Raw genomic sequence first — 92,695 nt, 5'->3', positions numbered from 1 at the left:
GAAATCAATTCACCTACGTTTTCAGCTGCTGCTGCACCTGCATCTGTTGCAGCTTTAACAGCACCTACGTCACCACGAACCATTACAGTTACCAAACCAGCTCCGACTTGTTGTTTACCAATCAATGTAACGTTTGCTGCTTTTACCATAGCATCTGCTGCTTCGATAGCACCTACTAAACCTTTTGTTTCAACCATTCCTAATGCGTTTGCGTTTGACATATTCTTTTCCTCCTATTATTGACTTAAACTTAATTATTCAGCTGATGGATGTGGTAAAATTACTTCTACTTCTGAATGTGGACGTGGGATGACATGTACTGAAATCAATTCACCTACGTTTTCAGCTGCTGCTGCACCTGCATCTGTTGCAGCTTTAACAGCACCTACGTCACCACGAACCATTACAGTTACCAAACCAGCTCCGACTTGTTGTTTACCAATCAATGTAACGTTTGCTGCTTTTACCATAGCATCTGCTGCTTCGATAGCACCTACTAAACCTTTTGTTTCAACCATTCCTAATGCATTTGCGTTTGCCATTTTAATTTCCTCCAATTATGAAATGAATAAGTTATTTAGTTAATTTTGATAACACACGTTGAACAAGCAGATCAATTAATTGTTCTTCATCTACTTGCTTATCAACTTCACAGCGTTGACAGTCAAGATTTTCTTGATTTTCAGCCTTTCTCAGATCTGACAATTCTGCAGTACCATAAGCGACACGGCGAATATTAATCAAATTCAATGGGCTTACATTGTCAGATGTTGCGCTTCCACCTACAGCTCCACAACCCAAAGTAAAGGCTGGGAACAAACCTGTTGTAGCACCAACTCCTCCTAAAGCAGCAGGAGTATTGACCAAAAGTCTTGAAACAGGTTTTCTTAAAGCAAATTCTCGAACAATGCTTTCATCTTGCGTGTGGATAGCTAAAGTGTGTCCAGCTCCTTCATGATGAAGAATTCGAATACTCAACTCACATGCTTCTTCCCAATTTTTAACAGTGTAGAAACCAAGAACTGGAGCAAGTTTTTCCATTGAGAATGGATATTGTTTACCAACCCCTTCACCGTCAGCAATCAAGACGCGGGCATCATCTGGAACAGAGATTCCAGCTAGTTTAGCAATCACTTGAGGTGTTTTACCTACCATTTTTGGATTCATTGCTCCACTAGGTAGAATGATGAAGGCTCCTAATTTCTTTGCATCTTCTTTTGGAACGAAGTAAGCACCTTGACGTTTAAACTCTTCAACAACCTTGTCTTTTGTTTCTTCTTCTACAATGATTGATTGTTCAGAAGCACAGATAACACCATTATCAAAAGTTTTTGAATCTAGAATTTGACGAACTGCTTTAGGGATATCTGCAGTTTTTTCGATAAAGGCTGGACCATTACCAGGACCTACCCCAATAGCAGGTGTTCCTGATGAATAAGCAGCTTTTACCATTGCATTCCCACCAGTTGCTAAAATCAAATTTGTATCCTTGTGTTTCATCAACTCATTAGTTGCTTCAATAGAAACACGTTGAATCACACTGACAGCACCTTCTGGACATCCTGCAGAAACTGCTGCTTTTTTAATAATATCTACAGTTTCATTGATACATTTTGCTGCGTGTGGGTGCGGAGAGAAAACAATACTGTTTCCACCTTTTAAAGCGATAAGAGCTTTATACATGACTGTCGAAGTCGGATTGGTTGAAGGGATTAACCCTGCAACGACCCCAACCGGAACTCCAACTTCAATAACTTTATTTTCCTTATCTTCGCTCAAAATTCCTACTGTACGCATATCCTTGATTTCTTCAAGAATACCTTTTGAAGCAAGGGCATTTTTTAAAACTTTATCTTGCCACTTACCAAATCCAGTTTCTTCAGCAGCCATTTTGGCTAAACGTTCTCTTTGATCATAACAAGCTTTAGCTACAACTTTTACGATCGTATCAATTTGTTCTTGACTCATCAATGCGAGTTTTTGTTGAGCTACTTTTGCTCGTTGAATCAAATGGCGAACTTCTTGAATAGATAAGAGATCTTTATCTTCAATATACATTCAACTTTCCCCTATGATTTCAATTTTAGTAAAGCTTGAATTAGTAATTGTTTGTTCGCAAATTTAATTTCTTTCTTAGATAGATTGATTTTATTTTCACGATAAGCAATACTTCTTAATTCAACAACTTTGAATTTATTCAATTCTTCCTCAGAATATTTTTGCTTTCTTTCTGTTGAAATTTCTTCTTCCGTCACAATATCAGAAACAATTTCTTCAACGATGGCATCTTCAACACCAGAAACTATGTCTTCAACAACGACTTCATCAATAGCTGATTGCAATGGTTCTGTAATAACCTCAGCTTCTTCAACTGGGTCAAGTGATTCCAAAACACTTTCTTCTTTCAATGAGACACTTTCAACTTTAGGAAATTCTTTATTCTCTTCCTTACGGATTGGGTTGAGGATTGAATCAGTTTGTGAGTCTAACCGTGCAATCACGTGACTATGAAGATAGTAAGGTTGATCCTGTGCAATTTCAACTGCGGCTTCTACAGCTGATCTTACTGCACTAACGTCGCCTACTAACTGAACTGTGTTCAAACCTGACTTAACAGTTTCTACATTTAATAGTGAGACATTTGCAGCTTTCAAAGCAGCATCTGCTACAACAACTGCTCCAAGAAAACCTCGCACTTCAATTAATCCAAGTGCTTTTTCTACCATGAGCATACCTCATCTTAATAATTCTTTGGATTGTCTGCAATACTCTGAACCGTTTGGGCAAATGCATCACATGCTGCACGACATGCAGATTGAGAGCCAATCAATAATCCACCCGCAAAGTTTGTTTCACTTGGTGGACCATAAAAGGCTCCAACCGATACATCTGCAGCTTTCAAAGCAGCATCTAGGGCAACCATAGCTTCAGCAGGAGGTGCAATCAAATAGGCAATTGCTGTACCTTCTTCTGCATTGGCACCTTCTGAAAGATAGCTACCTGCTCTAGAAATACAATGAGCAAAATATGGGATGCTATCATCATCATTTGCACTGTAGAAACTTGCCCCATTTTCAATTTCATATACAACGACGTCTAAGCCACTGCGAACTTCTTCTGGATTAGGTCCGGCAAGGATACCAATAACTTCACCTGCTAATTTTGTTGAGGCATTACCAGCTCCAGCATACATACTACGAGCATAAACAACTTCAACATCAGCTGCTTTTGTTGCTTCATCTAAAGCAACATAGGTTACATCATCGCAGTCAGAAGTAACAATTCCTAAACTTCTATGATGTGGTTTCAGTTCCAATGATGCTGCTAACCCTGCATCTACATTAGGAATTAATAATGCACTTAATACGTTAGCGCCAAGTCTATCATTTTTCAAAATCTAAACCCCATTTCTATTTTAATTCTACCCCTGACTTCTTATTATCAAGAATCTTCTTAATAATTTCAGCCACGTAGGCACCAGCTTCAACCGCTGGAGTTCCACCCTTATGGATATTGGATACAACTGTACGACGAGATTCAGGCATACCAACTGTTGGTTTGTAAGCCATATAAGCACTCATTGATTCAGCTGTTACCAAACCAGGCCGTTCACCCACTAGCATACAGATGACCTCAGCTCCTGTAAGTTCAGCAATCTGGTCCATAGCCGCTACCCGAGCATGTTTGATGAAAAGAACTTCATTATAGTCAAGACCAAACATTTTCAACCCTTGTTTTAAAGCTGGTAAGAAATCTCTTACGTTCGCTTCAATGGCTGATGAACTCAATCCATCTCCTACAACAATTTGTACTTTTGGATTTGGTTTGCAAGATTCTTTGATAATTTTTTGTTGATCTTCTGGGAAGAATCTACCATAATCTGGTCGAGTTAAGTATTCATCTTTTGTTGAAGCTTTTGTTTGAACTGGAATGAATCCCATTTCTTTAACAAAATCATCAGATACATAAGAGAATACCGCATCTTGTGCCGCTGCGTGGTCAGCACGGAAGCGAAGAACTGTTTCAGTCTTGTAACGATTTCCAGCTCTCCACAAGCCCAAACGAGCTGGTGTGAATTTTTTAATTTTACGATAAGCTTCTTCGTTAATGGCATTTGGAATCAAAAATTGTTCCTGAATATCCACTTCTGTAATATCTGGAATAATTCCATCTTCAATAGTAGTTTCTTCCTTATCTGGTTGAACACTTGGACTTTCTTTCGTCTTCAAATTGGAATCTACTTTTTGCTCCTCTTTTGTTGACTCTGCAATGGCATCTGTATCCAACTCACTTAACAAAGAACGAATCATTTCTTTTAAATCTTGTTCATTCACTGTTAATACCTCCTTACTAATTTTGTTTCATAAAGATAGATCCGTCTCCACCGATTTCAGTAAGATGCCCATCTTTCATCAATCCCATTTTTTCCATCCATTCTTCAAATTCTTTGATTGGACGTTTGTTCAAGAGATCACGCATTGTAGCAGTTTCATGGTAACCGGTAGTTTGGTAGTTCAACATGATATCATCACCATGAGGAATTGCCATGATGTAGTTTACATTCGCTGCTCCAAGAAGAACCAATAGGTTTTCAGCGTCATTTTGATCAGCTTTCATATGGTTAGTGTAGCAAATGTCACAGCCCATAGAAATACCTGTTAGTTTACCCATGAAGTGATCTTCCAAACCGGCACGAATAACTTGTTTTGAATCATACAAATATTCCGGACCGATGAATCCAACTACTGTGTTAACCAAGAATGGATCAAAACGTTTCGCAAAACCATAACAACGTGCTTCCATCGTTACCTGGTCAGCACCATGGTGAGCATCTGATGACAACTCAGAACCTTGACCAGTTTCAAAGTACATCACGTTTGGACCAGCTGCAGTACCAACTTTATGAGCTGTATCTTTAGCTTCCTGAAGAACTTTTGCATCAAAACCGAATGCCGCATTCCCTTTTTCAGAACCTGCGATAGACTGGAATACCAATCCAGTTGGAGCTCCTTGGTTCATTGCTTCAATCTGAGTTGTAACGTGAGCTAGCACACAGTGTTGTGTTGGAATCTTATACTCTTCGATAAAATCATTAAACTTATGAAGAATTCGTTTTGTACTCTCTACAGAATCATCAACTGGGTTCAACCCTAACAGAGCATCCCCACATCCATAAGCAAAACCTTCCATTGTAGAGGCCATAATTCCATCAGGATCATCTGTAGTGTGGTTTGGTTGCAAACGAGAAGAGAATGTTCCCGGCATACCAATGGTTGTATTAGCGCGTTTTGTAATGACAATCTTATTTGCTGCAACAATCAAGTCTAAGTTTGTCATCAACTTAGCAACCGCTGCAACCATTTCTGAGGTTAATCCACGAGAAAGCCATTGAATATCAACATTTTGGTGGTTGTTATCTAAAATCCACTCACGAAGTTCAGAAACAGTCCAATTTTTAATCTTTTCATAAGTACGAAGGTTTACATCATCAATAATAATACGAGTTACTTCGTCCTCTTCGTATGGAACAACAGGATTGTTAAACAAATCTGATAGTTTTAATTGTGATAAAACCACCTTAGCTGCTACGCGTTCTTCAGAAGATTCAGCCGCCACCCCAGCAAGTTGGTCACCCGACTTGTATTCATTGGCTTTAGCTAGAACTTCTTTTACTGATTTGAATTCATAGACTCTTCCAAATAATTTTGTCTTTAAAATCATTTAAAGTCTCCTCCTTTAATAATTTCTTAATTAAAAACTAACGTTTTAACAACGACCGGCAAGACCGATCCCTCTATCACTGGATTACCTATATCGATGTAGTCACCATTTTGGACATCAACTGAGTCAATACATACAAACGGATAATCTTTTGGTAATTCAGCAAACAAACATTGCCCTAAAACCTTTGCCATATCTTCTCTAACAACTACAAGTAATGGAATATTCTTTCGAATACTTTCTCCCATCCCCTTTGTGATAGCGCTTGCATATTCTTGTACTCTAACAAAACTTGGACTTTTTTCACCATTAATTGCTAAAGCAACCTGTTGAACTTCATTTTCTAAGGTAAACCATTCTAATTTATCATGAATGATTTCTGTTAATTTTTCACAACTCTCTAGTTCGTCGTCTTTCGCTAATTTCAAAACAGGTATATTTCTAATTGGTAAAGTTTTAGAAATATAAGTGATGGTGCTTCCACTCACCTCTGTTGTATGACTTCCAGCACCTACGACTGTTGCTCGAATTGTTTCGGCTGATTCAATTACTCTCTTTTGTTCAAAAATCTTTGATTGACGAATAGCACGTCCCAATATGATACCAATATCACCGTAGGTGAAATCATTAGTAGCAGAATCTTGATAAATAACATCGGCTACTCCTCCGGAAAATGAAACACATTTCAATTCATAATCGAGTCGCAATCCATGGTTGGTTTGTAAAAACTCGTAATACGGAGCATCCACTTCAAGCCCAACTGCCTTTTCTAAAACACTCACTAAAATTTGGATTAATTTATTCAATTCATCCCTATTTACAATTTCATCCAAAAACAGTCTTAAATTTTCTTTTTTTATAATTTCTTGAAGTTTAGGTGAAATATAATGTATTTTAAGAGTATTAGGATCAATCTTGATCAAACGACCGCCAATATCAAAACAACCTGTATCAATTACATCTCCTTCGCGAAATGCAGCGAAGTTTGAAGTTCCACCTCCAATATCAATATTTACAACGGAAGTATGGTGTTCTTGAGAATATTGGTGTGCACACGCTCCCTTGCCTGCGATAATACTCTCTAGATCTGGCCCCGCAGTAGCAACTACAAAGTCCCCAGCGTAACCGCTCAACGCCTGCAAAACTTGGCTGGCATTTTCTTTTCTAGCTGTTTCACCGGTAATAATTACTGCCCCCATCTGAATATCTTGCTTTTCAATCCCGGCTTTTTGATATTCTTGGATAACAAAATCTTTTATCTTATCAACTTCTATCAAAGACTGATGTGAAATTGGTGTAAAAATAATTTTACTTTTATAAAGGACTTTTTTATCCGTTATATATACTCTTGGGATTGTAAATACAGAAGCAATATTTTCAATTGTAAGTTCAGATAGGACCAATTGAGTAGTTGCAGTTCCAAGATCTAACCCAACACTCAAAATTTTATCCGACATAGGAAACCTCCAAAAAAAGACGCTTAAAGAATGCACTGAAACATCGGTTTCTTGCATCCTTTAAGCGTCATTGCTTTTCGACTGACTTCATTGTTAGTCTAGAATTATTTACACTTTAAAAATTATCTTAACTTGCGTTCCCTCATTGTTTGAGGTCGTGACTAGTCTTCCGGATAATTTACTCTCTACAAATCTTTGAACAAGTATTAAGCCAAGATGCTCTTGACCCACGGTTTCGACATTGTAACCGCTACCATTATCAATTACTTGTATACGTATTATATCATCATTTTTCGTCATTTGCAAACGAATACATTGATTTTTTTTATTTTTTTGATATTTTTTATTGGAAAAAGCATGCTCATAAGCATTTTGTAATAATTCATTTATTACCAATGCCAGTGACGATGCTCTATTATGATCCAAGTAAATATCATCACATAATTTTAATTTTAATTGAATTTCTGATTTTTCTGCAAAACAGCGTTGAAGATTTGATGAAACAATTTCAACCAAAGACTTCAAATCTATTTTTTCATTTTCTTGATTAGAAAGAAGTTCATAGGTAGCAGCTATCGAGAAAATTCTGTTTATACAGTCTTCAAAAGCAACTTTTGTACCAAACTCTTTAACCTGTGCTCCTTGCAATCGCAATAAAGAAATAATGGTTTGAAGATGATTTTTAACTCGGTGATTAATTTCTCGAGAAGCAATCAAACTCTCTTGGATTTCTTTGTCTTTTTCCCGTAGTTCACTGGTATCTTTTATAGTAATAATCGTTTGATGATTGCGAGCATTGGGATAACACTTCACTTGAAAATAATGTTTTCCGTACTTAACTGTTTTATTACTATTTGAAAAATTATCCTCTACTAATTCAGAAAAAATTGTTCCATCTAAAGAGAGATTATCATAATGCATTCCTTGTATACTTTCTAAGTAACCCAACTTACTTCGATATAAGACAACCGCTGATTGATTGCAATGTAGTAAAAATCCTCCTCGATCAAATACTAATACTGCATCTTCTACATAATCTAATAATGATACCTCTTCTTCCCGGATTGATTCAGAAGGTGCTTGAAAAATATAAGAATGGTCACCTTTCGAATGCTGGAGAGAAAAACTTGATGAGAAACTATCTGAAAAATCACTTTCAACGATTAAAGTAGCAATTACTTTTTTTCCTCTGATAATTGGAAAAACAGTCTGTTCAATTGCAACTCCTTCTTGCGATTGTCCTCGAAGACCCACAGAAGGAACACCTGTTTGAAGTGTACGAAGAACCCCAGGTTCATTTTCTAAAAAGGCAGACTGCCCAACAACTGTTTTTTCATACAAGCTCTCCTTTGTATGAGGCTTTCTATGAAAAACGACAATTGCATGATCAGAATAAATATTTTTTACATCAATGAAGACGTCCTTATCCATAAACTCTTTGCTTGATAAAACTGCCTCTGATTGTCGAATCAAATAATCAATATCTGCTTCATTAAGATCTGTTTTATCCTCGCAAAATTTCTTTATCTGATTATTGTACTTCATTATTCAATAACAGCAACTTTGCAATTTCAATCATTGGAACACGCTTTTGCATACTGATTGTCCGAATCTGTTTAAAAGCCTCTGGTTCCGTAAGATTATCTCTCGTCATCAAAAGTCCTTTAGCCTTTTCTAGAACAATTCGATCATCGAGCTTCTTACTAATTTTAATTAATTCCTTCGAAAGTAATTGCTGTTGCCGTCCTTTCTCTATACAAACTGCTATTGTAGGAATTAAAGACTTTGCATCCAACGGTTTTACCAAGTAAGCACTAGCACCAGTTAAACTTGCTTTTTTGATATAATGGTCATCATTATAAGCAGAAAGAATTATCACACCGTATGCTAATTCATCATCTAATATTTTTTTACCTGCTGATAAACCATCTAATAACGGTAATTTAATATCCATTATTACTAGATCGAAAAAGTGTTTTTGACAAAGTTCAATAGCTTCAAAACCATCACTTGCTTCTGCAGCCACTTCATAATCTGACTGTTCTAAAATTTGTTTGATATCTAAGCGAATAATCGGATCATCATCACAAATTAGTATTCTGCCTTTCATAAACTCCATCCCTCATATGAAATTATGTTCTTGTTACAACTGTACTTGAAAAGCCTAGAATCTCTTCTAAACCATTTAATACTGCGTGGAGTGATGCATCTACTGACGCAACATCCCCTGTCATTACAACAGATCCGCTAAATCGATCCACAAAACCAATCTGTACCCCAGCTGCTTTAGTAGCTATATCCACAGCAATAATTGCAGCCTCACTTGGAGTGATGGTCAATATCCCAATAGCATCACGAAAATCTGTCTGTAACCCCAATTTTTCAAAAATAACAGGATCAGGACTAGCAATTAAATGTGCTAATGTGACTTGTTTACCAGGAACGTATTCCTGAATCATTCTTTGTTTTTCTGACATTTATTACCACCTCTGGATTGGTTTTACAATAAATATAATTCTAAATAATTTGATTATACTATATTTAGTATTCGCTTTCAATAAAATTTATTAATTAAATTATTACATAACAGTGTCAAATTAAAGATCCTAAATTTGAGGGAAATTTTTTTAATCCTTTAATTTTTTGTATGTTAATTTAACTATTTGAAATAATTGATTATAAAATATAGAACCACTAACATCCAATTATGTACTATGCAAAACCAATACAAGACAACTTATTAGTGCTTTTAAAAAATTATAAAAGTAAGCCTATATTAAACAAAATAAATTTAAAAATTCCAATTAATCATGTGAACTTTTATTATTATATATATATTCATAAAAAAATCTGAACTCACATGTCTTTTTTAATTTTCACCAGCAGATTCATTTCTACTAAATGAATTAGACTTTATACTCTATTTTTGTTAATTTAAAATGACTCTTTTTAGAAAGCTTGTTCTAAAACCTTCAATAATTCTTCAACTGTAGGGACTCTCGGATTTGTAATCGTACACTTATCCAATAAAGCAGCTTCCGCAATCTCACGTTTATGAGCATTAAAATCATCCACTCCCACTCCATAAGATCTTAAAGAAGTCGGATGATCTAATTTTTTCTGAAGTTTTCGAACAGCATCCACTAATTGTCTTACACCTAGAATAGGTGTAGAAGCACTCAACCCTAATAAACGAGCAATCTGTTGATATCTTTCAGCAGTTTCTTTATTCAAATTACCAGCACGGGTACCTGTCGTTGCCACATTCGCATTATACTGGATAATATGTGGCATTAAGATGCTATTAAGTCGTCCATGAGGAATATGGAATTTAGCTCCAGCTGCATGGGCGATACTATGATTAATCCCCAATGAAGCTGAGTTGAAGGCCATTCCCGCCAAAGTAGAGGCTACATGCATTTTTTCACGTGCTTCTAAATCATGTCCATTTTTGTATGCACGAGGCAAGTATTCAAATACTAATTTGATAGCTTTTTCAGCCAAAGCATCAGAAAAATCAGTTGCTTTATTTGAAACATAGGCCTCAATCGCATGTGTTAATACATCCATACCAGTATCTGCTGTAATATTAGCTGGTAGTGTTTCCACCAAATTGGAATCTAATATAGCGATATCCGGTAGAATATCCCAATCTACGATCGGATACTTTTGTCCTTTCTCAGCATCAGTAATAACTGCGAAACTTGTCACTTCAGATCCTGTTCCACTAGTAGTTGGGATAGAGATCAATTCCACATCAGTAAAAATCCCTTGTTTCTTCGCAAAGTAATACATTGCTTTAGATGCATCAATTGCAGATCCCCCACCGACAGATAAGACAATATCGATTGATTTCCCTTCAGTCGCGTGAATCCCTGCCACAATAACATCAATAGGCGGATCTGGAACAATATCAGTAAAGGTTATGATATCGTTACTAGCGTCTAAATAATCAAGAATTTTATCTAACTGTCCAGATTCTTTTAAAAACGGATCAGCAACAACCAATATGGTTTTGTTATGATAGTTTTCTAATTGGGCCAAAGCACCTTTGCCGACAAAAATTTTAGTTTTGTAGTAAATATTATACATTCTTTCTCCTTTCTTTTCAGAGTTTCTTATTTTATTTTACCCCCTTTATCATTTGAAACTCTTAAAACAACATAAAAAGAAGCCACATGAAACACTACCAAATAGTATAAATTTTGGCATATTTCATATAGCTTCATTGCTTAAAATTGTACGTCCTTGTACTTTACAAAAAGTATAACATAAAAACGCTTACAACGCAAAAGAAAAAACATATATTTTATTTTTTTGATCATAATACTTGCAGATTCTTCTAGATCGTGCTATCATAAAGTTACTAGAAATGATTTTGGTACTTTTAAGAGTATGGAAGTTTGGTGAAAATCCAACACGGTCCCGCCACTGTGATAAGCTTAGCTTTAAGTCAGGTCTTTATTCTTAAATTTTAGTAGATTTCACGCCTCGATGTAAGGTGGTGATGTCAGTTAGGAAATACACCAAAATAGTGCTTTCCCCTATTGACTCTACGTATGAGTACGTATCATTTTCTAAGGATGGGGTTCCCATCATCTGCAAAGAAGCAGAGTCAATATTTGGAAAGCTACTGTTAACCAATGAAGCTTAGCACGAAATTTGTACACTGTTGTACATCTGGCTTTCGAATTCTAACCTTGTCCTTCCCTTTAGGAAAGACAAGGTTTTTTTCTTATCACCTTTAATCAAAAAATTATGACATAGATAAAAAAGCACTGCCCCTATTTTTTTATTAGAGGTAGTGCTTTTATTCTAGTTATTATTTTTCTTTGCCCACCGCTCCACATCTGCTTTTGTAATATTGTGAAACACTTTTGCTCCTCTTTCATAAGGAATATCCTCACAGTGTTTTCGATAATTAATCACTCTGGCAAGAGCAAAGAAATAGTCAGATAAACGATTCACAAAAATTAAGACTTGATTATTAATTTCATTTGTCCACATGGTCGCGACAATATGTCGTTCTGCACGACGCGCAATGGTTCTTGCTACATGAACCATTGAAGCAATTTCATCACCGCCAGGTAAAATGAATCTTTCCAGAGCTGGTGGAATATCCGCATACGTATCAATTCGTTCTTCAATCCATTTGATGAGGCTTTCATCCACTTTATATGGGTAAACACCATGTGGAGTAGATAAATCTGAACCGCAATCAAACAAATAATTTTGTAACTGATACAATTCGTCTCTCAATTCATCTTCAGGATCCATTTTACTAATCGTATAACCAACCCAAGTATTTAGTTCATCAATAGTCCCGTATGCATTGACTCGATCCGAATCCTTTGCAACACTTTGACCACCTACTAATTTTGTAAGACCTTTATCACCGGTCTTTGTATATAATTGCATATTTTCCTCCTTTATTCCTATTATCTAATATCGACATAGTCATCCCGGTCCAATTTTCCTTCTTCAAAAGTTGGCATATGTTCTATGGTATATACAGAACTTTCCATTAAAAAGAAAGCTAAAGGACAGCCAGAACCTTCTCCTAAACGCATATCCATTTGAAGCATAGGGGATAATCCTAAGTAGTCAGAAACGATTCGATATCCTGGTTCTGTTGAACAATGCGATGGGAAGCAATAATCTAAAACCTCTTTCTTTAATTGAGAAGCTATCAAGAGTCCCGTTAAAGAAATCAGTCCATCTATGACACAAGGCAGTTGATGTTGGGCACATGCTAGATAGGTGCCAACCATTCCCAACATATCCAGCCCACCAACTTTTGAAACCAGATCAATCATATCACTATAAGGTGCATGATTGGTTACTGCTTCTTGGATAACTGCTGTTTTATGAGCCTTCATCTTTTCCGTAACACCCGCTCCATATCCCGTCACCTCTTGTGCAGGGAGCCCCAAAGTTGCGGCAATAACTGCTGCGGATGTCGTGGTATTTCCAACCCCCATCTCACCAGTCCCAAATAAGGTATAGCCCTGATTAATCAATTCAACAGTTCTTCTATACCCAACCAAAATCGCTTCTAGGGCCTCCTGACGAGTCATGGCAGGTTCCTTTAGCATATTTCGTGTTCCATTTAGAATATGGTCTGGATTATCAGGATAGATTGGGCTTTTACAACCAATATCAATGACGCAAATATCTGAACCCGCATATTCAGCAATATTAGCCACCCCTGCTTTCCCATTTCTAATATTATTGGCTACAATAAATGTTGTTTCGATAGGGTTTGAGGAGATTCCTTCATCGCAAACTCCATTATCCGCTACATAAATCATGACCATTTTCTTCGTCAACTGGATATTGTCAGGGAACATCGCATGTAATCTAGCATACATTTTTTCCATTTTTCCTAATGCACCTAGAGGTTTCGCTAATCGATCACAATAGTTTTTTCCCTCTTCTAATGCTTTAGCATCAATCGGTACAATATTTTTTAGGATTTGATTTAATTCATCTTGCCTATCCACAGATTTCCTCCACCTTCTTCACTTTTAGCCCATCATATATAATTTTGCTTAGATTCCTTATAGAATAATAGCTTGCCAGAGGATGTTGGGAAAGTCGTTCTTCTAACTTATTCAAGTGAATCAGCTGATCTTGAGTCAACAGAATACCAACGATGCTACCACTATGAGCAACATTTACTCCTAGTAAACCTAATTCTGTTGTAATTTCTATAATTTCTTCTAAATAGGGTTTGGGCAACCGTTTGTTATTTAACAAGGCACTTGTAGTCGCCAACTTACCTAATAGCTTCACATTTTGTTTGTCACAGGCAGTTTTGAAATCAATCAGCAATTTCTTTGATTGCTTAGCAGGATACAAGGGACTATCTGTCATTCTTATGAAACTCGTTGTATCGACGATTTGATCTGGCTCTAGAATGTACACATAAAGATTCGGTTTCCATTTTGTCTGCCATTTGATCGCACCGTCAAGAGGATTCATCACAGTCCAGTCTGAAAAACCGACGGAATCGCTTGGTTCAATCTTAGAACATAAGCTCGTTAACAGAGGGACTGACACTTCCTTTTGTTTGCAAGAAAAATAAGCACCTAAAATTGACAGCATATCCGCTGTACTACTAGAATATCCCTTTCCAACAGAGATATCTGTTTGAAAAGAGAAGTCGAAATCTATCTGATCTGTTAATTCATTTATAACTCGCAGCATTTTAGGACGCAACTCTTCTCCTACTACACCTGTTTGAGGGCCAATTAATACTTGGCTTTTCTTTTCAATGCCATAAGACATCAAAAATTCACGACCATCTACAACACATTGGAATAATTCTCCACAAGATCCTGGACAAGATGCTATCATTGTCCCTTCCACTACTCATGTCCTCCAAGAATCGCTTTCAAGGCGACTAATAAACAGGTATTCTCTTCTCTGCTACGAATTGCAACGCGGTAGTAATCACTACTTAAATTACGGTAGTTGGAACAGGAGCGGATAAAAATGTTATAGCGCCATAATTCTTCACGTAAATTCTTAGACCCCGTATACTTAAAAAAGATATAATTAACACTTGGTTTTAAAACAGTTAATGCAGAAAAAGTTTCCAAAGAACGATACAGGAAGTCTTTTTCCTCTTGTAACCATTTTAGAGTCTGAGCTTGATAATCCTGATCCTTTAAAATCACAGGCAAAGCTTGAAGAGCCAGTGCATTAATTGTCCACGGAGCCCTACGTTCATTAATCTTTGTTAAGCATGGATGTTTCCCAAGGGCGTATCCTAATCGTAATCCTGGAATCGCATAAAACTTGGTTAGAGATCGAACAACAATTGTATTTGTAAACTCACTCAAATATGGAACAAAACTATACTTTTCCTCGTCTTCTAAAAAGTCAATAAAAGCTTCATCTAGAATAAAATGAATATTCCGTTCCAGTAATTTTTTCGCAATTTCTAGCAATTGACTAACTGGAACAACAGATCCAGTTGGATTATTGGGATTACATAATAAGACAACATCTCCTGCTTTCAAATGATCCATGTCTGATAAAAGATCTTTCACTGTCCAAACAAAATTAGGAGATGTTAAATGATGATAAATAATTTCTGTCCCTTCTTGATAAAAAGCCTTTTCATATTCCATAAAGGTTGGACTTAAAATCAGTAATCTCTTGGGTTTTAAGATCTGAGCTAACTCATAAAATAAACCTACCGCACCATTTGACAAAAGAATTTCTAGATCATGATTACCGTGATGGTCTCTAAGTAAATCTTTTTCATATTGGTTTGTGATATCTGGGTACTCTGTAATTCTATCAATGCTCTCCACTAAGACTTGGCGGAGGTTTTCGGAAACTCCAAGAGGATTGATGTTGGCACTAAAATCAATCCACTTTTCAGAAGAGTTTCCATTTTTTTCAGCTAATAGACGTCCATTCCCTCCGTGTTCAACAATCATACACATCTCCTTCTTGAAAGATAAAGTAGTCCTTTTAGATTATATCATGTTTACTCACTCTCAAGAAAGTCTTTTAAAGCATCGATCCCAGTATTTTCAGTTGAAGAAATCTCAAAAATTTGTTTAACACCTGCATCTAACAATTGTTTACGCGCAAATTCCAATTGCTCCTCAGAGTCTACTAGGTCAATCTTACTAATGATTCCAATCACATCTTGGGTGAATAATGAAGAAAATCCTTGAGGAAAAGTTTGCATGGTTGAATTCCCTGCAATTAAGAGTCCAATGATTTCAGCTTCTGCTGCAGTCACTGTTAAAGCATTGTAATAGCGTCTGTGTTGTAAAAATTCCCCTGGCGTATCAATAATACTATCGTGAAATTGAACAGCCTGCGTTTTAAAATACTCAATATCTAATCCTTTTAATCGTTGGGTTAGCGTTGTTTTACCCACTCCCACTGAACCAACAAACATGATTTTCTTCATAAATCTCCCCTATTTTTTAATTAATTGTGCCTCATCAGTTCCCAACTTGATTGTTTCTCTACTCTTAACTAAAACACCTTTGTTTTCATCACGACCTTGTAAGAAGTATTTGGCATCTTTGCTATCATATGTATCTACTGCAGTCTGTGAAAGTAAGCCAATTCCTTTAGATGGATCCCGTAATAGGTTAAAGATGATTCCCATCTGTAATCCTTCAAAATCTTTCAACATTGCATAGTCTCCATTACTATCTCCAGCAATTAGAATAGGATCTTGGTTCCCATGTTTATCTGCAATGAACTTCTTGATTGTTTTTGTTTTTCCTTCACCTTGTGTTTGGAAGTAGTCGTTATTGTATTCTGATTGAATGACACCAGAATCATTTTTAACGAGTTCCATTCCATAGACATGGTCTTCAGTAATATTATATCCAAATTTTTCCTTAGTAGCAAAAGGAACAACAACATCTCGGAATGAAGCAGAAACAACATAAACATCTATGCCATTATCTTGTAGTGTCTTATAAAGATTTTGCATCTCTTTTACTGCGCGAACACCACGTTTAAATTTGATTTCTACTTGACCAGCTTCACCCTTCAAGCTTTCTGGGCTCACCCAAGTTTCATAAACTAAATCTTCTTTTAAGGCACGTTCAATTGATTTTTCAGATAAGGCTTGAACTTCTTCTGAAGTCATACCTGTAAATAAGTAGGTAACCCATGGATAAGAAATATCTGAACTGAAAGTTCCACCAATTGCTTCGTAAAGATAACGTAATTTAGCACTGAAATCTTTATATTCGTCTAATTGTTTCACTTCATCAAGACTCTTAGTCCCCTTAAAACCTTTGTATTCGTTATAAAGAACAGTATAATCAGAAACGATATCCTTAGCAATATTATCAATGTTGACAGGATTTCCTTCTTTATTGTTATGATCTTCTTTAAAGTTATCCTCTGGGATATTTGTACGAATAGCCTTATCTAACTCTTCCGGTGTCATCTTAAAATCTAAGTTTTCAATTTGATAAGTAAAAGTTGCTTCACCAATATCGTTGATTACTGTTGTGTTATCCCAGTCAAATACAGCATACGGCTTCGCTGATTCATTATATTTTGAACTAGATTTGCCATTATCTTTAATAACATTACTTAATTTCTTATATAACTTATCCTCCCACTGCCCACGATTAAGCACTTGATCTTCTTTTGATACACTTGTTTCTTGACTAGCTTTACTAGGCTCAGTTGTTTTAGATGACTGAGAAGCCTGACAACCAACCATAAATAAGGCAAGACCACAAACAAAAAAGAGACGATGTTTCTTCATGAGAAAACCTCCAAAATAAAATTTTATTAATTAGAAAAAAGGCAATAAGATACCTATGATTTGAAACGGTTGCGCCATTGCAATCATAGGCCTCATTGCCTTTTATATTATTCCAAACCCATTATACTAATTAGACAATTGAATGTCAACCGAAAACGGTTACATTTTTATCACAAATAAAATTCTACTATTCTACAAAACAATATAGTAAAATGATATTTACGAATAATTGGGTAATGAGTTCCTACTTCATGAAGCGAATTTTATTTTTCTGAAAATTCGTTTTCATTGTCTTCTCCTCTATCCTCTGCTATACTTGGATTATCAAAGAAAGGAGACAAGCCTATGACATTGTCCAATAAATTCACACTTTCTCTTGCCTCACTGGCAGTTCTTGGTCTTTTAGCAGCCTGCTCGAATCCGACAGCTCAAACACCTGCAAGCTCTGCTAGTTCACAACAGGTCGCGTCAAGTGCTTCAAGCTCTAAAACTTCTCAAACGGCTAGCCAACCTGAAAATCTAGATGGGACATACAAGGGGACTGATGAAACTGATCAGATCACTCTGACCCTTTCTGGTACGACGGGCACATGGGAAGAGCTTGAAAGCGATGGCGAGAAAGAAAGCAAACCTGTAACCATTCACGCTGACAATCATACTCTCACTGTAGGGGATGATCTCAAATATTACAAACTAGAAGGTAACCAACTCACTATTGAAGATGACGATCGCGATCCTTCTGATACCATTGTATTAACGAAATAGCATAAAAAATAAGAGGTTAGGATGTTGATCCCAACCTCTTTTTTCATCTTAATGGAACTGCATCCCACCATCTACGATAATGGTTTGACCTGTGATGTAGTTTGAATCAGGACCAGCAAGGAAGCTAACCGCTGCAGCGACATCTTCGGGTTCGGACAAACGTTTAAGGGTAATATCTTTAGCGAAAGTTTGCATACCCCATTCGTCATCTTTACCAGCGTTCTTACCAACTTCATGAGCGATATCATACATCATTGGAGTCTTAACGATACCAGGTGCATACGCATTGACAGTAATACCTGAATCAGCCAAGTCACGTGCCAAAGTTTGAGTGATACCACGAACTGCAAACTTAGTACCACCATAGACAGTCAAGTTAGGGTTACCTACAACACCTGCTTGTGAAGTTGCATTGATGATTTTTCCGCCATGGCCAAGCGCCTTGAATTGAGCTTGTGCAGCTTGAGCACCCCAGATGACACCACCAACGTTGATGGCAAAAGTGCGTTCAAATTGTTCTTCTGTAATCGTATCAAGTGGTGTAGTTGGAGCAACACCAGCGTTGTTAACGACAACATTTAAATCTCCGAAATGATCCACAACTTTTTGGAAAGCTGCAGCCACTTCAGCTTGTTTGGAGACATCAGCAACGACCGCAAAAGCATTCTCTGCTGATAACTCAGCTACTGCTTTTTCTGCTGTCTCAGCATTGTAGTCTAAGACTCCGACCTTGAAGCCATCTTGTACCAATCGTTTTGCAATCGCAAAACCGATCCCTTGACCTGCACCTGTGACAATAGCTACTTTAGACATATGATTCCTCCTTGGTATCCCCGATACCAGCAAACGTTCATAGAAGAACAGCAAAGGTTGACAGTCAGTTTTGGGTGAATCTATCATAAGTTCCTTCCAAAACTATGCTAACAGTATACTCCTTTGTGAAAAAAGTGTCAAATTCTGGCCTGTTATTTTCTAAAGTTATTCACAATCTATCTTATCTTTATTTAGTAATAAATTAACTGATCAAAATAATTTTGAAAAGGGTTTTATATCTTGACAAAAACACTCATATTACCTATTGTTTTGAGCCTTATCTCATGCTACACTAATTATAAGAAAATCAAACAATAAGAAGGTCAAACAATGAAAAAATTCATGGATAAATTGAATAACCTACCTAAGCCAGTTCAATACATTATTGCGATCATTATTTTCTTTATTGCGTTTTACATTTCTTATAGCTTGTTTTAAGTTAGAACGTACAAAGCTCTCTTTAGCTAATACAGTATTTTAAATGAGAGTGGGACAGAAATCGGTAATTCGTTAGAATTCGATTTCGTCGTCCCACCTCCGCACAGTTGAGTAGGGCTGTAAAAGCTGATGAAATCAGCGTAGTAGAGCTCACTCAACCACTGCGTCTTGCTCGACAATCCAAAGACAATTGAGAGGCTAGGACTTTTGTCCCAGCCTCTTTCATTTTTTTAAAACATTTTAAAGACTGCTACTGCAAGTACTGCACCGATGATTGGACCAACTACTGGGATCCAAGCGTAACCCCAGTCACCATCTCCTTTGTTAGGAATAGGAAGGAGGCTGTGCATGATACGAGGACCTAAGTCACGAGCTGGGTTGAGAGCGCAGCCTGTAGTTCCACCGAGAGACAAACCAATCCCTACAATCAAGGTACCAACGGCAAAAGTACCAAGTCCTGCTTGAAGGTCATAAAGACCAAGTGCAAAGATAGTCAGTAGCAAGACAAAGGTTCCAAGGATTTCACTGATGAGGTTTGAAGTAGTATCCTTAATTGCTGGACCTGTACTAAAGGTTCCAAGGATATTTCCAGGATTTTCTTCTGCTAGGTAATGCGGTTTGAACTGTAACCAGACAAGGACTTGCCCTACCATGGCTCCAGCGAATTGAGCGATGATATAAGGAATCACAGATGCCCAAGATAGGCCACCATTAAGAGCAACCCCAATTGTTACTGCAGGGTTCAAATGGGCCGGACTTAACTTACCAGAGATGAAGGAAGCGACAGCAACCGCAATCCCCCAACCAAGAGTAATGACGATCCAACCTGAGTTGTGGCTTTTCGTTTTTGGAAGAACCACTCCTGCTACAACCCCATTCCCTAATAGAATCAGGATTAGAGTTCCTAAAAATTCACCAAATAATTCTTTCATATGATTTAATTCTCCATTATAAAGAGGGGAAGGTTAGACAGTCTTCTTTCCAACCCCTTTTTTGTTTTTTTAGTTTTTTAATGCTGCCAAGTCATTGTTTTCCAAAGCGACTTGCAAGTTTTTGCGGTAGCCAACTTTTTCTTCTTCTGACCATTCATAGAAGCGTCCCATTTCATCCAAAACAGGTTCGACAATTGCATCTAAGCTATCCCGCATGAAGAGCATGTGGTTCGTCCGACGAAGAAGGAAGTCAACTGGGCTAAGTGCCAATTCATTGCGCATTGCATAGTGAAGTGATAATGTATCTGCTAGGCTCAATCCAGGTGCCTGTTCCACGCTATGAGCAAGGGCGAAAACCTTAGGAGCATTAGAGCCGTATAGGTTAGCTAGGTAGTGAGCTTCCTTGCTATCCAAGCCACGAGATACGCCAAGTTGAGCAAAGGCTTCGATTTCAGAATCCACGTTGGTTGGGTTAATTTCTCCACCTGATACTGGATAGGTCTTAGAGTTGATCAATTTGAACTGACGGTCGAACTCTTCCTTGAGAATGGTCAAGACACGCTCCATCGCTCCTTCAGCCATCTTGCGGTAGTCTGTAATCTTCCCACCAGCAAGGGTCAAAAGACCATTGTCATCGCGATCCAGGCTTGATCCACGAGAAACAGCAGATGGATCCAAATGTTTTTCAGAAGTGCTGCCTTCCAAGTGGCTGATTGCTGATTCAACATCTTCACGCGATTTTTCTTTAGAAAGATAGCCTTCAACTGTTGCAATCAAAGCATTAAAGCTCTCATCACTGATAGTGCCGTTGTTTCCACCATTGTAGTCAGAAGCACTGTTTCCTGAGATCAACGGACGGAGACCAGCCCAGCTACTTTCGATATCATCGATGGTGATGTGAGCTTCTGGGAAGCGGTTATTCACGATTCCCAACAAGTAGTCGACATCTTCTTGAGTTACTTTTGGATGCTCTAAGTCACCAGTGTAGTCCGTGTCAGTCGTTCCGAAGTAAGTTTTGTTTTCACGTGGCAAGACGAAGACCATACGACCGTCTCCTAGACCAGTATCAAAGTAGACAGGTTGAGAAACTTTGATCTTGCTTGAGTCTACGACCAAGTGAACACCCTTGGTTGGACGCATTTGTGAATGCTGCTCTCCATTATTTGAGAGATTACGCACTTTATCGCTCCAAGGACCTGTTGTATTAATCACCAAACGAGCCTTGATTTCAAAGACTTGATCAGTCAAGAGATCACGCGCCACTACACCTATGATCTTGCCAGATTCATCAAAGAGGAATCCTTCTGCTTTTACGTGGTTGGCAATGAGGGCCCCATCTTGGTTGGCACGTTTGATATTTTCAATCACCAAACGAGCATCGTTGTTACGGAAGTCTAGGTAGACCCCACCTCCGACTAGACCTTCTTGTTTCAACTCAGGCTCACGAGCCAACACTTCTTCTTTGGTCAAGACCTTGTTGGCAGCTGGAGTATTGCTGACACCTGCCAAGAGGTCATAGAGGTCCATGGCTACCTTAAGACGGAAGAGGCTAAAAGTTGCCCCATCTTCATCATAGACTGGTAAGAGCATTGGGTCTGGTTTTGGAATATGAGGAGCAATTTGTTGCACTACTGCACGTTCTGATACCGTATCTGATACCACTTCTACGTCAAATTGTTTGAGGTAACGAAGTCCACCGTGGACCAATTTTGTTGAACGGCTTGATGTCCCTTCCGCAAAGTCCTGCATTTCAATCAAACCTGTTTCAAGACCACTTGCTGCTGCCTGCAAGGCTACCCCAGCACCTGTGATCCCTCCCCCGATAATCAAAAGATCCAGGGTGCGTTCTTGCATTTTCTTAATCGATAATTCACGAGTTTTCTTTGAAAATTCCATAATTCTTCACTTTCTATCCTACTGAAGTCTTGACTAGTCTTCAATTTCTGCAAAGAGTTGGGTAGCTTTAACAGCTTTCTTCCATCCCTTGTAGAGTTGTTCTTTACGAGATTCGTTCATAGAAGGCTCGAAGAGTTCACCAGTTGCATTGAGTTCTTTCAATTCATCTAGGTCTTTCCAGTAGCCGACTGACAGGCCAGCAAGGAAGGCTGCCCCCAAAGCTGTTGTTTCCAAGTTTTTAGCACGAGCGATATCAATACCAAGAATATCCGCTTGGAACTGCATCAAGAAGTTATTCATAGCTGCTCCACCGTCCACTTTAAGGACTTGAATAGCCGTCTTAGCATCAACCTGCATAGTATCGATGATATCCCGTACTTGGTAAGCAATGGATTGAAGAGTCGCCTTAATAAAGTCTTCTTTGGTTGTTCCACGAGTCAAGCCAAAGACAGAACCACGAGCATTTTGATTCCAGTATGGTGCTCCTAGACCTGTGAAGGCCGGTACCACATAAACTTCATCATTGTTGTGAGAATCACGCGCATATTTTTCAGATTCAGGTGAGTTTTCCACCATACGAAGACCATCACGAAGCCATTGAATGGCACTACCCGCGATAAAGATGGATCCTTCTAAGGCATAGTATACTTTCCCGTTAATTCCATATCCAATGGTAGTTAGCAAGTTATTTTCAGATAGCTGCATCTCTTCACCTGTATTCATGATGATGAAAGATCCAGTACCGTAAGTATTCTTGACCATACCTGGTTCGAAGGCCAACTGTCCAAAGAGGGCCGCTTGTTGGTCACCCGCCATACCAGAGATAGGAACTTCTCCACCGTAGAAATGGAAAGGAGCTGTTTTTCCATAGATTTCAGAGTTTGAACGCACTTCTGGAAGCATAGCCTTAGGAATATTGAGGACTTCCAAAATCTCATCATCCCATTTTAGGTCTTTAATATTGTAGAGCATGGTACGAGCAGCATTTGAATAGTCTGTTACGTGAGAAGCTCCGTCTGTCAACTTCCAAACCAACCAAGTATCGATGGTTCCGAAAAGCAATTCTCCTTTTTCAGCCCGTTCTTGTGCTCCTTCTACATGGTCCAAGATCCAGCGAATCTTAGTTGCTGAGAAGTAGGCATCAATGACCAAACCTGTTTTTTGGTGGAATTTTTCGACATACCCTTGGCTCTTAAGCTGTTCAGCTAAAGGAGCAGTTTGGCGAGACTGCCAGACAATGGCATTGTAGATTGGAAGTCCAGTATTCTTATCCCAAACAACGGTTGTTTCCCGTTGGTTGGTAATTCCGATAGCTTCGATTTGTCCTGGTTTGATGCCACTCTCGATAAAGGCACCAGCGATAACAGACTGAACAGAGTTCCAGATTTCATTTGGATTGTGTTCAACCCAACCAGCTTGAGGGAAAATTTGCGTGAACTCTTTTTGGCTAGAGCTTACTTTTTCTCCTTTTTTATTGAAAATGATGGCTCTTGAACTTGTTGTTCCTTGGTCAATTGCCATAATGTATTTTTCTTGTGACATGAACTGTCCTCCTGGGAAAAAGAAATATTCTTTAGGAGACGTACTCCTTACATTTTCTATTATACAAAATAAACCGCTTTCATGATCATCAATTTTTTTAAAAATTTTAAAAAAATGAGGAGTGTCTCTTGAATCTCTTGAGCCAGAAGAGATTTCCACACTTCTCTTCTATTAAATTTTCAGACAAATCTAAGCAATTTCCAGCAAAAAAAGAAGACCTAAGTCTTCTTCTTCTGACATACTAAGTATTGGTATCCCCATAGATCATCTGGCGAATATTGGCTAGATCAATTAGATCTAGATCATATTTCAAATAATAGACAGGGATCCGATTGGTATGGCTAATAGGATTGTTGGTCACGATCAAATCGTAATCTGAAGCTGGATCAAAGGCTTCAATGGTAATAAAACGATTATACTCTAAGTAGCGCTTGAGGACTTCTGTCATCCGTGTATAGCCTAAATAGCCCACTGTTAAGTCTAAGCCGATCTTAATTTGTCTCCCACTATTCTCTGCGATATACTCCATTAATTGGAGCCACTCCCACTTGATTTTTTTATCCAGAGTTGTCCCTTGGCAAAAGATCGGAAGTTTGCTAAAGATAGTGTCTGCTACTTCTCTATAATCATGACTACTAAAGACATAAGGATTGTGGCTTTCAAGTTGGTACTTATACTTGTCTTGAAGAAGGTAGCCTGTAAAAAGATAGACCTGTCCACAAATTTGGCTTAATTCATAGGTCACAGGGCCTTCGATATAATCCCCTAATAACTTCTGCGTTTTCATCTCTTGAATGAGTTGCGTTGTCAAATTACCAATCTCTCCCCCAAAACCTAAGATGTACTCCATAGTATGAAGCGGGAGGATCCGATGGGTGACAAGGAAAGCAAAGAGGACTAACATCTCTCCATCTTCATGGCTAAGAGCGATGTGTTTCCCAGAAAAGAACTGGTTTACCCGACGAAACAAGCGTTGGTAAAAAATATTGTCCGTATATCCCTTCATCTTCTGTTCAATTTCTTGAAACTGACAGGCATTGACCTTAAGTCGTTGCTGGGTAATGTGGGACCAGAGAACAAAATCCAAGCGTTGGCCTTGAGACAACTGGGCACCACAGAGCTCTTCTAAGGTTTCAATTTCGGTTTGTCTTTCTTTCTTGGCAAGTTCTTGTTTCCAGTCTGCACTAGCCCAAACCTTTCGTAGCAAGCCAAAATAAAAATAACGAATTTTATGTTCAGGACCCTTGAGGCGCCCATTGTGGATGGAAAATTGAAACTCAGTTAATATTTTATTCAGGCCCGAAATATGACGCCCTAATGTCGCTTCACTAATCAAGAGCTCCTGAGCTAATTGTTGAGCTTGAAATTGACCATGATAAAGCAAATAGATCAATAGTTGGTACTTGATAGCATTGTCCAAAAAAGCCCGTCGAATGTCACGCCCCTTTGTATCCGAACCCACAAGAAGGCGAAAATTTTCATCTTCTCGTTCAATGGAAAGGGCCAGCTGATTCTCTTTGGCCTTGTCATTGATCAATGCAAGATATTTGTTCAAGGTTGCTTTGGAAAAATCTGTCTCCGCCATCACTTCTGACAGACTGCTTGGAGAATGTTGCTGCAGATGAGACAGGATTAAAAACTGCCCACCCTCACTTTTTTCCATTAAATCAGCTAAATGCATTTTCAGAAAACCCTTCTATTGTTCTATCTTTAGAGTACCATAATTTGGCCAAAAGAAAAAACAATCTGTTTCTATCCTCGTCGGCAAAAGAAAAAAGAGCCCTAAAGCTCTTTTAACTAGTATTTCACATGCTTATCAAGATCTGCTTTAATCCAACCGATTTAAGAACTCCATGGTCGGACTGTCCTGGTAAAGTTCTTTTAGAGGAATCTTATGATAGGCAGAAATCTCTTCCGATGTCACACCGTAACGAATCAAGAGATCATAAATACGATTTAAATCATGACGTAATTCATCCGTAATGAGGACATTATCGCTCGTTTCTTTTGTTTTCCAATAATAAGAGGGTAGAACTTCCTTGGTTTCTATTAAAATAGTTTGCAATAAAGTTCCGCTATGACTATCCTTCTGAGAGATATCTGCTCCAAGTTCTAACATTTTTTTAAAAACCTTGAAGGATTGGTCAGCCTTTTCCTTAGACGAATACAACTGATATTGACCATTCCAACGTTTGATCATGCGCCTGCAGTCAAATACAGCTCTTCCACCGGCCGTTTGGATGACCGGTTGACAAAATGGATTCAGCTCTGTTGGTTCTTCGATAAAGTTAAGATCTGCCCCTCTATCAATGAGTAAGTCCGCAATATCTAAATGTCCCGATTTAATAGCGACTTGAAGAAGGGATTGGCCTTGATCTCTTTTAGGTTTGTCACCCGAAACAGCATTGACTTCTTCAGGCTTTCTATCCAATATCTGACGGACAGCCTCTAAATCTCCTCTTCGCAACAACTGAAAGGTTTTTTGCATGGCCTTTTCCCCTCTCCCATAATTGATAAGAATGACACTGTGTTGATACTTTGATCCTATCTCTAGGTTCTTCGTTAAACTGATTATAGCATTTTATGGACTCTACAATAAAGCCCTAAAGGGTAAAGAAGACAGACTCCCACCGGAAGAGGTACAACTCTATTTCTCTGATTTTCGTGCAGCCACCAGCCAAGAGGCTACTAGGATTTCGAAACTAACCAGAAGGATAATCTGAGTGAGTGAACTCTGAATCAGCATGAGGACAGCTAGACTATCGATCAGCATATGAGCGAGGATACAAGGAACAGCTCCTTTCGAGTACTCCTGGAGCGCTCCAAATAGGAAGGTATTCCCTAAGATCATCAGGTAAAAGATGAGATAGTTGGACGATCCAGCTGTAATCCAAGGGAGTTGATAGATAGGGATATGCCAGAGGAACCAGACAATGGAAAGAACCATCATTTTAGGTATAAAGTGCTTACTAAAATAAAGATGATCTTGTAAAAACCAACGCCAACCGACTTCTTCTAGGCCTCCATAAAATAAGGTCCAGGGGAAATAAAGGAAGAAGGCCAAGAGGAAGTTCCCAGTAAAGCGAACATTCATAAGCAGGATGGAGATCCCATAATAGATGACGGGGATGAAGAAAGCTAGGATCCAGGATAGGGGACTTTCTTTTTGAAGAAAGACCTTTTTGAAAAATTCACCCAAGGAGTTGACTTCCCTCAACACCAGAGAAAAGACAGCTGCCACAATCAGGGGAATCAAGTTCATTAGGATAAACAGGAGCGATGCACCCATACTACTCCTATCTGGGAAAATCCAAAGAATAACTTGCCCTACTAGAAAGGTAGCAAGGAGGGCAGTCAATGCATACCAGATAGCGACTGATCGTTTTGAAATAAATTTGTTCATTTTTCCTCCTTTACAGTTACATACTTCCTTCTTGCAATCATGATTGCTAAACTAATAATAAGAATTTTACTGACGATAGATAGCCATACCTCTTCATTCACTAGAATCTGAGACAAGGAATTGATACAGGCATGGGTCATGACACAGAGCCATAAATTTTGCGTTTTATGATACAAGGCCGATAAGATAAAGCAGTTAGTTAGCAGACCTACTAGAAACGGAAATAATTGAATGACACCTAAAGAACCATCGATGTAGAAGTAGAAAAGATGCCAACTAGACCAGGCTAAAAAGGTGATCAAAGTAGCTGAAAAATAAGGTATTTTTTCCTGCAAAGTTGGTTGAAAGAAATAACGCCAGCCAATTTCTTCAATCCCACCAAAAAGAAGAGCCTTAAAAAAGAGCACCACTGGCAAGACCAACGATTGAGTGGTGATCTTACCACCAAAGATAAAGGGGAAAAAGTCGAGTAGCAAGAAAACGAGCACTAAACAATAATTAGCTAACCTGTCTTTGACTTGAAAAAAATCTTTTAGAATTTGTTTGAAACTAGATTGATGGTAACTAATGCTTGCAAGAGTCCCCCAAAAAGCAGATGATAATCCACCTACAATAATAGCGATGATCCCCAATGATGATGTAAAATCAACCTTGACTCCTCCTGCTCTTAAAATCCACACCAGAAGGCTAACTCCTAATACTTGACCAAAGGTCCCTAACAAATACATAGATAGGGCTTGCTTTCTATTCATTCGCGATTCCTTTTTCTTTCGATTAATTACCAGTGCTATCTACCTTAAACCCATACCTACCTGCATTTCGTTTGAGCTTCTCCACTAGCTCTTCATTCCGCTTGCTTTTTCCAAAAAAGAAGGGAATAGTCTTTCCATTTCTAAGCTCGATATAAAAAGCATAGCGAGCCCCACCACCAGATCGTCCACGAAAAATTGCATAGGTGATTTGCTTGATCTCTTTCAGTGGGATCCTGCGACGACTGAAACACAGAGCAACATGGATATAGAAGATTTCACGGTTAATATGGAAGGGCGCAAAGAAGGGACCACCACTACGTCTCGCGATTGCCCTTCTTCTCAAGATAAGGAGAAGAGTGAAAAAGAGCAAGAAAACTAGCACATATAGAATTGGAGCATACTCCATCATCTTTCTAAACTCTAACACGCTGTCTTTCATCTTCTACTTCATCTCTACCCATTTTTCATTGTCCATGATAAAGGGCTTAGCTAGACCTTCGCCTGTGTAGTCCTGGTATTTGGTCTCCAAGTATTTGTAAACATCTTCCTTGGTCGCAAATTTGATGGCTTGGTAAGGCTCTTCAAAGGTTAGCTTTTCAACAAAGAGATAGCCGTCCTTTGCAGGAACCAAGACACCGACGTGGCCGACAAAAAGGGTATTTCCGTCTAGGTTATCATGAACGATAACGGAAAGCATGCGTGCATTTTCATTGAACTTGAAGTTTGAAAAATACTCTTCCATCTTCTTGGCATGGACTTTGACATCCGTTGTCGCCTCTGTCGGAACCCGTGAATACAGAATGTTAAAAACTTCCTTGTCTGCCTCATCGAAGATCTTCCCTTTGTCAATGGCATCATTATCCACGAACAAGAGTTCACTATCCGCTTTCATCTTAGGAATCTCGATGCGATTCTTCAGCAAGGTATAACTATTGATCCGGCAGTTGGTCCCGACAAAATCGCCCTTCTGCTTGGTCCATAAGTCACTGATCTTCTCGACATTGTAGTCTGTTTTCTTGAACTTGCTGAAGTCACCCGTCAAACCGACCGAGCCGACAATGCTATCATAGTCCGTTACTAGACCAAGAAACTTGTCTACACTCTCCTGATCCAAATAAGCAGACAAGAGAGTGCGCACTTCTTCGACACTAGCCTTGCTATTGAGGTTGCTGTATGTTCCCTTGTAGTGCTCCTTGTCTGAACTAGATTTCTGCACAGTGGAAGTTTCCTTCTTTTCCTTGGATTGCTTTTGGTTGGTCCCACAAGCTACTAAAGCAAAGATCGCCAAAGCACAGCTAGTAAGGAGCATGATTTTTTTAGATGGTTTCATAGATTGGTTCCTTCTCTATTGATTAAAATATTTGTACCATAAATTTTTCATATTGATAATCCTTCTCCTATATTATAGTTTAAAACTGGCTTTGCTCCAACTATTTTTTACGAAATGAGAAAAGTTAATAAACAGCAAAAAGAGCTGGCAAATTGTCCAGCTCTTCAATATGTTATAAAAATCAAAATTAAAACTATTGTTTAATTCAACCAATCTATTTTTGCATGTTCTATTGCATACTCAGCTTCTTCTTGAGTAAATTTTCTATTTTCAACAAGTATTTTTAATAGCCTTTCTTTCGAAATGTTGCCACCGTTTGAAGAAGATTCTGCTTCTTTCACAGCGTTCTCCTTCCAATCGAAATGAACATGTTCTATGGCATAATCAGCCTCTTCTTGAGTAAATTTGTCAATATTTATAAGTTGCTCAACCAATTTATTTTTCGAATAATGAAACTCTTGATATGATTTTGCTCTTAAAAGTGCTTGCTCTTTCCAGTCTACATTAAGCTTATTTAAAGCGTACTGAGTAGCATCCTCTGAATAGCTGCTGCCATACTTAGTAAGATAAATTTTAATTTGCTCCTTCGATAAATGCTTTTTTGACCAAGATTTAGCTTCTTCATATGCATATGTATAATCTGGATCTAGTAAAGTTGGAGGAAATAGTCTTTTCATAAACATATTCATTAATGATTCTAAATCATCCTTATTTTTTCTATCACTTGAAGAAGCGTATTCTTGTTTTGATGATTCTAAATCATCCTTATTTCCATCACTTGAAGAAGAGTATTTTTGTACAGGATTAGTCAACTGTGATCCTGAACGTGAATTTATCCATTTATTATAACTTATTTGATACTCAATTGCCATCAGAGCTAGCATTCCTGCAAATAATCCAAAAATTGTAAAAATAAATATCAAAAATTTTTTCATAATGACTACCTTTACTTGTTTTTTTCCAATGGAATCTTTCATCCTCTTGAACTACATTCATTAGTATTATACCATGAAATATTGTTCATTTTTATTTACTAGTGTAAAAGTCTCTATGCTAGTAAATAAAAAAGTGACTGCATTTCAACTGCAATCACTCGTTCAATGTGAGATAAAAAATAATAAAGGATTATTTAATCTTGTGTTTGTTCATCTTTTCTTCAAAGATGGCTGTCATAATCTTGCGGAGCTCTTCTCCTTCTTTTTCAGGAAGGTCCCCTTGACGTTTAGCCACGGCATAGAGTTCAGGGGATTGCTTGGCTACACGCTCAACTGTCTTGGTCGTCGCATGCCCTCTGACAAAGAATGGAATACGTTTGATCCATTCTTGCGGGACTAAAGCGAGCAACTTCTTCGCCGCTTCTTTATCAGTAATCTCAGCTGTACTCAAACCTTGGTTGATTTGTTCTTGTTCTTTTTCTGTAAAATCTTTTAATTCCATAGTAAATTCCTCATTTGTTTATCTAAGGACACATTATACACCTATGTAGTGAAAACTACAACTAAAGGAACCGAAAAATAGAGCAAGGGCAAGTCATCCCTCACTCTATCTCTTAATCGTAAAATCTTATGAAGGATATTAATTTCCGATTTACTGTGGAGCATCACCCTTTTGCTTTAAATAATAGTCACTTGCCTCAGTTAGTTTTTTATAATAATGATCGTAACTCTTACTAAATTGTCTAATCAGCGGAATAGCGACCTCATAGTAGTGATGGTCCATCAAAAATGTTTTCAGTTGATCTTGAATATTTTTCATTGGACTTGTTTTGTAATCATCACTGTTCAAATAGCGATCATAAATAGAAATTGTGTCCTTATTTTCATTATGCCACTTTTCATTACTTTCTATCGTAGCTATTTTAGATTCATCAGCCTCTTTTAAGTTCTTCAAATCAATAGTAAAATTATTGTTTAATTTAACCAATCTACTTGAGCATGTTCTATTGCGTACTCCGCTTCCTCTTGAGTAAATTTTCTATTTTCAACAAGTATTTCTAATAACCTTTCTTTCGAAATATTGCCACCGTTTGCAGAAGATTCCGCTTCTTTCACAGCTTCCTCTTTCCAATCGAAATGAACTTTTTCTATAGCATAGTCAGCCTCTTCTGGAGTAAATAGATCAACATCTACAAGTTGCCCAACTAACTTTTCTTTTGAATAATGAAACTTTTGATATGATTTTGCTCTTAAAACAGCCTGCTCTTTCCAGTCTATATTAAGCTTATTGACAGCGGACTGGGAAGTATACTCTGAATACCTGCCATACTTAGTAAGATAATTTTTAATTTGTTGCTTCGATAAAGGAGATTTCTCTGACCAAGATTTAGCTTTTGCATATGCCCTTGTACTTACTGGTACTAGTAAATTTTCTTTCGGTTCTGGAAAGCTTGATCTATGATGAGCCGCTTCATAAGCTCGAATATATTCATTATATATCATAGCTAACATTCCTAACATCAATCCAAACATTGTAAAAATAAATATCAAAAATTTTTTCATAATGAATACCTTTACTTGTTTTTAGTCTAATTTGTTATTTTGTGCTTAATAAAACAATATTGTCACTCAACACTAGGAGAATTAACTTCTCCAGTCACTCAAAACAATTCCTATAGAATCCTTCAATAACGGTTTTATTAATCCCTGTTTAAATATAGCAACTCATTCTTAATGATGTTAAAAAATGAGTTGGTTCCATAAAAGACTCAACATTTGTGACAGGACCACCAGGCAATGTCATTCCTTGCCTAGACTCTTTCTCACGATCCATAACAAGAACTCTATCGCCGTCTCTTACCATACAAAGATTTGTGAATTCTAGAGTCTCATTCATAGCCCTATTTCCTAGCTATGTTTCCATTTTTTCTTATCGACAGCCTAACATTTCATCCTAGTCACCTTTTAGTTGCACTTGCGTATGGGCTAGCAGGTCTCCTAGATGCCTCTTATCATTTCTAAACATTGTCATTGCCAGTAGCAAAACTGCGAGTAGAGTTGCTGAAAACGAGAGGATAATGGATAACACATCAAAATCACTATAGAAACCATGAATCGTGCCCATATGACCGAGTTGCCAAGGTAAAAATTTGATGACATTTCTAATCAAGCTAGCCTGCACTGTTTTTTTCTGGTAGACCAATTCAAGTCCCGCTTTTACCTTCCCCAAACTGCCACCATTTTTATAATCAAAGAATGTGAAAAGGAGCGTGATTGGCAAAATAGAGGTGAAAAATACAAGCCACTGCGACTGAATTTCTGTAAACTCTGGGACACCATTAAAAAAGATGATGTAAATAAGCATCGAACCTAAAAACAGAAGAACTAGGTAAGCTAAAATGAAAAGATAATCAAACAGAAATTCTGTCATTCTTTTTTTTAACGAAATAGGATTGATTGCTAACATCTTCATCACCGTCTCCCCCCTTCTCATCTCCTATTATAATATAAGGGTGCGAATAAAGATACTATTTATAAAAAGAAGCCCGCAATCTCTCGATTCCAGGCTTCTTTCTTACTAATCTTCCCTATAAATAACAAATCCATTTGGTTGGATGATCAATCGATCATCGGAAATGGTCCCATGGCTGATCAGATCTGCTTGTCTTCTTTCTAATACAAATTCTTTCTTAGAGTGGTTAAAGTAGGCTTTGAGAATGTGACCTTCATGCTGCCATTCTACTGCCACTACATCTGGCTCTACTTCTTTCAGACTCACTTTACCATGCTGGATAACGCCCGCTACTTCTTTTCGGAGCTGGATCAAGTCCTTCATAAAGTTCAGCATGTCATTGTCTGCTGACACGCGCTCCCAAGGCATGACACGCCGGCAATCCGGGTCTGGGCCGCCGATGAGGGCTAGCTCCGTCCCATAATAGATACAAGGCGTACCCCGTTGCAGATAGAGGAAGGTGAGAGCAGACTTGACAGACTGAAGATCCCCTTTGGCCGTCGTCAAGATGCGCTCTGTATCATGGGAGTCTAAGAGGTTAAACATCACCTCAGAAATCTGCTGCCTGTAATACATGGACTGGCTATTGATTTCCCAAATGAAGCGTTGCGTCTCCTTATGCCCCCGCAGGAAATAATCCTTGATACTTTCAGAGAGGGGATAGTTCATCACCGCATGGAACTCATCGCCCTTGAGCCAAGGTTGGGACGAATGCCAGATTTCCCCGAGGATATAGAGATCCGGCTTCTTGGCCAAGACCGCTTTACGGAAATCCCGCCAGAATTGATGGTCGATCTCATTGGCCACATCCAGTCGCCAAGCATCAATATCAAACTCTTCAATCCAGTAAGTCGCCACCTTCAAGAGATAGGCCTTCACCTCAGGATTAGCCGTATTGAGCTTAGGCATAAAGCCCGCAAAGGCAAAAGCATGGTAAGATAAGTTGCGACTATTCCACAGATTTTCTGAGGAGACAGGGAACTCTTTGATATGGAACCAGTCCTTGTAAATCGAATCCTCCCCGTATATGACCACATCCTGCCATTGGGGTGAATCATAGCCAATATGGTTGAAGACGGCATCCAGCATGATCTTCATCCCACGCGCATGGGCCTCTTTCACTAGCTGGCGGAAGGTCTCCTTATCTCCAAAATGTCGATCAATTTCAAAATAATCAATGGTATCGTACTTGTGATTGCTCGGCGATTCAAAAATCGGGCAAAGATAGAGCCCTGTAATCCCTAGATCCTGCAAATAGTCCAAGTGATCGATGATCCCTTGCAAATCACCACCAAAGAAATCCAATACTTGAGGAGCAATAGAGGCATCCCAAGGACGAACACCTTCTGGCGAAATAGCTGGATTCCCATTGGCAAAGCGCTCAGGAAAAATCTGATACCAAACCGTCTGCGCCACCCAATCCGGAACAGCACACCCATCAATCTCATGGATAAAAGGAAGCTTAAAGCCGTTCATGACAAAGTCCAGGTTCTCCTTGGTGTAGGCTGCCACACCTCGATCTCCGTACAAGATCTTCTCTCCCGCTGTGTCCTCTAATTCAAAGAGGTACTGGATCCGTGCATGACGAACCGATACCGACACTTGCCAATAATCAAAGAGGTCGTCTGTCGTCACCTTGTCCATTTCCTTAGTTGCCTCATAAAGATCCTCTATAAAAACAAAGGGATCCCCATAGTGCAAGACAATCCGTTTGATATCTTCTTTCTTGGTCCGGATGCGAATATGGAGCTGGCCATCCTTATAAAGATAGGCGTACTCTGATTCAGGCCTGTGATAAATCGCTGTTAATTCCATCTGTCTCGTCTCCTACTATACTCTCTTTTCATCATTTACCGTTTTATGCAAACGATTCCATAAACTATTTCTAGTATACTACTTTATAAAAACGTTTGCAAGATTCTGAGAGATCATTTTAGATTACTCACTTTTTATAATTGTATTGCAAAACAAAAAGCCCAGCAATTGGGCTTAAAGATTTTTGTTGAAGCAATGACTTTACCTTATAAGCATCACTTTATACTGTTTCCTACTAAAATATACTACAGATCTATATTTCTGTTAATAGTTTATTGAACAGTTGTTCGAGCTTACTAGTATCTCCATAAACTGTTCCATCCATATATAAGTGATAGATATCATCATCTAAACCAATTGAAATTTCACATTCATACCCTTTCATCAAAGCTAAAGAACGGATAACTTCTCGTTGAGTACGACCATTTCCTTCTCGAAATGGGTGAAAATAATTTAGATTATCTAATATCTCAGCTAAACTTTTACAAATCTCAATTTTATTATTTGCGTTAAGTAAATAGTTTGAAAGCAAAGTATTTAAAAATTTTTCTGCCATATCAAAAGACTGAACTGGCATAAAAGCATTTCCACTTTTAGAGATATTTACTTGACGGTATTGACCTGCCCAAGTATACATTCCTTCAAAAAGAAACTTATGAATCTTTAAAATATCTGAAACAGTATTTACTTCAATTGGATTAATAAACAGTTTTAAACTTTGGCTTGCTACTAAACGATATTCTAATTCTCGTGCTTTATTATCATTTTTCTCATTAAATTTATTTATGAGAACAGATGAATGGGGATAAGTGTATAAATTATCAGGGTCTATATAATCATACCCATCATATATTTTTCTGACCATTATCCAACTCCTAATGCAACTGCCTCTTCTCTCAGTCGCTCCACGTCTTCTACCGTGGGATGCCATCCTTCAATCATATTGGTGCTCAGAGCAAACCAGACACTCTTAAATACCTTTTTGTTGTCAAAAATCACACCCATAATCATCATTTTTTCTTTATCTACATCTAAGGTCATATTCTACCTCCGTCCTATTATTATAGCATATTTTCAATCATTTTAGTTCTCCTATTTAGTACTTACCCTACACAAAAAGCCCAACAATTGGGCTTCTTCATTAGCAGAATAACTGATCCTCATTCCTTACTTGTATGCCGCTTTCCAAGACTTAGCGCTTGCTCTTCTGACATTTGAACAACCTTAGAAAAATTAGTATTGCGAGGCATACTGTCCAAAGAATACCAATAAACTTCCGCACTCCCATTTCTGGCTACATAAACTACTGGAGCCAGTTGAGGAGTTGGCTCTGCAGGCTCGACAGATTGAACTGGCTGAGCTGGCTCTACTGCTTGACTCGGTTGAGGGGCTTGACTTGGTTGCGTCTCTACAGAAGGACTAGCAGGTTGAGGTTGACTACTTGGTTCTGTCGGCACTAAAGATGGCTTGGCAGTCCCCTTCAGATAGTCAATGGTCGCATTCTTGGAATAATTATCCAAGGTAACGGTGGTGATCCCATAAGCATCTACCGACTCTTTGGGACTACTTAAATTGATTGGTAGAAGGTTGCCATCTCGATCAATTCCTACATATTGCAAGGTCACCTGCCGAGGAATCAATTCATCCCCCGTATATACCGGAGTCACCTTGTAGTCTAACCAGTAATTTTGGTGGGTGGCCAGCCAGCTATCGAGTCGTTTCTCGTAGTAGAGCATGCCCTCCACATTGCTATCCGCTGTCCCTTTATAATTCCCCGTATTGGTCCAGGCAGTTAGAGAAACCAGATTTTTTCCTTCATTGGTCAGACCACTAAACTGATACCCGATCAAATGCCCTCTATGGAACAACCAGGCCTTCTTTCCTTTATTTCCATAAGCAATCTTATAATTGTGCCAACCAACCGGATTATAGCTGAGACGCGGTTCTCTTTTTTTCTTTGGCTCATCCTTGTCCTGCAGCTGAATATGAGCGGAGGTCGCACGACCTAAATGATCAAAATCCCCCAGTACTAGCTGCTTATTGCCATTAAAAGGCAGTAGATGAAGACTCTGGTAATCGAATCCAGTTTGCTGAGCTTGAGCCCCTTGAACAACAACCAAGGACATAAAAACCGAGACTATCGCAACAATAACATTTTTCAAAAACCGTTTTGTAACCATGATTGAAACTCCCACATTTCTATCTAGTGATATTATAGCAGAAAAAACGGTTACAAAAAATTTATTTTTTCAAAAACTCTTGTTCATGACCTTACGTAACGATGTATAATAAGTATGAGGAGGTGGGTAATGATGACTAAATACAGAGCAATTCCGGAAGGATTTATGACGGTTGGGGAACTTGCTAAGAAAATGAACGTTACTGTCCGTACTCTACAATATTATGATAAAGAAGGGGTGCTTTCCCCATCGGCAGAAAGTGAGGGTGGTCGCAGGCTCTATACCGATAAAGACTTAGTGTTACTCCATCAGATATTGTCTTTAAAATCATTAGGTTTTTCTCTCAAGGATATAAAGGGGCGTTTGATCTCTTTGAAAACACCTGATGATGTTGCCAATGCTCTTACAGAGCAAGCAGATACTATTCGTAAAAATATTGAACAACTTAAGGATTCTTTAGTCGCAATAGAGCAGTTAAAGGCAGAAGTTTTACAAATACAGACGGTCAATTTTAAGAAGTATGCAGACATCATCGTCAATCTACAGATGAAGAATGACTCCTACTCTCTCATTAAGCGCTTTGATGATAATACACTCGACCAGATACGCAGTCGATTTGACAAGAAAAGCGGACTTGACTTTATGGACAGATTGAACCGCCTAAGTGATCAAATCGTAGAGCTTCAAAAAGAAAACGTACCAGCTGAAAGCGAACAAAGCCAACAGGTTGTGAAAGAATACTGGGGCTTGATTATGGAGTTTACAAATGGTGATATGAGCATGCTTCCTAAGTTGATGGAAGTTGGTACTATTGATACCGCCTCAAACGCTTGGGAAGAAAAGCAAAAAATCGTCAATGATTATATAGGACCCGCCCTACAAGTCTATTTTTCAAGGCTTGGAACAAATCCTTTTGAGGAGGTAGAACCATGAAAAACGCAATAGAGGTTTCTGGATTAAAGAAAAGTTATGGTAGCAATATGGTTCTTAGTGGTCTCGATTTTCAAATCAAACAAGGAGAAATCTTTGCTCTGCTCGGAGTGAACGGAGCTGGTAAAACAACAACGCTTGAATGTATCGAAGGTCTGAGAAAATATGACGAAGGCACTATAGTTGTAAATGGGAAAACCGGAATTCAACTACAGTTCTCCTCTCTACCCGTCCACATCAAACCAATGGAAGCCATAAAGCTCTTTGCAAAATGGAATCATACATACATTGATGATGCTATGCTAAAGGCCCTTGGAATAAAAGAAATTGAACAGTCGCAATACATAGAATTATCCACCGGTCAAAAAAGGAGATTACATCTTGCTCTTGCACTTATCAGTAACCCGGATATTATTTTTCTCGATGAACCGACAGCGGGACTTGATGTTGAAGGACGACTATCTCTCCATGAACAAATCCGAAAGCTCAAATCACAGGAAAAGACAATCGTCTTGGCAAGCCACGATATGGCCGAAGTTGAAACCCTATGTGACCGCATTGCTATTTTGAATAGTGGAAAGATTGTCTTTTGTGGTACTCCTTCAGAACTGACAGACAGGTTGGGAAGAAAATATTTCATCCATTTAAAGACCCGGGACGGAGAGGAATCTTTTGAAACAGATACGATCGAGGATAGCTTAATTTCATTATTGGAAGAATGCAAACAGAAAAATATCCAGATATTGGATATCAAGGTTGATCGTGGCACACTGGAGCAGCATTTCATTGAAATGGCAAGGAGGGGTTTGGAATGAATGGTTTTTTATATAGCCTAACATTACAGTGGAAATTGGACATACGAAGTAAGTCTCTCTTGGTTACTTACTATATTGTACCGATTATTTTCTTTCTTCTCATGGGTGGTATTTTTACTTCCGTTATGCCTGAAATGGGTAGCACACATATACAGTCAATGATTGTCATGAGTGTTTCAATGGGAGCCTTTCTCGGTTTACCGCCTTCCTTGATTGAAACATACGGAAGCGACATAAAAAAGATTTATAAAGCAAATGGTGTGCCTATTCATTTAGGATTGGTGACCATAGTTCTCTCTGCCTTTGTTCATTTGATAATGACTTGCATAGTGATCCTACTACTTGCTCCAATTTTATTTAAAGCAAGTCTACCAAGTCAATTTCCCTTATTCTTTCTCGCGCTTGCCATCTACATTTTTGTATCGTTGAGTATCGGAAGTATACTGGGCCTTACTGTAAAAAATCAAGCAAAGCTGACCATGATAGCGCAACTTGTATTTTTACCCTCAATTATGCTCTCAGGAATCATGTTTCCCATCACCTTACTGCCTGATTTTCTTCAAGCAATCGGGCGTCTTTTCCCCGCTTCTTGGGGATACCGCTTGATGCTAGATCATGGTTTTGGTCTTGAAAATCTTTGGTATCTGATTCTTGTATCTTGCATTGCAATAATATCATCTATCCTCCTGTTGAATAAACAAAAATCTAACTAGATGCCTGAATAATTCCATGCCAGCTTTTACTTTAAAGCAAAAGCGAGATAGATCGTAAAATCAAATGAAGAGAACACCAACAAAAAATCATCTGTTGGTGTTCTCTTCATTTTTAGATTTCTGAAAAAACCTCTTGTCCATGTATCAGTAGGTACCCTTTAACTCTATTTTTCATGAACATTGTTTTATAAACAGTAGATTACAGTCTTAATATATATGGAGATATACAACTGTTCTATATCAACGTATATTCATACAACTTTTCATCTACTTTCTGAAATCCCAAAGCCAAAAACATTCTTTGACTTTGGGTATTAAAAGGATAAATTTGAGCAGTTACCTTAACCATCTCTTTTTCTTTGGCCAGCTGTATCATTTTAGAAATACATCGTCTTCCGATCTGTAAATTCTGATACTCTTTGCTGATCACTATAGAAAGCTCTGAATTATCTTGAAGTGTCACATCTCCAACTAACACTCCCTCATATTGGATATAATAGCACGAACCATGTGAAGTTAGGTAATCATACATTTTATGAAGTTTTGTTACATCGTAAATCTGATCAGTATTATCCACTTGTTTGCAAACCTCACTATCCTGATACCAAAGAAGGGAGATGTCATCATTCCTATAATAAGGAATAAGCGTTATCTGTTCGTCTACTATTCTATTCATCATGACTTGTTCTTATTTCTGATGGATCTAATCCCGGATCACTTTGATTTTTCTTCTATTTGCAATGAAATTACTCAAGAAACTAATCATGGTAATCAGCCCAATGACAAGAGGGAAAATAAAAGTGAAATACATTTCAAAGCTTATCTTATTTTCTTGTAGCAATCCTGTTCTCCAAAGACCAATCGCAACAAAAATAGCTAGTCCCATCACAATCAAGGTTTGAAGGAAAGTTCTTTTTAGCATCTTTTTCTTTGCCTCTCCTACTTCATCTTCTGAAACCTCATAGATGTCGAGTTCCAAACGATGAATCACTTGCTCTTGTTGGTACAGGGAGTAGCAAAATACTAAAAACGTGATCACACCGACACAATCTGTAGTGAACATGAAACTGAGCAGGAATCCAAGGATAATCCCCGACATAAAGAGCATGTACATGTTGTTCCCAAAAGTACTCAATTCTTTTTCCTTGTATTCGTCAAGCTCACCTGTAATATCGTAGAAAGCTTTCACACATTTCAATTGCCAGTTTTTATTCATCATCATCGATCCTCCAAAATAAAGAATTCAAATCCGTCCCAAGCTCTTTTGCCAGATTGATACAGAGATCTAAAGAAGGGTTATACTTCCCATTCTCAATCATATTAATCGTTTGCCTGGAAACTCCAATACTTTTTGCCAAAGCCAATTGAGAAAGACCAAGATTGACTCTGTATTTTTTCACACGGTTCACTTGGCACCTCCTAAATGTAAATGTGTCAAATATATTTGATACATTTATTTTACAATACTAGTTGCTGGATGTCAAGTATATTTGACATCGTTTCCTAAAACTATTTTCTCAACTTTAAAAGCATTAAAAAACGATAGACTTCTGTAGCTATCGTTGTGATTTCTTTTATATACTATCTAGAGGTTTCTTCCGATACTTCAATATTCCCCATCACCCAATTGGACATCTTTTTGCCCTTGTCTTTATAAGGGTTAGGAGGAAACAAGGTGAAAGGGGGGATGCTGGCATCTGGGAAGAATAGTTCTACGCTTATCGTTCGCTCGCGATTATGATTGACGTAGGCTGTAAAATAGATATGGTAATGTCCACTCACATCACCACCATTATCATACTCGCCCCTAGCAGTATTTGGCAATAAGGTCACAGATTCTATGCCCTGCTTTTCCCGAGCTAAGTTTGCGATGATCTCACGCTTAATAGCAGTCTCATGATTTCTGACGAAATTCCCATCATCACTATATCCAGGATGCTCACTAAGAGAATAGAAAACAAGGACCATCAGAAAGGGTAGAGAAATTAAAAAAATGATTAGCTTATTTGATTTTAACATGGAGGTTCCTCAATCTACTTATAAAAAATCTTGACCAAATCCTGCTTTGCACTGAGGATACGAGCAACATACACCCTATGCTTCTCCATATAATAAAATGCGAGATAGTTCTCTATTGGCATATAACGATAGGGTTTTCCATCATTCGTCATCTCACCATAGCCCCGGCTTGATACCAGAGGACAGGCTTCTGGAAACAGTTCTAGGGTCTCAAGAGCACTTAATAGCAAATCAACTTTGCCGTCTGCAGCTTGCTGGCTATAAAAATTCACAAGAATATAGTCGTGAATGTCACGCAAGCCCTGCTTAGCACGATCTGAAAGAAAGACCTGATAACGTTTCAACTTAGTCAAGACCAAATTCCTTTCTCACATCGGCTACAGAAGTAACTTTTCCTTGAGCGATTTCCTGGTGCCCCACTAAAATCTCCTTCTTCAAATCCTCAAAGGCCACTTGATACTGCGTGTTCTGCAAATCACTCGAAACAAAATCTTCTGGATCCACAGTCCCGTTGGCAATTTTTCGAAGTGCTGCATTTAGGACATCTGACACAGAAATTTTTTGATCCGCAAGCACCTCTTTTGTTTTCTGGTAAAACATCGCATCTGCTCGAAAATTCACTGCTTTCGTGTTTGCCATTTCTACCTCTCCTTTGTACATACAATTTGTATATACATACTACCATAAGATAGAGAGGGGAATCAAGTAAAAAATGGATTCTTCTTTCACTAAATCTAATTGAGGGATACCGAGAGTTAATCTATATTCTTTCTCGGGGGTCATCTGATACCTATTAGAATCAACAATTTAAGTAGATTCCACATCTTAATTTAACAACTCCAAGTAATTTTAGTCAATTATATTAGATATATTTTATTAAATTCTTTATAGTAAATTCCTATTTCTCTAGCCAAGAGAACGCTTGGTTTAACATCTCTTTTGTTTGTCCAATGATACACGGTCCATGAGAAATAATAATATTCTTAGGTTCCCATTTCTTTATTTTATGATAACTCTTCAATGCTTGTTTTTTACCAAATAAAAAAGTCATTCTTAAATCTCTTGGTGTTTTACCATTTGGATAGTGATTATCACCTATTTTTAACAGTAGCTTTTCAAAAATCGATAAATTTTCTGTTTCTATGTTTTCAATAAGATCCGTTAAAATTAGAGTTGAACTTTCAGTATGGAAAAAAACAACCTCTTTCACGTAAAAACTTCCCTCAAATGTTGTAAAACAAATTTCCTCGTTCCAATTGGCTTTCTCTAGTTCATGACCATAATATAAATTCATTCCCGATTTTCCGGCACGCTTTTGAACACCACTAGCTAGCCATACTTCTGCTTCCGGAAATAGTTCGTGCCACTCATTTATATAACTATAATGTAAGACATTGGGTGCAATAAGGTGTTTTACCTCACCTAATTGCTTGATTTCAAAAAGTAAATTATCACTAGGCTTAATCGGCGAATGCACCCAAAGACCACCATTCTGCAGACGGATAACTGTCATTCTAGTTGAAAAAGGCACTTTGAAGAGTTTGAAATTCATCAGTACTTCTTCCCCATCTACAATCCAGAGGTTATCTGCTATCTTTTTTAAGGAATTGAGCGGACTATATTTTTTGACTTCCATGAAACTCTGCTTTCTAAATTAATAAAGTATAATCAATCGTTATTCTCCAAAAATGGTACCACCAAATCAATCCACTCTTGAGGCAGGTAAGCTGATAAATAGCCATGGTTATAGCCCTTTGCTTCATACAGGATCGTGTTGGGATGTAGCTGATGAAATAATTTCGCTGATGCTTTCACACAGTTCAATTCTTTTTCACCGTAGATATACAGAACCTGCGCCTTGCTAGCAGAAATTGTGTCCTTGAGCTTGTAACGCCCCATATAGGTTTTGTAAATGGTCACCAATGTTTTGATAGGCGTCCTTGGGAGATCCTCCAAATAATATGCTTTTATTTCCTCTGGATAAGCCAGTTTAGGATAGAGTTTGTCCATCATGCTTAATTGAAGTTTGCAAGAGAATTTACTGAACATCAATTTACCAAATAGAGCTACTAGAAAGATGCTGACTTTAGCTAGCCTTGGTTGAGGAATACAGAGGCTTCCATCTATGACGGCCTTCTCAGCTATCTCGCTGTCTAATGTCAAAAGCTCCATGGCAATTTGACCACCAAGTGAAACGCCACCGATCGCAAACACCTTTCCACCACAGTTTGCTTTGACATAGTTTAGGATCTCCAAAGCAGAATCTTCCGTAGAAACATAATCGAGTGGATATTCTTCACCGTGGCCATTCAGCGTGGGTAGAATAACACGGTATTCTTCTGACAAGATCCGTGCTTGACGAAGATAATTCCACCAAGAACTGCCACCGCCATGTATCAGTAAGATAGGAGACAAATTCTTATCACCAAATTCATGGAATTTCATATTTAAACTCCTTACTATACCAGTTTAACTTGTATTGATTAAAATCACCCATATTAAAGATAGTCAGATGTGTTTAAATTTGGGCAAATAATCGTGTCATATTTTCCAAAAATGATATTCCAACGTTTACATTATTCAGTCTTCTTCTTGTTCAAGTACCAACTAGGAATGATTTGATTCATATCATCATACCATTCTAAAATTTCCTTAGCTTGTTGTTGCATTACTGATATTTCTTCAGCTCCGTAAGGTACAGCCCATGACAGAGCACCAACTATGTTATTTAGAATATAGATAGCGAGAAGCTTCCAAAATAAATCCGGAACCTTATGATCAAAATATCCATCTATCATACCAGACGCAAAAGAGGAAGAGACTTGAGCAGACCATACAATACGATTGAATTCCTCCCAAGGATCCCCGACGTCAAAGCGATCAAAATCAATGACATAAATTTTATGATCTTCACCAATCATGAAATTCCCGATGTGATAATCTCCATGTTGGAAAACCTGAGGTCTATCTTTTAACAATTCACGATTTGCATTTAAAAAATCAATAAAGATCTGACCATTTTTATATTGAACGGGACATTCTTTGTATTTGGAGATTTTGTCATCAATTTTTCGATTATAAAAGACCTCCCAATCTTCACGAACTTCTGTAACAGGAAGTGAATGAATTTTTCGAAGTATACTTCCTGCTTCTACTCCATAAGTATATTGTTGTTCTTTCGAAACAGTTAAAATGGTTTCTCGAGCATCTTTCCCGTCTATCCATTCGTGTAAAGAATGTACTTCGTCATCGCAGAGTTCTATGCTAATTGGCTTACACATCGGAATTCCAAGAGAAGCCACTTTCTCCATCATATCAAATTCAAATTTTTTAGAATCTAACTTCTCCTTATCAGAAACACGCAAGAAATATTTTTGCTGATTTTGATCTGTCACACAATATTTTTTATCATCTGACCAGCCTTTATTTATGGCTATCTTACTACTAAAATTCATCACGCACTCTCCGATTCACTTTCCAACACTTCTTGCAGTTTTCACTAGTAACCCATCCAGTTTGTCTACACTTTAGTTACCTAGATCAAGATTTAGATAATGAAAACTAGTCAATTTTCTCAATAATGTTTCCAAGTTTATCCAATACAAGACATGAATGATCATTTAGTGGAATTATGGGAACATGAACGAGTTCTTCAGCTCTATCCTTATTAGCTTTATCATTCCAGGAATCATAATGGACACTAATTAAAAACTGACTAAAGAGTCCTAATCCATTTTTTATCTTTATATGATGATCTGAATGATCATTAGGTGAAACATAGACTTTTTCTCCTAATAATAGGGCTCCTGCAGAAAATCCCATAACTTTCGCCCCTTTATTCAGCATATGAACGATATAATTTTTGAACTCCTGATTGACATAAGTAGCTAGATACTTTTCCGTATTTCCACCACCGATGATGATGACATCAGCATCTAGATAGCTATCAAAATCAATCTGCTCAGTGTCCAAGAGTAAGTAATCAGTGTTTAGGTTAGAAAAATGGCTTCGGAAAACTTCCGTGTACTTTTTCATATACGGTTCCCAATTTTCTCGATAAACTGTAAAAATGACAATTCTTTCGATCTTCCTTGATGACACAATTTTATTAACAATCTTATGATTCTTTATCGGCGGATTTCCACCCATCAAAAAAATTTGTGCTTCCATTTTTTCTTTGTCCTTTCTCAAAAACGAGGCAAAGATGGTACTCCAACTTTTAATCTGTCCATACAAGTTTTACCGATAGCTCTCAGAAACTCTTCGCATCTACCGAATTTCAGAACAAAGGCAGCTCATTCTGATTTCATATCAGCCTCTCGTAATAGCCTATCTTCTATTTGCTTTTACCTATCTTTTTCCTCTGCTAGACACTCTAGCTCCTCGATAGAATGACGATGTCTGTGCTTCTCTTCTGTTAGATAATGCTTGTGGACATGCGAATGCCTTACCGTATGCGTGTGGGTACTTCCGCCATGGCTATGAGTGAATGTATGCTGGTGTTCATGGTCATGTTGGCGAATAAACGTATCGACTACCACTAAAGCAGAACCAATGACCATCACGATCAAGGCGATCACATACATCCAGGATAAGGATTCACTTAAAAATACAAAAGCAAGGAGAGCCCCGATCAAGGGATTGACAGCATAATAGGCACTAGTTTTAGCTGCTCCGAGAACATTCTGGGCTCTCACATACATGAAAATGCTGAGTCCGTAGGCTACAAAACCTAAAGCCAAGGCAATGGCGATAAAGCCAAATCCTGGAAAGGACTCTCTTTTTATCAGGGCAATGACCAGGGCTCCAAGACCAGAGCATAGGCCTTTTAGCATCACAATTTGATAAGTGCTCTTTGATGATAGTTCTCTAGTGCAGTTATTTTCAAGTCCCCAGCAAACGGTAGCCATGATCACCAGCAAAGAACCATAAGAGAAATGAAAGCTGTCTGTTCCTTCAAACGACAGCAAGATGCTTGACAGGGTGATTAGCCCAATAGCTACCCATAATCTTTTGGTTACAGCTTCTTTAAAGAGAATCAGTGCAATGACCGTCGTCGCCACAATTTCAAAATTCCCGAGAAGCGAGGCATTAGCTGAGGAACCATAGCTGATTCCAAGCATCAGAAAAATCGGTGCAGCAATATCGAGAACAATCATTCCGACAATATAGGGAAGATCTGCTTTTGTCAGGCTCTCAGCTTTCTCTCTATCCTTCTTATTAAAAAGTGACATCATCCCAATACCAATCCCGGCACCGAGATACAGCAATGCTGCCATTGTAGTCGGGCCCACATGCTGCAAAAGAACCTTTGATATCGGTACATTTATGGCATAAAAAACAGCTGCCAGAAAGGCAAACATAATTGCTTTGAGCTTATTTTGCTCCATCAATTTTACTCCTCTATTTCATTATTTCTGGTCATGACATCTATATCACAGCCCAGATCCAAACCAAAGTATCACTCCATCCAAACAGGTATTTCTCTTAGAACTCAAAAGGTTTGGGGAGTTCAAAGCTCCAGTGGAGCTTTGAAGCCTCTCAGCTTGAAATGTCAAAGCGAGATGTTTAACTGCGTTTTATTAACAAACTTATACACTCGACATGCGCAGTCATCGAGAACATATTCACATACTTTTTAACGATAGCATAAGATTATCGTTAAATGGTATTACCTAGATAAACTGAGATTTTATTATTTCTTTTTCTTTGGTTTTGGTGCAGGTAACTCATCATACATTGAATTAAATAAGCCGGTTAAATATTCTTTGTTGTCAACATCATCTACCAATAGCATTTCCTTTGCACCTTCATAAGGCAATTCGTATTCTACATTCGGCATATACGCTATTGCAGATTTGACAGGCTTCACTAAAAATCTATCATCATAAATTCCACCCATGATTTTCCCTCGATAATAAATTATATACTCACCCATCATTGCTCTATATGATATTTCTTCCAACTCGGACAATTGTTCTAAAATGAAATCTAAATATTCTTTACTTGAAGCCATTTTTGCTATCTCCCTTAATTACTAAAATTTCAATAGTCCATTTTCATCAAATTGAAAATTGGGTCCCCAAGAAACTTCCCAATAATATCCATCTAAGTACGAAAAATATGCGTGATATCCACCCCAGAAAAGTACCTGTGGCTCTTTTACAGTTTTTCCACCTGCTTTTTATTACTAATTCTATTACTAGCCAATATAGTATAAATTAAATGACCAATAAAAATGAAGATAAAAATAACATAGCAGCCAGTCTTACAACTTACTACTTTTCAAATGATAATTTATAAATGTCTTTCCAGCCACTCGATCTTCTTAAAATCCTTATTGTTATTGTGATCATTTCGATAGGAGTCTTGAGAAGAAGCTTTGTAAATACTTAGATACTGCTCCAGACTTGGAAGACGAAAAGTGATGCCTTCAATGTGAATAAGCTCTATGTCCGATTCCGAAACTCCTGCAAAATCAGGTAAGGAATCGATACTTCCAAATTCAACACTCACTCGATCCTTTTGGAATTCATGCTCATGAATATCTATTAAGACGTAGCCTAAGTCTTTCATTACTTTCATTATCTTGTCCCAATCATAAATTCTGAGATGATCAGGTGCTTCCCAACCTCTAGGGTCACCAGGCACATGAATGTCAATGTCAGACGGCCCCCAATTTTCTTTCGTTCTAAACTCCAATCCCAAAGACCCCATCAGTGTCGGTGTAATTCCGACTCGGTTTAAATGGAAACAAATGGTTTTAAATTCTTCAAATAAGAGACTCATGTTTACTCTAAACCTTTCATCTAAATGTTCGTTATTTCTACTTTATTACCTTGAACATAATCATCTTCATTTTCTAGAGTATATCCAGTTATTTTGGATACAAATTCTTTTCCTTCTTTTAAGGACCCAAATGCGACTAGATCTTTAATAAGAAGGATTTTAATATAATTCCAGCATATATATCTCTAGTCCTTCTGATTTTTGAACGATTATCCACATTTCACTAACAAACTTACACATTCAACGGTTCGGACTTACCGTATCATCGCGTCGGTTTCCCTCCTCATTCTACGAGTACTATCGCATGGGCGGAACATCTCCTTCTACTTCGCTGATGCCTCAGCTCGTACAAGCAGTGATACCGCCTCAACATGATGCGTTTGTGGACTCAAAAGGTTCAGTGAACCTTTTGAGGATTATCTGCATTTTACCAACAAGCTTACACATTCGACGTGATGTGTTTGTGGACTCAAAAGGTTCGGGGAACCTTTTGAGGATTATCTGCATTTTACCAACAAGCTTACACACTCGACGTGATGCGTCTGAGGAAAAAGATCCACCGGCTGGACTTTCTTCAATTCGTAGCCCAATTCTTGATAGAGTTTGATATCACGCGCCATGGTGGCTACGTTACAGGAGATATAGGCGATACGGTCAGCTCCTGTTTGAGCGCTTGCTTTGATAAAGCTTTCGGTTAAGCCTTTACGTGGTGGGTCGACTAGGATAGCTGTTGGTTGGATTCCTTCCTTGAGCCAATTCTTCATGGCATTTTCAGCTGTCTCACAGACATAGTGGGCATTGGTGATACCGTTCAATTCTGCGTTCTTCTGGCTATTCTCCACTGCTTCTGGGATGACCTCAACTCCATAGACTTCCTTGACATGCTTGGCAACTGATAAGCCAATAGTTCCGATTCCTGAGTAGGCATCAATCACCACATCATCTTCTCTTAAGTCCGCAAAGTCAATAGCTGTTTGATAGAGCTTCTCTGCCATTTCGGTATTGACCTGGTAAAAGGCTGGTCCAGAGATTTGGAAGCTATTTCCCAACATTTGATCGGTAATATAGTCTTGACCATAAAGCGTACGCCATTCTTTCCCAAAAATGGCATTGGTATTCTGGTCATTAATATTTTGCATGACGGATTTGATAGCTGGGAATTGCATGATCAGCTGCTCGATCAACTGGTCAACACGGAAAATCTTGGGACGAGTGGTGATCAAAATGACCATGATTTGACCTGAATGATGACCTCGGCGAACGACGAGATTGCGAATCAAGCCAGATTGTTCCTTCTCATCATAAGGCTTGAGGTCAAACCGACGAATCAAATCACGAAGCGCTAAGACTACTTGGTCAATGACGGGATCTTGGATGTAGAAATCTTCGATCGGCATCAAATCATGAGAGTTCTTCCGAAAGAAGCCTGTCTCGACCTGACCATTGACACGACGAACAGGGACTTGGGCCTTGTTGCGGTATTGGACAGGATGGTCCATTCCCAAGGTCAGGGGCACTTCCATATCAGTGATTCCCGCCATCTTGTAGAGGCTATCCTTGACCTGCTTGGCCTTGAATTTCAGTTGCTCGGGATAAGCCAGGTGGCCCAAGTCGGCGATTCCGCTTCGTAAATAGGCAAGATCCAGCTTTTCATTACGATGGGGGGATTTTTCTAAGTACTCCTCTACTTTTCCGTAGCCAATCTTTTTGTTGACTTTAAGCACGCGCATGCGGATGATTTCTCCTGGCAGGGCATTCTCCACAAAAAAGACCAGGCCATCGACCTTAGCCACTCCTGCTCCTTCGTGTGTCAAATCGACAATCTCAACGGTTACAATTTCATTTTTCTTTAACATGGTGTTCTATCTTTCTACAAATTAAAAGGGGTGGAGTCCAAAACTCCTATCCCCTTATTATATCATCTCAGTCCCATTTGGTACAATTTCTTTTTATAAGCATCGAAATCGACGAGCAAGCCTTGGCCACCATACATATCGTAGGCATCGACCCAATCCCCATTTTCTGGGATGGTCACTCGTTCAATTCCTTTTCCAGCACTACCGACTAGGCCAAGTCCATTGGTCAATAGGAAGGAGAAAGGTACATTGGTAGATGTCATAGCAAAGACTTTCCCGAGGGCTTCTGATCCCGTAAAGAGTTTGGTTGGATCCTTGATCTGGTGCATAATGGCAGACATGACCTCTTGCTGGCGACGAGTCCGGCCAAAATCCCCTTCATCATCCTTACGGAAACGCGAGTAATTGAGAAGGGTCCGGCCATCCATCCGTTGCTTTCCAACCTTGATGGTTTGTTGCGGAACGACACCGTCTTTCATGTTCAAATCGTCTGGAACTTCTACTTCACTGACCTTTTCGCCATCAACCGTTGAAAACTGCGCATTCATCTCGACCCCATTTGGGAAGAGGGTATCGATCGCTGTCGCAAAGGTCTTGAAATCGACCATGGCGTAATATTGGATGTCAATGTCAAAGTTATCTTTGAGCATCTGACGCACCAATTCAGCCCCTTGGTTGTTATTTTGCTCCCCGATAGTGAAGGCTGCATTAAGCTTCTGGTCGTAGTAGCCATCATATTCAGGAATATTTTGCTGGCTGACACCATCGATATGGACCAATGTATCCCGCATGAAGCTGACCATCTTGATCTTGCCTTCTTTGTTATTGACATTGACCACCATGATGGAGTCTGTCCGGGTCTCATCCGATTTCTCACCGATCCGACCATCTGTCCCCAAAATCAGGATATTGACCCCATCTCGCGACTTCTTGCCGTTAAATTTCTCAACGACAGCCGGTTTGGCATCTGGACCTGTCGGCTTGCTGTTCAGGCCTTTCACAAACATGAAGACCATACCACCGATAATGAGCAAGAAAAAGAGAGCAATCCACTTGAGAATCCGTTTGACGCGGATCTTTTTCCGTGGTTTCTTAGGTATATCGCTCGTCGCAGCAACTGCTTTCTTCTTAGACTTTTTGCTACGCGATTGGTAAACAGGGAGAGCCCCAATCGGTTCAGCAATCTCACCTTGCACTTCTTCTGTAGTGTCTACCTCCGGTTGAAGGGCTTCTGCTTCCTCATAAGCTCCTTGGCTCTTCTTGAGCAGGTAATTGTATTCTAGTTGTTCTCGTTCATTCAAATAATGAAAATTTGAGTATAAGTACTCTAATCGCTTTCGCTCATGGTGAGATAGAAAGTTGGATTCGTTACTCATCTTTTCTCCATTCCGTTATCTTTTAAGGTATAGACCTGATACTGACCCAAGACTTTTGTCTGAATGCCCAAACTATCTAATTCTTGATAGGCAAATTGCAGAAGATCAGGCGCTTCGTTTAGGAGGTCAATAATGAAAAAGTATTCTCCTAAAGCTGTTTTTAGGGGACGACTTTCAATCTTGGTTAAATTGATTCCCCGCCAAGCAAAGGTGGACAAACCCTTATAGAGGGCTCCTGCCAGATTACTTGGCAAGGTTAAAGCCAAGCTAATCTTTTGACTCGAAAGATTCAAAGTTTCTGAAATCAAGGGCTCTTTTGCCCCTAAAATCCAAAACCGCGTGTAGTTGTCCTCGATTTCTTGGATGTCTTTGGCCTGGACTTCCAAATCGTACTCACTGGCTGCTGCCAGAGGGGCAATAGCTGCAATCTCCAATTCTGGATGTTCTGCTACATAGCGGGCTGCATAGGCTGTTGAAGCCGTCATTTCCATAGCCACATCTGGATAATGGGCCCTTAGAAAAGCCTTCCCTTGGGCCAAGGCCTGTGGATGCGAATAGACCGTTCGAATGGGGCGATCTTTTTTAGCCACCAAGAGCTGTTGCTTGATGGGATAGACCACTTCTGCAACGGCCTGAATCGTTCCTTGATGAAAGAGGTAATCAATGGTCTCATGGACACTGCCTTCAATCGAGTTTTCAACTGGGACGACTGCAAAATCGATCTCTTGATTCTCATAAGCCTTGATGACATCTGTGATCGTCCGATAGGCGATGCGTTCAGAAGTTGGAAAACTATGAGTGGCCACATCATGAGTAAAGGATCCCTTGGGACCAAGATAGCCTACAAGCATCGAATGATCTCCGCAATTTCTTCAGGTGTTTTGTCCTCGACATCCACAATATGGGTAGCAATATCCTCATACAAAGGCAAACGACCATCAAAAATCTTCTTGAATTCTTCTTTGGTGTTGTTTAAAAAGAGGGGACGTTGCATGGCTTTGTCATTTTGAATGCGGCTGTACAAGGTTTCAAAATCTACCCGCAGATAAATGTTGTGAGGATTTTTTTCCAAGAGGGCACGGTTATGAGGGTTGACGACAATCCCGCCTCCAGGAGAAATGATGGCCGCTTCATTTTCCAATAAACGCTCTAACATTTCAGCCTCGTGGCGGCGAAAGGCAGCTTCTCCTTCCACTGCGAAATAATCATTGATCGACATGCCGATCTCTTCAACAATTAATTCATCCATATCATGGAACTTTGGATCAAGAATGCGACCAACGGTCGTTTTACCTGTTCCCATAAAACCAAGTAAAATTTTAGCCATGCAGTAAGGTCTCCAAATCTTCAAAAAAACTAGGGTAACTGGTGTTGATGGCCTCTGCCCGATCCAACACCACATTTCCATCTCTCACCAATAAGGCAGCAATGGCAACCATCATCCCAATCCGGTGATCTCCAAAGGTCTCTAAGTCTGCTCCATGTAGGGGAGTCGGTCCAGTGATGATCATGCCGTCTTCCGTTGGCACGACATTGGCTCCCATAGCATTGAGGCTATCTGCCACGACCTGGATGCGGTCCGTTTCTTTCATACGAAGCTCCTCAGCATCCGCAATCACGGTCTGACCAGTTGCTTGTGTCGCTAGTAAGGCAATAATCGGCAATTCATCAATCAAGCGTGGAATCAACTCCCCATCAATCCGAATCCCTTTTAAGGACGAGGTCTTGACAGTGAGACTTGCAGAGACCGCTTTTTCATCGCGATCCTCCATGGTGAGATCTCCCCCCATTTCTTGAATCACATCAAGAATCCCTGTCCGCGTTTGGTTGATGCCAACATTTTCAATCTTGATCACACTATCTGGAAGGATGAGTCCAGCCACTAACCAAAAGGCCGCACTGGAAATATCTCCAGGAACAATGACTGTTTGACCTTTGAACTCTTGTCCACCCTGGATGTGGATAGTTTTTCCATCCACCTGGATCTCCCCACCAAATTGGCGAATCATATCCTCTGTATGGTCACGCGTCTTTTCCTTCTCGATAATCGTCGATTCACCTTCAGCCTGTAGAGCGGCAAAAATGAGAGCAGACTTGACTTGAGCCGATGCCACTGGCAAACGGTAATGAATGGCTTGAAGCTGATGGGTCCCTTTTTCATGCAAAGGCGGGCAATCGCACTCTCCCTGGCCAGCAATCTCTACTCCCATCTGACGCAGTGGAATCGCGACACGATCCATGGGACGTTTGGATAGGCTGTCGTCTCCAACCATGGTCACAGCAAAATCCTGACCTGCTAAGACACCGGAGATCAAACGAATAGAAGTTCCTGAATTGCCCATATCAAGGGGAGCGGTCGGAGTTTGAAGACCTTGAAAGCCTACTCCTTGAATCCGAATCACATCCCCGTCATCTTGGATGGAGACTCCTAAATCTCGAAACACCTGGATGGTAGAAAGCACATCTTCGCCTCGCAAGATATCATAAACCTTGGTTTCGCCCTTTGCAAGACTTCCAAAAATAATGGATCGGTGACTGATGGATTTGTCACCAGGGACACGAATGGTTCCCTTTAGACCCTTGCTATTGGTTCTTAATTTCATTGCCATCTCCAGAGTGCTTTTCCACATATTCTATCATAAATAGGACATGAATTCAATTTTTGATCAAAAATTTGGAACAAAAAACGAATGTTTCCAAGCATTTTTTGAGCTTGTTTTCCTCTAGTGGCGAACGAAAATACCAGAGTCGAAATGACAACTCTGGTAGAAATTTCTATTTGTATAAATCTTGAATTGGCTCAAAGATGATCTTTTCAAGATCTGCAAGATAAATAGACAATTGCTGTTGTTTAGTGAAAAATTCATTCACAATCGGACTTGCTTGGATTTTTTCCATGTAGTCCTTCATTTCTTGTTGCACAGCTTCTGTTGGAAGTTGACCAGATTGCATCAAGCCTTGCAGTTGATTTTGGAAAGCGACGTATTCGTCAAACAGTGTTTTCGCTTCTGGATTTGCTTCGATCGCTTGTTTGCTTTCTACGACAGCCTTGTATTCAGGAAGATCTCGAAGGGTCCGAGAGAGTTCATTTGCTACATCATAAATATTTGCCATTTTCTAGGCTCCTTTACTGATAAGATACTTCTATTATACTGTTTTTCCTTCAATATTCCTAAAATGAAGCAGGCCTTTTGATGCAAATCCTTCTGTAGACCTAGCGAGCAAGGACGGTATAAGACATCGCCTGGCTGATCAATGTTTGAGCCCGCTCTTGATCCTCTGCATTTTTAAAGGTCAGCTGCAAAATCCCGTGGATATCTTCCCGATTCTCTTCATTGATGTGAATATTGACCAAGGAAATCCCTTGTAAGAGTTGTAAGATTTCGAGGATCACACCTTCCTGATCTGGGACATCGATAAAGAGATCATAGGCACTATCGCGTCCAGCACGCTGATGGATCTGCATTTCTTTTCGGTGCTTGCGCCCCTCATGGAAAAAGGACCAAAGGGCCTCTTCGTTATCTGCTTGAATGGTCTCAGCCACCTGATCCAAACGGTCTTTGAAATCTGCAATCCGCTCTAATATCGCTTGAGGGTTGGACAAGAGAATAGAAGTCCACATGCCTGGCTCACTTTCCGCAATCCGTGTCATATCCCGAAAGCCACCAGCCGCAAAACGGCGGGTCATTTCATGCTCTTCCCCATAAGCTACGGCCTGCTCGACCAGAGTTGAGGCTAAAATATGAGGAAAATGGCTGATCTGGGAAGTCACTCGATCGTGTTCCTCGGCATCGATTTCAATAAATCGAGATCCCAATCCACTCAGAAGCTCTTTCAACTCTTCCATGGCACCCCCTGTCGTCAAGCTGGAAGGGGTAAAAATATAATAGGCATTTTCAAATAAGGTTGCATCTGCTGCTGCAGCACCTGTCTTATGACTACCAGCCATGGGGTGTCCTCCCACAAAGCGTACATCCTTATCTGTAAACACTTTTTCAGCTTGTGCGACAATTTCTGCCTTGGTAGAGCCTGCATCTGTCACTAGTACCCGGTCTTTCAAATGCAATCTAGCTAAGGTTTCTAAGTAAGACTTGGTTTGCTTGATGGGAAGGGCCAAAATAATGATATCTGCTAAAGGGGCAAAGGCTGCGAAATCATCCGTCACCTGATCCACCATTCCTCTTTCAAGGGCGATGGTTCGAGAGGCTTCACTACGATTGTAACCAAGAATCGTCACGTTTGGGTGGGCTCTCTTAATACCTAGAGCGAGTGAAGCACCAATCAAGCCCAAGCCTGCAATATATACAACTTTCTTCTCCAAAGGAAAACTCTTTCTCTTAAAAATTCTTCGTAAAGTCCCGGTGCTTAGCAACGGCTTCTTTCAATTCTTCCAAGTTATCGGATGAGAATTTTTCAAGCACTTCTGTAGCAAGGACCGTTGCGACCACTGCTTCCATTACCACTCCTGCAGCTGGTAGAGCCGTTGGGTCGCTGCGCTCAACCGTTGCCTTATAGGGCTCATGGGTCTCAATATCCACACTCATCAAGGGTTTGTAGAGGGTCGGAATAGGCTTCATGACGCCACGAACCAGAATGGGCTCTCCGTTGGTCATCCCCCCTTCAAAACCTCCAAGATTATTGGTGCGACGGGTATAGCCAGCTTCTTCAGACCAGATGATTTCATCCATAACTTGACTACCTTTTAGGCGACCTGCGTCAAAACCAAGGCCAAACTCAACACCCTTAAAGGCATTGATAGAGACCACTCCTTGAGCGATTTTGGCATCCAATTTCTTGTCCCATTGCACATAGGATCCTAGTCCAACAGGCACACCACCAACCAAGGTTTCCACAATTCCCCCGATGGTATCGCCATCTTTTTTTACTTGGTCAATGTAGGCCTTAACTGCTTCTTCTTGTTCTGGCACAACGATCGAAACTTCCGACTTCGCTGCCTTTTCCTTGATTTCTGAAACGGTTAGATTCTCGGGAATTGCAATCTCGATTCCCCCAAAATTCACAATGTGGCTGGCTACTTCAAGGCCGATCTCTTCTAAAATCCGTTTAGCAACTGCACCAACGGCTACACGCATGGTCGTCTCACGTGCAGAAGAACGCTCTAAGGAATTACGGAGATCATCGAAACGGTATTTCATCCCTCCGACTAGATCGGCATGACCAGGACGTGGCTTGGTGATCTTACGCAGATTTTTCTTTTTCTCTTCGACCGGTGCTACATTCATGATCTCTAGCCATTTTTGATGATCCAGATTGGTCACATTCAGAGTAATCGGACCTCCTATAGTCAAGCCATGACGGACCCCTGATGTGATCTCAACACGGTCACTCTCGATTTTCATCCGAGCACCACGACCATAGCCACCTTGTCGACGTTTGAGCTCTTTATTAATATCCTCTTCAGATAAAGGAAGGCCTGCCGGAACCCCCTCGATGATGGCTGTTAGTCGAGGTCCATGGGACTCTCCTGCTGTTAAATATCTCATACGACCTTATACCTTTCTTTCTAAAAAGTCCTTCATTTCTTGAAGAGGGATTTGATGAATCGCTGCTTGCCCCAACTCTGGAACAATTACTAATTTCAAGTTCGTCCCACGCGCTTTTTTGTCATGGGTCAAGGCTTGATAAAGGGCTTCTTTATCCCAGTTCTCATAGGTCACCGGAAGGCCAAATTTCCGGCACATTTCTTCGATTTGTTGGCTGATTCCTTTTGGCATCAAGCCCTTTTCTTCTGCAACTCGGGAGAGCTGCACCATGCCCATACTGACGGCTTCTCCATGCATAACCTGCCCATAACCAGCTGTCGCTTCAATAGCATGTCCAATAGTATGCCCAAAGTTGAGATACAGGCGAATGCCATTGTCCAACTCGTCTGCCACCACATGGTCTCGCTTCACCAGGCAAGATTGAGAAATGATGCTCTCTGCATGCTCTAAAATACTCTGGACAGAACCATCCATGGCTTCCAATTCTTCCCAGAGTTCAGTATCTTGGATGAGGCCGTACTTGATGACTTCGCCCATCCCCTCGATCAATTCACGTTGCCCCAACGTGCTCAACACTTCAGGATCAATAAACACACCGTCTGGTTGAGCAAAGGTCCCTACCATGTTTTTAGCAAGTGCTGTGTTGACCCCCGTCTTTCCCCCGATAGAAGAATCTACCTGTGCGGTCAAGCTAGTCGGGATCTGAACAAAGGAAATTCCCCGCATATAGGTCGAGGCAGCAAAACCAGCCAAATCACCAACTACGCCACCCCCAAGAGCAACGATTCCATCACTGCGCGTCATGCCCTGGGTAGCTAGAAATTCATAAACTTTTGAAACAGTGGTTAGATTCTTACTGGCTTCCCCTTGAAGAAACTCAAAGCGCACCACTTGAAAACCAGCTTTCTCAAGGCTCTTCTCTACGATAGACGCATATAGCTTAGCCACGCGGTTATCGGAAATAATCGCGACTTTTTTATCGCTCCAAAGAGTGCGCAACCAGTCTCCAACCTGGTTAAGACCACCTCTTTCAATCACAATACCATAGGAATGTCCTGGAATAGGTACCGATACGTTCATAGGAATCTCCTTCACGTTTTTCTTTGATTCTATCTTATCATGAAATAGGGCACATGTCTCAAACAAAATGAAAAAGAGACTAGAGCAAGACTGTTTTTTAAAAAATCAGTTCCTGTTCTAATCTCATAAAGCTTTTCAATAGGGAAAGGTAAAACTCTCTCTTAGTCACATACAAATTGGCGATATTCTGTTGTCAATGCTTCCCATACAGACTCTGTAGGAAATACTTTCCCAGTCATTAATTCAAAGGCAGCTTCAGCTTGATAAAAGAGCATTCCCAACCCATTTACCCTCTGGTTTCCTTGATTCACTGCTAGTTGCAAAAAGGGGGTCACTGCCGGATAGTAGGCCATCTCTACGATTAAGGCATGTGGGGGAAAGGTCAAGTGACTCGCTATCGGAAGAGACTCACTATCCATCCCAACACCAGTGGCATTTAAGATGAGATCGGCTTGATGAAAAGAGTTTTGAACATCTTCATTTTTCTCAATCGCATACAATTCTATCAAGAAATCAAAGCCATCTTCAATCAACTGAACGATTGAACGATAATGAACCAATCTCTCCTCTCTCACAAAGACAAGGATTCGTTTTACACCTAGATGAATGGCCTGCGCAATAATCGCTAAAGCTGCACCACCTGCACCTAAGAGAACCATTGTTTTTCCCTTAATGGAGAAAGCTGGAGGTAAACTACGAAAGAAACCAATTCCATCCGTATTATAGCCTTTAAGCTTGCCATCACGGTGAACAATGGTATTGACAGAACCGATCTTTCGGGCCATCTCATCCACTTCATCTAAGTAAGGAAAGACCTTCTGCTTATAGGGCATGGAGATATTGGCTCCGATCATATCCAACTTACGAATTTGACTGATGGTGCTTTCTAAGTCTTCTTCAGCAATATCCCAAGCTAGGTAAGCAGCATTGGTCGCTGTTAATTCATAGGCTAGATTATGGATGAAAGGAGAGATACTATGACGAATCGGATGGGCAATGACTGCTGCTATCCGAGTGTAGCCATCAATCTTCATTTAATAATTCCCGAATTCTTCGCATATTTTCAAGAGGGATTTGACCAGGCGCACTTCCTTCTCCGACTCTAGCATAAGACCAAGAAGAGCCTGTCAAATCAGCTGTCAAGCGCGAAATCTTCCCGACCTTACCCATGGAAATCGTTACATATTCTTGCTCAGGATTCAGCGTCTTGAAACCACGCGTATAATTCATCAAGTCAAGGACATCTTGTTCATTGTGGGCCATAACCGATACCTTGACCAATTTTGGAGAAAAGCTAGTCAATTCCGATAAGATCTCCATCATATTTTCCGGTGTCTCTTGGAAATTGTGGTAGCTGAGAACAAGATTTGAAAATTCCAACATTTCTTCAAAGACTTCACGGTGACTATAATACTCGAAATCGATATAATCCGGATGATAGATGGATTGAATATCTTTCAGGATTCCAACATATTCCTCGTTGGTCAGCTCCATCTCTCCACCTTCAGCTCGAGTCCGCAAGGTGAATAAAATTTCGCGTCCAGCAAATTTCTCAAAAACTGCAGGAGCGACGGTTAAGATCTCGCTTTTTTCTAAAAAGTCCGCACGCCACTCAATAACATCTGCATCCTCATAACGCGAACTATCTAGTTGTTGCGCCTCTTCTAAGGAGCGAGGCATAATCGAAACAACTAACTTCATACATCCACCCTAATCGTAAATACTTTTAAGTAATTACTACTTTCTTCTTTCTTGTTCCATCGAAAATCTCCCGGAAGGCCGTATTCCGCTACATAGCGATGCTTACGTCCTTGAAATCCCTTTTCGATTTGTTTTTTAAATTTATCTTTGGTCACATTTGCCGCATTGGTACTGAGAATCAAGGTCCCACCTGGATTTAAAATCTCGAGGGCCTCGCTCACCAACCGATGATAGTCTTTAGCGACTGAAAAGGTCCGTTTTTTATTTCGCGCAAAGCTAGGCGGATCGAGTACGATCACATCATAGCTTAGGTCATGGCGTTTGGCATATTTGTAATAGTCAAAGACATCCATCACGACAAAACGATGAGCATCCAGCGCCAAGCCATTTGCCACAAAATGCGCTTCTGATAATTCTCTACTTCTCTTAGCCAGATCGACCGAAGTTGTCTCAACTGCTCCACCCATTGCCGCAGCAACAGAAAAGGCCGCCGTATAAGAGAACATATTGAGCAAGGACTGTCCTGCTGCTATGCCATCGACCAAGCTACCTCGGACTTCATGTTGATCCAAAAAGATCCCCGTCATCAAGCCATCATTAAGAAAGACTTGGTAAGAAACTCCATTTTCAAGAATCAAAAATTCTTGCGGTGCTTTTTCTCCATAGACATGAGCCGATTCATAGTCCAAACCTTTAAAGCGAATCTTTTCATAGCCACCTCGGACTTCTGAAAAAGCTTCTTGAAAGGCTGCTAGAATGGTTTCCTTGATCTGAAATACGAAAGAATTGTACCAAGAAAAGACAACAAACTCACCATACAAGTCAACCGTGAAGCCACCAAAACCATCTCCCTCTTGGTTAAAAAGACGAAAGGCTGTCGTCGTTTCATCCGCATAATAAGAACGACGGTATTGCTTGGCTTTGATGAAAAGCTTTTTAAAAAAGTCTTGATCAAAAGCGACCAACTCTTGTGAAACAAACCATCCAATCCCTTTATTTTGTTCAGATAAGTATCCGACCCCGAGGGATTGTCCATCTCCTGAAAGCAATTGAACCGCTTGATCAAAAGCGGGAAGTGAGTCAAAATCTTGCTTTTCAAGAAGAGATTGTCCTTGTTTAATTTTTGTTGCGACTTGGCGACTGACCGTGAGTTTTTTCATACCCTCTATTATAGCAAAAGTCTGCAGTTTTCACAAAGAGAGGCTTTATTTACTGGAACTTTTTTTACCATTTTATCCTAGTTCTCATCATTTAGCTTCAAATGATATAAAATGCCGGATCTTTCCTATTTCTTTCCTCTCCTTTACAGTCATTTTTTTCTTTCTACATAAAATTGTGGTATACTTGTATATGAAAATTTTTAGGAAATAAGACAAGGAAGTAACATTTTGTGAAAAAAATTACGAATTCGATACTCAATTTCATGAGTACCAGACTAGGATTTGTCTTGACCCTTCTGTTGCTCTACTGGTTCAAAACCATGTGGGCCTATTCAGTTGATTTTAATTTAGACATTCAAGGACCCTATCAGATTTTTCTAGCAGTGATCAACCCACTGCCGATCAGTTTGCTCTTCATCGGTCTAGCACTCTATATCAAACGAACCAAGCTCTTTTATAGTTTGGCCTTTGGGATCTACCTTCTCTTATTTATTTGGTTGATTTCTAACTCCATCTATTATCGAGAATTTACAGACTTCGTAACGGTCAATACCATGTTGGCTTCCAGCAAGGTTTCTGCTGGCCTCGGAGCTGCTGCTTTAGAATTGTTCCGCCCTTGGGATGTGATCTACATTCTAGATTTCCCTATTCTAGCTTTCTTCTTCTTTAAGAAATGGATTCGAATGGACAATCGTCCCTTCAATAAACGAGCTAGTTTTGCGGTTACCTCTTTATCGGCCATGCTCTTTTCGGCCAACCTTTTCCTCGCAGAAATTGACCGACCTGAGCTCCTGACTCGTGGGTTCTCAAACTACTATGTTGTTCGTGCCTTGGGTCTTCCTGCTTTTCTAGGATACAGCGCTAATCAAACTTATGTTGCAAACAAAGAGCGTTCCAAAGCATCTGAGGCAGATCTAAAACCGGTTGAAGAATATATCCAACAGCATTATGCCAAAGCTAATCCTGAATACTTCGGAATGGCCAAAGGCCGTAATGTCATCTACATTCACTTGGAAAGTTTCCAACAATTCTTGATCGATTACAAGTTGAAAGTAGACGATAAAGAATATGAAGTGACGCCTTTCTTAAATTCCCTCTATCATTCGAAGGAAACCTTTGCCTTTTCGAATGTCTTTAACCAAGTCAAGGCAGGGAAAACGTCTGATGCTGAGACCATGATTGAAACTGGGCTCTTTGGACTCAACCAAGGTTCCTTTATGGTGAACTATGGTGGAACCAATACCCAACAGGCCGCACCATTTATTCTTTCGAAAAATGGTTACAACTCTAGCGCTGTTTTCCACGGGAATGCTGGAAGTTTCTGGAATCGAAATACCGCCTATAAACAATGGGGCTACAATTACTTCTTTGATGCCAGCTACTTCACCAAACAAAACAGCAGCAACTCCTTCCAGTATGGTCTCAATGACAAATACATGCTCAAAGATTCCATCAAATACCTCGAGAGATTGCAACAGCCTTTCTATACGAAGTTCATTACGGTTTCCAACCACTACCCTTATACGACTAGCTTGTCAGGAGATGATCTTGGCTTCCCTCTTGCTAAGACACAAGACGAAACCATCAATGGCTATTTTGCGACCGCTAACTACCTAGATTCTTCGATCAAAGCCTTCTTTGATTACCTGAAAGAATCTGGTCTTTACAAAAATTCCATCATCGTTCTCTATGGGGACCACTACGGAATTTCAAACTCTCGTAACCCAGCTCTTGCTCCTCTACTTGGTAAGAACTCTGAAACGTGGTCAAGCTATGACAATGCCATGTTGCAACGCGTACCTTATATGGTAGTCGTTCCAGGTATGGATAAGGGTGGCATCATTGATACCTATGGTGGTGAGATCGATATGCTCCCAACCTTAGAACATTTGCTGGGCATTGAGTCCAACAAATTTCTCCAAGTTGGTCAAGATATGCTCTCACCAGAACATGATCAAATCGTAGCCTTCCGCTCCGCTAACTACTTTGTCACTCCTGAGTATACGAGCTATAGTGGCCGGACCTATTACACAAAAACAGGTGAGGAAATCACTAATCCTGATGAAAAAACCAAGGAAGAACTGGACAAGATCAGGGAAGCTGCTAACCTTCAATTGAAGATTAGCGATAGCATCCAGACCGGTGACCTCCTTCGCTTCTTCAAGGGCAATGATCTTGGAAAAGTCAATCCAGAAGATTATTCCTACACCAATTCCTTCAAGGCATTGAAGAAGATTGAAAAGGAAAAAGGTGACAAATCAACCAGCCTTTATAACCAACGTGGCAACCAGTCCACCGTTGATCTCTTCAAAGCACCAACTTATAAAGAATTGCACCCAGAAGACGATAGTTCTTCCTCAACAGAGACCAGTAGCAGTTCTTCTAAATAAAAAGAATCCCTGAGTTTAAAAACTCAGGGATTTTATGATTTCTTTAAAAAGAACTTAGTCTAGGACTTCAAAAACAGAAGCTGTTAAATTCTCCACGTAGAATGGTCGTTTATGACGACTATTCCCAACCATCAATTTCAATTTATTTGAATTTTGGAGGTAGTAAGGAAGTCCGCTGGCGTTGAAGATGACCAAGTACTTCTTGTCTCCTGTTAATTCATAGATGACAAGGCCACTGGTATCAGTTGCAGATTGAATAAAGACTTGTTGGTAGATTTTATCATAGCTTTCAAGCCCTAAGACAGGAAGACTTGTCTTCAAGGCGATCAAGCTTCGGATATAGGCAATTGATTCCTTGTTCTGACTGACCAGATCCCAGTTGACCTGATTCACAAAATCTGGAGCATTGTAGGAATTCATGGCCCGTTCACGATCCAAAGGTGTGATTTCTCCATCAGGACCTGTCGCTACCAATTTGGTCCGCATAAACTCTTGACCCAATTGCATGAAGGCCATGCCCTGAAAGAGCAGATTCATGGCCGTAGCCAACTCTGAGCGCTTGACCAATCCTGCTACTTCTACATTCGGATGAAGGGTCTGAAGCAAGTCATAGAGATTATAATTATCATGAGCCTCCACATAATTCAAGACCTGATTGGGACTTAAATAATTGCCAAGCTCTGCACTACCTAGAACAGCACGGGCAACGATATTCTCCGTCGATTTTCGGCTGACAAAGCCACGTTTGATGGAACCATAAACCTCAGCCCCTTTAATGGCATCACGCTCCGTATCATTGAAAAATCCAATTCGTGGCAATTGCGCTGCATTGTCTTTCTTAGCCTTGTCCTCTGGTGCGAGACCTGTTCCCATGTCCCAACCTTCTCCGTAAAGAAGAATGCGAGGATCCAGAGCGTCCATTGCCTCCCGAATAGCATTCATCGTCCTTACATCGTGAATCCCCATCAAATCAAAGCGGAAGCCATCGATCTGGTACTCTTTGACCCAGTGCGTGAGGGAATCAATCATGTACTTGCGGTACATTTCATGCTCACTCGCCGTTTCATTCCCAACACCTGTCCCATTTTGGAAGCGGCCATCTGGCTCCATCCGGTAATAATAATCAGGTACTGTATTTTGGAAAGGACCATGTTCGGTCGAATAGATATGATTGTAGACCACATCCAAGACCACAGAAATTCCTGCCTCATGATAAGCCCGGATCATTGTTTTGAGCTCTTTCATGGTTTGTTTCGGATTGGATGGATCCGTTGAAAAGCTAGTTTCTGGTGCAGAATAATTCTGAACGTCGTAGCCCCAATTATAGGTCACCTGGCCTTCATCGTCGTACTGTTTAAAGCGATCAGAAATCGGCTGCAGTTGCACGACATTGACCCCTAACTGACGGATATAATCAAAGGCAGTTGCATCGCCATGGCTATTGACGGTTCCTTCTTGGCAAGCCCCCAGATAGGTTCCACGTAAAGACTCGTCCACACCTGATGTCGGTGACTTGGTCAAATCCCGAAGGTGCATCTCATAAATCACTGCTTGACAAGGATTGTCCAAGCGCCAAGGAGTCGCATCGGCTCCTTTTTTAGGACCCCAATCAAACTGACGATCTGCTCTTGAAAGAATGGCTGAGCGCATCCCATCGGCTGTCGTTGCAATGCTATAAGGATCGCGCGTCACTTGAGTATGGTGTTCAAAATGGACACGATATTGATAAGCCATGCCACTTAAATTACCTAGAAAATCTAAAATCCAAACACCATGGGTATTTTCTGGGTGGTAGCTCGACTCTTGTTTGCCACGTGTCATCGGTATACTCTTCCAGATAGGCGCATCCAGCTCGGTTGATTGATAAAGTAACAATTCAACTTTCTTAGCAGTAGGAGCCCACAGTTTAAAGCAATGCTCCCCTTCTTCCTCTCGATGACCGAGCCATCCTTGATACGCCCATTTAGCATCAAACTCTCTATGACGCATTGCCATATCGTAGGCATGAGGCTGACGATGGCTGTAGGCATGACTCGTCAAAGCAGCTTGCAAAGAATAATAGACTGTATCGTCTCCATCGAGAATCCATACTTCTCGAACATAGCCTTCTGGTAAAAGTTCGATTTCAAAATCACGGGTCTTAGTGAGCCAATCCCCTTCTTTGACCAAGACATGGCCCCGGTTCAATGCATCCTCACTCTCGTATACCAGATTTCCCTCTACTCCAAAATAATCCAACTTGGAGAAAGAGACTGATTTTCCTTCTACTTGATCCTGCCACTGCCACATATCATAGGCAAAATAATTTCCTTTTTGCTTATGAAAATGAAGCTTTACATGGTATTGTCGCATAACATTTTCCTATTTCCAATTTAATACCGAAGGAACCATCCGCTTGTAAAACACGTAACGGACTCCAACTATTTGTTTTTATTCTTCAGATGTGTGAACCAAAGCATCGTTGTTGATTTCATCAATATTTGCAAAGAATTCCAAGTGATTATGGAAGACTTCCAATTCAACTGGCGTATCTCCTCCGTATTCCCCATCTAGATTGATGCGGAATGGTTGGGCATTTTTTCCTAACATTTCGATCGTCAACTTCTTGGTCTTGAGATATTCTACATTTTCATCGTGCACATGCTTGCCCCCATTAATAGCCTGAATCATCAAGGACAACATGTTAAAGAGCTTAGCAGTTTTTACGATAATCAAGGTAAAGTTCCCATCATCGAGCTTAGCGTCTGGTGCCACGCTTTCAAAGCCAGCAATTGAGTTGGTCAAGGCCACAAAAATCATAGACGCTGGCCCTTCAAAGACACCATTGTCGTGCTCAATCCGTACCTTTCGAGCCTTGTTTCGCGGCAACATTTTAGCTGCTTCAGCCACATAGGCAAAGTAACCCAAGCGAGATTTAACACTACTTGGAACACTGAAGGTCAATTCTGTCATGGTTCCTGCTGCAGCAATGTTGATGAAATACTTACTGCCATAGGCACGACCAATATCCATCTGAATGGTTTGATTCTTTTCGATAATGCGAGCAGCCGCCACAGGATCACCCATCGGGATCTTCAAGGCACGCGCATAGTCATTGGTGGTACCGGTCGGGATAAAGGCCATCTGCGGACGATTTTCCAGACCTGCGACCCCATTGACCACTTCGTTAATCGTACCATCTCCACCAGCGGCAATGATTAAATCAAAGCCTGCTTTAGCGGCTCTTTCTGCTTCATTTTGAGCAGAAAATGGTTCTGGAGTCGTTTGATAGGCGCTGGTTTCATAGCCCACGTCTTCGAGTACGTCTAAGACTTCTGCAATATTTTTCTTGATAATTTCTTGCCCAGAGGTCGGATTATAAATTAAACGGGCTTTTTTGATTCGTTCTACCATAAAGATCCTCTATAAACTTTCAAGCCAGGCCTCATCTTCTACCTGGATTCCTAATTCTTGTGCTTTGGTTAACTTGCTACCAGCGTCACTACCTGCAACGACTAAATCTGTTTTTTTGGAAACCGATCCAGTTACCTTAGCGCCCAGACTTTCTAATTTTGCCTTGGCTTCTGAACGCGTGAGTCGCTCTAGCTTCCCAGTCAAAACGACTGTCATTCCTGATAGGGCCGCATCAGCAGCGACTTTCTCACCAAGATAAGCCATATTGACACCAGCTTCTTTGAGCTCTTGCAAGAGACGCTTGGATCCTTCTTGCGCAAAATAACTCTTAAGGCTTTCAGCCACGACCATACCGAGACTGTCAATGCTGGCAATCCGTTCTGGATCAGCTGTAGCCAATTGATCGAGGTCATGAAATTCTTGAAGCAAGATTTGACTAACCTTGCTACCGACATGGCGGATCCCCAAACCAAAGAGTAACTTCTCAGCTGAATTCTCTTTTGAAGCTTGAATGGCTTCATAGAGTTTTTCAGCAGATTTTTCTTTAAAGCCTTCCAAGGTCAATAGATCCTCGACTGTCAGACGATAGATCCCAGCTACATCCTCTACCAACTGAGCTGCGAAGAGTTTCTCTACAACAGCTGGACCCAAGCCTGTAATATTCATAGCATCCCGACTGGCAAAGTGGTTCAATCCCTCCTTAATCTGTGCTGGACAGAGCGGATTGATACAGCGAAGGGCCACCTCATCCTCAAAATGAAGCAACTCACTCTGGCAGCTCGGACAATGAGTTGGAATGGCTAATGCTTGATCAGATACCCGTTTATCTTTGACGACACGCAAGACCGCTGGAATGATATCACCCGCCTTGTAGACAATGACGGTATCATCCTGATGAATGTCTTTTTCAGCAATATAGTCCACATTGTGCAAGGTTGCCCGACTAACAGTGGTTCCGGCTAGCTGGACTGGAGTTAGATTGGCAGTTGGGGTCACAACTCCGGTCCGTCCAACCGTCCAATCCACCGATAAGATTTTCGCTTCTTTTTCTTCAGCTGGAAACTTATAGGCGACAGCCCATTTAGGAGCTTTTACGGTAAAGCCTAGTTCTTCTTGAACAGCTAGGTCATTGACCTTGATGACGATCCCATCGATATCGTAGGGAAGATCCTCTCGAAGCTGAGCTACTTTTTGGATGAAGTCCCAAATTTGCTCCATATCCTCAGCCAGCACTCGCTCTTGGTTCACGACAAAGCCTAAGCGGGCTAATTTCTCAAGCACGCCTTCCTGACTGCTTTGATCAGTTGGACTCACTTCTTGATACAAGAAGGTTGCGAGATTTCGCTTGGCCACGATTTTCGTATCCAATTGGCGAAGCGTTCCTGCAGCAGCATTCCGCGGATTAGCAAACTCCGGCTCGCCGTTTTCTTGACGGATCTGATTGACCCGATCAAAGGAAGCCCGTGGCATGTAGCACTCGCCTCGAACTGTAATGTTCACTGGCTCTGGTAACACCAAAGGAATGTCCTTGACCCGCTTGAGGTTCTCTGTAATATCCTCACCGACAGAACCATCCCCACGTGTCGCCCCCGTTACGAGGACTCCATTTTCATAGGTGAGGGAAATGGACAAGCCATCGATTTTCAGCTCACATACATAGCTGATAGAAGGAAATTCCTTACGGACACGCTGATCAAAGGCTTCTAATTCTTCACGCGAAAAAGCATCCTGCAAACTATAAAGGGGATACTGGTGCTGGTATTTGGTAAAGCCTTTTAAAACCACACCACCTACACGGTGAGTTGGACTCTCTGGTAAGATCTCATCTGGATGAGCAGTTTCTAGTTCCACCAACTCCCGATATAATTGATCATATTCACTATCTGAAACAGATGGAGCGTCTTTTGTGTAATACTCGTAAGCATATCGATTGAGTAATTCCACTAATTCTTTCATTCTGGTTTTCATGTTCTTATTTTATCATAAAATCTTAATTTAGCCTTGAATTTACTGCATTCTTAGCATTAAAAAAAGGAGCCAAAGCTCCCTTTTCCTATTTTGTAAAATCGATCCGTTTAGAAAGTTGATTGATCACAATCGCTCCAAAAATCAAGGATGCGAATTCACCCAATCCCATAGTCAACCAGTTATAGAAGAATGGTTGGCCTTGAAGGTAGTATAGTTCCAAGGCAATCGTAAACATGGAGATGGAAAAGAAAATCGCAAACAAGAAATGGTCCAAGCGAATAAGACCGTCAAACAAGAACTTGTTTTTGAATCGACCAAATAGAATGAGTCCAAGTCCTAAGAAGACAAAGGTTGAACCTCCACCGACAAAGACATCGATCCATCCAAAACTAAATAAGTTAGCAATCATACAACCAAGCGTCACCGCAATCAAGTACTTCTTATTGTAAAAAGCTAAGAAATTCATCATTTCCGAAACACGGAATTGATAGCCATAGTAGGCCATAGCGTTAAGAGGTGGGGTAATGGTCAATACGATATAAATCGCAGCAACAATGGCAATTTGTGCCATATCACGAGCAGTTAACTGTTTCATCTATTCTCCTTTAGCGGTTTTCCCGCGTGTAATATGCTTGGCGAAAGGATCTTAAGCACCAAGGGTTGAAGGTTTGATTTCTTCAACCTTTCAAGTATAGCATATTTTGAGGTTTTATGGTAGACTGAATTTATGAAAATACTAATTAAAAAATTTTTTGATAATGAAATTTTATCCTATCTCTTTTTTGGGGTTGCCACAACCATTGTTTCCGTCGGAACCCGCCTCTTCATCTATCATGTGTCTCGTGATGAACGATTAGCGACCGCAATTGGAAACATTGCTGGGATCCTCTTTGCCTTTGCGACCAACGATACCATTGTCTTTAAACAAGAAAGAAAGGGCTGGTTTCAGCGCTTGATCCGATTTGCAATTGCGCGCTCTGGGACCTTTATTCTAGATATGGCCTTGACCGAGATTTTTGTCAAGCAGTTCCCAGGAATTATCGGGCAATTCGTCCACAATAACAAAAGTCAGATCAATCTGATTGAAACCCTCTTTGCACAAGTGGCCATTGTGGTCCTCAATTACGTCTTTAGTAAACTCTTTGTCTTTAAAAACAAAAACAAGGCTTGAAACGATTGTTTCAAGCTTTATTCTTTTAAACTTCTATACTTGCATGCTCTGCACTTAATTGATAGATGGTGCCTTCAACCCCAAAATAATCCTTGGCTAGATCTTTCAATTCCTGCATAGCTGTTTGTGCGCGTTTAGCCTGCTCTTCATTGATAGCTTCAATGACCAAAATAGCGTCCTTGGTATCTTCAGTTAGCATGGTTCTTTGAGCCTCACGCCAATTCAAACAACGGCAAACGGCGCCTTCTTGGTCGTAGTAGATGATCTCCCCTTCCAAAGCTGGCGCATCTTCGTCAGCTCCTAATGGAAAGAAAGGTTCGCCTCCTTTCGCTTGTCCTAGTGAGAGGCCACCCACCAATTTATCCATATCTTCTCCCCCACAAGGAAGGGCATAAGCCATCGACACGCTATTGTAAAGATCCACCAAAGGATTAATCGGATAGAATTCACGTCCCTGATGAACCCGTTTTAAGAGTGCCTCTATTGAAGATCGGGCTCCTTTTTTTGTTTTAAACTTGCTAAAAGCTTGGCGCCACTCTTGAACGAACTCACTCTGGGTATAGTTTTCTTCATCGATAAATTCCCATGCTCGCTTGGCACCCTTGTCCAACAATTCTTTGAAATAAGGATCCTTGGCTTCATCTACTGTATTATCAATACCATACAAGGACATCACTGTAATTCTAGCTGTTGGAAATAAATCCCAAAATGCTTGATCGACTGTCACTTTCATTGCTTTACCTCACTATAATTTCTTTTTTGACCTTTTTTGACTAGTTCCCAATCCAAGGTGATATTCTCACGAACTCGGATCAGATACTCTTCTAACTGTGCGACTTCTTCTTTGGAAAATCCTTTTAAGGCAGTTGTCTCAGAGTAAAGATGCTCCCCTAAAATGAAGGGGTAAATCTGCTTACCTTTTTCAGTTAATTCCCATTCCTTGGTTTTAAGGTTTTCACCCTTTGGGCGCTGTTGAATCATTCCTCGTTCTTCTAGTCTTTTTACGGATCGGGCAACAGTTGAGCGATCTACTTTTAAGAGCTCAGAGAGTTCTTCCTGAATCATTCCAGGTTGCTCCGCAATTCGCACCAGGTAAAGGTATTGACCACGCGCCAAATCCAAATCTCGAAATTCAATATTTGCTATAGAATCCAGAGCTCGCGCAATGATGCCTATCTCACGCAAAATACTCATCTCACTCCTCCTTTCCTATTGACAATAGCATAACACATTTTTGTTGCATTTGCAATAAAATGGATAAAAAAAGAGGCTGGAACAAAAGTTCTAGCCTCTCAATTATTTTTGAATTGTGAAGCAAGACGCAGTGGTTGAGTGGGCTCTACTACGCTGATCCCATCAGCTTTTACAGCCCTACTCAACTGTGCGGAGGTGGGACGACGAAATCGAATTTTAACGAATGACCGTTTTCTGTCCCACTCTCCCTTATTCCGTTTTTTCTTTTTTTATCAAGCGTAACCGACGCTTTAATTTTTGTGAAACTTCTCTATGCCGAAAGTCCACTTCTTCTGATTTTAACTTAGAGACAATTTCTCCACTGCGCGTTTGGAACTTTGCTTCTCTAGCAAATTGGATACTGGCATTTAAAATACAACCAATAATCATGATTTTTGCCACCAAGATAAACCAGAACATGATGACCGCTAGGACGACCGAACCGAAGAAACGAGCATCTAAGAAATGACTCACATAACGATCCACATATTTCCAAAAGATATTCAAGATCGCATACAGGACAGCAACAACAAAGGTCGCCCCTGGCAATACATATCTAAATTTCGGAATTTTGACATTTGGAAGGGTGTAATAGAGCAAGACCAGACTGACAAAAAGCAAGAGATAGATGGTCGGCTCTGTCAAATTCAGTAAGCGCACATAAATCGTCCGATCAAATGAAAAGGTCCGATAGAGATAGCGAACGATCATTTTCCCAAACATGGAAAGGATCAGCGAGAGTCCAAACAAGCCCTGCAAGGCAAAACTGATCAGGAAGCTAAAGAGTCGCCCCCAGATAATACCACGCTCTTTTTCCACCCCATAACTCTTGTTATAGGCTTTTTGGAGGTAGGCAATGCTCTGAGAGAAGATCCACAAAGCAGAAATAATCGAGAAACTCAGTAAGCCTGTCGAAGGTTTGGTCAAGACACTCGAAATCATCTGTGCCACTATTCGATATAAGGAGGCTGGCAAAACTTTCTGTAAGCTTAAAAGAATCTGAGTGGGACGAATATGAAAGTAGGGTAAAATATTGGCTGCAATCAGCATCAAAGGGAAAATGGAGATCAGCAAATAATAGGCTACAGCAATGCTGGTGATATCAGACTCTGCACTCTGATAAAACCGCACGAAGCCCTTTATAAATGGCTGTTCCAGTACTTTTTGTAGGACCTTTTTCATTCGTCACCTCCCCATTTTACTAAAAAAGAGCAAAGAGCGAAACCAGACACTTGCCTTCAGCTCCATTCTTTCCTCTCTATTTTTTAGTATGTTCCTTCTTCACCTTGACTAGTTAAGATCACTGGACCATCTTTTGTAATCACAAATTGATGCTCGTATTGACAAGATAGGCCACCGTCAAGGGTCTTATGGGCCCAACCAGTTTCCATATCTGTATCAATCTCCCAAGTACCGGTATTAATCATTGGTTCAATCGTCAAGACCATCCCTTCACGTAAGCGAAGACCGCGTCCAGCACGACCATAATGCGGAACCATTGGTTCTTCATGCATGGTAGGCCCGACACCGTGTCCGACCAAATCACGCACTACGCCATAGCCTTTGCTTTCCGCATACTCTTGAATCGCTGCACCAATATCCCCCAAGCGATTGCCAACGACCGCTTTCTCAATTCCCTTATAGAGACATTCTTTGGTCACGTCCATCAAATCTTTGACTTCTTGGGAAACATTTCCAACAGCATAAGCCCAGCATGAATCAGCTAAACCACCGGTATAGGACTCTGTATATTTTTTCACTTGCGCCACATTATCAAAATCCAATTTTGAAACATCTAAAACAGACTTATCCAGCGGTTCAGACAAGACCATATCTACCTTGAGGAGATCACCATCTTTAAGAATGACGTGACGTGGAAAAGCATGGGCTACTTCGTCATTCAAACCACAGCAAGTCGCATAAGGATAATCCATGAGACTGCCTTCTACACCGATCTGAAGCGGCAAGACATTGGCTTCTTTACAGCGACGACGGACATATTCCTCTACTTCCCATAGGTCAAGCCCTGGCTTGATTAAGTCACGTAATCCAATATGAATGCTGGCAAGGAAATCTCCTGCACGATCCATGGCTTCAATTTCACGTTGTGATTTTAATGTAATCATTGTCTCCTCATTTCTTTTGTTTAATTAATCTTAATCGTAATGGTTGCTTTCGCGACTAGCTGCAGATCTAAATACAAGCTAAAATCAACCAAGGCCGAACGTCTAGTTCGCCGAACAAGTTGGGGTTCAATGCGGATCACATCATCCACCTGCACAGCCTGTAAAAAATTGATGATCAACTGTTCGACAATCAAGCTACGCCCACTGTGTTGCATCATCTTGCGAACAACCTTCATCAGCACTTCGATCATGACCCCATTGGCCAAAACACCACTTTTCTCCAGCATACTTGGTTCCACTGTGAATTGGTAATGGTCGTTCTCTGTTTGAATCTTTTGGCCAATCTGCTCACTAAAGGTTGGTAAGCTCGAAAACTGCACCTTGCTAATCCGATCCATGACATCCCGACGCGTAATAACCCCCAGCAAGGTCTGGTTATTACGAACAACAGGAATCATTTCATAATCTTCAGCGATCATCCGTTGGCTAATCGTCGCAATGCTGGTGGACAAATTAGTGGTAAAAATGGTCCGTGACATCACCTTATCAAGGGTCGTCTGAGGCGCCTTATCTCCAGCATCTCTCATGGTTACGACGCCCACTACCATCTGGTGCTGATTGACAACCGGAAAACGACTAAAGCGATTCTTTCGAACCAAATCTAAATAATCCCGGACCGTATCCGTCTCAGAAAGATAGCCGTACTCATGGAAGGGCCGATAGACCTGCTCGACTGTCAAGATATCCGTCTTGATCTGCATGTTAGACAAAGCCTTATTGATCATGGTCGCGACGGTATAGGTATCGTGTGAAGTTCGGATGACTGGGATTTGTACCTGATTGGCCAGATCAATCACATCCTCACTCACTTCAAAGCCACCCGTCACTAAGACCGCATTGTCATGCTTAAGAGCCAATCGTTGGATGCTAGTGCGGTCACCCACGATCAAAAGCCCCCCTTCAGACACATAGTCAAGGACGTGCTTTTCTGTCATGGCACCGATATAAAATTTATTAAATTCTTTTTCGAGTCCCTCTTCACCAGCTAATATTTCAGAACCGGTGATTTCTAAAATTTCCCGATAAGTCAGGTGCTCTAGTACAGCTTTTTGCGATTTGACACGGATGGTCCCGCTTCTAGGACGCGTTTCGACAATTCCTTGATTTTCAGCTTCTTTAATGGCACGATAGGCCGTCCCATCACTGACATTCAAAAAATTGGAGATACTGCGGACACTGACCCGTTTTCCAATCGGTAATTTTTCGAGATAGTCTAAAATCTCTTGGTGTTTACTCATAGAAGTCCCCTCTACCTAGGCGGAAATCATAATAATCGCGCATTTTACGCGTATAGCGGTCACTCCCTTTGAATTGACGAAAGAGACGAAAACCAGCCTTCAAAGCAACCTTTTGACTCCCTGCATTTTCAACATGGGTGACAATCTTAAGCTCCTTCAGTTGAAATTGTTCAAATGATAGATAGACCAACTCTTTGACCGCTTCTGTCATCAAGCCCTTTCCCCAAAAATCTTTGTGTAAAAAGTATCCTAACTCAGCCTCTCCCTTAATTTCATCCAACTTTTCAAACTTGATGGAGCCAATCATCTGATTGGTTTCCTTATCACAGATCGCCCAAACCCCCAAAGGATTTTTCATGAAATAGTTGGCTAGTACATATTGAGTTTCAGCAAGGTCGGCTTGTGCAGGGAAGATAAATTGTAAATTTTCAGGATTCGAAGCAATCTTATAAAAATCTTCCGCATCCTCAAAGAGAAAAGGTCGTAAATACAACCTTTGTGTTTCAATTAGTGAATAGGCAGCTAAGTGTGTCCAAATATTCATTTCAAACTCCATTGTTCGTGTATCCAGCCACCACTATCAGATCCCTAGTTCTGTCACTATTCCTCTACCAACTGGATGTCTGCTCCAAGTTGGGTCAATTTATGAATAATATCTGAATACCCGCGAAGGATGTATTCCACATTTGTAATTTCTGTTGTTCCAGAAGCCATGAGACCGGCGATCACTAAAGCCGCACCAGCTCGAAGATCCGTCGCTTTCACACTGGATCCTGTCAATTGATTTGGCCCTTCATAAATAATGTGGTCGTTCAAGGTCGAAATGGTGGCCCCCATTTTAGCTAATTCTGGTACATGGTTGACCCGTTTTTCATAAATCGTATCAACAATGCGACCACGTCCTACAGCCGTTAAGAGCAAAGGTGTGATCGGTTGTTGCAAATCAGTCGCAAAACCAGGATAAGGAGACGTTTTGATCTGGATGGCCTTCAAGCCCGTCTGCTTTTCTACAAAGATACTATCTTCAGAAATGGTCATACGCACACCCATTTCCTCTAACTTGGCAATATAACTCTCTAAATGCTCATACAGGACATTGTTGATCTGGATACCTTCTCCAATAGCAGCTGCAAGAGCAATATAGGTTCCTGCTTCGATGCGATCCGGAATCACCTGATGTCTCGTTCCATGCAATTGTGGAACACCATCAATGATAATAATATCTGTCCCTGCTCCACGAATATGGGCTCCCATGTTGTTGAGCAAGGTCACCACATCGATAATCTCAGGTTCCCGCGCAGCATTTTCGATCACTGTCCGACCTTTAGCTTTGACCGCTGCCAAAATCGTATTGATCGTTGCACCGACACTAACAGTATCCATATAGATGTTAGCTCCTTGAAGAGGCTTGCCATCAGTCGCAAGTTTCATACTAGAGCCATCCATGGTCATAGCGGCTCCCATCGCTTCAAAGGCCTTCAAATGCAAATCGATAGGACGTGGTCCAAGGTCACACCCACCAGGAAGCCCAACCGTTGCTTGACCATAGCGTCCTAATAAGCTGCCATAGAAATAATAGGAAGCTCGTAAACTGTTGATCTTTCCAAATGGCATGGGCATATTCTTCACCCCACGTGGATCAATGATCAAACTGTCTTCTTTGCGCTCGATCTTAGCCCCCATGATGGTCATGATTTCAATCAGACTCGCCACGTCGGAGATATCCGGTACTCCGTCTAGGGTCACGATATCATCCGCCAGAATGGTCGCCGGAATCAGGGCTACTACACTATTTTTTGCACCACTAATGGTCACCTCTCCTTTTAGAGGGCGACCACCATTTATTACAATTTTTTTCATCTTAATAATTTATTAGCTCTTTCAAGTCTTTTTCCTTTTACTATCGTTTTTTGCAACGGAAATAAAAGGGACAACGTATTCAAAATACTGCATCTATTATACCACAGATCGACCTATTTTTCCATCTGTAGGAATTTTCAAAACGAAAAAAAGCTAGGATCATCTTGACCCTAACTTTTCCATTTCAACGAATTATTTTACAGCATCTTTCAAGGCTTCTACCTTGTCCAAACGTTCCCATGGAAGGTCGATATCTGTCCGTCCCATATGGCCGTATGCTGCTGTTTGACGGTAGATTGGACGTTTGAGGTCCAGCATTTGGATAATCCCTGCAGGACGAAGATCAAAGATCTCACGCGCTGCTGCTTCTAATTTGCTCTCAGCAACAGTACTTGTACCGAAAGTATCGATACGAACAGATACTGGGTGAGCCACCCCGATCGCATAAGCCAATTGCACTTCTGCCTTCTTAGCAAGACCAGCTGCCACAATGTTTTTAGCAATGTAACGAGCTGCATAAGAAGCCGAACGGTCCACCTTGGTTGCATCCTTACCAGAGAAGGCACCACCACCGTGACGTGAATAACCACCATAGGTATCGACGATGATCTTACGACCTGTCAATCCTGAGTCCCCTTGAGGTCCACCAATAACAAAGCGGCCAGTTGGGTTGATGAAGAATTTAGTCTCATCATCTAGGTAAGAAGCTGGAATCACTTCTTTAATGACCTTATTAATTACATCTTCGTGGATTTGTTCATTGCTGACATCTGGATCGTGTTGGGTTGAAATAACAACCGTATCTACGCGCACTGGGCGGTCATTTTCATCGTACTCAACAGTGACCTGCGATTTCGCATCTGGACGAAGATAGCTGATTTCACCTGACTTACGCAATTCTGCCAAGCGACGAACCAACTTGTGACTGAGTGAAATTGGCAATGGCATGAGTTCTTCTGTTTCATCCACCGCAAAACCAAACATGAGACCTTGGTCTCCTGCACCGATCAAATCGAGTGGATCTTGATCCGCATTCCCACGTACTTCTAGGGCTTCGTTTACCCCTTGAGCGATATCAGGAGATTGTTCCACCAATGATGGGTGTACTCCAACAGTTTCAGCAGAGAAACCATATTCTGTATTGGTATAGCCAATTTCTGCAATGGTATCGCGAACAACACGGTTAATATCGACATAGGCATTGGTTGAAATTTCACCAAAAACATGGACTGAACCTGTATAAACAGCTGTTTCAGCCGCAACGTGTGCTTCTGGATCTTGCTCTAAAATAGCATCTAAAATAGCATCTGAAATTTGGTCTGCAATCTTATCTGGATGCCCCTCAGATACAGATTCAGACGTGAAAAGTTTACGTTCTGACATAAAAATGTCCCCCCTTAAAAAATATTGTTATAGAGTTACAAAGTACTGATAGAAGATTTCTACCACCTTATCGGGACCATATAACACTTCATTATAACACATTACATATGATATGGAAAATGATTTTTCAAAAAGCCCATTAAATCAGCTTTTTCGGTCTATGCACTACCTAGTTAAACTGACTTAAACATTCCTCAAAGTTCCTAAAAAGTTCACAAAAAATACCCCGTAGGATATCTATCAATTGACGAGTTCAGCAGGCAAGATCTAGCACTCTCACACGGTGCTTTTTTTATCTTCAAAAATGGTAGGCGTCCGCGTACCAATGGGTACTCGAAAACCTACCACCTACTTAAATGATAACAGTTCTTTAAAAATTTTCAACCCTATCTACTTTAATCAGTCTCCATTTTTAAATAATATCCTCCAATAAATACCAGGACTCCTAAAACCAAGGATAAAATATTTGGACCTGTCCAATAAGGATCTAGCGTACCTATGATGGAAACAATAAATAAGACGGCTGATGTATTTAAGAGACCCACATTTCCATTCCTCATAGCTATGAAAAGGATGAAAGTCGCAATCATAAAACAAATATAATGGATGGCACCAATATATAAGATCAGTAGATACATGGGGTTTCCTAAAAATAAAGGAAAAATCATAATACCAAGGTGACAGACTGCTATTATAAGGGCGCTCCATAACCAAGATGACTGAAGAATAATTCTTTTTGGCGAATTTTCTTTATCATTGTTTGATCGTATCTCAGCATTCAACTGATCGTTTACATCTATCTCTCCTTCTACTTGAGAGTTTTCCATCTCTGATTTAGTTTCAATAGATGATAGATCTTGTACTTTCACCTTGGACTCCCAGCTATCTGCAACTTTCTCAAACAAACCAAAAACACGACAAGCAATATAAATCGATAAGAGAAGATAAAAGAGACCGTAAAAACTTATACGAGTGATGAAAGAGTATACTGCACCTATCTCAACAAGAGAAGATAAAATGAGCAAGAGAGAAAATACTTTCTGAAGTTTCTCACTTGTACTTGTGATCATAACATTAATCAGAAGTAGAAACATTAACTCCATTACAATGTATCGAAGTGTAAAAGCGTAAATGTCACTCGTTCTATCCATACCAATCAATATAAATAGTGGAGAAATATTTGTAGAGGCAACAAATAGTACTAAATAAGCTATCGATGATTTCCAACTATCTTTACTTTTCCAATTGTTTAAAAGCTCCCTCATTTCTACATTCTTTATAAGCAAGCAAATCCATATTAAACAAATGACATTTAGTACAAAGGAAATGTTCATCAGATTTGTTGGGGAGAAAGGTGGTAAAAAAAACATCAGTAGTTGGGTAATTGAGAGGAGAAGAGCAGCTATCAATCCTTCAACATTTAAACGCTGCTTCATGATTCTCCAAATTACCCAGCAAATAATCATTCCATTCCATATAGAAAAAATACTAGAGACAGTGAACAGTGGTATATCTCCATTTAAATTTTGGGCATTATAGCTCTCTACTAGACTACTACCATAAGAAACAAGATAAAGAATTGCTTCAAGAATTAGCAGTATACCATACCATTTTTTTCTAGACATAGATTCTCCTCCACTTTCTAAGAAAAGTATTTAACGATTCATTTATTTAAATTATAACACAATTTGTAACCGTTTTCCTATTGCGTTATCAGTACTAAATAAATAAATAAAAAAGATAGGATTTATCACCCTACCTCCTATCATCAGTCTCCATTTTTTAACAATACAGTTCCAATCAATACCAGCACTCCTACCACAAACGGTGGTATATGATTAATCACCCAATCCGGATCACCCGCAGCAATAAATGAAAAAACATAAATAGCTACTGCCATATAAAGAGTTGCTTTATTGGCATTCACTATTCCATTCCAAAGCAGGATGGTTGCTATCACAAAGCTAATCATATGGATTCCCAAAAAGTACAAAAAGCCACCAGCCCACGCTCCCATTGAAAAGAGACCTAATAAAAGTAAAACTATATAAACAATGGCCAAAAACAAAGCAATAGAAAGGATTACAGAATTTCCAATTCTCTTCTCTGGCTTCATTTCATTGTTCGGAAAAAGACTTTCATCTGAAGCATATGCTTCATTTTCTTTATCTACTTCAGGATTTTTTTGTTGATCTGTCATAACTTTCTCCAAACATTTTTAGTTATTCTTTCAAATAATAGCGCTTAAAAATAGAGCGGAAGAACTGATTTAACTAGGGCTTTAATCGACCCGAATATTTTTTATTGAGTAGAGTTGACCATATCCATTTTTTAATTAAGAGCTTTTCACTTCTTTAACCAGGAGTGTTCCGATTAAATCCAAAATACCTAAACATAAGGGAGCAATTCGAAATATTTCCCAGTCCGGATCAAAAGCCAAGATGATAGACAGCAGATAGAGTCCAATACTCGCATAGAGAAGGCTTTTATTCCCCTTCTTCATCCCTAGTCGAATTAGAAAGGCTCCAATCGCAAGACTTAATAAGTTTGGACCAAGGAAAATCAAAACGACAAATCCCCAACCATCACCCCAAGGTGCAAAGTAACAGACAAACATTACAAGATAGATAATGGATAAGTAAAATGTCGCTGAAAGAAGAATAGAATGTAAGCTATTTTCTTTTGGAGAATTCTGAACAGATACAAAATTGGGATAATCTTCACTGATCTTACTATGTTCTTTATTTTCCTCAAGATGTTTCTCTTGGTTTGTCATCACTTTCTCCTAACTTTCTTATATTTTTATGTTTTTCCGTTAACACCATTATTCTTGATTCCATCATTCTTTTCATGATAGCCATCTATTCAATGCTATCTCTTAAACATTAATTTGGACAGGTTTCCAGTTAGATTGCTAACATATCATGAAATAGACTGGAAGCCTTCCCTAAATAAAATCAGCCTCTGCAATAGCCTTTTTGACTTCTTCAATCGGCAGATGAACCAGTTCTACTTCTTTTTCGCGGTAGAGGTATTCGGCATATTCATCGATGCGGTACTGATGAATGTATACCACTCGCTTGCAACCGACTTGAAGCAACTGCTTGGTACAATTGAGACAAGGAAAATGCGTCACATAAGCTGTAAAGCCTTTAGGAATTCCACGTTCAGCTCCTTGCAAAATCGCATTGACTTCCGCATGAATCGTCCGGACACAATGTCCCTCGACCATGAGGCAGCCATCCTCCAAGCAATGATCTGTACCAGAAACGGATCCATTATAACCTGTTGCAACGACCTTATTATCCTTAACCAATACAGCACCTACTTTTGCCCGATTACAGGTCGCTCGATTCGAAATCAGTAAGGCCTGTGCTGCAAAATATTCATCCCATGCTAGTCGATTGTGTGTCACCTTTATATCCTCCATCTCTCCTCATATCTGTTACGATTATTTTCATTATAGCATGAAATCAGCAAGAAAAAAAGACTGAGGAAAACTCCTCAGCCTTATAAATATTATTTACCAAGTTTTGCTTTAGCTGCATCTGCAAGAGCTGTGAAAGCTGCTGCATCGTTAACAGCCAAGTCAGCAAGCATTTTACGGTTAACTTCGATCTCAGCCAATTTCAAACCATGCATCAATTGTGAGTATGAAAGTCCGTTCAAACGAGCTGCCGCATTGATACGTGTGATCCACAATTTACGGAAGTCACGTTTCTTTTGACGACGGTCACGGTATGCATAGTAGTAAGAGTTCATTACTTGTTCTTTTGCAGTACGGAACAAGATATGTTTAGCTCCATAGTAACCTTTAGCTAATTTAAGAATACGTTTACGACGTTTGCGTGATACAACGCCACCTTTAACACGTGCCATTTATATTTCCTCCAATATTTCCTAGAATTCTTTACTTACGAATACGCGATTATTTCAAGCGAGTAAGCATTGCTTTGATACGTTTGAAATCTCCTGAATGCACCATAGATGCTTTACGAAGATGACGACGTTGTTTCTTAGTTTTTCCGTGGAAACGGTGAGAAGTGTAAGCACGGAAACGTTTAAGTCCACCAGAACCTGTACGTTTGAAACGTTTAGCTGATGCGCGGTGTGTTTTTTGTTTTGGCATGATATTTTCTCCTTTTTTTAACTTTCTGACAGATTATTTCTTGTCAGTTGCTGGCGCCAATTGCATGAACATTTGACGTCCATCCATCTTAGCACGTTGTTCGATGATCGCCACATCTTGTGTAGCTTCAGCGAAGTCGGCTAAAACTTTAGCACCAATCTCTTTGTGGGTAATCATACGACCCTTAAAGCGAATGGATACCTTCACTTTATTTCCTTTTTCAAGGAATTTGCGAGCATTGCGAAGTTTTGTATCGAAATCACCCTTGTCAATCACTGGGCTCAAACGAACTTCTTTCACGGTCACAACGCTTTGTTTTTTGCGTTGTTCTTTTTGCTTCTTCTGGTACTCAAATTTGAACTTACCGTAGTCCATAATTTTCGCAACAGGAGGTTTAGCTTGAGGTTGAATGAGAACCAAGTCAACATTAGCGTCGTCCGCAAGTGCTTGCGCTTCGCTAAGTGGTTTGATACCCAATTGCTCACCTTCAAGACCGATTAAGCGAACTTCACGTACACGAATTTCATCATTGATGAATAAGTCTTGCTTTGCTATGGTTTTCACCTCTTTTTTATTATTCGAGAAAAACAAAGAACGGACCTGCAAAACAGGCCCGAACTACATGATGTATTTCATTACTGAAACTTGATCCGTAGGGGCCAGGCAACTTGCGTCACAAGGCGAGAAGTTCTCACTTCTGCTTTTCTCAACTTTTATATGATATCAAGTTTTTTATTCTTTGTCAAGAAGTTTTTTTGCTTTTTCTTCAATAAATGCAACAACGTCTGCAATTCCAACACCCGTCGTATCAAAATGAATGGCATCAGCTGCAGGTTTCAAAGGAGAAACGGCACGGTGGCTGTCCTTATAGTCCCGCTCAGCGATTTCTTTTTTCAACAATTCAAGATCCGCTGTGATGCCCTTTTCAACATTTTCCTTATAACGACGTTCTGCCCGCTCCTCAACAGAAGCGACCAAAAAGATCTTCAACTCTGCATGTGGAAGAACGACGGTCCCAATATCACGACCATCCATGACGATGCCCCCCTCTGCTGCAATTGCTTGCTGTAGAGTGACAAGTTTTTCACGAACTGGCGCAAGTGCTGCAACCCATGAAACATTGTTGGTCACTTGGTTATCGCGAATCGGGTGAGTAATATCTACGTCTGCTACAAAGACAAGCTGCTCTCCTTCTTCCGAACGACCGAAGCTAATTGGATACTGATCTAAAAGGTCTAAGAGGTCATCAACCTGTTCAGCTGTTAAATTATTTTGCAAAGCTAGGTAAGTCGCCGCACGGTACATAGCTCCTGTATCCAAATAGGTATAACCCAGATCCTTAGCAATAATTTTTGCAACCGTAGACTTTCCACTAGAAGCGGGGCCATCAATAGCAATTTGAATTTGTTTCATTCTCTACTCCTACTGAATCTTAACAACATCACCAGGATTGGCGTACCAAGATCCTGTAGACATGTGGGATGGATTTAACTGTTCCAATTGGGCAATGGAAATACCAGCACGCGCAGCGATCGCTGCTTCCCCTTCACCTGCTTGAACAGTGATCGTGCCTTCTTCAGAGTTCTCATCTTTTGAACTATCTTTAGTAGCTGCTTGGTCCGTCTGTGCTACAGGAGCTGATGATGTCTGTTCAACCTTAGTCTCTCCATTGTAGAAACCAGCCATTTGTTTTGATTTGTCGCTCCCTCCGGTAGAAAGGAAAATCAACAAACACACCATAGCCACAACCACCACAAAGAAAATAATGGCTAAAATTGTCAATAGACGATCTGCCTTGATTCCGTTTAACTTACTCGTTCTTTTCAATGTTTCTTCTCCATCATCGTAAATATCTTCTTCCCATGGTTCTTTTGCCATGACTTCCTCCTTGTTTTTTCTCGTAAAAATCATTACAATAGAAGTATGAAAGTTACGTTAATTCCAGATCGTTGCATCGCTTGCGGTCTCTGTCAGACCTATTCTGAATTATTTGATTACCATGACAATGGCATCGTTAAATTCGCTTCTGAAGAGGACGACCTCCTTGAAAAGGAAGTTCCTGTCACAAACGATGTTCTCGAGGCTATCAAAGAATGCCCCACTCATGCTCTCTTAAAAGATTAAGAGGGCTTTTTATTTGTTTGCATAATACATCTCGTAGTAATCCACATGGATGAAATTGTCCGTCAGGATTACTTCTCCCTTAAAATAAGGATTTAAGGCAAGCGCATTGATAAAGTATTTTTTCGGCCATTTTCGCATACAGAATGTCCGACTGCGCGAACCATCATTAAAAATGAGCTTGATCGATTTCTTATTTACTTCGACCTTTTCGATCGAGTCAATCTTTACCTTGATTGGAGTAAAAGGATTAGCTGTAATAATCCGTAAGATCCCATCCTCATAGATCGTGAAGTAACGATGGACCCCAATCGCAAGCAAGGCCATAAATAAAAAGAACGAAAACAAAACTAGCGTTGGCACACTAGAGCTCTCATACATCAAGGCCAGTCCAATAAAGACCGGAATCACTGCAATGGACCAATAAGTCACAAGAATAGATAAGTCCGGTTGCCAATGATAATGGACCTTTCCAAATATCTTAATCATGAGCGTACCCCCATCTAATAGTTTAGCATAAAAAACAAAAAAAAGGGAGCCAGACAGCCAAAATCACAAAGATTTTTAACTGCTTGCTCTCCTTTTAATTGGATTTACTAGTTGGAACTTTAAAGAAGTCTTTAGAAAGGTAACCTTTCCCACTAATCAAGTCGTATTCAACCATTTTCAAATCCTCTGCAATTTCTTGCGCTTCTCCTTCCAAGGCCTTTTTATCGACACTTGCTTTTTTCAATACTTCTGTCAATAAAGCATAGTAAGGCGAAACTTTTGAATTGGTCTGTTCAAAGACCATAGCAGAGAAATCACTTGAATTGACCAAAGGATAGTTCAATTTCGGTGCATCAAAATTACTCCAAATGAAGTAGTCTGTCTGATACTGACTCTCCGGATTATTCTTAAAGGCGGACTCAGGATAAAGACCTGGCAAATGATCCCCATAAAATACCACTGTAATCTTCTTATCTATTTTAGAAAGACTTTCCAGGAAGGATTGGGTGGCGGTGTCAGTTTGTGAAAGTAAACGACTGTAGAAAGTCAGTTTTGAATTTTCTTCATCACTAAAACCTTTACCTTTGGCATCCAAGGTTTCTGGGTTTGCTTCTAACCATGGGGTATGATTTTGCATAGTCATCACAGAAAAGAATTGTCCGGTTTTGTCGTTTAAGTTATCCAACACAATATTATAGGTGGATTCATCACTCGGACTGATTCCTTCTTTTCTAACAGTTATCCCCTTAGTATTAATCGTGATAAAGTCGCTAAAATTCAGCCTTGAATATACAATGTCCCTAGAATAATTTGCTCCACCAGCTAAATGAATAGCTATTTTATTTTTGCTAGAATAAGTATTACTTATAGAAGGAACATCATGAATTTTAGGGAATACCTCTGTATACAATACCGAAACAGTTGGTGATATATTATAGAATGGCAAACTTGTTAAAGTTTGAAACTCCATATTTGCTGTTCCACCACCATAGCCATCTGAATGCATTTGACCACTCGTGTGGGTTTTCATAATGTTTTCAATATTTGGAATCGGGTTTTCCGTGAGCTCAACACCTTCAACCTTTCTAGGATCAGAAAAACTTTCGCTCAGAATATAGATAACCGTTTGATCATTTAAGTAGTTACTTCTCTCCCTATTAATCTCATTCGATAAGTTAGTATATTTTTGAGCTATTTTCTCGAGACGTTCTTTGGAATAACCATCTGGTTTTGGAATAACTTCCGTCGTCAATTGATTCATCCAAACGTAAGATAACCCTTTATAACGGGCATTAGTCGTATTACCTAACCAATTAATATCTTGATAATTATTTAACGTGCTAATGATTGGAACATTGGCCTTGATCTTTCCGTTTTCTTTATCACTGAATATCCCATTGACACTCTTAAAACATAGGAGCATCAATGCAATAGCTCCAATTTGTATTTTCCATGAACGAATAATTCTACCCTTAAATAAATATCTTTTCCCCAAAATTAATACAGCAAGCATCAATATCAGTGAAAATATAATTATGAAAATCTGAGATTTCTCAATATAACCAAGTAAAGTTAAAGGTTTAGATAACCAGGTTAAATCACTTGGTAAAACCGGTTCCTTTCTCATACTAAATTTAACAAAATTTGCAAAAACAAACGAAACCGAGACACATGAAATAAGGAAAGTAGCAATCCAATATTGATTGATACAAATGTAAACAAAGATAAGGATCGCTGTCAGAATGAGAATTTGAAATAAGATGGCATCTGGAATCGTGTAATGAACGCCTAAGAAGGGTTCTGTTCGACCTAAACTGAATTGGATAAAATAATTCAATACAATTGCAATAGTGGTACTAGAGAAGAACACTAAAGAGAAACTCGGTTTGTTCTTGACGAAATCTCGCTGCCCTTTTGTATACAAGAATCCAAGTAAGGAAATCAATGGAAAGAGAATGTATAAGAATTCATTTGTTAACCAAAATTGCTGAGCTGAGTATTTGCCAATTTCAAAGGCCTTATACAAAAAATTATCTGTCCTGTAAATCAGGGTCGAAAAATTTTTGTCTGTTACGATAAAGGTGATCAAGAGTTGCGACAAGACCAGATACTGATAGTTCTCGCCAATCTCTTCTCCTCCTTTTTTCCGACTTGGTAGCTTATCATAATGCTGTCGCAATAGAACCAAACCACCTGTAGAAGCAAACAGAAGGAAAATGACAAGGAAGGAATCCGTTCTAAAGAATGGATTCTGATCAAAATTCCAAACCTTGTATTTTGGATTATTCAAATAAATCGTGATTTCTGTCAAATAAGAAAGGGTATTGTAGACCAAATAACTGACAATCAGCTTTAAAGGAAACCATTTTTTAAAATTGAACTGGGATAATATTGGAATTAATAGCAAGAAACTAATTCCAAATAGAATTCCTAAAAAATTGACATATTGTAGGACAGTCCCCGTTGCTTTATTATGTACTGCAAGATTATTCTGAGCTAGGTAAAAATTAAAAAAAGAAAATAGAACGAAAGTAACCCCATAATACCACTGAGTTCTTGAGACTTTCGATAATGCTGAGAGGATAAATTCTTTAACATTAAACTCTTTTTTCCGTTTCATTATTTCACTTTCTTTATCATTCTTTTTAGTATATATTTCACAGCTCTTGCTGGTCCAATCACAATATACTTCAAGGCCCCTTTAATCCCTCCTATTTGATTAAAGTCCACAAAGGTATGCGGTTGGAGATCCTCACGATTGTTCAATTGCTTATTATCGATAAACGGTGTCAGAACATGTGGGTTTTGAGAGATCCTAAAGTCATATTTTTGATCCCAAGCAATATAGATCAACAAGCGTTCAATCGCATGAAGGATTGAATTCTGTGGTAAAGGTTCAGCTGGAACATCTGCTGCTGTCAAATTCAAATCAAAGAGTGGTTTCAAAGCATCATATTTAAACCAAACAAAGGTTCCATAACTCATGACAAAGGTATTGAGATTCTTGAAATCAATCGACTTGGTCGCTCCCATCCGTTCCCATAGCTTGTTCATCTCTGGCGAAATGAGGGCTTCATTCCAGGCAACCACTATTCGATTGTAACGGAAGAAAGTTGGAATATCTGCGATGGTGATTCCGACTTTTGGATTGGCCTCCATGTTGGCAAGGATTTGATCCGCTGGCTTGACCAGCATCTCAATCAATTCTTTCCGCCAAGATTCACCTGCCCAAAAATCTGCTTCTTTTGATTTCTTGGTATGGAAATGACCGACATAATCATAGTGGGAGAGTTGCTCTTTTAAGAGTAGCATTGGCAACACATCCCGACCAATGTTTCCAGTCATCACAACCGTGGCATCTTGTGCTCGATGAGAAAGAATTTTCTCAACAGCCTGCTTCTTCTCTTCTGCATCTGTCGTGATCCATAAGTCATAAGCGAAATGAAAGGCTTGAAAAGCATCTAGAAATTCTTCCAAGAGGTCCACATAAAAGACATGAAGATGAACCCCAACTTTTTTACCAAACTCTCCAGCTAATTCCTGATTTTTCAAGTACTTACGAGACAAGAGATAAGGAAAGTCCGGACGATCAATCATAGACATGTGGTTAAGAATCAAATCCAATGGATAGTCCGATACACGCTCCAATTCATCAAAAATATAAGGCATGATTCCTTCATTGTTTGCAATGGTTTTGACTTTGATGAAAGGAACCTTATGATTGAGAATCGCTGTAGGATTATAGTAAGAAAAGTCTGGATAAAGCATCCCTGTGGTGTCTTCATGAATGGTATCAAAGACCGTCTTATAGTGAAAACCTGCATCCAAGAAGTTCGTTGTGACCTTGGTTTCGTAGTTATCGATCACATCCTGAACATTGGTAAAGTCTTGAACTCCCTGCCAAAATTCATGGAAAGTACTTGATTCAATAACCTGTTTTTTAAAGCTAAGATAATAACTTTGAATATGCTCGTTAAAATCCTTGTCTTTCCGGTAATTGGTCATTCCCCAGAAATCCACTTCATCATCATTTTCAAACTGCTGGTAGATTGGTTTTAGATCCCAAAGAGGTCCAAAGCAGGTATCATTCATGAGGGTAACAGAATCAAAGTGAGCCAGTTGATCAAAGCCGACTGTCTTCATTCCATCCCGCCAAGCCGCAAAGTCAAAACCACTATTTTGACGTTCGAGAATATCGTCCACCAACTGTTGCGAAGACAAATGGGCCTTCACATCTTCTGGTAGCTGACTATTGGAGATAAAGACCACCCGTGAATACAAGGGACGAATTTTTTCTAATTGGTAAAGTACATGTCCACTGATAAAGTTAAATTTATTAAAGTGGACATATAAAAGTAAACGTTGCATATTATTTCCTTATTCTTAAGAATTTCAAGATCTTTGTTGGAATGGTCCAACGGCGAGAATGGATGACGGAATTGTATTCATGAGATAATTTTTCATTTTTTTGAATCAATTCTTGTACGTTTTGAGATAATTCATCCAGTTTATTTATTGAAATTTCTAAATCTTTTTGAAGATGATTGATTAAGTTTCCCATTTCAAAAATCCGCCATTCTTGCTTTGCATCATGTTCGGCTTGTATTTTTGCAATGTCTAAAATATCCTGTTCAGGGTACTTATTTAGATACTCTAATTGTGTTTTTAATAAACCATCAATCCTATATTTCATTTTGACAGGATCTACTGGTCTTGAATCTGAATTACTTGACATTCTATACGCAACAGTTGCATCTTCAATAAATGTAAGTTCTGTCAGATGAAAGAATTCCAACTGCATTGGGAAACCATCATCTACAGAATCCGGTGCTATCATGTGATTTACTTTTTGCATTAATTCAGTTTCAATCATCCACGACGAAGGTAATGTCATACCTTTCGTGGCTAACATTTTACTATATGTATTTGCATATGCAATAGGACCATTTTTAAAAACATTTTCGTGGATAATCTTATTGTCTTCATCCACAATATTAAATTCTGTATTACACCACTTAGAGTTTTCATTTGATTCTAATAAATCAAATTGTTTTTGTAATTTTTTTGAATCAATCCAAAAATCGTCTGCGTCACATCTTGCAATATACTTCGCTGTTACCTGATCACAAATATCAATCCAAGTTCTAGTTAATCCTTTGTTCCGATCATTAAATACAAGAGAAATTTTATCTGGGTATCGATCCCTATAATCTAATAATATCTCTCTTGAATTATCTGTTGAGCAATCATCAACAACTAGAATATCATATGGAAAATCTGTTTCTTGGCACAAAAAACTATCTAGAGCCATTGAAATATATTGACTATAATTGTAACTCGTACAAACTATTGTTACCACTGAATCTTTCATAATAATCACCTATTCGATAATATCCCACTTCCCATTTCTCTGAATTAACCCAGAAGAAGAGTCCATAGCTGAAAAATCATCATTTGCTATATCCGTTCGATTCATTACAATTAGAGGTGCGTTAGCTTCTGTTGCAAAAGCTAACATTTCACGTGATTCTCCCAAAATAGTGACCTGTAATTTTAATTTTAAATTATTGATTGCATTTAAACTACATTTATATCGAAAAATCTTGTGTCCCTTTGATGTTGTTGGAAAATCATAAGTGTTGTCATTATAAATCCAAATATTTCTATCAATATCTGTCATAGAGAAAACTAAGTAAGTAACTATATCTTCTTCTAAATCATAAGAAACTTCAAATTCTACCATATCGTTCTGATGGATAACTTGATCCGAAATCATTTTGACTTTTAGATTTTTTACTACACTAATATGATTCTTACGATCGTCAGTTTTCTCAGGATGTTTACTTGTAGTCGCATTATCAACACTATACTGATTTGCTACATCTTCTGGGGCTCCCAATGCCTTCACCAAACCATTTTCAATCAAAACAGCCTTGTTACAATATTTCTTAACGGCTCCCATATCATGGGTAACTAGGATAGTGGTTTTCCCTGATTTCTTGCGTTCTTGGAAGTAATCGTTACACTTGCGCTGGAAGGCCTCATCTCCTACTGCTAGGACCTCGTCCAAAATCAAGATATCCCCTTGGGCCTTAATGGCAACCGAAAAGGCCAGACGAACCTGCATGCCTGATGAGTAGTTCTTAAGCTTTTGGTTCATGAATTCATGCAACTCGGCAAAGTCTACGATATCATCATACATGGCATCAATTTCAGCTGTTGAGAAGCCCAGCATAGCCCCGTTCATATAGACATTTTCTCGACCTGTCAGTTCTGGGTTAAAGCCCACTCCAAGCTCGATAAAAGACACCAGTTTCCCATCAATAGTGACGGTACCTTTTTCTGGCACATAGATTTCAGAAATAATTTTCAAGAGAGTCGATTTTCCAGAACCGTTTCTTCCGAGGATCCCGAAAAAGTCTCCTTTTTCTACTTCAAAAGAAATATCCTTAAGCACATGTTGTTCTTTGTATCCTTTGATTCCTTTGAAGCGATTGACCAGGGCAGTTCGAAGACTATTGGTTGCCTCTGTTGGCAACTTAAAGTACTTGCTGACATGGTCTACTTTTACTGCAATTTGTTTATCTGTCATTAGAGAATCTCCGCAAATTTCTTAGCATGTTTGTTAAAGTAAGCAAAGCCAGCAACAAAAATAAGAATTGGTAAAACATAAGGAATCAAAACCAAGAACTTATTTTCCACCAAAAGCCAGACAGGGGTGTTAGCCTTATCAATCAAGAAGTAACGCATGTCTTGAATAATTTGAGCCAAAGGATTCATCATGACCAACTTAGCCGCCCATGGATTGCGGTCTGCAATAAAGGTAATCGGATAGATAATTGGCGTCGCATACAAGCCTGCTTGCAAGAGTACTTCCCAGACTTGTCCAAGATCGCGGAAACGAACAAAAAATGTCGCTAAGATCAATGCGCATCCTGTCGCCATCAAGAACAACTCAAAGAACAACGGAATCACCATCAAAGCTGTCCAAGAAAATGTCACTCCATTAAAGAATGAAAAAATCAAGACCACTACAAGGTTAATAACAAAATTGATGGCTGCTCCTGAAATCGCAGACAAGACAATGATATGTTTGGAGAAGTTCAACTTCCGCAACAGGTCGCCTCGACTAACGATCGACACCATCCCCATAGATGTAGCTTCTGAAAAGAAGCCCCAGATTACATTGGCCAACAAGAGGGCAACTGGGAAATGGGGAACATCTCCACCCAAACGTAAAAATCGGATGAAGACAATATACATGATCGTAAAGGTCATCAGGGGCTTTAAAATGGACCAAAGATAACCGATCGCTGATCCTTGGTAGCGTAATTTAAAGTCTGTTTTGATTAATTCTCGTAATAAAATTCGATTTTTCTGACTAAAAACGTCAAACATTATTTTTTACCTCGATATGCAAACTTTGTCAGAATCAAGCTGGTAAACACAACCGTATGAAAAGCTCGGTTCTTCCGGTAACCATACTGACGAATCCGTCTCAAACGTTCTTTTAGTGGAACATCCATAATGGTGACAAAGTTTTCAATGATTTCTTTAGTTTGGGAACTGACAGGCAGATCCAATAGATTTTTTGCTTGTTCTTGACTGGACTCAATGAGATTCCAATATTTAGCAAAAAGAATATGAGGGCGAACCCAATTTTTAACCCGTTTTCTAAGGGTACGAGCCCCCAGAACATTGCTACTGTGCTGACGGTACAATTCTGTTGACCGATCGATATAGATGAGCTTCCCAAATGCAGTTGCCAACAAGGCCAAATACCAATCATGCATAAGAAGTGCATGTTTTTCTTGACCCGTCCATAAGTCAGCCAGCGCGTGGTTAATCATGGCTACCCCACCAGTTACCGTATTTTCCGTCAACTCTTGAATCAATTCTGTATTGGCATGATCAGACTGGGTGCGAATCATACTCTCATGCTGCACATTCAAATTTTCATCGACCACTTTTAAATCTGTGTAGACCAGCAAAGGCACTTCTTGAGGATGCTTCTCTGCTTCTGCTACTTGAAGGGCAATCTTTTCTGGTAGCCAAACATCATCTTGGTCACTGAAGCAATAAAGATCAGCTTTTTCATATTTCAGAAGGGCATGGAAGCTCTTGATAACACCAAGATTTTCGATAGCTCCTTGGTTGATAAAGCGAATGCGCTCATCCTGAGCTACTAGCTCTTGAATAATCTCTACCGTACCATCTCTTGACCCATCATCCCGAATCAAGAGTTGCCAGTCCTGATAGGTCTGGTCTTGGATACTTTTGACCTGCTCTTTTAGATACTGCTCACCATTGTAGGTGGACAACAAGATATTTACTTTCATGATAAGAATAATTCCTCGTACTCACCTACAATTTTTTCCCAGGTAAAGTTTTGTTTCATGTTGGCTTTGGCTAATTGACCCCATTCAGTTACAT

Annotated in this window: 98 protein-coding genes, 2 riboswitches and 1 other annotated feature (1 of these 101 running past the window's edge); of the genes, 7 read left to right on the top strand and 91 right to left on the bottom strand. The window is 39.8% G+C overall.

Translation table 11 applies throughout. The annotated features are described in order from the left end of the window. From I2F76_RS02320 to I2F76_RS02235, 18 genes are all read right to left on the bottom strand, one after another. A partial coding sequence (locus I2F76_RS02320; protein ID WP_195487223.1) for a BMC domain-containing protein occupies positions 1 to 221 on the bottom strand: 221 nt, incomplete at its 3' end. A gap of 33 nt (positions 222 to 254) precedes the next feature. Next, positions 255 to 542 (bottom strand): BMC domain-containing protein, encoded by a 288-nt coding sequence (locus I2F76_RS02315; RefSeq protein WP_195487148.1) that lies wholly within the window; start codon positions 540 to 542, stop codon positions 255 to 257. A gap of 31 nt (positions 543 to 573) precedes the next feature. Further along, positions 574 to 2,058, bottom strand: coding sequence for an acetaldehyde dehydrogenase (acetylating) (locus I2F76_RS02310; protein WP_053092683.1), 1,485 nt, complete (start codon positions 2,056 to 2,058; stop codon positions 574 to 576). Positions 2,059 to 2,069: 11 nt separating this feature from the next. After that, positions 2,070 to 2,726, bottom strand: a complete 657-nt coding sequence (locus I2F76_RS02305; RefSeq protein ID WP_049515145.1) for a BMC domain-containing protein — start codon at positions 2,724 to 2,726, stop codon at positions 2,070 to 2,072. A gap of 14 nt (positions 2,727 to 2,740) precedes the next feature. Next, on the bottom strand, positions 2,741 to 3,394 hold the full coding sequence (gene eutL, locus I2F76_RS02300; protein WP_049515130.1) for an ethanolamine utilization microcompartment protein EutL: 654 nt from the start codon (positions 3,392 to 3,394) through the stop codon (positions 2,741 to 2,743). 16 nt (positions 3,395 to 3,410) lie between these two features. Next, positions 3,411 to 4,334: an ethanolamine ammonia-lyase subunit EutC gene (eutC, locus tag I2F76_RS02295; protein WP_049515131.1), complete on the bottom strand. Its 924-nt coding sequence runs from the start codon at positions 4,332 to 4,334 to the stop codon at positions 3,411 to 3,413. A 16-nt stretch (positions 4,335 to 4,350) separates the two neighbouring features. Continuing rightward, positions 4,351 to 5,721 (bottom strand): ethanolamine ammonia-lyase subunit EutB, encoded by a 1,371-nt coding sequence (locus I2F76_RS02290; RefSeq protein WP_049472791.1) that lies wholly within the window; start codon positions 5,719 to 5,721, stop codon positions 4,351 to 4,353. A gap of 26 nt (positions 5,722 to 5,747) precedes the next feature. Further along, positions 5,748 to 7,178, bottom strand: a complete 1,431-nt coding sequence (gene eutA / locus I2F76_RS02285) for an ethanolamine ammonia-lyase reactivating factor EutA (protein ID WP_195487147.1) — start codon at positions 7,176 to 7,178, stop codon at positions 5,748 to 5,750. A 108-nt stretch (positions 7,179 to 7,286) separates the two neighbouring features. Next, positions 7,287 to 8,723, bottom strand: coding sequence for a sensor histidine kinase (locus I2F76_RS02280; RefSeq protein ID WP_049472789.1), 1,437 nt, complete (start codon positions 8,721 to 8,723; stop codon positions 7,287 to 7,289). Further along, positions 8,710 to 9,288, bottom strand: coding sequence for an ANTAR domain-containing response regulator (locus I2F76_RS02275; RefSeq protein ID WP_037607841.1), 579 nt, complete (start codon positions 9,286 to 9,288; stop codon positions 8,710 to 8,712). The genes I2F76_RS02280 and I2F76_RS02275 overlap by 14 nt, the downstream gene beginning before the upstream one ends. A 22-nt stretch (positions 9,289 to 9,310) precedes the next feature. Continuing rightward, entirely contained in the window at positions 9,311 to 9,655 is a 345-nt protein-coding gene (locus tag I2F76_RS02270; RefSeq protein WP_003006878.1) for a BMC domain-containing protein, read from the bottom strand. 472 nt (positions 9,656 to 10,127) lie between these two features. After that, a complete protein-coding gene (locus tag I2F76_RS02265) occupies positions 10,128 to 11,270 on the bottom strand; it encodes a 1-propanol dehydrogenase PduQ (protein WP_003006876.1) in 1,143 nt (380 codons plus the stop codon). A gap of 278 nt (positions 11,271 to 11,548) precedes the next feature. Beyond that, positions 11,549 to 11,694: riboswitch (adenosylcobalamin (AdoCbl) riboswitch) on the top strand. Between the two features lie 299 nt (positions 11,695 to 11,993). After that, the gene (locus I2F76_RS02260) at positions 11,994 to 12,596 is read right to left on the bottom strand and encodes a cob(I)yrinic acid a,c-diamide adenosyltransferase (RefSeq protein WP_003006874.1); all 603 of its coding nucleotides are present in this window, start codon (positions 12,594 to 12,596) and stop codon (positions 11,994 to 11,996) included. A gap of 20 nt (positions 12,597 to 12,616) precedes the next feature. Beyond that, complete coding sequence (cobT, locus tag I2F76_RS02255; protein WP_049474834.1) at positions 12,617 to 13,681, bottom strand: nicotinate-nucleotide--dimethylbenzimidazole phosphoribosyltransferase; 1,065 nt, start codon at positions 13,679 to 13,681, stop codon at positions 12,617 to 12,619. Continuing rightward, the gene (locus I2F76_RS02250; protein ID WP_023023532.1) at positions 13,674 to 14,549 is read right to left on the bottom strand and encodes a propanediol utilization protein; all 876 of its coding nucleotides are present in this window, start codon (positions 14,547 to 14,549) and stop codon (positions 13,674 to 13,676) included. Before I2F76_RS02250 ends, cobT begins: the two co-directional genes overlap by 8 nt. Next, positions 14,549 to 15,631, bottom strand: coding sequence for a threonine-phosphate decarboxylase CobD (cobD, locus tag I2F76_RS02245; RefSeq protein ID WP_049472786.1), 1,083 nt, complete (start codon positions 15,629 to 15,631; stop codon positions 14,549 to 14,551). Before cobD ends, I2F76_RS02250 begins: the two co-directional genes overlap by 1 nt. Before the next feature lie 50 nt (positions 15,632 to 15,681). Then, positions 15,682 to 16,116 (bottom strand): EutP/PduV family microcompartment system protein, encoded by a 435-nt coding sequence (locus I2F76_RS02240; protein WP_049472785.1) that lies wholly within the window; start codon positions 16,114 to 16,116, stop codon positions 15,682 to 15,684. A gap of 9 nt (positions 16,117 to 16,125) precedes the next feature. Next, positions 16,126 to 17,445 carry a haloacid dehalogenase-like hydrolase gene (locus I2F76_RS02235; protein WP_049472784.1) on the bottom strand — a complete coding sequence of 440 codons (1,320 nt, stop codon included), beginning with the start codon at positions 17,443 to 17,445 and terminating at the stop codon, positions 16,126 to 16,128. Positions 17,446 to 17,790: 345 nt separating this feature from the next. Here I2F76_RS02235 and I2F76_RS02230 point away from each other — a divergent pair, with 345 nt between their 5' ends. Continuing rightward, a complete protein-coding gene (locus tag I2F76_RS02230; RefSeq protein ID WP_003006862.1) occupies positions 17,791 to 18,210 on the top strand; it encodes an SP_0198 family lipoprotein in 420 nt (139 codons plus the stop codon). Between the two features lie 48 nt (positions 18,211 to 18,258). Here the strand turns inward: I2F76_RS02230 and I2F76_RS02225 are convergent, their stop codons facing one another. The 19 genes from I2F76_RS02225 to I2F76_RS02135 form a co-directional block, all read right to left on the bottom strand. Continuing rightward, complete coding sequence (locus I2F76_RS02225; protein WP_023023545.1) at positions 18,259 to 19,023, bottom strand: (S)-acetoin forming diacetyl reductase; 765 nt, start codon at positions 19,021 to 19,023, stop codon at positions 18,259 to 18,261. 668 nt (positions 19,024 to 19,691) lie between these two features. Then, positions 19,692 to 20,393 carry an MIP/aquaporin family protein gene (locus I2F76_RS02220; RefSeq protein ID WP_195487146.1) on the bottom strand — a complete coding sequence of 234 codons (702 nt, stop codon included), beginning with the start codon at positions 20,391 to 20,393 and terminating at the stop codon, positions 19,692 to 19,694. A gap of 69 nt (positions 20,394 to 20,462) precedes the next feature. Further along, on the bottom strand, positions 20,463 to 22,289 hold the full coding sequence (glpO, locus tag I2F76_RS02215; protein ID WP_195487145.1) for a type 1 glycerol-3-phosphate oxidase: 1,827 nt from the start codon (positions 22,287 to 22,289) through the stop codon (positions 20,463 to 20,465). 33 nt (positions 22,290 to 22,322) lie between these two features. Beyond that, a complete protein-coding gene (gene glpK / locus I2F76_RS02210) occupies positions 22,323 to 23,831 on the bottom strand; it encodes a glycerol kinase GlpK (RefSeq protein WP_023023551.1) in 1,509 nt (502 codons plus the stop codon). Positions 23,832 to 24,072: 241 nt separating this feature from the next. After that, positions 24,073 to 25,512, bottom strand: coding sequence for a helix-turn-helix domain-containing protein (locus I2F76_RS02205; RefSeq protein ID WP_195487144.1), 1,440 nt, complete (start codon positions 25,510 to 25,512; stop codon positions 24,073 to 24,075). 147 nt (positions 25,513 to 25,659) lie between these two features. After that, the gene (locus tag I2F76_RS02200) at positions 25,660 to 26,319 is read right to left on the bottom strand and encodes an ankyrin repeat domain-containing protein (protein WP_195487143.1); all 660 of its coding nucleotides are present in this window, start codon (positions 26,317 to 26,319) and stop codon (positions 25,660 to 25,662) included. A 159-nt stretch (positions 26,320 to 26,478) separates the two neighbouring features. Continuing rightward, positions 26,479 to 27,234: a type II CAAX prenyl endopeptidase Rce1 family protein gene (locus I2F76_RS02195; protein WP_195487142.1), complete on the bottom strand. Its 756-nt coding sequence runs from the start codon at positions 27,232 to 27,234 to the stop codon at positions 26,479 to 26,481. After that, a complete protein-coding gene (locus I2F76_RS02190; RefSeq protein ID WP_195487141.1) occupies positions 27,231 to 27,986 on the bottom strand; it encodes a CPBP family intramembrane glutamic endopeptidase in 756 nt (251 codons plus the stop codon). Before I2F76_RS02190 ends, I2F76_RS02195 begins: the two co-directional genes overlap by 4 nt. Before the next feature lie 22 nt (positions 27,987 to 28,008). Continuing rightward, positions 28,009 to 28,425 carry a hypothetical protein gene (locus I2F76_RS02185; protein WP_049483174.1) on the bottom strand — a complete coding sequence of 139 codons (417 nt, stop codon included), beginning with the start codon at positions 28,423 to 28,425 and terminating at the stop codon, positions 28,009 to 28,011. 3 nt (positions 28,426 to 28,428) lie between these two features. Next, positions 28,429 to 29,316, bottom strand: a complete 888-nt coding sequence (locus I2F76_RS02180) for a DUF4300 family protein (RefSeq protein WP_049483176.1) — start codon at positions 29,314 to 29,316, stop codon at positions 28,429 to 28,431. Positions 29,317 to 29,516: 200 nt separating this feature from the next. Next, entirely contained in the window at positions 29,517 to 30,293 is a 777-nt protein-coding gene (locus I2F76_RS02175; RefSeq protein WP_229099231.1) for an Ltp family lipoprotein, read from the bottom strand. Positions 30,294 to 30,441: 148 nt separating this feature from the next. Next, positions 30,442 to 30,753, bottom strand: coding sequence for a hypothetical protein (locus I2F76_RS02170; protein ID WP_049485929.1), 312 nt, complete (start codon positions 30,751 to 30,753; stop codon positions 30,442 to 30,444). A gap of 150 nt (positions 30,754 to 30,903) precedes the next feature. Continuing rightward, positions 30,904 to 31,239 carry a hypothetical protein gene (locus I2F76_RS02165; protein ID WP_003006842.1) on the bottom strand — a complete coding sequence of 112 codons (336 nt, stop codon included), beginning with the start codon at positions 31,237 to 31,239 and terminating at the stop codon, positions 30,904 to 30,906. After that, the gene (locus tag I2F76_RS02160) at positions 31,227 to 31,814 is read right to left on the bottom strand and encodes an Ltp family lipoprotein (protein WP_049483180.1); all 588 of its coding nucleotides are present in this window, start codon (positions 31,812 to 31,814) and stop codon (positions 31,227 to 31,229) included. Before I2F76_RS02160 ends, I2F76_RS02165 begins: the two co-directional genes overlap by 13 nt. 391 nt (positions 31,815 to 32,205) lie before the next feature. Then, a complete protein-coding gene (locus I2F76_RS02155; protein ID WP_195487140.1) occupies positions 32,206 to 32,745 on the bottom strand; it encodes an RDD family protein in 540 nt (179 codons plus the stop codon). Positions 32,746 to 32,829: 84 nt separating this feature from the next. Then, the gene (locus I2F76_RS02150) at positions 32,830 to 34,578 is read right to left on the bottom strand and encodes a glycoside hydrolase family 13 protein (protein ID WP_195487139.1); all 1,749 of its coding nucleotides are present in this window, start codon (positions 34,576 to 34,578) and stop codon (positions 32,830 to 32,832) included. Positions 34,579 to 34,831: 253 nt separating this feature from the next. Next, positions 34,832 to 35,443: a Fic/DOC family protein gene (locus I2F76_RS02145; protein WP_023023568.1), complete on the bottom strand. Its 612-nt coding sequence runs from the start codon at positions 35,441 to 35,443 to the stop codon at positions 34,832 to 34,834. Further along, a complete protein-coding gene (locus tag I2F76_RS02140; RefSeq protein ID WP_003017298.1) occupies positions 35,443 to 35,619 on the bottom strand; it encodes a hypothetical protein in 177 nt (58 codons plus the stop codon). Before I2F76_RS02140 ends, I2F76_RS02145 begins: the two co-directional genes overlap by 1 nt. Before the next feature lie 119 nt (positions 35,620 to 35,738). Beyond that, entirely contained in the window at positions 35,739 to 36,758 is a 1,020-nt protein-coding gene (locus I2F76_RS02135; RefSeq protein ID WP_155125324.1) for a DNA/RNA non-specific endonuclease, read from the bottom strand. A 129-nt stretch (positions 36,759 to 36,887) separates the two neighbouring features. Between I2F76_RS02135 and I2F76_RS02130 the strand changes: the two genes are divergently transcribed. From I2F76_RS02130 to I2F76_RS02120, 3 genes are read left to right on the top strand one after another with little or no spacing between them, the layout of a single operon-like run. Further along, positions 36,888 to 37,691, top strand: a complete 804-nt coding sequence (locus I2F76_RS02130) for a MerR family transcriptional regulator (RefSeq protein WP_155125325.1) — start codon at positions 36,888 to 36,890, stop codon at positions 37,689 to 37,691. Beyond that, on the top strand, positions 37,688 to 38,503 hold the full coding sequence (locus I2F76_RS02125) for an ABC transporter ATP-binding protein (RefSeq protein WP_023917889.1): 816 nt from the start codon (positions 37,688 to 37,690) through the stop codon (positions 38,501 to 38,503). The genes I2F76_RS02130 and I2F76_RS02125 overlap by 4 nt, the downstream gene beginning before the upstream one ends. Next, positions 38,500 to 39,216, top strand: a complete 717-nt coding sequence (locus tag I2F76_RS02120; protein ID WP_195487138.1) for an ABC transporter permease — start codon at positions 38,500 to 38,502, stop codon at positions 39,214 to 39,216. The genes I2F76_RS02125 and I2F76_RS02120 overlap by 4 nt, the downstream gene beginning before the upstream one ends. A 235-nt stretch (positions 39,217 to 39,451) precedes the next feature. Here the strand turns inward: I2F76_RS02120 and I2F76_RS02115 are convergent, their stop codons facing one another. From I2F76_RS02115 to I2F76_RS01990, 25 genes are all read right to left on the bottom strand, one after another. Next, a complete protein-coding gene (locus I2F76_RS02115; RefSeq protein WP_195487137.1) occupies positions 39,452 to 39,895 on the bottom strand; it encodes a GNAT family N-acetyltransferase in 444 nt (147 codons plus the stop codon). Positions 39,896 to 39,919: 24 nt separating this feature from the next. Next, positions 39,920 to 40,438 carry a DUF3278 domain-containing protein gene (locus I2F76_RS02110; protein WP_195487136.1) on the bottom strand — a complete coding sequence of 173 codons (519 nt, stop codon included), beginning with the start codon at positions 40,436 to 40,438 and terminating at the stop codon, positions 39,920 to 39,922. Then, positions 40,425 to 40,625 carry a helix-turn-helix transcriptional regulator gene (locus tag I2F76_RS02105; protein ID WP_195487135.1) on the bottom strand — a complete coding sequence of 67 codons (201 nt, stop codon included), beginning with the start codon at positions 40,623 to 40,625 and terminating at the stop codon, positions 40,425 to 40,427. The genes I2F76_RS02110 and I2F76_RS02105 overlap by 14 nt, the downstream gene beginning before the upstream one ends. Positions 40,626 to 40,797: 172 nt before the next feature. Then, positions 40,798 to 41,235, bottom strand: a complete 438-nt coding sequence (locus tag I2F76_RS02100; protein ID WP_195487134.1) for a hypothetical protein — start codon at positions 41,233 to 41,235, stop codon at positions 40,798 to 40,800. Positions 41,236 to 41,249: 14 nt separating this feature from the next. Then, the gene (locus I2F76_RS02095; protein WP_195327072.1) at positions 41,250 to 41,588 is read right to left on the bottom strand and encodes a type II toxin-antitoxin system RelE/ParE family toxin; all 339 of its coding nucleotides are present in this window, start codon (positions 41,586 to 41,588) and stop codon (positions 41,250 to 41,252) included. Then, positions 41,581 to 41,874, bottom strand: a complete 294-nt coding sequence (locus tag I2F76_RS02090; protein ID WP_195423090.1) for an antitoxin — start codon at positions 41,872 to 41,874, stop codon at positions 41,581 to 41,583. Before I2F76_RS02090 ends, I2F76_RS02095 begins: the two co-directional genes overlap by 8 nt. 259 nt (positions 41,875 to 42,133) lie before the next feature. Beyond that, positions 42,134 to 42,871, bottom strand: coding sequence for a DUF4336 domain-containing protein (locus I2F76_RS02085; protein WP_195423088.1), 738 nt, complete (start codon positions 42,869 to 42,871; stop codon positions 42,134 to 42,136). A gap of 32 nt (positions 42,872 to 42,903) precedes the next feature. Then, positions 42,904 to 43,680 carry an alpha/beta fold hydrolase gene (locus tag I2F76_RS02080; protein ID WP_195487133.1) on the bottom strand — a complete coding sequence of 259 codons (777 nt, stop codon included), beginning with the start codon at positions 43,678 to 43,680 and terminating at the stop codon, positions 42,904 to 42,906. A gap of 131 nt (positions 43,681 to 43,811) precedes the next feature. Beyond that, positions 43,812 to 44,690, bottom strand: coding sequence for an aminoglycoside phosphotransferase family protein (locus I2F76_RS02075; RefSeq protein ID WP_195487132.1), 879 nt, complete (start codon positions 44,688 to 44,690; stop codon positions 43,812 to 43,814). A 106-nt stretch (positions 44,691 to 44,796) separates the two neighbouring features. After that, positions 44,797 to 45,405, bottom strand: a complete 609-nt coding sequence (locus I2F76_RS02070) for a Type 1 glutamine amidotransferase-like domain-containing protein (protein ID WP_195487131.1) — start codon at positions 45,403 to 45,405, stop codon at positions 44,797 to 44,799. Positions 45,406 to 45,581: 176 nt separating this feature from the next. Then, positions 45,582 to 46,625 carry a DMT family transporter gene (locus I2F76_RS02065; RefSeq protein ID WP_195487130.1) on the bottom strand — a complete coding sequence of 348 codons (1,044 nt, stop codon included), beginning with the start codon at positions 46,623 to 46,625 and terminating at the stop codon, positions 45,582 to 45,584. A 305-nt stretch (positions 46,626 to 46,930) separates the two neighbouring features. Further along, positions 46,931 to 47,251: a TfoX/Sxy family protein gene (locus I2F76_RS02060; RefSeq protein WP_070845560.1), complete on the bottom strand. Its 321-nt coding sequence runs from the start codon at positions 47,249 to 47,251 to the stop codon at positions 46,931 to 46,933. 281 nt (positions 47,252 to 47,532) lie between these two features. Continuing rightward, on the bottom strand, positions 47,533 to 48,024 hold the full coding sequence (locus I2F76_RS02050; protein WP_070845563.1) for a nucleotidyltransferase: 492 nt from the start codon (positions 48,022 to 48,024) through the stop codon (positions 47,533 to 47,535). 497 nt (positions 48,025 to 48,521) lie between these two features. Continuing rightward, the gene (gene rlmD, locus I2F76_RS02045) at positions 48,522 to 49,880 is read right to left on the bottom strand and encodes a 23S rRNA (uracil(1939)-C(5))-methyltransferase RlmD (RefSeq protein WP_195487129.1); all 1,359 of its coding nucleotides are present in this window, start codon (positions 49,878 to 49,880) and stop codon (positions 48,522 to 48,524) included. A gap of 62 nt (positions 49,881 to 49,942) precedes the next feature. Next, positions 49,943 to 51,256 carry an LCP family protein gene (locus I2F76_RS02040; protein WP_070586103.1) on the bottom strand — a complete coding sequence of 438 codons (1,314 nt, stop codon included), beginning with the start codon at positions 51,254 to 51,256 and terminating at the stop codon, positions 49,943 to 49,945. After that, a complete protein-coding gene (gene pheA, locus I2F76_RS02035; protein ID WP_195487128.1) occupies positions 51,253 to 52,107 on the bottom strand; it encodes a prephenate dehydratase in 855 nt (284 codons plus the stop codon). The genes I2F76_RS02040 and pheA overlap by 4 nt, the downstream gene beginning before the upstream one ends. Then, complete coding sequence (locus I2F76_RS02030; RefSeq protein WP_195487127.1) at positions 52,098 to 52,583, bottom strand: shikimate kinase; 486 nt, start codon at positions 52,581 to 52,583, stop codon at positions 52,098 to 52,100. Before I2F76_RS02030 ends, pheA begins: the two co-directional genes overlap by 10 nt. Continuing rightward, complete coding sequence (gene aroA / locus I2F76_RS02025) at positions 52,576 to 53,859, bottom strand: 3-phosphoshikimate 1-carboxyvinyltransferase (protein WP_195487126.1); 1,284 nt, start codon at positions 53,857 to 53,859, stop codon at positions 52,576 to 52,578. The genes I2F76_RS02030 and aroA overlap by 8 nt, the downstream gene beginning before the upstream one ends. Before the next feature lie 172 nt (positions 53,860 to 54,031). After that, positions 54,032 to 54,370: a YlbF/YmcA family competence regulator gene (locus I2F76_RS02020; RefSeq protein WP_003014453.1), complete on the bottom strand. Its 339-nt coding sequence runs from the start codon at positions 54,368 to 54,370 to the stop codon at positions 54,032 to 54,034. Between the two features lie 100 nt (positions 54,371 to 54,470). Next, a complete protein-coding gene (locus I2F76_RS02015) occupies positions 54,471 to 55,577 on the bottom strand; it encodes a prephenate dehydrogenase (protein WP_195487125.1) in 1,107 nt (368 codons plus the stop codon). Positions 55,578 to 55,593: 16 nt separating this feature from the next. After that, the gene (aroC, locus tag I2F76_RS02010; protein ID WP_195487124.1) at positions 55,594 to 56,760 is read right to left on the bottom strand and encodes a chorismate synthase; all 1,167 of its coding nucleotides are present in this window, start codon (positions 56,758 to 56,760) and stop codon (positions 55,594 to 55,596) included. Between the two features lie 6 nt (positions 56,761 to 56,766). Next, positions 56,767 to 57,840: a 3-dehydroquinate synthase gene (gene aroB / locus I2F76_RS02005; protein ID WP_195487123.1), complete on the bottom strand. Its 1,074-nt coding sequence runs from the start codon at positions 57,838 to 57,840 to the stop codon at positions 56,767 to 56,769. 161 nt (positions 57,841 to 58,001) lie between these two features. After that, on the bottom strand, positions 58,002 to 58,874 hold the full coding sequence (aroE, locus tag I2F76_RS02000; RefSeq protein WP_195487122.1) for a shikimate dehydrogenase: 873 nt from the start codon (positions 58,872 to 58,874) through the stop codon (positions 58,002 to 58,004). Next, positions 58,864 to 59,541, bottom strand: coding sequence for a type I 3-dehydroquinate dehydratase (aroD, locus tag I2F76_RS01995; protein WP_049504470.1), 678 nt, complete (start codon positions 59,539 to 59,541; stop codon positions 58,864 to 58,866). Before aroD ends, aroE begins: the two co-directional genes overlap by 11 nt. Next, positions 59,538 to 60,701, bottom strand: coding sequence for a class I SAM-dependent rRNA methyltransferase (locus tag I2F76_RS01990; protein WP_195487121.1), 1,164 nt, complete (start codon positions 60,699 to 60,701; stop codon positions 59,538 to 59,540). Before I2F76_RS01990 ends, aroD begins: the two co-directional genes overlap by 4 nt. A 230-nt stretch (positions 60,702 to 60,931) precedes the next feature. On the opposite strand from I2F76_RS01990, the gene I2F76_RS01985 reads away from it, so the two are divergent. Continuing rightward, positions 60,932 to 63,091 (top strand): LTA synthase family protein, encoded by a 2,160-nt coding sequence (locus I2F76_RS01985; RefSeq protein ID WP_195487120.1) that lies wholly within the window; start codon positions 60,932 to 60,934, stop codon positions 63,089 to 63,091. A gap of 54 nt (positions 63,092 to 63,145) precedes the next feature. On the opposite strand, the gene pulA is transcribed toward I2F76_RS01985, so the two are convergent. From pulA to I2F76_RS01965, 4 genes are all read right to left on the bottom strand, one after another. Next, positions 63,146 to 65,443 carry a type I pullulanase gene (pulA, locus tag I2F76_RS01980; protein ID WP_195487119.1) on the bottom strand — a complete coding sequence of 766 codons (2,298 nt, stop codon included), beginning with the start codon at positions 65,441 to 65,443 and terminating at the stop codon, positions 63,146 to 63,148. A gap of 78 nt (positions 65,444 to 65,521) precedes the next feature. After that, the gene (locus I2F76_RS01975; protein WP_003014385.1) at positions 65,522 to 66,484 is read right to left on the bottom strand and encodes a diacylglycerol kinase family lipid kinase; all 963 of its coding nucleotides are present in this window, start codon (positions 66,482 to 66,484) and stop codon (positions 65,522 to 65,524) included. Between the two features lie 9 nt (positions 66,485 to 66,493). Beyond that, positions 66,494 to 68,452 (bottom strand): NAD-dependent DNA ligase LigA, encoded by a 1,959-nt coding sequence (ligA, locus tag I2F76_RS01970; protein ID WP_195326977.1) that lies wholly within the window; start codon positions 68,450 to 68,452, stop codon positions 66,494 to 66,496. A gap of 85 nt (positions 68,453 to 68,537) precedes the next feature. Beyond that, the gene (locus tag I2F76_RS01965) at positions 68,538 to 69,047 is read right to left on the bottom strand and encodes a QueT transporter family protein (protein WP_003006740.1); all 510 of its coding nucleotides are present in this window, start codon (positions 69,045 to 69,047) and stop codon (positions 68,538 to 68,540) included. After that, a riboswitch (PreQ1 riboswitch) is annotated at positions 69,045 to 69,151 on the bottom strand. (Overlaps the previous gene by 3 nt.) A gap of 28 nt (positions 69,152 to 69,179) precedes the next feature. Here I2F76_RS01965 and I2F76_RS01960 point away from each other — a divergent pair. After that, positions 69,180 to 69,623, top strand: coding sequence for a GtrA family protein (locus I2F76_RS01960; protein WP_195412029.1), 444 nt, complete (start codon positions 69,180 to 69,182; stop codon positions 69,621 to 69,623). Between the two features lie 25 nt (positions 69,624 to 69,648). Here the strand turns inward: I2F76_RS01960 and I2F76_RS01955 are convergent, their stop codons facing one another. The 17 genes from I2F76_RS01955 to I2F76_RS01875 form a co-directional block, all read right to left on the bottom strand. Beyond that, on the bottom strand, positions 69,649 to 70,356 hold the full coding sequence (locus tag I2F76_RS01955) for a B3/4 domain-containing protein (RefSeq protein ID WP_049523405.1): 708 nt from the start codon (positions 70,354 to 70,356) through the stop codon (positions 69,649 to 69,651). After that, a complete protein-coding gene (locus tag I2F76_RS01950; RefSeq protein ID WP_049513898.1) occupies positions 70,353 to 70,817 on the bottom strand; it encodes a MarR family winged helix-turn-helix transcriptional regulator in 465 nt (154 codons plus the stop codon). The genes I2F76_RS01955 and I2F76_RS01950 overlap by 4 nt, the downstream gene beginning before the upstream one ends. A 249-nt stretch (positions 70,818 to 71,066) precedes the next feature. After that, on the bottom strand, positions 71,067 to 72,038 hold the full coding sequence (locus I2F76_RS01945; protein WP_195412030.1) for a YihY/virulence factor BrkB family protein: 972 nt from the start codon (positions 72,036 to 72,038) through the stop codon (positions 71,067 to 71,069). An 83-nt stretch (positions 72,039 to 72,121) separates the two neighbouring features. After that, the gene (locus I2F76_RS01940) at positions 72,122 to 72,982 is read right to left on the bottom strand and encodes a methionyl aminopeptidase (RefSeq protein ID WP_003015764.1); all 861 of its coding nucleotides are present in this window, start codon (positions 72,980 to 72,982) and stop codon (positions 72,122 to 72,124) included. A 20-nt stretch (positions 72,983 to 73,002) separates the two neighbouring features. Next, positions 73,003 to 74,280: a CBS-HotDog domain-containing transcription factor SpxR gene (gene spxR / locus I2F76_RS01935; RefSeq protein ID WP_021153022.1), complete on the bottom strand. Its 1,278-nt coding sequence runs from the start codon at positions 74,278 to 74,280 to the stop codon at positions 73,003 to 73,005. Then, positions 74,273 to 74,824 carry a GNAT family N-acetyltransferase gene (locus tag I2F76_RS01930; protein WP_195487118.1) on the bottom strand — a complete coding sequence of 184 codons (552 nt, stop codon included), beginning with the start codon at positions 74,822 to 74,824 and terminating at the stop codon, positions 74,273 to 74,275. The genes spxR and I2F76_RS01930 overlap by 8 nt, the downstream gene beginning before the upstream one ends. Before the next feature lie 56 nt (positions 74,825 to 74,880). After that, the gene (locus I2F76_RS01925; protein WP_195487117.1) at positions 74,881 to 76,140 is read right to left on the bottom strand and encodes a UDP-N-acetylglucosamine 1-carboxyvinyltransferase; all 1,260 of its coding nucleotides are present in this window, start codon (positions 76,138 to 76,140) and stop codon (positions 74,881 to 74,883) included. A 192-nt stretch (positions 76,141 to 76,332) separates the two neighbouring features. Then, complete coding sequence (gene metK / locus I2F76_RS01920; protein ID WP_023917824.1) at positions 76,333 to 77,523, bottom strand: methionine adenosyltransferase; 1,191 nt, start codon at positions 77,521 to 77,523, stop codon at positions 76,333 to 76,335. A 395-nt stretch (positions 77,524 to 77,918) separates the two neighbouring features. Beyond that, positions 77,919 to 79,148 carry an ABC transporter permease gene (locus tag I2F76_RS01915; protein WP_229289611.1) on the bottom strand — a complete coding sequence of 410 codons (1,230 nt, stop codon included), beginning with the start codon at positions 79,146 to 79,148 and terminating at the stop codon, positions 77,919 to 77,921. Positions 79,149 to 79,291: 143 nt separating this feature from the next. Continuing rightward, on the bottom strand, positions 79,292 to 79,723 hold the full coding sequence (locus I2F76_RS01910) for a hypothetical protein (protein ID WP_031574151.1): 432 nt from the start codon (positions 79,721 to 79,723) through the stop codon (positions 79,292 to 79,294). Positions 79,724 to 79,858: 135 nt separating this feature from the next. Continuing rightward, positions 79,859 to 80,299, bottom strand: coding sequence for a hypothetical protein (locus I2F76_RS01905; RefSeq protein WP_129824180.1), 441 nt, complete (start codon positions 80,297 to 80,299; stop codon positions 79,859 to 79,861). Between the two features lie 171 nt (positions 80,300 to 80,470). Then, positions 80,471 to 80,938 (bottom strand): deoxycytidylate deaminase, encoded by a 468-nt coding sequence (locus I2F76_RS01900; RefSeq protein WP_195487116.1) that lies wholly within the window; start codon positions 80,936 to 80,938, stop codon positions 80,471 to 80,473. Positions 80,939 to 81,042: 104 nt separating this feature from the next. Beyond that, positions 81,043 to 81,402, bottom strand: a complete 360-nt coding sequence (rplT, locus tag I2F76_RS01895) for a 50S ribosomal protein L20 (protein WP_000124830.1) — start codon at positions 81,400 to 81,402, stop codon at positions 81,043 to 81,045. Between the two features lie 49 nt (positions 81,403 to 81,451). Beyond that, entirely contained in the window at positions 81,452 to 81,652 is a 201-nt protein-coding gene (gene rpmI / locus I2F76_RS01890) for a 50S ribosomal protein L35 (protein WP_001125942.1), read from the bottom strand. 33 nt (positions 81,653 to 81,685) lie between these two features. Continuing rightward, positions 81,686 to 82,216, bottom strand: coding sequence for a translation initiation factor IF-3 (infC, locus tag I2F76_RS01885; protein WP_003003721.1), 531 nt, complete (start codon positions 82,214 to 82,216; stop codon positions 81,686 to 81,688). A 16-nt stretch (positions 82,217 to 82,232) separates the two neighbouring features. Further along, positions 82,233 to 82,361 (bottom strand) — a sequence feature (ribosomal protein L20 leader region). Between the two features lie 23 nt (positions 82,362 to 82,384). After that, positions 82,385 to 83,065 (bottom strand): (d)CMP kinase, encoded by a 681-nt coding sequence (gene cmk / locus I2F76_RS01880; RefSeq protein ID WP_003015791.1) that lies wholly within the window; start codon positions 83,063 to 83,065, stop codon positions 82,385 to 82,387. A 9-nt stretch (positions 83,066 to 83,074) separates the two neighbouring features. Then, complete coding sequence (locus I2F76_RS01875) at positions 83,075 to 83,530, bottom strand: SAG1386/EF1546 family surface-associated protein (RefSeq protein WP_195487115.1); 456 nt, start codon at positions 83,528 to 83,530, stop codon at positions 83,075 to 83,077. A gap of 45 nt (positions 83,531 to 83,575) precedes the next feature. Between I2F76_RS01875 and I2F76_RS01870 the strand changes: the two genes are divergently transcribed. Next, positions 83,576 to 83,776, top strand: a complete 201-nt coding sequence (locus I2F76_RS01870) for a ferredoxin (RefSeq protein WP_031574174.1) — start codon at positions 83,576 to 83,578, stop codon at positions 83,774 to 83,776. Positions 83,777 to 83,785: 9 nt separating this feature from the next. Here the strand turns inward: I2F76_RS01870 and I2F76_RS01865 are convergent, their stop codons facing one another. From I2F76_RS01865 to cps2T, 8 genes are all read right to left on the bottom strand, one after another. Continuing rightward, positions 83,786 to 84,262, bottom strand: a complete 477-nt coding sequence (locus I2F76_RS01865) for an EbsA family protein (protein ID WP_070465707.1) — start codon at positions 84,260 to 84,262, stop codon at positions 83,786 to 83,788. Positions 84,263 to 84,356: 94 nt separating this feature from the next. After that, positions 84,357 to 86,882, bottom strand: a complete 2,526-nt coding sequence (locus I2F76_RS01860; protein ID WP_195487114.1) for an LTA synthase family protein — start codon at positions 86,880 to 86,882, stop codon at positions 84,357 to 84,359. Next, on the bottom strand, positions 86,882 to 88,630 hold the full coding sequence (locus I2F76_RS01855; protein WP_195487113.1) for a rhamnan synthesis F family protein: 1,749 nt from the start codon (positions 88,628 to 88,630) through the stop codon (positions 86,882 to 86,884). The genes I2F76_RS01860 and I2F76_RS01855 overlap by 1 nt, the downstream gene beginning before the upstream one ends. A 1-nt stretch (position 88,631) precedes the next feature. Next, on the bottom strand, positions 88,632 to 89,633 hold the full coding sequence (locus I2F76_RS01850) for a glycosyltransferase (RefSeq protein WP_070589262.1): 1,002 nt from the start codon (positions 89,631 to 89,633) through the stop codon (positions 88,632 to 88,634). Positions 89,634 to 89,642: 9 nt separating this feature from the next. After that, the gene (locus I2F76_RS01845; protein ID WP_070589264.1) at positions 89,643 to 90,854 is read right to left on the bottom strand and encodes an ABC transporter ATP-binding protein; all 1,212 of its coding nucleotides are present in this window, start codon (positions 90,852 to 90,854) and stop codon (positions 89,643 to 89,645) included. Beyond that, positions 90,854 to 91,660 (bottom strand): ABC transporter permease, encoded by an 807-nt coding sequence (locus tag I2F76_RS01840; RefSeq protein WP_003003247.1) that lies wholly within the window; start codon positions 91,658 to 91,660, stop codon positions 90,854 to 90,856. The genes I2F76_RS01845 and I2F76_RS01840 overlap by 1 nt, the downstream gene beginning before the upstream one ends. Then, entirely contained in the window at positions 91,660 to 92,601 is a 942-nt protein-coding gene (locus tag I2F76_RS01835; RefSeq protein ID WP_195487112.1) for a glycosyltransferase family 2 protein, read from the bottom strand. The genes I2F76_RS01840 and I2F76_RS01835 overlap by 1 nt, the downstream gene beginning before the upstream one ends. Further along, positions 92,598 to 92,695, bottom strand: partial view of a beta 1-4 rhamnosyltransferase Cps2T gene (cps2T, locus tag I2F76_RS01830; RefSeq protein WP_195487111.1) — the final stretch only. 1,051 nt of this gene lie beyond the right edge of the window; the window shows 98 of its 1,149 coding nt (coding positions 1,052-1,149); its start codon lies off the right edge, out of view; it ends in the stop codon at positions 92,598 to 92,600. Before cps2T ends, I2F76_RS01835 begins: the two co-directional genes overlap by 4 nt.

The organism is Streptococcus parasanguinis, assembly GCF_015557775.1.
Classification (GTDB): Bacteria; Bacillota; Bacilli; order Lactobacillales; family Streptococcaceae; genus Streptococcus; species Streptococcus parasanguinis_AA.
The sequence above is the reverse complement of the archived record's forward strand: the minus strand, read 5'-3'. Positions and strand labels throughout refer to the sequence as shown.

Bases quoted from the DNA above. Each gene is read 5' to 3' on its own strand.
- I2F76_RS02315 (WP_195487148.1), bottom strand. From the start codon at position 542: ATGGCAAACGCAAATGCATTAGGAATGGTTGAAACAAAAGGTTTAGTA.
- I2F76_RS02310 (WP_053092683.1), bottom strand. From the start codon at position 2,058: ATGTATATTGAAGATAAAGATCTCTTATCTATTCAAGAAGTTCGCCAT.
- I2F76_RS02305 (WP_049515145.1), bottom strand. From the start codon at position 2,726: ATGGTAGAAAAAGCACTTGGATTAATTGAAGTGCGAGGTTTTCTTGGA.
- I2F76_RS02290 (WP_049472791.1), bottom strand. From the start codon at position 5,721: ATGATTTTAAAGACAAAATTATTTGGAAGAGTCTATGAATTCAAATCA.
- eutA (WP_195487147.1), bottom strand. From the start codon at position 7,178: ATGTCGGATAAAATTTTGAGTGTTGGGTTAGATCTTGGAACTGCAACT.
- I2F76_RS02280 (WP_049472789.1), bottom strand. From the start codon at position 8,723: ATGAAGTACAATAATCAGATAAAGAAATTTTGCGAGGATAAAACAGAT.
- I2F76_RS02275 (WP_037607841.1), bottom strand. From the start codon at position 9,288: ATGAAAGGCAGAATACTAATTTGTGATGATGATCCGATTATTCGCTTA.
- I2F76_RS02270 (WP_003006878.1), bottom strand. From the start codon at position 9,655: ATGTCAGAAAAACAAAGAATGATTCAGGAATACGTTCCTGGTAAACAA.
- I2F76_RS02265 (WP_003006876.1), bottom strand. From the start codon at position 11,270: ATGTATAATATTTACTACAAAACTAAAATTTTTGTCGGCAAAGGTGCT.
- I2F76_RS02260 (WP_003006874.1), bottom strand. From the start codon at position 12,596: ATGCAATTATATACAAAGACCGGTGATAAAGGTCTTACAAAATTAGTA.
- cobD (WP_049472786.1), bottom strand. From the start codon at position 15,631: ATGATTGTTGAACACGGAGGGAATGGACGTCTATTAGCTGAAAAAAAT.
- I2F76_RS02240 (WP_049472785.1), bottom strand. From the start codon at position 16,116: ATGAAGAAAATCATGTTTGTTGGTTCAGTGGGAGTGGGTAAAACAACG.
- I2F76_RS02235 (WP_049472784.1), bottom strand. From the start codon at position 17,445: ATGAAGAAACATCGTCTCTTTTTTGTTTGTGGTCTTGCCTTATTTATG.
- I2F76_RS02230 (WP_003006862.1), top strand. From the start codon at position 17,791: ATGACATTGTCCAATAAATTCACACTTTCTCTTGCCTCACTGGCAGTT.
- I2F76_RS02225 (WP_023023545.1), bottom strand. From the start codon at position 19,023: ATGTCTAAAGTAGCTATTGTCACAGGTGCAGGTCAAGGGATCGGTTTT.
- I2F76_RS02220 (WP_195487146.1), bottom strand. From the start codon at position 20,393: ATGAAAGAATTATTTGGTGAATTTTTAGGAACTCTAATCCTGATTCTA.
- glpO (WP_195487145.1), bottom strand. From the start codon at position 22,289: ATGGAATTTTCAAAGAAAACTCGTGAATTATCGATTAAGAAAATGCAA.
- glpK (WP_023023551.1), bottom strand. From the start codon at position 23,831: ATGTCACAAGAAAAATACATTATGGCAATTGACCAAGGAACAACAAGT.
- I2F76_RS02205 (WP_195487144.1), bottom strand. From the start codon at position 25,512: ATGCATTTAGCTGATTTAATGGAAAAAAGTGAGGGTGGGCAGTTTTTA.
- I2F76_RS02200 (WP_195487143.1), bottom strand. From the start codon at position 26,319: ATGCAAAAAACCTTTCAGTTGTTGCGAAGAGGAGATTTAGAGGCTGTC.
- I2F76_RS02195 (WP_195487142.1), bottom strand. From the start codon at position 27,234: ATGAACAAATTTATTTCAAAACGATCAGTCGCTATCTGGTATGCATTG.
- I2F76_RS02190 (WP_195487141.1), bottom strand. From the start codon at position 27,986: ATGAATAGAAAGCAAGCCCTATCTATGTATTTGTTAGGGACCTTTGGT.
- I2F76_RS02185 (WP_049483174.1), bottom strand. From the start codon at position 28,425: ATGAAAGACAGCGTGTTAGAGTTTAGAAAGATGATGGAGTATGCTCCA.
- I2F76_RS02180 (WP_049483176.1), bottom strand. From the start codon at position 29,316: ATGAAACCATCTAAAAAAATCATGCTCCTTACTAGCTGTGCTTTGGCG.
- I2F76_RS02175 (WP_229099231.1), bottom strand. From the start codon at position 30,293: ATGAAAGATTCCATTGGAAAAAAACAAGTAAAGGTAGTCATTATGAAA.
- I2F76_RS02170 (WP_049485929.1), bottom strand. From the start codon at position 30,753: ATGGAATTAAAAGATTTTACAGAAAAAGAACAAGAACAAATCAACCAA.
- I2F76_RS02160 (WP_049483180.1), bottom strand. From the start codon at position 31,814: ATGAAAAAATTTTTGATATTTATTTTTACAATGTTTGGATTGATGTTA.
- I2F76_RS02155 (WP_195487140.1), bottom strand. From the start codon at position 32,745: ATGAGAAGGGGGGAGACGGTGATGAAGATGTTAGCAATCAATCCTATT.
- I2F76_RS02150 (WP_195487139.1), bottom strand. From the start codon at position 34,578: ATGGAATTAACAGCGATTTATCACAGGCCTGAATCAGAGTACGCCTAT.
- I2F76_RS02145 (WP_023023568.1), bottom strand. From the start codon at position 35,443: ATGGTCAGAAAAATATATGATGGGTATGATTATATAGACCCTGATAAT.
- I2F76_RS02140 (WP_003017298.1), bottom strand. From the start codon at position 35,619: ATGACCTTAGATGTAGATAAAGAAAAAATGATGATTATGGGTGTGATT.
- I2F76_RS02135 (WP_155125324.1), bottom strand. From the start codon at position 36,758: ATGGTTACAAAACGGTTTTTGAAAAATGTTATTGTTGCGATAGTCTCG.
- I2F76_RS02130 (WP_155125325.1), top strand. From the start codon at position 36,888: ATGATGACTAAATACAGAGCAATTCCGGAAGGATTTATGACGGTTGGG.
- I2F76_RS02125 (WP_023917889.1), top strand. From the start codon at position 37,688: ATGAAAAACGCAATAGAGGTTTCTGGATTAAAGAAAAGTTATGGTAGC.
- I2F76_RS02120 (WP_195487138.1), top strand. From the start codon at position 38,500: ATGAATGGTTTTTTATATAGCCTAACATTACAGTGGAAATTGGACATA.
- I2F76_RS02115 (WP_195487137.1), bottom strand. From the start codon at position 39,895: ATGATGAATAGAATAGTAGACGAACAGATAACGCTTATTCCTTATTAT.
- I2F76_RS02110 (WP_195487136.1), bottom strand. From the start codon at position 40,438: ATGATGATGAATAAAAACTGGCAATTGAAATGTGTGAAAGCTTTCTAC.
- I2F76_RS02100 (WP_195487134.1), bottom strand. From the start codon at position 41,235: ATGTTAAAATCAAATAAGCTAATCATTTTTTTAATTTCTCTACCCTTT.
- I2F76_RS02090 (WP_195423090.1), bottom strand. From the start codon at position 41,874: ATGGCAAACACGAAAGCAGTGAATTTTCGAGCAGATGCGATGTTTTAC.
- I2F76_RS02085 (WP_195423088.1), bottom strand. From the start codon at position 42,871: ATGGAAGTCAAAAAATATAGTCCGCTCAATTCCTTAAAAAAGATAGCA.
- I2F76_RS02080 (WP_195487133.1), bottom strand. From the start codon at position 43,680: ATGAAATTCCATGAATTTGGTGATAAGAATTTGTCTCCTATCTTACTG.
- I2F76_RS02075 (WP_195487132.1), bottom strand. From the start codon at position 44,690: ATGAATTTTAGTAGTAAGATAGCCATAAATAAAGGCTGGTCAGATGAT.
- I2F76_RS02070 (WP_195487131.1), bottom strand. From the start codon at position 45,405: ATGGAAGCACAAATTTTTTTGATGGGTGGAAATCCGCCGATAAAGAAT.
- I2F76_RS02065 (WP_195487130.1), bottom strand. From the start codon at position 46,625: ATGGAGCAAAATAAGCTCAAAGCAATTATGTTTGCCTTTCTGGCAGCT.
- I2F76_RS02060 (WP_070845560.1), bottom strand. From the start codon at position 47,251: ATGGCTTCAAGTAAAGAATATTTAGATTTCATTTTAGAACAATTGTCC.
- I2F76_RS02050 (WP_070845563.1), bottom strand. From the start codon at position 48,024: ATGAGTCTCTTATTTGAAGAATTTAAAACCATTTGTTTCCATTTAAAC.
- rlmD (WP_195487129.1), bottom strand. From the start codon at position 49,880: ATGTTAAAGAAAAATGAAATTGTAACCGTTGAGATTGTCGATTTGACA.
- I2F76_RS02040 (WP_070586103.1), bottom strand. From the start codon at position 51,256: ATGAGTAACGAATCCAACTTTCTATCTCACCATGAGCGAAAGCGATTA.
- pheA (WP_195487128.1), bottom strand. From the start codon at position 52,107: ATGCTTGTAGGCTATCTTGGTCCCAAGGGATCCTTTACTCATGATGTG.
- I2F76_RS02030 (WP_195487127.1), bottom strand. From the start codon at position 52,583: ATGGCTAAAATTTTACTTGGTTTTATGGGAACAGGTAAAACGACCGTT.
- aroA (WP_195487126.1), bottom strand. From the start codon at position 53,859: ATGAAATTAAGAACCAATAGCAAGGGTCTAAAGGGAACCATTCGTGTC.
- I2F76_RS02020 (WP_003014453.1), bottom strand. From the start codon at position 54,370: ATGGCAAATATTTATGATGTAGCAAATGAACTCTCTCGGACCCTTCGA.
- aroC (WP_195487124.1), bottom strand. From the start codon at position 56,760: ATGAGATATTTAACAGCAGGAGAGTCCCATGGACCTCGACTAACAGCC.
- aroB (WP_195487123.1), bottom strand. From the start codon at position 57,840: ATGAACGTATCGGTACCTATTCCAGGACATTCCTATGGTATTGTGATT.
- aroE (WP_195487122.1), bottom strand. From the start codon at position 58,874: ATGAAGATTGATGGCTACACTCGGATAGCAGCAGTCATTGCCCATCCG.
- aroD (WP_049504470.1), bottom strand. From the start codon at position 59,541: ATGAAGTTAGTTGTTTCGATTATGCCTCGCTCCTTAGAAGAGGCGCAA.
- I2F76_RS01990 (WP_195487121.1), bottom strand. From the start codon at position 60,701: ATGAAAAAACTCACGGTCAGTCGCCAAGTCGCAACAAAAATTAAACAA.
- pulA (WP_195487119.1), bottom strand. From the start codon at position 65,443: ATGCGACAATACCATGTAAAGCTTCATTTTCATAAGCAAAAAGGAAAT.
- I2F76_RS01975 (WP_003014385.1), bottom strand. From the start codon at position 66,484: ATGGTAGAACGAATCAAAAAAGCCCGTTTAATTTATAATCCGACCTCT.
- ligA (WP_195326977.1), bottom strand. From the start codon at position 68,452: ATGAAAACCAGAATGAAAGAATTAGTGGAATTACTCAATCGATATGCT.
- I2F76_RS01965 (WP_003006740.1), bottom strand. From the start codon at position 69,047: ATGAAACAGTTAACTGCTCGTGATATGGCACAAATTGCCATTGTTGCT.
- I2F76_RS01960 (WP_195412029.1), top strand. From the start codon at position 69,180: ATGAAAATACTAATTAAAAAATTTTTTGATAATGAAATTTTATCCTAT.
- I2F76_RS01955 (WP_049523405.1), bottom strand. From the start codon at position 70,356: ATGAAAGTGACAGTCGATCAAGCATTTTGGGATTTATTTCCAACAGCT.
- I2F76_RS01950 (WP_049513898.1), bottom strand. From the start codon at position 70,817: ATGAGTATTTTGCGTGAGATAGGCATCATTGCGCGAGCTCTGGATTCT.
- I2F76_RS01945 (WP_195412030.1), bottom strand. From the start codon at position 72,038: ATGAAAAAGGTCCTACAAAAAGTACTGGAACAGCCATTTATAAAGGGC.
- I2F76_RS01940 (WP_003015764.1), bottom strand. From the start codon at position 72,982: ATGATTACATTAAAATCACAACGTGAAATTGAAGCCATGGATCGTGCA.
- spxR (WP_021153022.1), bottom strand. From the start codon at position 74,280: ATGAGTAAACACCAAGAGATTTTAGACTATCTCGAAAAATTACCGATT.
- I2F76_RS01930 (WP_195487118.1), bottom strand. From the start codon at position 74,824: ATGAATATTTGGACACACTTAGCTGCCTATTCACTAATTGAAACACAA.
- I2F76_RS01925 (WP_195487117.1), bottom strand. From the start codon at position 76,140: ATGAAAAAAATTGTAATAAATGGTGGTCGCCCTCTAAAAGGAGAGGTG.
- metK (WP_023917824.1), bottom strand. From the start codon at position 77,523: ATGTCAGAACGTAAACTTTTCACGTCTGAATCTGTATCTGAGGGGCAT.
- I2F76_RS01915 (WP_229289611.1), bottom strand. From the start codon at position 79,148: ATGTCTAGAAAAAAATGGTATGGTATACTGCTAATTCTTGAAGCAATT.
- I2F76_RS01910 (WP_031574151.1), bottom strand. From the start codon at position 79,723: ATGACAGATCAACAAAAAAATCCTGAAGTAGATAAAGAAAATGAAGCA.
- I2F76_RS01905 (WP_129824180.1), bottom strand. From the start codon at position 80,299: ATGACAAACCAAGAGAAACATCTTGAGGAAAATAAAGAACATAGTAAG.
- rplT (WP_000124830.1), bottom strand. From the start codon at position 81,402: ATGGCACGTGTTAAAGGTGGCGTTGTATCACGCAAACGTCGTAAACGT.
- rpmI (WP_001125942.1), bottom strand. From the start codon at position 81,652: ATGCCAAAACAAAAAACACACCGCGCATCAGCTAAACGTTTCAAACGT.
- cmk (WP_003015791.1), bottom strand. From the start codon at position 83,065: ATGAAACAAATTCAAATTGCTATTGATGGCCCCGCTTCTAGTGGAAAG.
- I2F76_RS01875 (WP_195487115.1), bottom strand. From the start codon at position 83,530: ATGGCAAAAGAACCATGGGAAGAAGATATTTACGATGATGGAGAAGAA.
- I2F76_RS01870 (WP_031574174.1), top strand. From the start codon at position 83,576: ATGAAAGTTACGTTAATTCCAGATCGTTGCATCGCTTGCGGTCTCTGT.
- I2F76_RS01865 (WP_070465707.1), bottom strand. From the start codon at position 84,262: ATGATTAAGATATTTGGAAAGGTCCATTATCATTGGCAACCGGACTTA.
- I2F76_RS01860 (WP_195487114.1), bottom strand. From the start codon at position 86,882: ATGAAACGGAAAAAAGAGTTTAATGTTAAAGAATTTATCCTCTCAGCA.
- I2F76_RS01855 (WP_195487113.1), bottom strand. From the start codon at position 88,630: ATGCAACGTTTACTTTTATATGTCCACTTTAATAAATTTAACTTTATC.
- I2F76_RS01850 (WP_070589262.1), bottom strand. From the start codon at position 89,633: ATGAAAGATTCAGTGGTAACAATAGTTTGTACGAGTTACAATTATAGT.
- I2F76_RS01845 (WP_070589264.1), bottom strand. From the start codon at position 90,854: ATGACAGATAAACAAATTGCAGTAAAAGTAGACCATGTCAGCAAGTAC.
- I2F76_RS01840 (WP_003003247.1), bottom strand. From the start codon at position 91,660: ATGTTTGACGTTTTTAGTCAGAAAAATCGAATTTTATTACGAGAATTA.
- I2F76_RS01835 (WP_195487112.1), bottom strand. From the start codon at position 92,601: ATGAAAGTAAATATCTTGTTGTCCACCTACAATGGTGAGCAGTATCTA.